Consider the following 110210-nt stretch of genomic DNA (forward strand, 5'->3'; position numbering starts at 1 on the left):
CATGGCACTGGACATCGTGAGCCATGGCCGGCGCGGTCCCGGCGGTGCGCTGCGCTTTGGTCCGGAGCAGATCCAGCAGATCAAGCGCACGGTCAGTCGCACGCCCGAAGTGATGGTGAAGGTCTCGGGCGGCGGGCGCGACATCGGCGGTGTCCGCGCCCACCTCAAGTACATCGGTCGGCACGGCAAGCTGCCGCTGGAGACGGACGAGGGCCTCAAGGTTCAAGGCAAGAATGCGGGGCTGGAGATTGTGCAGGACTGGCAGTTCGATCAGTGTCGCAGCCAGTACCGGCCGAAGCCCGCGGAGGGCGAGAAGGACACGCGGCCAAAACTCGCGCACAACATCGTGCTGTCGATGCCGGCCGGCACGCCGGCGGAGAAGGTGCTGGCGGCAGCGCACATCTTCGCGCGCGAGAACTTCGCACTTCAATATCGGTACGCGATGGTGCTGCACACGGATCAGGCGCACCCGCATGTGCACCTGGTGGTCAAGTGCGAACACGAATTCGAGCCGGGCAAGCGCCTGTACATCCGCAAGGACACGCTGCGCCGCTGGCGCGAGCAGTTCGCTGAACTGATGCGAGAGCAGGGCGTTGCCGCCAATGCGACGCCGCGGCAGATCCGTGGCCAGGTGCAGCGACCGCAGCGCGACCCCATCCACCATCGCCTGCGGGCGATGCGCGCGTTCGGGCTACTGGATGCCATGGTGCGCAGCCAGCGCGCCACGCCGAAGCCGTCGACCTTCATGCGCGACAAGGTGATGGCCATGGTGAAAGCGCTCCAACACGGGGACAGTTCGATCGAGCAGGGCAAACAGACCCTGAAGCGCACGCGTGATGCCGTGACCGATGACTGGCGATCCACGGCACAGACGCTGCGACGGCAGGGGCAGGCCGACTTGGCTGAGCAGGTGGAACGCTTCTCGGCCCAGATGCCGCCGGTGCAGACGGACGCGCAGCGGCTGGCTGAGCAGTGGCAGGCTCAGCAGCGTGCGCCGACGCCGGAGCGCTCCCGAGCTCGTGCGCCCGGTGGGCGAAGTCGGTAGCTCGACGCGTTGCGCCTACTGCCTTCGGCCGCTACCTGAACTCAGGGGCACAGCCCCATCTGCGCGCAGAGCTTTTCCGCAATGACATCAACGGTATCGCCCCTGAGACGCTGGACGCAGAAGCTGAATAGCAGCTCGCGCAAGCGCGTCAATCGAATCTGTAAGCGGGACGTCGAACTCGGCGCGCCGACATGCAGGCACAGCGAGCGGCAGTTCGGTACATCCCAGGACCACAGCGTTCGCACCTTGATTGGAAAGATGCTGAATGCTCTCTCTGGCCGGAGCGAACGCTCGCTCGACCTCATTGCGTTTCACTGCAGCAATTGCCGGTACGCACAATCGATGCACATCGTCATGCGAAGGCTCAATCGGCTCGTAGCCGGCAAGCCTCAAATGACGCTGATACAGACCCATTGCGATGGTCGCCGGCGTGCCAAGGATGCCGACCTTGCCCCTCGTTACCCCTTGGCGCCTGAGATCCTGAATCACAGACTCCACGATATGGAGCAGTGGTGCAGAACTCTCTGCCTGCAACTCATCAAACCACAAATGTGCCGTGTTGCAGGGAATCGCAATGCAATCTACTTGCCCAGCAACGAGCGTCTTGAGGCCTCGGATCATCGCCGGAAGCGGACTGGGGCCACCACCCATACCCGCCGTCGATCTGTCGGGAATGGCCGGGTCGTTGCAGAGCAAGACAGGGATGTGATCCTGATCAGCGCTGGCGGGAGTCAGCTGAACGATGCGCAGGGCAAACGCCGCACCCGCAAGGGGCCCCATTCCCCCAAGCACGCCGAGTCGCCGGGGTGCCTCGCTGGTGGTCAGCATCATGCCAACGGCTCGCCAGCACCGACCCTGTCAACGATAAGTCCGTAGAACTCCGGACGCCTGTGCTTGGCGAAGTTGAAGACATGCTCGCGAAAATGCTCGCCCAATGACAGGTCGGCCTTGACGCAGATGACTTCGTCTTCCTCCGAAACAGTCCGAGCTACGATTTCACCGGTTGGCGCAACGATCGCCGAACTTCCAATCATGTGGTGCCCATCCTCTGAGCCGCACTTCGCAGCGGCTGCGACCCATATGCCGTTCTGGTAGGCGTTCGCCTGCAGCGATACCAGATGCGTCGTGGTACGCAGATGTACAGGCTCGTTCCAGTAGATGTTGATGGAGGGCGTGTTGTATCCGAGCACGACCACTTCGGCGCTCTGCAAGGCCATGACGCGATAGGTCTCTGGCCAGCGGCGGTCATTGCAAAGGCACATACCGAACTTGACATCCATCGTGTCAAACACGCGGAAGCCCAGGTCTCCAACGTTGAAGAATTTCTTCTCCAAATGCTGGAATGGTGCATCTGTCTTGTGGTCGGTGTGGCCAGGCAGATGAATCTTGCGGTACTTCCCAGCTATTTTCCCGGACTTGTCGACGATGATTGCCGTGTTGTACGGAATTCCTTCCGGCGTCAACTCGGCGTATCCAACATAGAACCCTACCCCCAACTTGCGAGCCTCATCGAACAACGATTGGACCTGCGGGTTGGGCATCGTGGTCTCGAAGAATCGGCGCTGTGCCTCTTCTTCTTCCATCCAGTAGCGGGGAAAGAAAGTGGTGAGCGCGAGCTCTGGATACACCACCATCTCCGCGCCCCTGCCTTTGGCCTCCCGCATCAATTCGATCATTCGAGCGACCACTACATCTCGTGAGTCCGCAAGATGCACAGGTCCCATCTGTGCCACCGCCAAGCCCAGTGTACGTTTGGATTTCATGCTCTTGCTCCTGTGGGCAAGCGAGGAGCCGAATGGGATAAAAGGCAAATTGGCATGAGTAGTCTCCGAGAAGTGCAGGTTGGGGTGCCCCCAGAAGCGGGAGCGTTACTAAAGCGCTTATTTCGGGGCATGGCCAACCCTTTCGGCGAGATGGCCAGCCTGTCGATCGATCGTTGGTGCGTCTTCGTTGCCGGTTGGTTGAGGGCTTGCATCCGGCCACTCGGCGCGTTCACAACGGCGGCGCGGTGCCACCAAACGCCGGAACCCGCCGATCAAACTCCTGCAACCAATCCACCAGAACTGGATAAGTCGTGCGCCATTTCCCCTGAAAACGAAAATCCAGGTACCCCAGCGCCACAGCGAGTGCGATCTCGCCGATGTGAACGCCCGTCGAGCGTCGGCCGGGTATGTCGCTTGCGAATGCCAGGAGTGCCCGCTCGACCTTCTCCCGTTGGTAGTCCAGCCAGGAATCGAGGCGATGCGATTCGGGCCGAAATCGGGCTTCGTACACCTGCAGCAGAGCTGCGTCGAGGAGACCGTCGGCCAAGGCCTGATGTCGAAGCACTCGAATCCGATCCTCGGTGCGCGGGATCAGGATGCCGCGCCCATCAACCACATCGAGGTACTCAATGATGACCCTCGAGTCGAACAGCGCCTGCCCGTCGGGGAGCACCAGGGTCGGAACCTTTCCCAACGGGTTTTGCTGTCGGAGGCTGTCAGAAGCATCGCTGGTGTCCGCGGGCTCCAGCCTCACGGACTCACCCATGCCGAGAACTTCGACCGCGATGCGGATCTTGCGCCCGAATGGCGAGGCGGCCGAGGTGCGCAGCGTCAGCATGATCAGATGTTCGCCAGCAGGCCGCCGTCCACCCGGATCACCGAACCCGTCACATAGGCGGCGTTGCGGCTTGCGAGGAAGGCAACCACGTCGGCGTATTCCTGGGGATCGCCATAGCGGCCGACAGGGATGCTCGCAGTACTCTCACCGGACACCGCCTCGACCGAACGCCCTTCGCGCTTGGCCTTTTGCTCATCCAGGAAACGGATGCGAGCCGTCGCCACGCGCCCCGGCAGGACGATATTGCAAGTGATGCCGTCACGACCCACCTCGCGCGCAAGGGTCTTCGACCACCCGAGAAGCGTCATTCGCAAGGCGTTGGACAACCCCAGATTCGGGATGGGTGCAACGACACCAGACGAAGTGCTTGTGATGATGCGGCCGAACCCGCGCTCGCGCATGCCGGGAAGCACCCGATCCGTGATGGCAATCACGGACATCACCATGCTTTGAAAATGGGAAGTCCAAAGCTCGCTGCTCTGGCCGGACACGGGCGTGGGCGGCGGCCCGCCCGTGTTGTTGACCAGGATGTCAATCGGACCGAGTTCCTTTTCGATCTGCGCAATGTTGCCTTCGATGACACCCAGGTCCGCCAGATCCCATCGTAGGACGGCAGTCCGGGCGGAAGGGGCATCCTTGCCGATCTGCTCGGCGACGCTGTTTGCGGCGGCCAGGTCGACATCGGCCATCGCCACGTGCGCGCCTTCGCGAGCCAGGGTGCGCGCAATTGCACCGCCCAGCCCGCCTCCCGCACCCAGCACAAGTGCAGTTTTTCCAGAAAGTCCCAGTTCCATTAGGTGTGTCCTTGCTCTTCGTGTTGAGGCCTTGATCGCTAGATCAGCTTGCCGGGGTTCATGATGTGATTCGGGTCCAGGGACTGCTTGATCCGCAGCATCAGGTCGAACTCGACCTCGGATTTGTAGTGCCGCAGTTCGTCCCGCCGTAGCTGGCCCACGCCGTGTTCAGCGCTGATGCTTCCGTTGGCCACCGACACGATGTCATGCACGACCCGGTTGAGCTTGGCAGTCGTGGCCGCATATGCTTCGGGAGAAGAATCCAGAGGCAGCAGCACGTTGTAGTGGAGGTTCCCATCGCCCAGGTGGCCGAAATTGATGATCTGCGCACCGGGCAGCGCCTTTCGGACGGCCACGTCGGCACCACGAACAAAGGCAGGGATGGCAGAGATCGGTAGTGCGATGTCATGCTTCACCGCTTTTCCCGCGCGAACCTGGGCCTGAGAAATTCCCTCCCGGATCTTCCAGAAGGCTTGGGTCTGTCCATTCGTCTGGCTCACGACCACGTCCTGGATCATCCCTCCTTCCAGCGCGTCGCCCAAGCTGCTCTCGAGCAGATCAGCGAGCCCCTGTTCCTGGGTATCGGACAACTCAATAAGCGCGTTGAATGGATGCGAATTGGCAAGGGGCGCACGAACGTCTGCCACATGCTCCAGGATCAGATCGAGCGACTCCTCGGAAATCATTTCAAAAGCAACGAGTCGCTCGCCGCACACTTCGCGCATCTGTGCCAGCAACCGGATGAGCGCGTCGACACTCTCCGCGCCCACCCAGGCCGTAGCGCGCGCGATCGGCTTTGCATGCAACTTCAGCACGGCGGCGGTGATGACTCCGAGCGTGCCCTCTGACCCCACGAAGAGGTCGCGCAAGTCATACCCCGTGTTGTCCTTGCGCAGGGCCCGCATGCCGTTCCAGATACGGCCGTCCGGCAGGACGACTTCCAGGCCGAGCACCAGTTCCCGCGCGTTGCCATAGCGGAGGACAGCAATGCCGCCCGCGTTGGTAGCGAGATTTCCGCCGATCGTACAACTCCCTTCCGCACCAAGGCTGAGCGGGAAATAGCGGTTCGCCTCTTGTGCAGCCGCCTGGATGTTCGCCAGGATGACGCCGGATTCGGCCGTCAGCGTGTTGTTCAACGGATCCACGTTCCGGATGGCGTTCATGCGAACCATGCTGAGGATGACCTGGGCACCACTCGTGTCCGGGGTCGCCCCCCCGCTCATCCCCGTGTTCCCACCTTGAATCACGACAGGCGTATGCGTCTCATGGCAGATGCGCATCACTTCCGCGGTCTCCTGAGTGTTCGCGGGGCGCACCACAACGCTACTCAGGCCGGTCCACTTTTGAAGCCAGTCCGTTTCATAGGCCGCTTTGGCCTCTTTCTCAAGAACGAGGCCAGCAGCGCCGACCGCGGAGCGCAAGCGGTCGATCAAGTCGAGATTGTTGCTGCTCATGTGAATCACCAGCCCAGTCGGAGGCGTCCCAGCGCCATCGAAACCGCAGCCTGGGTGGGCTCGACGACCGGCAGCCCGAGCGCATCCTGCAGCCTTTCCCGGAACGGTGCCATGCCGGCGCATCCCATGACCAGCACGCTAGCGCCATGCTCCTGCTTGAGCCTTTCGCCAGCTGCGATCATGGCCTTCAGCGTAGAGGCTTGATCGGCCAGTTCCGTCACCGATCGACCGATAGCCACTTCTCCAGCAACGCGCTGGGTGATGCCCATGGCGCCCCACGTGCGCCAGTGCCGTCCGATGGATCCGTCGAGAATGGCGATCACGCCAAACCGCTGTCCGAGGGTCATGGCCGTGAGTGCAGCGGATTCGCTGATGCCGAACGACAGCACGCCCTTGATTTCGCGCAGCAGGTGTAACCCGGGATCGCTAAAGCAGGCAGTCACGAAGCCAGCTGCATCATCAAGATGCTCTTGAGCGAACTTATGAACGGCGAGCGCCGCTCGATCCACATCGAACTGGGTCTGAATGCCCGGCGGTCCGTCTGCGATCGTGACGCAAGTGATATGTGGGTCGCCCGCTCGCTGCAAAGGCGCCATAGCGGCGGCAATTCCAGCGGTGACAGTCTCGCTACTGTTCGGATTGATGACGTAAAGATGTTTTTGGGACATGGCGGTGAATGAACCTGATGGAGCGTGGCACGAGGACGCCGATGAGCTTTCAGTTTAGGAGGAGGACACCGAATCGACACTTGCCGATTCATCGGTCATGATTGACCTTTTGTTAATCCATGACCGCCGCCATGTCCTTCAATCTTCGGCAGATCGAGGTTTTTCGTGCAGTGATGATCACCGGCTCGATCCGTGGCGCAGCAGAGCTCCTGTACGTGTCCCAGCCTGCCGTGAGCCGACTGCTGTCCCATACGGAATCACGCGTCGGGTTCCCCTTGTTCAAGCGCATTCGCGGACGATTGCACGCCACGCCGGAGGCCAAGAAGTTGTTCCACGAAGTGGAGCAGGTTTACGCCGGCGTGAAACGAGTCAACGAGCTCGCCCGGGACCTGAAGGAGCACCAGGAAGGCATCTTAAACATCGTCTCGAGTCCCAGCATCGGACAGATGGTCATCCCGACGGCCATGGCGGAGTACCGCCACGCAAATCCCCAGGTGAAGCTGACGTTCCAGTACCTGGCCCACGCTCCGCTCATGGAGCGCCTGCTCAACAGACAAGCAGATCTGGCGGTGACGATCCTTCCGGTCAACCATCCCAATCTGGAAATGGAGGTCATCGGCATGGGGAGTCTGGTCTGCATCTGCCCCTATAACCATCCTCTGGCACGCAGAGCCAAGTTGACCGCAAAAGACCTTCTGCCTTACCCCTTCATCTCCTACGATCGCGATACGCCATTCGGCGCGATGGTCGCCTCCCTGTTCGACGCGAGCGGTGAACTCCTGCGCGCTGCCATCGAAGCTGGATCCCCGCAGAACGCCTGCGCGCTCGTGCATGCGGGAGCCGGAATTGCCCTGGTCGACGAATTCTCCGCGCGCAGCTGGTCGGGGTCCAAATTCCTGATCCGGCCCATGGAGGAAGCGCCTACCCTCAAGGCCACTTTGGTGCGGCTGCGCCTTGAGCCGATGTCCCAGATCGCCCAGTCCTTCGTCGAGGTACTCAAGGGGGTTGTGGACAAGGAGGGACTCGGGTTATCCCCATGAAGCGATAACAAGAAGTTAATTGTCGCGCCCAAAGTGTGAAGCGACAGCGGGAGGTACGGTCGGAATAATCGTTCGCAGCAAGAACCAACCGTCGACTCCCGACTTATGTGCTGCGAAGGCTTCCAATCTGACGTTTCCCCCTTGATGACGACATCAAGGCCACGGGGTGCCTGCCGCGTTGCTCAGGCCCGTGGGGGGCGTCGATGAGGCTGGGCATTGAAGGGCGGCACGCCCTGGTTTGCGGATCCAGCAAGGGCCTGGGCCGGGCGTGTGCCGAATCATTGGCGGCCGATGGCGTCAGCCTGACGATGGTGGCACGCGGGCGCGAAACGCTCGAACTCGCCGCCGAAGAGATCCGGCACAGCTACGGTGTCACGGTGCACACGGTGGCCGCGGACATCGTCACACCGGAAGGCCGCAAGGCCGCGCTCGCGCCGCATCCGGCGCCCGATATCCTGGTCACCAATGCAGGCGGCCCGCCCCCCGGACACTTTCGGGACTGGAGCCGCAATGACTGGCTCAGCGCGTTGGACGCCAACATGCTTGCGCCTATCGAACTCATCCGGTCGACGATCGACACGATGCTCGAACGGCGCTTCGGTCGGATCGTCAACATCACCTCGGCAACGGTCAAGGCCCCCGTCGACATCCTCGGCCTTTCCAGCGGGGCGCGTTCCGGCCTGACCGGCTTTGTCGCCGGCCTCGCACGTCAGGTCATCGCACACAACGTGACCATCAACAACCTTCTTCCTGGCCCATTCGAGACAGCCCGTCTGATGGACACGGCCCGCCAATGGGCGCACGACAGGAGCATGGACGAAGAGGAAGTGCTGGCTCGCCGCAGAGCCGCAAACCCTGCTGGCCGCTTTGGCGACCCGCGTGAGCTTGGCGACACATGCGCATTCCTTTGCAGTGCACAGGCGGGCTTCATCACCGGGCAGAACCTTCTGCTCGACGGTGGCGCCTATCCCGGAACCTTCTGATCCACGGCCTTCTACGACATGAGCACATCAAACTTTGACCTCACCATCCGAAACGGTCGCATCAGCAATGCTGATCGCACATTCCACGCCGACATCGGAATCCGGGATGGCGTGATCGTCGAGATCGCCGAAGGTCTTTCCGCAGGCAAGCAGGATGTCGATGCCAGTGGGCTGTGGGTACTTCCCGGCGGCATCGACAGCCACTGCCACATCGAACAGCTCTCCGGCATGGGCCTGATGTGTGCGGACGACTTCTATTCGGGCACCGTGTCAGCCGCATTCGGTGGCACGACCACGATCATTCCCTTCGCGGCCCAGCACCGCGCCGACAGCATCCCGGACGTAGTTGCTTCGTACAGCAAACTGGCTCGTGAGAAGGCGGTCATTGACTACGGCTTCCACTTGATCCTGGCCAATCCGGATGAGACCGCGCTGAGCAAGCACCTGCCACAGGTGATTCGCGACGGCATCACGTCGCTCAAGGTCTACATGACCTATGACAAGCTCAAGCTGGACGACTACCAACTGCTTGAGGTCATGGCGGTCGCGGGCGCGGAAGGTGCACTCGTCATGATGCACGCCGAGAACAACGACATGATCCGCTGGATCGCCCATCGCCTCCTCGAGCGCGGGCACGTTGCGCCCAAGTTCCATGCGGTTGCGCATGACCCGCTCGCCGAGTCCGAGGCGACGAACCGTGCCATTGCCTTGGCAAACCTGGTGGATGTGCCAGTCTTGATCGTCCATGTTGCTGGACGGCAGACCATCGAGGTCATCCGCAATGCGCGCCGGCTCGGCGCTGCCGTGCATGCCGAGAGTTGCCCGCAGTACCTCCTCCTGGAGGCGAGCGACAGCGATCGTCCGGGTGTGGAAGGCGCCAAGTTCTGCTGCAGCCCGCCCCCGCGGGACAAGGACTCCCAGGAAGCCGTTTGGCAAGGACTCAAGGATGGGACCCTTGGTCTGTTCTCGTCCGATCACGCGCCTTACAGATTCGATGAATCGGGAAAGCTGCCCAAGGGCGATGCGACGACCTTCAAGGAGATGGCCAACGGAGTGCCGGGTCTCGAACTGCGTCTGCCGTTGCTCTTTTCCGAGGGGGTCATGAAGGGACGGCTCACCATTGAGGAGTTCGTGGCGCTTACCTCGACCAATCACGCCCGCATGTATGGACTCGCCCATCGCAAGGGCGCTATCGCGGTTGGGTCCGACGCCGACCTCGCACTCTGGAATCCCGCGCGCCGCGTGGATGTGACCGCCGCGATGTTGCATGACCAGGTCGGCTACACCCCGTACGAGGGTCACTCGCTGCAGGGCTGGCCGGAGCAGGTCTTCAGCCGTGGCCGTTGCGTGGTCCGCGACAACAAGCTCCAAGTCGAGCGCGGCACTGGTCAATACATCCCCAGGCAACGCCCGGAGCCGCTCGCCAAACGCGCTACGCAATCTGAAGCGAAGGGTGCATTCAGCCAGCTCGTGGGCCTGAAACGCGTACCTTGATCTCGACTTTCTTTGTCCCGTTCTCAATCCACTTTCATATCTTGCACAACAGGAGTTGATCCATGAAGCTCAATATCAAACCTTCCCCTCTGCGCGCCGCCTCGATCGCCCTGGTGTGCCTCACCGCGGCGGCCTCGTTCGCACAGAATCTTCCGCCGCTGCGCACAGGCGTCGACGCGACGTTCGCCCCACATGCGATGGCCAAGCTCGGCGGGGGTTTGCAAGGATTCAACATCGACCTCGGTGAAGAAGTTGCCAAGCGCATGGGTCGGAAGATCGAGATCGACGGAGCTGAGTTCTCCGGTCTGATTCCCGGCCTCAACAGCCGCCGCTACGACCTGCTGCTCGCCCCCGTCACCGTGAACGCCGATCGAGCCAAGGTGCTTCTGTTTACCGAAGGCTATCTGGACACGAACTTCACATTCCTGGGGCTCAAAGCTACCGCCCCCATCCAGAAGCTGGAAGATCTGAAGGGCAAGACGATCGCGGTCAACAAGGGCTCCGCCTACGAGAGCTGGGCGAAGGAGAACGCGGCGAAGTACGGTTTCAATTTTGACGTCTACGGCTCCAACGCCGATGCTGTGCAGGCCGTTCAATCGTCCCGTGCCGACTACAACCTGGCGGGAAGCACCGTCGTGGCCTGGGTCGCGAAGCAGAACCCTTCCCTCAAGACCAGCTATACGGTCAAGACCGGTTTGGTCTGGGCTCTCGCCTTCCGCATCGACGACAAGGCCGGGCGCGATGCGGCCTCCAATGCGATCAAATGCATGAAGAAGGACGGCACCATTTCCAAGCTCGCCGTCAAGTGGTTCGGCTTCCAGCCTGACGCCGAGGATTCGGCAAACAAGATCGCTCCGGGAACGGGTGTTCCCGGCATGGACGGCTACGACCCGACCCCTGTCACTCCGAAGTGCGCGTGATGGCGATCCTCGAAATCTCAGGCCTGCGCAAGTCCTATGGGAGCACCGAGGTGCTGCGGGGCGTCGATCTGCAGGTGAATGCCGGGGAGCTCGTCTGCGTGATCGGACCCTCCGGGTCCGGCAAGAGCACGATGCTCCGTTGCTGCAATCTGCTCGAAGTACCGACCCAGGGGCAGATCGTCGCCAATGGTCACGAAGTGACCTCGCCCTCGGTGAACATCAACCACGTCCGGCAAGACATCGGGATGGTGTTCCAGCAGTTCAATCTCTATCCGCATCTCACCGCGCTAGAGAACGTATCCCTTGCACTGTTGAAGGTGCAGGGAAAGACGAAAGTCGACGCTGAGCAGATCGCGATGGCTGCGCTCGAACAAGTCGGCCTCGGGGCCAGGGCCAAATTCTATCCCGCACAACTCTCAGGTGGTCAGCAACAGCGCGTCGGTATCGCACGTGCCGTAGCGCTCAAGCCTCATGTGATCTTGTTCGATGAACCAACCAGCGCGCTTGACCCCGAGCTCGTGGAGGATGTTCTGAACGTTATGCGGGACCTGCGCAAGCGCGGCATGACGATGCTCGTTGTGACGCACGAGATGGCGTTCGCGCACGCGGCTGCTGATCGAGTCGTCTTCATGGATGGTGGTGTGGTCGTCGAGCAAGGGACTGCGGCGGAGGTTTTTGAAGCTCCTCGGGAAGCACGCACAAAGAGCTTCTTGGCACGCTATGGAAGTGGGCGATCATGACTGGCGATAGCGGCTTCTTTTTCACATTCTTCAACCTTGCAGTTGCGAAGCAGTATTGGCCCAGCATTGCTACGGGCATGCTCGTGACAGTGGGGGTCGGCATCGCCGTCGTCATCACCGGCACGATTCTCGGCCTCGCACTGGCCGTGCTCCGATCGCTCGGAATGCGCGCATTGGCGTTGCCCATCGTGGCCTTCGCCGACGTCATGCGATCGCTACCTCCGCTGGTCGTGATGATCGTCTTGTACTTCGGCTTGCCAGCGCTGGGCTTGCCCATGTCAGCGTTCGCGGTGACCTGGGTCGCACTTTCACTTGTGCTCGCAGCATATGCAGAGGAAAGCATCTGGGCCGGCATCCTCGCCGTGCCTCCGGGACAACTGGAGGCAGCACGCTCTACCGGCATGAAGTGGTGGCAAGGGATGCGCTGGGTGGTGCTTCCGCAGGCCATCCGCAGAGCGGTGCCGCCGCTGACGAACCGGGTCATCGCCACCACCAAGAACACGGCCCTTGGCTCTGTCGTTGCCCTCAACGAGATTCTGAACAACGCGCAGGGGGCGACAAGCCACGCAGGAAATCCGACGCCTCTGGTGATGGCATCGATCGCTTACCTGATCGTGTTCTTGCCGCTGGTCATCGGATCCAGAAGCGTCGAGCAGCGCTGGAAGCGGGCGTAATCAAATGCAGAGCTTTATCCAAAACTTCCTCAACCTCGAGATCTACGCTTCCGTCCTGCCGTACCTGCTGCAGGGCCTGTGGACGACGGTCTGGCTGTCGGCGATCGTCATACCGCTGGGCGCGGCAGCTGGACTGGCGCTTGCCCTCGGCGTGACGCAATCGAGTAGTCGGTTGATCCGGTACGCGATCGTCACCTGGGTGGACTTCTTCAGGGCGTTTCCACCGCTGGTGCTACTGATCCTGATCTATTTCGGGGGACCATTTCTCGGCATTGAACTCAACAAGGTTGGCGCCGTGGTGCTCGCCTTCGTGCTGAACAACTCGAGCTATTTCGCCGAGGTGTTTCGTGCGGGCCTTGAAGGCGTCGACAAGGGACAGATGCAAGCAGCGCGTTCCACAGGTCTCACGAGAGCGCAGGGCCTGCGCTACGTCGTGGTTCCACAGGCAGTCAAGAACGTACTTCCCGACCTGGTCAGCAACGCCATTGAGATCGTCAAGCTCACAAGCATCGCCAGCGTGGTCGCCATTCCTGAGCTTCTTCGCGCAGCACGGGATGCGCAATCTCTCGTGTTCAACCCTTCGCCAGTGATGCTCGCCGCAATGATCTATCTGGCGCTTCTGTGGCCATTGACACGATGGCTCGGACGGCTGGAACACCGCCGTGCGCGCACCTGAGAGCACCAAGGCGACGCACATTCACTCAATCAACTTCTCGTCCAAAGGAACCACATGACCAAAGCAAAGCTCGGCGAAGACGCCAAAGGTGTTTACATCATCGCCGCCACCCCATTTACCGAACAAGGCGAGTTGGATCTCACCAGCACCGACAGCTTGACGGACTTCTACCTGGAGAAGGGCGTCACGGGCCTGACCATTCTCGGCATGATGGGTGAAGCCCACAAGCTCACTGAAGAAGAGACGCTCAAAGTGATGGAGCGGGTGCTGGCGCGCGCCGGATCCACGCCAGTCGTCGTGGGCGTGAGCCACGCGGCGAACCACCACGTCGAGCGGTTGTCCAAGACCGCCATGGAGAAGGGAGCCGCCGGCGTGATGCTGGCCCCGGCTGCCAATCTCAAGACTGACGATCAAGTCTTCAACTACTATGCGGCCGCCGCCAAGTTGCTGGGACCGAACGTGCCGATCTGCTTGCAGGACTTCCCGCAAGCCACCGGGGTCTTCATGTCCGTCGCTGTCATCAACCGACTAATCGACGAATTCCCACAGGTGGTCATGCTCAAGCACGAGGAAATGCCTGGCATGCGCAAGCTCACTGAGGTACGCGAGCGGGCCGCGGCGGCCGGCAAGCGCCGCATCAGCATCCTCGTCGGCAATGGTGGCCTCTTCCTTCCGCAGGAGATGCTACGCGGCGCCGATGGTGCGATGACCGGATTTGCCTACCCGGAGATGCTCGTCCAAGTCTGCAAGCTCTTCGATCAGGGCCGCACCGAGGAGGCCGAGGATCTGTTCAACATCTACCTTCCGCTGCTGCGCCACGAGTTCCAATACGGCCTTGGCCTTGCATTGCGAAAGGAAACGTTGAAGCGGCGGGGCGCAATCAAGTCCGCTTTCGTCCGCAAGCCAGGGCCCGCGCTCAACAATGCGGATCAGGAGGAGTTGGGCCGTCTGATCGCCCGACAAGAGCGTCGGCTCTCTGGGGTCGCCTGATCGCTGCGCGGTGGAGGGCACCAGCCTCCACCGCGCCAATCTGTTCGCAATTCCATTCCTTTGCGAACGCATTTTCCGTCAGCGTTCGCGAAGGGGATCCATGAGCCAGTTCTTGAACGCCCGTAAAGCCCTGCAGCGGATCCTGTGTCTTGACGACTTCGAGAAGGCTGCCGCCAGGCATCTCCCTGGGCCATTGTTTGGCTACGTGGCTGGGGCTGCCGAATGCAACGTCTCGCTCCGCGGCAACCGGGAGGCCTTCGATCGCTATCGCTTTGTCACGCGGACGCTGGTCGACATCTCTCACCGCAGCACGGTGCAGCCCCTCTTCGGACATGACTATGACGCCCCCTTTGGCATCGCGCCACTGGGGATCTCGGCGCTCACGGCATACCGCGGCGATCTCGCGCTCGCGCGAGCAGCCGGCGCTGCGAATATTCCGATGATCATGAGCGGCTCCTCGCTCATTCGTCTCGAGGAGGTTGCTGCAGCCAATCCGCTGGCCTGGTTCCAGGCTTATCTGCCAGGAGACGAGCGAGACATCGCTGCACTGATCGCACGTGTGGCAGATGCCGAGTTCCAGACCCTGGTCGTGACGGTCGACACGCCCGTCTTCGCAAACCGCGAGAACAATGTTCGCACCGGATTCTCCACCCCCCTTCGACCAAGCCTTCGACTGGCTTGGGAAGGGGTGATGCATCCCCGATGGACCGTCGGAACACTCGTCCGGACCCTATTGCGCTACGGTGTCCCGCATTTCGAGAACAGCTACGCGACACGGGGTGCGCCCATCATCTCGAGGCACGTCGAGCGCGACTTCGCCTCGCGCGGCCACCTCAACTGGAGTCATCTCGCAAATATTCGGCGCCAATGGAGCGGTAGGCTGGTCGTCAAAGGCATCCTGAGCCCAGACGACGCGAAGATTGCCTGCGACCACGGTGTGGACGGGGTAATTGTTTCCAACCACGGAGGCCGTCAGCTCGACGGCGCCGTGGCTCCGTTGCGGGTGCTTCCTGCAATCATCGACGCCTGCGGCGAAGTTCCCGTGATGCTCGACGGCGGCGTACGACGAGGTCGAGACGTACTGATTGCCCTGGCCTTGGGCGCTCGCTTTGTGTTTATCGGGCGCCCATTCGCATACGCCGCTGCCGTTGCCGCGCAAGCCGGCGTCGCGCATGCGATCAGCCTGATGAGCGCGGAGGTCTCCAGGAACATGGGGATGCTCGGTGTCAATGACCTGCGGGAAATCGAGGCGGCCCGGCATCTGATGCTGGACCACTGAGCGCGCGATCCGGGATTATCACCATGGAAATAGACATTCAAGGCTTGAGTGCTGGTAACAGATACAAGCTCATGGCCAGCCTCATTACTCCCCGGCCCATAGCGCTGATAACGACCGTCTCGGAGAACGGCATCACGAACGCTGCGCCGTTCAGCCTCTTCAACATGGTCGGCGAGGATCCGCCGCTTGTTCTCGTGAGCATCAATCCCCATCCTGACGGACGACGGAAAGACACCGCTGCGAACATCCGACGCACGCGCGAATTTGTCGTCCACATGAGCGACGAGCATATGGCGCAGAAGATGCAGCGATGCAGCGATGTGTTGCCGAAGCATCTGAGCGAGCTGGAGCACACCGGTCTGACAGCAACGCCTTCTCGAATGGTCAGTCCTGGTCGGATTGCCGAGGCTCCGGTCGCGTTCGAATGCAGTCTCTATCACGTCCTCGAAACACCCAGCCGCGAGATCTTCATCGGGCAGGTGATGTGGCTTCACGTGCGCGAGGGCCTGATTGACAGCAGGAACTGGCGTGTCGATCTTGATGCCTATTCACCCATCGGGCGCTTAGGAGGATGGGCATATACAGGGTGTCGAGATCGCTTTGAAATGAAGTAGCTACATCTGATGTAGGTCGCATTGTTGATTTCCATCCAGAAGTGAACCGGTAGCCAAGCGCGGCGACTTGCTCGAGGCCACGCCCGAGAGCTTCGATCGACTCATGCGCGTCAATCTGCGCGGCCCATTCTTCCTCACGCAGAAGGTGGCTCGTCGCTTCGTCGAACGCGGTGAGCACAACAAGTATCGATGCATCATCAACATCTCATCTGCGAACGCATATGCCGCATCGCCCAACCGGGGCGAGTACTGCCTGTCGAAGGCGGCGACCAGAACATCGCAGCACTGGCGAGCGGTGGCCTGTACCGCACTGACCATCACCTGGCGTTTGCACAAGGCCAGTCCCAGGCCGGGCGCGATCCCGCAGGAGGTCGTCGCGGCCCACGTCCGAAGACTGGAGGCCCGGCGCCGGGCTGGTATCGTGGAGCGCGTGGCCGAAGGATTGTGGAAGGTGCCGGACGACTTGCCCGCACGTTGCGGCCGTTGCGACGCACAGCGCTTGGGTGGCGTTGCCGTGGAGTTGAATCGCATCTGCCCATCGAGCGGCAGGACGGTGCGATCGGCGCGACTTGGCTGGATCAGCAGTTGATTGGTGGGGGAGGGGACTTGGTGATCTGGGCTTTGTCAGCGAGGTCAAGGACGCGCTGCAGAAGCGGGTCGACTTCCCGGCCGGACGCGGGCTGGCCGAGCGACGCGGCAAGCGCGTGATCCTCGCGCGCAATCTGCTGGGCACGCTGCGCGGTCGTGAGCTGGTGCAGGCCGCTAAGGGACATTGCCGCCGAAACCGGCCTGAAGCATCAGCTAGTGGCCGACGGGCAGCGCGTGGCTGGCGTCTATCAGCGCAGGGTCATGCTGGCGAGCGGGCGCTACGCGATGCTTGACGACGGGATGGGATTCAGCCTTGTCCCGTGGCGCTCTGTCGTTGAGAGCCGTCTGGGGATGCAAGTATCTGCTGTTGTGCGGGGGCTCCGCCGTGGGCTGGGAGTTGACCCCGGATCGTGGTGTTTCCCGCTGATGCAATGCCGCGGATCTCGAGGGCAACGGACGGGGGCGGGCGCTGTCAGTAGTAGCTGGATAGCTTGTCGATGATGGATTGGCGGATGTTGTCGATGTGACGCTTGGTCTCATTCGACGCGGCCTCCGAGTCGCCCCTGGTGAGCGCGTCGATCATAGCCATGTGCTCTTCGCACACCGGGACCATGCGCTTTTCCATCCGCTTGAGGGAGAACATGCGTGTCTTGCGGCGGAGGTCTCCGATCATGCTCACAAGCATCTCGTTGCCACAGTACTCGGCGATAAGTCCGTGCAGTTCGGCGTCAAGTTGCTGATGGAGCGGATTGGCAGGCTCGTCCGAATTCATGAGGCGTTCAATACGCTGCCGCAGGTCGGCGAGCTTCTCTTGGGGAATCTTGCCGGCTGCCCGGGCCGCCGCGTCGGCTTCGAGCATGCGGCGGATGTAGAGCGTCTCCATCAACTCCTGCATCGTCACGGCGCGCACGTACAGGCGGTTGTTGTGTCTGCGCTCGAGCACCCTCTCGCCTTCTAGGCGGTGCATGGCCTCGCGCAGCGGGGTTCGCGAAACGCCCAGTCGCAGCGCAAGCGCTCGCTCTTGAATCTGTTCGCCCTCCTTCAGTTCGCGCGAAAAGATCAGATCGAGCAACCCGTCGTACGCCTGACTGCCCTTGCCGGTCGAGGCCTCAGGGGCGATTTGGTCCTCGGGGCGTTGCACGTCGGTCAATTCCATACCTCGATTCTGCCCCATACCGGACTCGGACATGTTGGCATACAAGTTGCTGCGTAGGTGGTATACCGGATGGTACGTGTTCGGTACACGGATCACAATGGTGCGTCTCCACAACAAACGCGGGTTTTAAATGTCTTCTGTTGCTCTCGATGTGCGCCTCTCCGACCGGGTGGCGAACGCGCGTCCGTCGGCTACCGGCGCTGTCGGAGAAATGGCTCGGCGTCTCATTAGCCAGGGCCGCTCGGTGATCAGCCTCAGTGAAGGGGAGCTGGATTTCGACACGCCGGCTCATATTCAGCACGCCGCCATCAAGGGAATCGTCGAAGGGCAGACGCGCTACACCAGCGTCGGCGGCACGCCGGCGCTGAAGCAGGCGGTGATCACAAAGTTCAGGCAGGACAACGAGCTGGACTACGCGCCGGAGGAGGTGATCGCTGCCACTGGCGCCAAGCAGATCCTGTTCAACGCGCTCCTGGCGACCGTCAATGCTGGCGACGAAGCTATCGTCGTCGCCCCGTTCTGGGTTTCATACACCGAAATGGTGCGTATCGCAGGCGGAGAACCGATCGTGGTCACGCCAAGCGAGCGAGACGATTTCAAGCTGACTCCCGAGGCGCTCGCCGCCCACATCACGCCTCGCACACGTTGGCTGATGCTCAATACCCCCTGCAATCCCTCGGGCGCGATGTACTCGCGCGCTGAGCTGCGCGCTCTTGCGGATGTGGTTCGGGCCCATCCGCGGCTCCTGGTCCTGTCTGACGACATCTACGAAAAGATCGTCTTCGAAGGCGAATTCTGTTCCTTCGCCCAAGCCGCCCCGGACATGCGTGATCGGACGCTGACGGTGAACGGCGTCTCCAAGAGCTATGCCATGACCGGCTGGCGGTTGGGCTATGCCGGTGGACCGAACTGGTTGATCAAGGCCATGGAACTCCTTCAATCCCAAAGCACCAGCAACCCTAGCTCGGTGAGCCAGGTCGCGGCTGTAGCCGCGCTGAATGGGCCGCAGGGCTTCCTCGACGACTGGCGCGATCGGCTGCGTGCTCGCCGCGACATGGCGATGACCATCCTGCAGCCCGCTGCGCCCATGCTGACGGTCTCGCGCCCGCCGGCCGCCTTCTACCTCTATGTTTGCTGCGCTGGGGCAATCGGCTGCAAGACGCCGAAGGATGATTTCATCGGGAGCGACGCGGACCTGGCGCGCTATCTGTTGGAGGAGGGCGGGGTCGCTGTGGTGCCCGGAGCTGCCTTCGGTCTGGAACCCTACATTCGCCTGACCTTCGCCCTGTCGGATGAGCGGCTGAAACTGGCCTGCGAGCGGATCGTTGCCGCGTGCGCTCAACTCAAGCGGGATTAAGGGACGATCATGCCGCGCCCATCGATGACTCGGAAGGCAGTGGCCATGCCGTACACGTCCATCGAGCCGGTGGGCGATCGGTGTGTGCTGGTGCGAGTGGGCGAGCACGTTGACGTCGAGACCAGCCGCGCCGTTCATGCCATCACGGCACATCTGAGCGCCAAGAAGCTGCGCGGCGTCATCGAGGTCGTCCCGGCTTTCACCACGGTCGCCGTGCACTTCCAGCCGATGGCCTTTCTGCCGGAGCGAGGCCTGCCCACGGCGCAACTGACGCGGTCGCTAGAGGATGTGCTTGCCGAACCCTTGCCTGAACTGCCCCCATCCGGCCGGGTAGTCGACATCCCCGCTTGCTACGGTGGTGAGTTCGGCCCCGATCTTGAGGATGTGGCACAGCGATGCGGCATCAGCGCCGAGGAAGTCATAGCCTTGCACAGCGGCTCGACGCTGACCTTGTATGCGTTCTTCTTCTCGCCCGGCAACCCTTTCGCCGGGCCGGTCGATCCTCGTCTGAATGTAGGGCGGCGCAGTTCGCCGCGCACACGTGTGGAAGCAGGCTCCGTCGCCATCGCCAACGGCATCTCCTCGATCTACCAGACTGCATCCCCCGGAGGCTGGAACGTCATAGCGCGCACGCCTTGGAACCTTTTCGATGTGGACAAGCAGCCGCCGACCCGGTTGCAGTTGGGGGACCTCTTGCGCTTCAAGCCCATCACACCGGAGCAGTTCAAGGACCTGTTGGAGCCACGGGCATGAACACGATGAATGTTGAGCGCCCCGGCATGCTTAGCACGCTCCAGGACTCTGGACGCTTCGGGCATCAGCAGTACGGCGTGTCGGTCAACGGTCCGATGGACGAATGGTCACATCGGCTGGCCAACGCGCTCGTGGGCAATCCCGAGAACGCGGCGGTTCTCGAGTGCACCCTCACGGGGCCGCGACTGAGCTTCTCCGACACCACGCTGATCGCGCTGTGCGGCGCCCGCATGCGCGTGACGGCGGACGGAAGACCCATTCCCTACCACCGGGCGGTGCTGGTGCGCCGGGGCGTCACGATCGACGTTGGCGAACGGACCGACGGCGCCCGCCTCTACATCGGCGTGCGGGGTGGCCTGGGCACAGAACCCGTCCTCGGCAGCCGCAGCACCAACGTGCGTGCAGGCTTCGGAGGCTTCCAGGGCAGAGGATTGAAAAAGGGGGACCGCATTCCGATCCTCGGCGTGCCGCGCGAAATGCCGATGCTTCCCATTGAGCGCCGAATGGTGCAAAGCGGCCTGCCGATGATCCTGGCCGGTTCGGCGGACGTCAACCCGCCTGGCCGGACAGCGGGCGTGCTCCGGTTCATCCGTGGCCCGCAGTGGGAGGCCTTCACGACCAAGGCAAGAGAGGATCTCGAGAGCACAGCCTATGAGGTCACGGCCCAATCGGACCGGATGGGCGCACGGCTGATGGGCTCCGCGCTGCTGCTGCGCGCACCTCTCGAGCTGGTGTCGGAGGCGACCCCGTTCGGGACGGTGCAGGTGCCCCCGGATGGACAGCCCATCGTGCTCATGGCTGACCGGCAGAGCGCAGGGGGCTACCCAAAGATCGCGTACGTCGCCAGTGCCGATCTGCCGGTGCTCGCGCAATCGCTGCCCGGAGACAGCTTGCGCTTCATCCAGGTGAGCCAGGCTGACGCCGAGATCGCGTGGCGGGAGTTCGAGGAGCGACTTGCGACGGCGCGCGAGAGCGCTGCCGCGGCGCTCGAGCAGTAGACGGACAGGAAAGCAATTTCTTTAGCTGGAGAAACCACGATGCCATCCATCGACATCAACTGCGACATGGGCGAGAGCTTCGGTCCCTGGGTCATGGGACAGGACCTTGAGCTGCTTGGCCAGGTGAGTTCGGCCAATATCGCCTGCGGCTTTCATGCCGGAGACCCCACCGTCATGCTGACCACGGTGCGCGCCGCGATAGCCGCCAACGTCGCAATCGGAGCGCATCCGGGCTTGCCGGACCTCCAGGGGTTCGGGCGCCGGGCAATGGCGATGACGCCCGAGGAGGTGTATGCGCTCGTGATCTACCAGGCGGGGGCGCTGCAGGCGTTCGCGAAGTCGCAGGGCGGCCGTCTTCATCACGTCAAGACCCACGGCGCGCTCTACAACATGACAGCCCGAGACCCGGCCCTGGCGGATGCTGTAGCCCAGGCCGTGTACGACCTGGATCCGACACTGCCCATCTATGTCGCGAACGCCGCGATCGCCAAGGCGGCCCGCGACAAGAGCCTCACCACCATCTTCGAGGTCTATGCGGACAGGTCATATCAGGACGACGGCACGCTGACACCGCGCTCCCAACCGCACGCAATGATCGAAGACGTGAACCAGTCGATCGCGCAGGTCATTCGCATGATCAAGGAAGGCGTCGTTCGAGCGCTGTCCGGCAAGGATGTGCCGGTCACTGCCGATACCTTGTGCATCCATGGCGATCAGCCAGGTGCCTTGGCGTTCGCGAGAAGCATACGTGCCGCTCTTCGGGAAGAAGGCATCGAGATTCGAACCATCTGAGACAAGCCGCGTTTCATCCATGCGCTACTGACTCCAACTCAACCAATTTCGAGGAACACTGTCATGTCCATTGCAACCACCACTTCCCGCGCCTTCGGTGCATGCCGCCAAGGCTTCGCAATCAAGCTTTCCATTGCTACGGCGGTTCTACTGGCTGGCACAAGCGCCGCGTACTCTCAGACGCAGGGTGGGACGCTACGCGCCATCGTCCAGCCGGAGCCCCCCATGCTCATGTTGGGCCTGAACCAGCAGATCCCGACGCAATACGTGTCGGGCAAGATCTATGAAAGTCTATTGACGTGGTCGCCAGCGCTGGAGCCGATGCCTGGATTGGCGAAGTCGTGGACGATCTCGCCTGACGGCAAGGTGTACGTGTTCGAGCTGCAGTCGGGCGTCAAGTGGCATGACGGCAAGCCGTTCACGGCCGACGACGTGGTCTTCACGATCGACAAGTTCCTGCGGGAAGTTCATCCGCGTGCACGCGTGATCATCAACCAGTTCGTCGAATCGGCAAAGGCGCTGAGTCCCCAGAAGGTCGAGATACGACTCAAGCAGCCGTTTGCCCCGTTTCTCAAGGCATTCGTCAGCGACAACATGCCCATGGTGCCGAAGCACCTCTACGACGGAACGGACTACAAGAGCAACCCCGCCAACCAGACGCCAATCGGTACGGGCCCCTTCAAGCTGAAGGAGTGGAAGAAGGGGTCCTACATCATCCTGACGCGCAACACCGACTACTGGCAGAAGGGCAAGCCCCATCTCGACGAGATCGTCTTCAACGTGATCCCGGATGCTGCCTCGCGCGCCCTGGCATTCGAGCGGGGGGATGTCGACGTGATGCGCAGCGGCGACGCGGACAGCGTGGACATCAAGCGCCTGAGGGCGCTTCCCAACGTGCAGTACACGACGAAGGGGTGGGAGATGTTCTCGCAACAGTCCTACATCCAGATGAACCAGCGCAAGCCCCCCTTCGACAATGTCAAGGTGCGCCGCGCTGTCATGAGCGCGATCAATCGGAAGTTCGTGGTCGACAACATCTTCTTCGGACTCGGGAAGGTAGCGACCGGGCCGATCTCGTCCGGCACACCCTTCTACGACGCTAACGTTCCGCCATTCGTCTACGACATCAAGGCGGCCCGTGCTCTCATCAAGGAGTCGGGTGTCGACCTGTCCAAGACGCCGATCAAGATCCTCTCCTATCCCTATGGCGCCAATTGGGATCGCCTGGCCGAGTACACCCGCCAAAGCCTGGAGCAGATCGGCTTCAAGGTCGAGATCGAAGCGGCTGACGCTGGTACCTGGTCCAAGCGCGTCGCCGACTTCGACTTCGACCTGACCTTCAGCTTCACCTCGCAATACGGTGATCCCGCCCTCGGCGTGTCGCGCCTCTACCTGGAGCGCAACATCGTCAAGGGTTCAGCGTTCGTGAACAACCAGGGCTACAAGAACCCGGCCGCGGACGCCCTATGGGACAAGGCCGCCAGCACCACTTCCGTGGAGGAACGCCAAAGGCTCTACAGCGAGATCCAGAAGATCCTCGTGTCGGACGTTGCCAACGGCTTCCTGTTCGAGCTGGAGAACCCGACGCTGTACCGCGGCAATGTACAGAACCTGGTGAAGACGGCCATCGGGCTGCATGACACCTTCGCCGACGTCTACATCCAGAAAGACGGCAAGTGAAGCCTGCGCTGCGGGCAAGTCCCGCGGCGAGGAACACCCAACCTCATAGCAACTTGGAACTGACCGCATGAAAACACTGTCCTTCCTGGTCTCGCGCCTCGGCAAGGCCGTGTTCGTCGTCATCGGCGTGGTGATCGTCAACTTCATGTTGATTCGAATGGCGCCGGGCGATCCTGCCGCCGTTCTGGCCGGTGAATCGGGGTCCTCAGACCCGGCGTACGTCGAACAGCTTCGCAAGGAGTTCGGGCTCGACAAGCCCTTATACGTGCAGCTTGGCACTTACCTCAAGGGGGTAGCCCAGCTGAATCTCGGCTACTCCTATCGGGAGAGGCTGCCTGTCTTCGACCTGATTCTTGACCGACTGCCGGCCACCTTGCTGCTGATGGGGTGTGCCTTCTTGTTCGCGATAGCACTGGGCGTGATCTTTGGCATCGTGGCCTCTCGAAGTCGATATCAGGGCAAGAGACCATGGGTCGACAGTGCGTTGATGACGGGATCGCTGTTGATCTACGCGACGCCGCAGTTCTGGCTGGCCTTGCTGGCGGTGATCCTGTTCTCTCTGCATCTAGGCTGGCTGCCGCCTTTCGGCATGGAGACCGTCGGGGCCGGGTACACAGGCTGGGCTCGCGTGGGCGACATAGCGGCCCACCTGGTGCTCCCAACGGTTTCGCTTGGTTGCTTCTTCATGGCCGTCTATGCCCGTCTGACGCGCGCCTCGATGCTGGAGGTGCTCGGCATGGACTTCATCAAGACGGCCAAGGCCAAGGGTGTGCCCGTGGGCCAGATCATCCGCCACCACGCCCTGCGGAACGCGTTGCTTCCGGTGGTGACCTTTGCAGGCATTCAATTGGGCCAGATGGCAGGTGGCGCGGTGCTGACCGAAACCGTCTTCGGATGGCCCGGCATCGGCCGACTGATGTTCGATGCGCTGATGCAACGCGACTACCAGTTGCTACTGGGCGTGTTCCTTGTCACCTCGACGATGGTCGTCGTCTTCAACCTGATCACCGACATGGTCTACGTCTTCGTCGATCCGCGCATCCAGGGCAGCTGAAGGAGGTTTCCATGAACAAGTTCCTGAAAAGATTCGCCGCCAACCGCGGTGCGGCCGCGGGCGCGCTGGTGCTGCTGATGGTGATCATTGTCGGTATTCTCGCGTCGACCTGGTATGAGGAATCGCCATGGTCGATGGTCGCCCAGCCGCTGATCCAGCCCTTCTCTGACCGGGAGTATCCCCTGGGCACAGACATGCTTGGCCGCGATATCGCTGCCGGGCTGGCCTACGGCGCTCGCGTGTCGCTCATGATTGGCGTGATCTCGACGCTGGTTGCTGTCGTGGTCGGCATCATCGTAGGCGCGCTGGCCGGCTACTACGGCAAGTGGGTGGATGACCTGCTGATGCGCGCCACCGAGTTCTTCCAGACAGTGCCCCAACTGGCAATGGCCATGGTGCTGGTGGCGATCTTCAAGCCATCGCTGTACTCCATCGTTGGAGCCATCGCCATGGTTTCCTGGCCCCCGATTGCACGCCTTGTGCGATCGGAGTTCCTGACCCTGAAGCAGCGGGAGTTTGTGCAGGCCGCCATCGTCATCGGCCAGCGACCCAGCCGAATCATCATCACGCAGATCCTGCCGAACACGGCGTCGCCGATCATCGTGACCGCGTCGCTCATGACCGCCACGGCAATCCTCACGGAATCGGCGCTGTCCTTCCTGGGGCTCGGCGATCGCAATCTGATGAGCTGGGGTTACATGATCGGAGCCGCTCGCACGATGCTGCGAGAGTCTCAGTGGATGAGCCTGTGGCCCGGCGTCGCAATCATGTTGACCGTGCTGGCCATCAATCTCATTGGCGAGGGCCTCAACGACGCCCTCAATCCGCAACTTCGAAAGCGCGGAGCGTAACGTGGTGACAAGTCCTACTCCCATCCCGGTCGAGCCGCCGCTGCTGTCGATCCGCGACCTCAGCATCGCCCTTCCTGCAGGCGGAGATCGCCCGTATGCGGTAAAGAACGTTTCGTACGACATTCGCGCTGGCGAGATCTTGTGCATCGTCGGCGAGTCGGGGTCCGGAAAGTCGATGAGCGCCAACGCCATCATGGGGCTGCTGCCGCACTACCTCAAGCCCGAGGCCGGTGAAATCCTGCTGGACAACCGCGATCTGCTCAAGCTCGACGAAGAAACGTTGCGCGACATGCGCGGCCGCGAGATGGCGATGATCTTCCAGGAGCCCCTGTCGGCGCTCAACCCGCTTCAGACGGTTGGCGAGCAGATCGCAGAGGTCATGCGCGTTCACGACGCTTGCCCGGGCGATGGCAGAGAAAGACGGCTCCTGGAACTTCTGGAATTTGTCGGGTTGCCGGATCCGGCGAGCATCCGGCATTCCTGGCCGTTCCGCCTGTCCGGCGGGCAGCGGCAGCGCGTGATGATCGCCATGGCGCTGGCGCTGGAACCCAAGCTGCTGATCGCCGACGAGCCGACGACGGCCCTGGACGTGACGACGCAGGCGCAGATCCTCTCGCTGATCGCCCGGATCCAGCGCGAGAAGGGCATGGGCGTGATGTTCGTGACGCACGACTTTGGCGTGGTCGCCGAGATCGCAGATCGAGTGGCCGTCATGGAGAAAGGGGTGGTCGTCGAGCACGGCACGGTCGACCAGGTCTTGAACCACCCGCGCCATCCGTACACGCAACGCCTGATTGCTGCGGTGCCCCGGCTTCGCTCTTCCAAAAGTCCTTCCCCTGACGCAGGTGCGAAGACGGTGCTGCAAGTTGAACGACTTCATAAGACCTACGTCAGCGGCGGGGGGCTGTTTCGCAAGAAGAGGGTCGTGCACGCCGTCAACGACGTGACCTTTACCGTCGGCGGCTCCGAGACCTTGGGCATCGTCGGCGAATCGGGATCAGGCAAGTCGACGATCGGCAAATGCCTGCTGAAGCTTACGGATATCGACGGCGGCAAGATGTTGTTTCAAGGCGAGGACATCGCGCCGCTACCCGAGTCGAAGTTCCGCCCCAAGCGCCGCCACATCCAGATGATCTTCCAGGATCCCTTTGCATCGCTGAATCCTCGTCACACCGTGGGACGAATTCTCTGTGACGGGCCCATCGCGAATGGTATTCCCCGCAAACAGGCGGAAGGCCGCGCCAGAGAACTCCTCAAGCTGGTGGAACTCGAGCCATCTGCCTTTGACAGGTACCCGGGCGAGTTCTCGGGCGGGCAGCGCCAACGCATCGGCATTGCGCGCGCGCTGGCCATGGATCCGCAACTGATCGTCGCCGACGAGTCTGTTTCGGCGCTCGACGTCTCCGTTCAGGCGCAGGTGCTCAAGCTTCTGCGCGAGGTCCAGCAGCGCCTCCATGTCGCGCTTATCTTCATCACACACGATCTGCGAGTTGCCGCGCAGATCTGTGATCGCCTCCTGGTGATGCATAAGGGCTGCGTCGTTGAACAGGGTCCCCCCAGCCAGATCTTTGACGGGCCACAGCACGCCTACACGAAACAGCTCATCGCAGCGATGCCAGGTCGTGACTGGAATCCCGACGCTGCGATGCCGAACATCGAACTGGCCAGCCAAACGGCATGACACTGTCCCCGACCATGATCGAACCCGACCTGGCCCTCGCCGAGAAGTTGTTCGCGCGCCTGCATGAGCTGAGCTTCGATGGCGTCGGCATCACGAGAGATACTTACGGCGAAGGGGAGCAACGGGCCCACGACTTGATGGCCGACACTGCTGCTGAGCTCGGCCTGGAACTACGGCGCGACGCTGCCCTCAATCTGTACATCACCCTGCCCGGCGCGGACCGTGGTGCTCCCGCCGTCATGACGGGGTCGCACCTGGATTCCGTACCCAGGGGCGGCAACTATGACGGCGCCGCCGGCGTTGTCGCCGGCATGGCCGTCCTCGCCGGATTGGTGAAGGCCCGCATCCAGCCCGAAAGGGACATGACGGTCCTGGCCACGCGCGCTGAGGAAAGCGCCTGGTTTCCTGTCTCTTACATCGGAAGCAAATCAGCTTTTGGCATGCTGGCTCCGGACGCACTGTCCGTCCGGCGCGCCGACAGTCAGCGCACGTTGCGGGAGTATCTGAACGACCTTGGCGGTCGCCCGGACGCGCTGGCCACTGGAGAGGCGGCCTTGACTCCCAAGAGCATCGATTGCTTTGTAGAACTGCACATCGAGCAGGGGCCTGTTCTCGTTGGCGAGGGCCGGGCGCTGGGGGTTGTCACAGGAATCTGCGGAAGTCATCGCTACCGAGCAGCGCAGATTCTCGGCAGGTATGCGCATTCGGGCGCGACACCCCGGATGCACCGCCAAGATTCGGTTGTTGGATTGGCCGTGTTTGTGGAGCGCCTTCAGCACGTGTGGCGAGACATGGAAGCCCAAGGGCACGAGCTCACACTGACGTTCGGGCAGGTCAACACCGATATTCAGCAAGCCGACTTCAGCAAGGTCCCCGGCCAGGTGAGCTTTTCCATCGATATTCGCTCGCGGGACCCGGAGACGCTGCGGCACATGGATCAGATGATTCTGCAGGTGGCCAAGGACGTGGAAGTCACGCATGGGGTGCGCTTCGAGTGGGGACCGATCTCCGGCAGTCAGCCCGCTGTGATGGATGACCGGCTGCAGCAGGCGCTTTGGGATGCGGCGCTCGAGGTCGGCGTGCAGCCGCACCGGATGCCGAGCGGTGCCGGACACGACGCCTCCATCTTCGCGAACCAGGGCGTGCCGACCGCGATGCTTTTTGTTCGAAACGAGCATGGAAGTCATAACCCCGAGGAGGCAATGGGGATGGCTGACTTTGCAGCGGCGACCCGCGTGCTTGCCCATGTCTTGGAGACCCGTGCCGGCATCGGCACGGGATGGCCCTCGGCCGTGACCCACTAGCGAAGGAATTGTCATGGCAACCTGTGTGATCGCACAACCCATCCACCCGGTCGGTGCAGAGATTCTCCAGACCGCTGGAATCAAGGTCATCCAGGCCCCCGGGCCTGGGCTTGATGCCCTCCAGGCGGTCATTCCAGCCGCAGACGCTGTGATCGTACGCGACCGCCTTCCTGCCAAGCTTATCGATGCCTCGCCGCGGCTCTGCGTGATTGCGAATCACGGAACGGGCACCGACAAGATCGACGTCGCGCACGCCTCTGCACGAGGGATTCCGGTCGTCTTTACGCCTACGGCAAATGTCCGCGCAGTGGCGGAGCACGCCATGATGCTCATGCTGGCGACAGCCCATCAGGCAGCGCTTGCAGACGCCGCGACCAGGCAGGGAGACTGGAACTTCAAGTATGAACAGCCCATGCGATCACTGTACGGAAAGGTCCTTGGCATCGTGGGCCTTGGTCGCACAGGGCGTTTGCTCTGCGAGATGGTAGCGGGGGCGTTGAACATGCAAGTGATCGTGTGGTCGCCCAGTCTCCCAGAGGGAGAGGCCCTGCCGCCCAATGCACGGCGTGTCTCGACCCTTAAGGAGCTGCTCCAGGCATCAGATGTGGTCTCGCTTCATCGACCGCTGAGGGCAGATACACATCACATGCTCGACCGCGTGACCCTGGGCGCCATAAAGCGCGGCGCGATCGTGATCAACACCTCGCGGGGGGCGCTCATCGACGAAGTGGCTTTGGCAGAGGCCTTGCGCAGTGGCCAACTCTTTGGTGCCGGACTGGATGTGTTCGAGCAGGAGCCGCTGCCACCGGGTTCGGTTCTGTGCGATGTTCCCAACGTGGTGCTGTCGCCTCACGTAGCGGGCTCGTCCCAGGAGGCACTGAACGCAACCGCGACCCAATGCGCGCAGCAGATCATCGACGTGCTGGCTGGGCGGCGTCCTGCACATCTCGTGGAGCCAAAGGTCTGGGAGCGGCGACGGCAGCCGGCGCAGACGAACGAGCAGCGAGTCAATTCATGAATCCCGCAGTCGTCACGCTTCAGTCCGGGCATTTGCCGTTGCTTGTCTCGATTCCGCATGCGGGAGAGTGCTTGCCTGAGCGCTTTTCCTGCCAGATGAGTCCCGCCGCTCGCAAGATCGCGGACACCGACTGGCACCTCCCGCGGCTCTACGCCTTTGCTCTCGAGATGGGCGCTTCGGTGCTGCAGGCGAACTATTCCCGCTACATCATCGATGTGAATAGGCCCCCCGACGGATCGAGTTTGTATCCGGGTCAAGGGGGGACGGGCTTGTGTGCACTGGAGACATTCCGCGGCGAAAGCCTCTACACGGAAACTGCTGGGGTCCCGGATGCCGCGGAGATCGCGCTACGCATTCGGGATTATTGGGAGCCTTATCACGCCGCCTTGCGCACGGAGATCGCGCGCATGCGCGGACATCATCCCCATATTCTGGTATGGGAGGCGCATTCCATCGCCGGCGTGCTACCGCGGCTGTTCGAGGGTCGCCTGCCCGATCTGAACATCGGAACCTTCGATGGTGTGGCATGCGCGACGCAGTTGCGCGATGCGGCGATTGCGGCCGCCAGCGCGAGCCCATTCACCTGGTCCGTCGACGCACGCTTCAAAGGTGGATTCATCACGCGTCACTATGGCAAGCCTGAGGAGGGAGTCCATGCTGTGCAGCTGGAGATGGCGCAGCACCTTTACATGAGCGAGCAAGAGCCCTATGCATATCAAGAAGAGCGGGCGGCGATGTTGCTGCCGACGCTGAAGGCGATGGTCCAAGACTCGCTGGCTGCATTGCAACAAGTTCACTAGGGCAGTGAGGCAGAGATGAACCTTGACAACATTCGAGAGTATGCACGGCACCTCCACCTGAGGGACGTTGAGGTGGTGGAGATCGAGGAAGACGGTCAACACCTCAGGATTCGTATCGCCCCCTCGCAGAGCGCCGCCCCGCAGCTTGCCGGAGCACAACCGAAACCGGAGGAGAGGAAGGCGTCGCTCCCCGGCGTCGTGCGCTCCGAGTCGCTGGGTTGGATGCGCACGAGTGATCCGCAACAGCTTCCGAAGGCCATCGCCGCTGGGGACGTCGTGAGCAAGGGCCAATTGCTCGCGCTCCTGGAGATGGATGGGGCTCTGACGACGGTGCTGGCACCGAGCGATGGAGTGGTCGAAGCGGTCCTCGCAACCGATGGTGACCGGATCGACTATGGCAAGCCCCTGTTCCAACTCAAGCCTGCGCAGCGTTGAATCATGACTACGAACACAGAGCTGATAAAGGATCTGATCGACATCGTTGCGGAGGAGCAGATCGCCGAAGTTGAACTTCGCGACGCATCGCGAAGCATACGCATCTTGCGACGGGCTGAGGTATCGGCCGGCGCTGCACCGCCGGCGGCGATGAACGACAAGAGCACGACCGCTGCGACACAAGAGACGGCACCCGTGCCGGCCCGCCAGGATCGCTCGCTGCACACGGTCACCGCACCCATGAGCGGTACGTTCTGCCGGTCAGCTGGGGCTGACGGCGAACCCATCGTAAAGGTTGGAAGCAGCGTTGACGCCGGGGGCCTGGTGTGCGTGATTGAAGCGATGAAGATCCTGAACGACGTCACAACAGATCGGGGCGGCGTTATCGACGAGGTGCTTTGCGAGCATGGCCAGGCCGTCGAGCAGGGTCAGGCGTTGTTTGTCATACGGACGAATGGGAATGGCGATGTTCGATAAGATTCTGATCGCGAACAGGGGCGAGATAGCGCTGCGAATTCAGCGTGGGTGTCGTGAGCTAGGGATAAAGACTGTCGCGGTCTTCTCCGAGGCCGACCGAGATGCCTCGTATGTCCGCCAAGCCGACGAAGCGTTGTGCATCGGGCCGGCACCCTCGGTGCGCAGCTATCTTCATGCGCCCTCCATTCTGGCGGCTGCGCGATTGACCGGCGCCCAGGCGATCCATCCGGGCTATGGGTTTCTCAGCGAGAACGCGGACTTCTCGAAGGCTGTCGAGGAAGCCGGGCTGACGTTCATCGGACCAACTGCAGATTCGATCCGGACGATGGGCGACAAGGTGGCCGCGAAGCAGGCCATGCAGAGAGCCGGTGTCCCTTGCGTGCCCGGCACCGATGGTGCATTGCCGGGTGATCCGGCCCTCATTCTCCAGATGGCGCGACAGATCGGATATCCGCTCATTGTGAAGGCCGCTGGCGGCGGCGGCGGCCGGGGAATGCGCGTCGTCGAAGCCGAGGAAGGGCTGCTGTCGACTGTCGAAACAACGCGTGCCGAAGCTTCCGCTGCGTTCGGAAATCCTGCCTTGTACATGGAGCGCTTCCTGCTCAAGCCTCGACACATCGAGATCCAGATCCTGGCTGACACGCACGGCAACGCGGTGTGGCTGGGCGAACGGGACTGCTCGATGCAAAGACGCCACCAGAAGGTGATCGAGGAGTCGCCAGCCCCGGGTTTGGAGGAAGCAAAGATCGAGGCGATCGGTGAGCTCTGCGCAGGTGCATGCCGATCGATCGGCTACCGGGGCGCGGGAACGTTCGAGTTTCTCTATGAGGATGGCGAGTTCTTCTTCATCGAGATGAACACCCGCCTGCAGGTGGAGCATCCAGTGACGGAACTGACGACGGGCATCGACCTAGTCCAGATGCAGATTCGGATTGCGGCGGGCGAGAAGCTCCCCTGGGCCCAGGGCCAGATCCAACGGCGAGGGCATGCGATCGAGTGCCGCATCAACGCGGAGAACCCCACCACCTTCATTCCGTCGCCTGGTCGAATCACCCATTGGCAGCCACCTGGCGGACCGGGTATCCGTGTGGATTCGCATGCGTATGGGGGTTACGTCGTGCCGTCCCACTACGATTCGATGATCGGGAAGTTCATCGCGTTCGGCGATACGCGTGAGCAGGCGCTGGCCCGCATGCGGGTGGCGCTGCGCGAGACCGTCGTCGAGGGCATTGATACGAATATTCCGCTGCACCTCGACCTACTGACCGATCCCGTGTTCTGCCAAGGCGGAGCCGGAATTCACTATCTGGGGGATTGGATCGCCGCCAGAAATTCGGGCTTGTGATCGTTTCAGATCCTCGCCATGCACCGTTGGCGAAACACTCTCCTTTCGCCTGTTCACAGTCCTTCATCCAAGAGGAATCACATGAATCCTATCGAAGAAAAGTTCGCTCGACTGGCCACCGATCATGCTCCTGGTCAGGAGGTACGCCAAGCCGAGTTGGATTGGGGCCGCCTGCTGCGCGGCGATAAGCTGCCGGGCACGCCGGTGGACTTCTCCCATGGAGATGTAGACGAATCGGCTTTCGCGCCCACTCCGGGCTCATTGGACGAGTTCGTCAAGGGTTTCGAGCGCGGCGGCGAGCAGGCCTATACCGAGTACCGCGGCAGCGCCGAGATACGTGAGCGAGTGGCCGAGCACCTGGCTGAGTTCACTGGAGCGCCGCTTTCCGGCGCCAATGAGTTGATCATCACCCCTGGCACGCAGGGCGCGTTGTTCCTCGCGATCGCGTCGACCGTGGCAACAGGAGACAAGGTAGCGATCGTGCGGCCCGATTACTTTGCCAACCGCAAGCTGGTCCAGTTCATGGGTGGCGAAGTGGTCCCCATCAGAATGGACTACCTGGGACGATCCACCGGAGCGGGCATTGACCTCGATGAGTTGGAAGCGGCTTTCAAGTCCGGAGTGAAGACCTTCCTGTTCTCCAACCCGAACAATCCGGCCGGCGTGGTGTATGCGAGGGATGAGATCGAGAGCATCGCCGCCCTTGCGAATCTGTATGGGGCGACGGTCGTGGTCGATCAGCTGTATTCGAGGCTGCTCTATTCGGATGTGCGCTACAGCCATCTGCGCGCGAGTGCGATCGACGCGGACAATGTGATCACCATCATGGGGCCCTCGAAGACCGAGTCGCTCAGCGGATTCCGTTTGGGTGTTGCCTTCGGTGCCGCGCGTCTGATTGACCGGATGGAAAAGCTCCAGGCGATCGTTTCTCTGCGCGCGCCGGGCTACTGCCAAGCCGTGCTGCGCACGTGGTTCGCGGAACCGAGCGGCTGGATGGCCGATCGCATTGCAAAGCACCAGGCCATCCGTGACGACTTGATGAAGGTACTACTCGCTGTCGAGGGTCTGGAGGCTCGAGCACCTGAAGCGGGGAGCTATTTGTTCCCGCGCCTGCCCGCACTTTCTGTCGGCTTGCTCGATTTCGTGCGCATACTGCGTCATCAGGCCGGCGTGACCGTCACCCCAGGCACGGAGTTCAGTCCTCTGTGCACAGACAGCGTGCGTCTGAACTTCTCGCAGAACCATGAAGCCGCCGTACAGGCGATCGAGCGTACTGCAGAACTCGTCAATCGCTATCGCGTACGATGAAGGGGAAGCACATGAGCCGGAAAGCGTACACGAGTGACCGGACTCCGCCGCCGGCCGGAACGTACAGCGTCGCGATCGAAGCGGCAGGCCTGGTGTTTCTGGCCGGCCAGACCCCCAGAGATCGAAACAACGTTCGCCACGGTGACAAGCCCTTCGCCGAGCAGGTTCGCATGACGCTCGACAATCTTGAGGCCGCTGCGAACGCAGCGGGCCTCTCCCTGAAGGATGCCGTGAAGGTCGGCGTTTTCCTCAGAAATCCGGCCGATGCCAAGGAGTTTGATGGGATCTACGCGCAGTACGTCGGCGATCCTCCGCCGGCACGCACTTTGACACAATCAAATTTGGCTGGTTTTGACATTGAAGTGGACGCTGTGCTCTTGGCTTCCGCCGATTGAGAGAAAGCTATTGGGGCACTCTGCCTTTGACGGAGGCCCTCCGCTTCTGCAGCGATAAGTTGGAACGTCGGCATGGAGAACCGACATGCGAGCTGGCAGCCGGTCGAGTCGGCAACATTCGGAGAACTTGAAGACTGTTGCCGCAAGGGATGTTCGGTGGTGGTGAGAGCCATGCGAGCGGCAGCCTCCTTCAGTCGGTAGCTCTTGCCTTCGAACTCGAGCATGACGGCGCGGTGCATGAGGCGATCGAGAATGGTGGTTCCTACGGTGGCATCGCCGAGGTACTTGCCCCAGTCCTGCACGACCCGGTTGGAGGTGACGATGATGCTGGCGCGGCGCTTGTAGCGCTGATGCACGACGCTCTGCAGCAACTCGGCGCTGCTGGCCGACGCGACCCTCGATGGCAAACAGCATCTGGCACAGCCGTTCGGCTCAGGCCGATCATCCTGGCCTGGCCGAGGATGCGGCGTGTCTCGCGCGAGGGATTGAACACGCGCTCGGCCAGGGGCAGCACGACCGTGCCCGGGTGCTCGACTCGGGCGTGCGTGCGCAGCAGCGCCTGGGTCTTGAGGTCCCGGATCTCGACGCGGTGCTCGAACAGCCGCACCAGCACCCGCGAGCGATGGGCGCCGGCCGCGCCGCGTAGCTGCTGTGATCGATGCGCACGCAGGTGTCGTCGCACACGGTGCGCTGCGACTCGGTGAAGTACTGCATGCCGAGCATTGGCAGCGGCTGCAGCAGCGGGCGCTCCTCGTCGAACATTGCTTGCACCTGGCGACGGGTGCTGCCGTGGATGCGCGGGGCGGCCCACTTGCGTTCCCAGTGCTCGAGGAACTCGTTCTGCGCGTCCAAGGACTCGAAGCGCCGGCCCTTCAAGGCGGTGGCTTGGGTATGCCTGATCGCATTCTCCACGGCCCCCTTGCGATTGGGATCGCGCACCCTGGCCGGATCGGCCACCACGCCGTAGTGGGCCAACGTGGCGGCGTACACGGGGTTGAGCTCGGGCTCGTGCCTGCTTCGAGACGAGCGACAGTGGCATGTTCGCTCGGACTTGCTTCCTGTACTTTGCTTGGGGCCTGGTGGGGCACGACGCGCTGAGATCACTTCGCGCGCGGAACTCGAACGATGGGTACGCGCGAACCTCGGAACGAGCTACCACCCCTCGGGCAAGCGCAATCATGTCACCACCCCGTTGCCCGTATGAAAGCTAAGGTTGGTTTGGCGTGCTTCGACGTCGACGTGAGCGACCTGCTGCTCATGCACGGCGCGTGCGATGACGAGCCGCTTGCAGCGGATTCTCTGCCAGGTACCTGGAGACCTCTTCAACGAACCTTTTGAGCAGCGACGAGCGGTTGTCCGCGCGCCAGACAAGTTCCCAATGCTGAACGATGTTTAAGTCGGGGACTTCCATGAATTTCACAACGTCCGGCGCAATGCGTTCTGCCGATTCCGGAAGCACTGTGCATCCCATGCCTGCAGCAACTAACGTGAGCATCGATGCGGAATCAACACCAAGGACCGATGCTCTCGGAGTGAACCCAGCATTGAAGAAGCAGTGGATCAGCTTGTCGTGCCAGAGTGGAGCCGCGTTGCGAGGTAGCCAGATGAACTCCACCTCGTTGAGGTCTCTGAGTGACTTGGGCCTCCCTCCCGCCCATTGCCAAGCCGCAGGGTATGCCAGCAACATCCTCTCCGAATAGACCGGGAGTCCTTCGAATACCGGGTCATCCGATGGCCTAAATAGAAGGAAGCCGGCATCCAGCCGACCGGTCGACAGCCAGTCGAGCTGTGTAGCAGACAGCAGGTGGCTCAGTGTGATCGACACGCCGGGGACTTCTCGCCGGTAGCTTCTCAGCACCTCCGCAATCAGTGGGCCGAGAGTTTGCATCACGGGTAGCGCGATGGAGAGATGCCCGATCTCGCCGCGCCCGGTTCGCTGAGCGCGCTCCTTTGCTGCCGCGGTGTCGTCTAGAAGCCTGTTCGCATCTATGAGCAACTGCTTGCCGGCTTCAGTCAAGCTGACACCACGGGAAGTTCGTTCGAACAACGAAGTACCGAGTTCCTCCTCCAGCGCTTGCATCTGGCGCGTCAACGCGGGCTGCGCGATATGCACGGTCTGCGCGGCAACGCTGATGCTCCCGCGTTCGGCAACGGCGACGAAGTAGCGCAACTGACGCAAGTCCATGGGTATACCTCGACGGCATGGCCGTAATCGAAAAACAGCATTTTACGGCATGGCTGCCGATCCTTACTATTCGATCGCAACTCAGGGTATTTCCAAGAATTCAAGCGAACCTGTTCCAAGAGCATGCCAAATAATATCGTTGACCAAATCGGTTCCGAATTCCCTTCTTATCGTGCATTGCGCGGAGATATTCATGCTCACCCAGAGCTCGGCTTTGATGAGCACCGAACCGCGAATGTGATTTGCGAAGCCCTCGACAAGCTTTCGATTGAATTTCGCAGGGGAATTGGAAAAACCGGAGTCGTCGGAATTATCCATGGGAAAACGACGACGAGCGGCCGGGCGGTAGGTCTAAGAGCCGACATGGATGCGTTGCCGATCCAGGAAAGCACCAATCTCGAATACGCTTCGTCGACCGGGGGGAGGATGCATGCGTGCGGCCACGATGGGCACGTGACCATGCTTCTGGCTGCGGCTGAATACCTGAAGCGAACTCAAAACTTCAATGGAACCGTCTATCTAATTTTCCAGCCAGGCGAGGAGGGCCACAAGGGTGGCTTGGAAATGGTCAAGGATGGCCTCTTTGAGAGATTCCCCATCGAACAGGTCTACGCCCTTCATAACTGGCCATCTCTGCCGCTGGGCGCCGTATCTGTGCCGGTTGGCCCGGTAATGGCTGCGGCCGACATACTCAAAATAAAAATTCAAGGAAAAGGTGGGCACGGTGGCATTGCACCTCAAAGAACTGTCGATCCCGTCTTGATTGCCGGGCACATCATCGTCGCGGCTCATTCCATCGTCAGCAGAAATCTGGATCCACTGGATGCCGGAGTCGTCAGCCTGTGCGGTATTTCGGGCGGAAGCCTCGCTGGCCACAACGTAATACCTGAAGAGGTTGTCATTACTGGAACTGCCCGCTCGTTGCGCCCCGAGGTGCAAGACCTTATCGAGGCACGCCTGCGTGAAACGGTCGAGAGTGTGGCCCGAGGGCTCGGAGGCTCCGCCACGCTTGAATACGACAGAAACGTGCCTGCGACGGTCAATTCCGAAGCGGAAGCGCTTCTCGCACGACGCGCAGCCGTGGACGTGGTTGGCAAGGAAAACGTTATTCAACACCCTGTGCCCAGTCTCGGCGGAGAGGACTTTTCCTTCATGTTGCGCGAGCGCCCGGGCGCCTATATCCATGTAGGCACGGGAGACGCTGAACATTCCCATGGTCTTCATAGCGCGCATTTTGATTTCAACGATGCAGCGATACCAATAGGGGGGCGCTACTGGTACGTATTGCCGAGCTAAGCCTGCCGATAGAAAAGTAAAAAATACCAGATTCCAAAGGAGACAAACCCATGAAAGAAATTAAGAAAAGTGCACCGCGCTGGCTGCAGCTGACAGCAGCGATTGTCGGCAATGCGCTCGAGTGGTACGATTTTGGCGTTTTTGCTACGTTGGCTGTAATCATTTCGAAGGTCTTTTTTCCTTCGGCAGGCCAGCACACCGCGCTTCTCCTAACCTTGGCTGTCTTCGGCGTGGGGTTTGTCACGCGGCCACTTGGAGGGATCGCCATTGGCATCTATGCCGACAAACGCGGCAGAAAATCAGCACTGCAGCTGATCATTGGCCTGATGACGCTTTCGTTGCTGCTGATGGTGTTTACACCGTCCTACAACTCGATCGGTATAGCTGCACCGCTATTGATCGTTCTTGCCCGGCTCATGCAAGGGCTCGCCACCGGTGGGGAATTCGCCTCCGCGACCGCCTATTTGGTCGAAGCTGCACCTAAGGGGCGCAAAGGCCTGTACGGCGCTTGGCAAATGTTTGGTCAAGGCCTCTCCATGCTGGCAGGAGCCATCACTGGGGTTCCTGCTGACGTCTGCTTTCAGCGAACAGGAGCTTCTTGATGGAATGTGGCGCATCCCGTTCGTAATCGGATTGCTGATTGCGCCTTTAGGCTGGTGGATTCGTCGACACCTAGAGGAGCCTGAAGAGTCCGTGGAGGCGCGCGCTAAGGGTGAGACGACAAATTTGCGAGCAACCCTTGCCAAGTACCCCAGAGCCATCGCCGCGAATTTGGCCCTTACAACCTGTGCCACTGCATCGGTATATACCTTCATAATTTACATGCCGACGTTCGTCGCTCGCCAATTTAATATTCATCTGCAAGACGCATTCAAGGCCCAAGCCATCGGGCTCATAGCCTTCATCGCCACAGTGCTGGTTGCCGGCGCATTGTCCGATCGGTATGGGCGCAAAGTTGTGATGCTGGCTTCTTTGGTGCCGTACGCCTTGCTCATATATCCGCTGTTCACCTGGGTTCAATCGGCCCCTGTGCTTGCCAATCTTATTCTTGTGTACACGGTGCTCAGCATCTTTCTTGGTGGTTTCCTTGGCCCGTTCTCTACTGCGCTGGGGGAACAATTTCCGACCAAGGTGCGTTCTTCTGGCTTGGCTATTTGCTACAACCTGTCGGTGATGGTGTTTGGTGGATTTGCACAATTCATTGTCACTTGGCTTATTCAATCTACCGGCGTAACGCTGGCTCCAGTTCTCTATGCATTGGCCGGGAGCGTGACTGGAGTGATCGGATGTTTGCTGATTCTTCCGGATACAAGGCTTGAATTGCGTGAGTCAGTGTTGAGAAGTCGGGCAATCTAGCGGTTGATTTACTTGATTGGCACGCTCTGGATTTTGGGGTATAGAAGGAATAGAGAATGAAATATGACCTTGTGATAAGCGGGCCTGCCGTATTGCCCGAAGGCCTTGTGGAAGACTGTTGGATAGCTGTTTCGGGTGGCAAGATTGCCGCGATCGGCACTGGAACGCCTGCCGATGCCGCGCAATCTCACCATGTGACCAACGGTGTTGTCATCCCGGGGGTTATCGACGGGCAAACTCATGCCTGCAGCGCAGGTGGGTTACTCGGAATTCGCTCTACAACACGCTCGGCCATTGCGGGCGGTGTGACGACGATCGTGGACATGCCCTATGACAATCCCAACCCACTTAATAGCACTGAACGCCTGACGGCCAAGATCGCGGCGATCCAGGAGCACGCATATTCTGATGTGGCACTTTATGGCACTGTCCTTCCGGGGCAGACCACGGAAGATATCGCGCCATTGATTGAGGGCGGTATCGCGGCATTCAAGATCTCAACTTTCGAAAGCAGTCCTACGCGCTTCCCGCGTATTGCCACAGATCAGATTTATTCGATCTTCAGCGCATTGGCCGATACGGACATCCCGTTGGGTGTGCACAACGAAGATCAGGAGATTGTCCGCTCTCTCATTGCGAAGGCCAAAACAGAGGGACGCAATGGCCTCGCTGTCCATTCGGAAAGCCGTCCCCCGGCAGCCGAGCTCGCGGCGACGGCGCAGTTCCTGGAATTGGGCGCTGCCATCGGGGCGCACGCGCATATCGTCCACCTGACGACGCCACGCGGTTACCAACTGGTCGACCATTACGTGGCGGACGGCTTTCGCGCGACAGGTGAACTGTGCGTGCACTACCTGTGGTTCGATCCTGAAACTGATGGCGAAGTGCTGGGTGCTCGGATGAAGGTGAACCCGCCGATCCGCCCAGGCCTGATCGAGCCGCTGTGGCGCGAGGTGCTGGCCGGACGGGTGGCCTTTGTCAGCTCAGATCATTCCAGTTGGCCCATTGACAATAAGTTCACGCCCTCGATCTTCGATGCCGGCGCAGGCGTACCAGGACTGGAGACATTGCTGCCAGCCTTCTACACCGGCGCCGAACAGCGCGGGCTGGACGCAGCGGTCCTGACCGTCCAGCAGCTATGCGAGCGTCCAGCCAAATTCTTCGGGCTCTGGCCGAAGAAGGGGGCGATCAGGCTGGGTGCGGATGCAGACCTCGCGATCCTGTCCAAACGATCGCAGGTCTGGAATTCCGAGAGAGCTCATGACGAGCTGCGTTGGAGCCCCTTTGACGGCCGCGCGTTCAGTGTCACCGTCTCACGCTGCTATCTACGCGGTGCTCTTGCATGGGACGGCGAGGATGTCATCAACGTTCCCGGCTCCGGGCAGTATGTCCCACGCGGTAAGACCTCGTGGTTCGAGCACAAGTAATCGTCGGTTCCCCGTTTTTTGGAGGGCAACGATGCCCGCATCGAACGGTCCCTTCCTCTCAGCACCTACCAACTCCCCTTTTCTCCAGAGTCTGCTATGCCCCGTTTCTCACCTGGCTTGAATAACTCGCGTTTGTCCGCGCGTCTTTCTGCAGTGAAACCTTCACCGACGATTGCGATGACCCACCTTGCCAATGAGCTGCGCCGCCAAGGCAAGGAAATCATCGGCCTGACACAGGGTGAACCCGATTTCGACACGCCTGCACATATCCGACGGGCCGCGCAGGCGGCGATTGAAGCGGGACAGACCCGCTATACCGATGTCGATGGCACGCCCGAGCTGAAACAGGCGATCGTCGATAAGTTTCGCCGCGAGAACGGCCTGAGCTATAGCCTATCGCAGATCAGCGTCGGCACTGGTGGCAAGCAGGTGCTCTACAACGCACTGCTGGCCACGCTGGACGAGGGCGACGAGGTGATCATCCCCGCGCCCTACTGGGTCTCGTATCCCGATATGACGCGGCTTGCCGGCGGCGTGCCAGTCATCGTTCCCTGTCCCGAGACGGAAAATTTCCTGCTGACTGCCGAGAGTTTGCGCGCCGCGATCACTCCCCGCACAAAATGGCTGATTCTGAATTCGCCCAGCAATCCGACGGGGGCGGGCTACTCCGCAGCCCATCTCAAGGCGCTCGCCGAAGTTCTGTTGGAGCATCCGCGCGTACTCGTCCTCACCGACGACATGTATGAACATCTGCGCTATGACGGGTGGGAATTCGCCACGATCGCGGGGGTGGAGCCGCGACTGATGGACCGGGTGCTCACCTGCAATGGCGTCTCCAAAGCCTATGCGATGACGGGTTGGCGCATCGGTTTCGCGGGAGGGCCGACGGACATCATCAAGGCGATGGCGACGCTGCAATCGCAAAGCACCTCGAATCCCAGTTCGGTCAGCCAGGCCGCGGCGTTGGCCGCACTCAATGGGCCGCTGGAATTTTTGGCCGAGCGCAACGAGACCTTCCGCCAGCGCCGCGATCTTTGCCTTGGGGCGCTGAACGCCATCGACGGACTGAGCTGCCGAAAGCCGGACGGGGCGTTCTATCTATTCCCCTCCTGCGCGGCGCTGATCGGCGCCAAGCGCCCCGATGGCCGGGTCATCGAAACCGATGCCGACTTCGTGATGTGGCTCATCGAGGATGCCGGCGTTGCCACGGTTCCGGGTAGCGCCTTCGGTCTCGCTCCGTACTTTCGCATCTCCTTTGCCACCTCGAGTGAGCGCTTGGAGACGGCTTGCTCAGGCATCAAGTCGGCCTGTGAAAAGTTGTCCTGACAGGGGCCATGCCTGAAATCTCGGGTGAAAGCGTTAGCGCAGGTGAGAGTCAAAGACTGCTCGTTGCAGCATGAGCAGTCATTTCGACGCGACCGCGCCCCGGAACCGTTGCGGCACGTTGGGACTGTCGATCTCGTCGCACAGGCGTTGGATGTGCAATCCGCCGTCCACATGGATTGCATCCCCCGTGCTGAAGCCAAAGGCACCGCTTGCCAGCGCAGCGACTGCGCGCCCGACATCCTGTCCCTCGCCCCATCGCGGCATTGGCGACAACCCTTCGGCGATCCGCTTCTCGTAGTCCGCTGCTGCGACGGCCGTCATGCTTGTGCGGATCACCCCAGGCCGGATCTCGAACACGCCGATACCATGCTCGCCCAGCCGGGTCGCAAATAGCTTGGTCGCCATGCTGATCCTCAACTGGGGCGGCGCCTGTTGAGAAGAAGTCTGCGCGCGCTGAGTTCTAGTCGCCAGAGAAGGCGGAGCCCAGATGCTTCGCCACGAACTCAGCCTGCCGATCGTCCGCCGCAAAGACGTATCGCGCCGAGGTCGACACCGTTTCAAAGTTGACGCGCTTAGCGAAAGCGGCATCGCTCTGCTTTTGCAGGTTTTCCCAAGTCCTGTGGTTGCCGAAATAAACGAACGCGCAGCGCGGTGCCAGCGGGATGACGATGAGGAAGGCGTCTTCCTTCATCGAGCCGACGTACAGAAGCTCAACTGCAGCCATAGGTTGAACGTATGGATGGGTTCCGAGATTCGGAATTTACAGATCAATGGCCCGGAGCCAAAGTGAAGGCCCCGGCTCCCCCAACCCTCTTTTTCCTGCTACCCCATGACCTCACATTCGCTGCTTGACCGCCTGGCGGCGCTGGACACCAACACAGTCTCCGACGCGCTCGACTTCCTCCAATTGCCCGGCGCGACCTACGGACTGCGCCCCCTGTGGAACTGCCCCAAGATCGTGGGCCGCGCCAGCACCATCCAGCTCGGCCCCAAGACCGACGCCAAGCCGACCGTGCACCTGATCTCCCCCGTCATCGCGGAGGTCACGAGCAACGATCGGGTGCTGGTCATCGCCGGCGGCGTCGACGGGATCTCCTGCTGGGGCGACATCCTGGCCAACGCCGCCGTGGCGCGGAACATCCGCGGCTCTGTGATCGACGGCCTGAGCCGCGACATCGAGGGCAGCGAATCCATCGGCTATCCCGTCTATGGCCGCGGCGTGACCATGATCAGCGCGCGCAACCGGGTCGTGCAGGTCGATTCCGGCAAGCCGGTGCAGATGGCCGGCGTGACGGTGAATCAGGACGACTACGTGATCGCGGATCGATGCGGCGCCGTGTTCGTTCCGGCGGCGCGCATCAAGGAAGTCCTCGACCTGGGCGAGCGCATCGCACGCCGCCAGGACGCCATGGTGCAGGCGGTACGCGCGGGCCGCTCGGTCGCCGAGGTCATGCACGACAAGGAATTCGAAGCCATCAATCAAGGAGCCGGAAAATGAACGCACAAGACAAGGAACTTGTCGATCTCTTCGACGGACTGGATACCCCCGGCGTCTCGGACGCGATGGACAAGCTGGGGTTGCCGGGCCAGTGCCTGGGCATCGCGCCGCTGGACAACTACAAGCAGGTCGTCGTAGGACCCGCCTTCACCGTCAAGTACGTGTCGGCCTCCACGCCCCCCGGGACGGTCGGCGACTTCATCGACGACGTAGCCGAAGGCGATGTGATCGTGATCGACAACGGCGGGCGCACCGACTGCACCGTTTGGGGCGACATCATGACCCAGTACGCCGGCATTCGGAAGATCGGCGCCACCGTGATCGACGGCGTCTGCCGCGATGTGTCCAAGGCGCTGGGCGACGGCTATCCGATGTTCACGAAAGGACGTTTCATGCGCACGGGTAAGGACCGGGTCGAGGTCGAGTCGGTCAACATGCCGGTGTCGATCGGCACGGCCCGGGTCGTCGCGCGTGACATCGTCGTGGCCGATGCGAACGGCGCAGTGATCGTTCCTCGTGGCCGTGCGCGCGAGGTGGCGGAACTGGCCCACAAGATCGAAGGCGTGGAATCCGAGATTCGCGCGCAGATCGCGAAGGGCAGGACGCTGGGCCAGGCACGTGAGGCTCTGGGCTACCACACGCTGCAGAGGAAAAGCCGATGAGCGCGGCCGCGTCCGAATTGCGGCGCCTGAACGCCCACCTGGAGAGCGCACGGCCTTCCGCCACCTATCGAGTGATGGATCGCGTGGCGGCGCACCGGGCGGTCGGCACCTCCGTGATCTCGCTGTCCGCGGGCGAACCGGACTTCGACACGCCCAAACACGTGCGTGAAGCCGGAATTGCCGCGATCCGTGCCGGCCACACGCGCTACACGCAGGTCGCGGGCCTGCGCCCCTTGCGCGAGTCCATCGCCATGAAGTTCAGGCGCGAGAACGGCCTGGAGGTGGACTGGCAGGACACCCTGGTGTGCAGCGGCGGCAAGCAGGTGATCTACAACGCCTTGGCCGCGACCCTCAACGAAGGCGACGAGGTCATCGTGCCGGCGCCGTACTGGGTGAGCTATCCGGAGATGGTCCAGCTCTGCGGCGCCAAGCCGGTGGTGGTGCCTTGCGGCAGCGAGACGGGTTTCAAGCTCACGCCGCAGAAGCTCGCGGATGCCATCACGTTGAGGACCCGATGGGTGATCCTCAATTCGCCTTCCAACCCGACCGGTGCGGTCTACACGCAGCCGGAACTGCAGGCATTGGCCAACGTTCTGCTGGAACGTCCTCATGTGCTGGTGCTGTCGGACGACATCTACGAGCACCTGATTTTCGATGGCGCCGCATTCCACACCATCGCGCAAGTGGAGCCACGCCTGCGAGAGCGCACCCTGACGATGAACGGGGTGTCCAAGGCCTATGCGATGACGGGCTGGCGCATCGGCTTCGGCACGGGGCCGAAATGGCTGCTCGATGCCATGGAGAAGCTCCAGGGCCAGCAGACCTCGGGAGCCTGCACCATCTCGCAGCATGCTGCGGTGGCGGCTCTGACCGGGCCTCGGGACTTCATCGACAGCAGCCGCGCCGTGTTCCAGAAACGGCGCGACATGATGGTGAAGCTGCTGAACGACACACCGGGCCTCGGCTGTGAAGTGCCCGCCGGTGCGTTCTACGCCTTCGCTTCATGCGAGGGCCTGATCGGCAAGACGACGCCTGCCGGCACGGTGCTGCACACGGACGAGGACGTCGCGATGGCCCTGCTGGATGAGGCCGGCGTGGCCATCGTGCACGGCAGTGCCTTCGGCCTCGGGCCGTACATCCGCATCGCCTATGCGCTGGATGACGCGTCGCTGCGAAGGGCGTGCGAGGCCATACAAGGTTTTTGCCGGTCGCTCGCGAGCGTCAAGGGGAGCGCGTCGTCACCTCTCGCGTGATTGTCTGACGGCGACTTCCAGAAAGGCGTCCACGATCTGGTGCGGCGGGCCCTTCCTGCGTATGGCGAACACCTTGGCCGTCGCCTTGAGGCATTTCACCGGGCGAAAGGCAATGTCGCTCCTGTTGTTGTCTGCGACCGATTTTCCGACCAGCGTGAATCCCAAGCCCGCCGCTACCAGGCCGAGCGCGGTGTGGATCTCTTTGGCTTCATAGCCCACACGCACCTTGACGTCCGCGCTCTCCAATGCCTGGATGACGTGGCGCGCGAAGCTGCTGTTGGGATCCTTCGGATAGCTGATGAACGTGGATGCGGCAAGGTCGCCGGGGCCCAGGGACTTCCGCCGGGCGAGCGCGCTGGCTGATGGCACTGCAGCGATCAGTGCTTCGTCGAACAGCGGGATGTAGTCGAGGTCGTCCTCCTGCGCCAGTTGTCCGATCGCGCGCGACAGGCCCACATGGATCAGGCCGCTGCGCAGGGCCTCGGCCTGATGCTCCGTAAGTATCTCCGTCAGATCGATGCGCACCTTGGGAAAGGCGGCGCGCATCGTTCGCACGGCATCCGGCAGAACCGAGAAGATCGTCGAGCGCGTGAAGCCGATGCTGAGCCAGCCAAGATGACCGGACGCTACATCCTTGGCCTCGTCGAGCATGCGCTGCGCATCGGAGATCAGCGCCTTCGCTTTCGGGTACAGGAAGTGGCCCAGCGTCGTCAGCTTCATGGGGCGACTGGTGCGGTCGAACACCTTGCCGCCGAGGAGGGCTTCCAGATGCCCAAGCTGCATGCTGACGGCGGCCGGCACCACATGAAGCCTGGTGGCTGCGAGATTGGCGTTCTCCGCCTCCACCACTTCGCAGAAGTACTTCAGTGGTTTCAGATTCAAGATTTCTGAACTCATTGTCAAAATTCGTTGATTGATTTCGATTTGAGTTTACTTGAACATCGATGCTCTGACCCAATTGGAGACATCGATGACATCCGAAGCGCATGAACCGGAGTGGCTGCGGCAGAGCCAATCCCTGTCGACAGCAGAAGTCTCGGACGCACTCGACTTCTTCGGGCTGCCCGGCAGCGCACTGGGCATCAAGCCCGTCGCAGGGCCGGCGAAGCTTTTCGGCTGTGCGTTCACGGTCCGATTCGCACCGATCGACAGGTTCAAGCCTGGGACGGTCGGAGACTTTATCGATCGACTGACGCCCGGGACCGTGGCGGTGCTGGACAACGGCGGGCGCGAGGACTGCACCGTCTGGGGCGGCATCATGAGCCAGCTTGCCGCGCACAAGCGCATTGGTGGCACGGTCGTGCACGGCGTTTGTCGCGATACCGCCGAGGCCGACACCGCGGGCTATCCGCTGTATGCATGCGGGAAGTTCATGCGGACCGGCAAGGATCGCGTGCAGGTGGAGGCTTACGAGGCACCTGTGCAACTCGGTGATGTTCGAGTCTGCCCCGGCGATCTGGTGATCGGCGACAACGACGGCGTGGTGGTGGTTCCGCATCAGCGGGTGCAGGAGGTGCTGGTCAAGGCGCTGGAGACGCGAGCGATAGAGGCGCAGATCCTAGAGGCGGCAATGACTGGTATGCATTTGTCGGAAGCGCGAAAGAAATATGGGTATCACACCTTGCAGCGAGCCCGTACGACGCTCGCAGGGTAGTCAACTCGCGATCCCTCGCCCCCCCGGAGACAACCCATGAAACTGACCCACCGAATCTTCCGCCGCGCTGCGCTGGGATTGGCATTGGCCGCCACTACCGGCGTCGCCCTGGGGCAAGCCGCCTACCCCTGCAAGGTCGTGAAAATCGTCTCGCCCTATCCGCCGGGTGGCACGACAGACATTCTTGCGCGCCTGGTCGCGCCCGGCCTGGCGAAGGAGCTCGGCACCACCGTCATCGTGGATAACAAGGGTGGCGCCAGCAGCAACATCGGGACCGAGTTCGTTTCAGGCGCTCCACCCGACGGTTGCACGCTGCTGCTGGGCAACAACACCGGAATCGTGATCAACCGCAACCTCTACAGGCTTCGCCTCGATCCAGTGAAGTCGCTCACACCGATCGTCGAGGTCGCTTCCGTGCCGCTGGTCCTGTACGTCAACGCTTCCGAGTCCGCGAAGACGGTCGATCAGCTCAGCGCTGCGATCAAGGCTGCTCCAGGCAAGTACAGCTTTGCCTCGGGCGGCAGCGGCAGCCCGCAACACCTGATGGGCGAGATGCTGAAGCTCGAGATGAAGTTGGACATGACCCACATCCCGTATCGCGGGCAGGGGCCAGCGCTGCAGGACGTGATTGCGGGGCAAGTGCCCGTTGCTTTCGAGACGACCACGGCGATCGCTTCGCAATTGGGCGGAGGCGGGCGCATCCGGGCGCTAGCTACGACCGGCAGCACGCGTTCGAAGAGCCTCCCCGATGTCCCGACTATGAAGGAACTCGGCTACGCGAACTTCGTAGTCGAGAACTGGTACGGCATCTTTGCGCCCGCCAAAACGCCTGCCGCGCTAACCGAGCGTCTGAATCGCGACCTGTTCAAGGTGCTCAAGAGCCCGGAAGTGTCGAAGAGCCTCGCCGACATGGGCTCCCGCGATGTCGCGGGCAGTTCCGAGCAATTCAGCCGGTTCATCGCGAAGGAACTTCCTTACTGGGAATCGCTGGTGAAGCGGTCCGGTGCGAAGGTCGACTGAACGGCCTTCAACTTCGTGCGGGGTTCGCCGCGCCATCCCTGATGCCTCTCTGGAGATTTCCTTGGCTACTTCCGAACAAGTTTCCCAGCTGCGTGACCTCGGCGCAGCCACCATCTACGAGGCGCAGGGCGCGAAGGGTGCACTCGACCATGGCATGAAGCCTATTGATCCGACGGTGCGTCTTGCCGGACCCGCGTTCACCGTCGATTGCCGTCCGGCGGACAACCTGATGCTGCACTACGCGGTTCAGAAAGCGAAGCCAGGCGACGTGCTCGTTGTCGATGCTAAGGGCTTCATGGAAGCCGGCCCGTGGGGCGACGTGCTCACGATCCAGGCGATGAAGGTCGGTATCGCCGGGCTCGTGATCAATGGCTGCGTGCGCGACGCGAATCTCATCATCGATCTCGGCTTTCCGGTGTTCTGCCGAGGCTTGTCGATCAAGGGCACCGCCAAGAACCAGCCAGGCAAGATCAACGTGCCGATCACCATCGGTGACGTTCTGATCCATCCTGGCGACTTCATCGTCGGTGACCGCGATGGCTTGGTCGTGGTCCCGCAAGCTGAAGTCGCCTCTGCCATAGCCAGAAGCCTCGCGCGCGAGGACAAGGAAGCCCAGCAACGAAAGGCTATTGAGGCGGGCGCCTTTACAGCTGATCTGCTCGGCCTTACGGACACGCTGCGCCGCTTCGGCTTCAACTGAAGTGCTTTCAACGTGAGCGCTCTTTGACGAACATATGAACTGCTCGAACGACATTGGTTCCTCGCCAAGGCGGCAAAGCCCGCCCGAAGCCGGTTTGCTCGACTCTGATCGCCCCAGAGTCGCAGAAGGTTCGGCGGCATGCGAATGGGATCACTGGCGGCCCATACGGGACGTCACCGATGCGCCGCAACTCCGTGAGGCAAGGGAACAAGGGATTCGATGAGCTCGCAAGTGATCAGATCAGTCCTCATCGCCAACCGTTCCGAGATCGCCATCCGCGTGATGCGTGCGGCGTCCGAAATGAACATGCGCACAGTCGCGATCTACTCAAGCGAGGATCGGCTGGCGCTGCACCGGTTCAAAGCGGACGAGAGCTACCTGGTGGGCGAGGGCAAGAAGCCGTTGCAAGCATATCTGGATATCGATGATGTGTTGCGCGTCGCCCGCGCTGCCAAGGTCGATGCCATTCACCCCGGCTACGGTTTCCTGTCCGAGAACCCTGACTTCGCTCAGGCGGTGATCGACGCCGGTATCGAATGGGTAGGCCCTCGCCCTGAAGTGATGCGCAAGCTAGGCAACAAGGTGGCGGCGCGCAACGCCGCAGTGGCGGCCGGCGTGCCAGTGATGCCGGCGACGCCTCCGCTTTCGCGCGATTTGGAGGAATGCAAGCGGCTGGCCGTCGGCATCGGCTACCCCGTCATGCTCAAGGCCAGCTGGGGCGGCGGCGGGCGCGGTATGCGCGTGATCAGCGGCGAGGCCGAGTTGGAGGTCGCCCTCGCGTCCGCCCGCCGCGAAGCGCTGGCCGCCTTTGGCAACGACGAGGTCTATTTCGAGAAGCTGGTGCAGCGCGCGCGACACGTGGAGGTGCAGATCCTGGGCGACCGCCACGGCAACGTCGTGCATCTGTTCGAGCGTGACTGCACCGTGCAGCGGCGCAATCAGAAGGTGGTGGAGCGCGCCCCCGCTCCCTATATCGATGAGGTCCAGCGCCAAGGCCTGTGCGAAAGCGCCATCCGGTTGATGAAGGCGGTGAACTACACCCATGCTGGGACCGTTGAGTTCCTGATGGATGCCGACACCGGCCAGTTCTACTTCATCGAGGTCAATCCGCGCATCCAGGTTGAGCACACCGTCACCGAGTTGATCACAGGCGTGGACATCGTCAAAGCTCAGTTGCGCATTAGCGTGGGAGGCCGCATTGGTATGAGCGAGGACGGCCCCGAAGGCTGCGCGAGCGGTGTGCCGCGGCAAGCGCAGATCCGCTTGAACGGAGCAGCGCTGCAGTGCCGTATCACCACGGAAGACCCGGAGAACGGCTTCCTCCCTGACTATGGTCGGCTGTCCGCCTATCGGAACGCGGCCGGGCTCGGCATTCGCCTCGATGAAGGCACCGCCTACAGCGGTGCCGTGATCACGCCTTACTACGACTCGCTGCTGGTCAAGGTGACGGCCTGGGCCCCAACGGCGGCCGAGTCGGTCCAGCGAATGGACCGCGCGCTGCGCGAGTTCCGCATCCGCGGGGTGGCCTCCAATCTGCAGTTCCTGGAGAACGTGATCAATCACCCGGACTTTGCCGCCGGCACCGTCACCACGCGCTTTATCGACACCACACCCGAGCTGCTGGAGTTCACCAAGCGGCGCGATCGCGCAAGCAAGCTGCTGTCTTTCATGGCCGATGTGACGGTCAACGGCAACCCTGAAATGAAGGGCCGCCAGATGCCCCAATTGCCGTTTCCAAAGCCGGTTCTGCCCCGCGCCAAATTGGACGTTACGCCGGCGTCTGGCAGCCGCGACCGCCTCAAGGCGCTAGGCCCGAAAGAGTTCACCCGATGGATGCTGGACAGCAAGCCGGTGCTCGTGTCCGACACGACACTGCGCGACGCGCATCAGTCCTTGCTCGCCACTCGCATGCGCACAGCCGACATGCTGCCGATCGCCCCGTTCTACGCGCACGAGCTACCACAACTTTTCTCACTCGAATGCTGGGGTGGCGCGACCTTCGATGTGGCCATGCGCTTCCTCAAGGAAGACCCTTGGCAGCGGCTGGCGCAGCTGCGCGAGCGCGTGCCCAACATCCTGTTCCAGATGCTGCTGCGGGGCGCCAATGGCGTCGGCTACACCAGCTATGCGGACAACGTCGTGCGCTACTTCGTCCAGCAGGCGGCGACCGCAGGCATCGACCTGTTCCGCGTGTTCGACGCGCTGAACTGGGTGGAGAACATGCGAGTGTCTATCGACGCCGTGCTGGAAGCCGGCGCGCTGTGTGAAGGCGCCATCTGCTACAGCGCCGATCTGTTCGACCCGGCGCGGCCCAAGTACAACCTGCAGTACTACACCGGCATCGCGAGGGAACTGCAGAAGGCAGGAGTGCATATCCTGGCCATCAAGGACATGGCCGGCATCTGCCGACCGCGCGCTGCGGCCGTATTGGTCAAGGCGCTGAAGGAAGAAACCGGCCTGCCGGTGCACTTCCATACCCACGACACCAGCGGCATTGCCGCCGCTTCGGTACTGGCTGCGGTGGAGGCCGGCTGCGATGCGGTAGATGGTGCGCTGGATGCCATGAGCGGGCTCACCTCTCAACCCAACCTGTCTGCGATTGCCGCCGCGCTGGCGCACACCGATCGCGATCCGGGCTTGTCTTCCCATGCGCTGCATGCTGCCTCTACCTACTTCGAAGGCGTGCGCCGCTTCTATGCTCCCTTCGAAAGCGATATTCGCGCCGGCACCGCAGACGTCTATCGTCACGAGATGCCCGGCGGCCAGTACACGAACCTGCGCGAGCAGGCCCGAACCATGGGCTTGGAGCACCGCTGGGGCGAGGTGTCGCAAACCTATGCGGACGTGAACCGACTGTTCGGCGACATCGTCAAGGTGACGCCCACCTCCAAGGTGGTAGGCGACATGGCGCTCATGATGGTGGCCAACGACCTCAAGCCCGCGCAGGTGAGCGACCCTGCACATGAGGTTACCTTTCCCGAATCGGTGGTGTCGCTGTTCAAGGGCGAGTTGGGCTTTCCGCCGGACGGTTTTCCCGTGGCGCTGTCGCGCAAGGTGTTGAAGCTCGCTGCGGATGCCCCGCCGCCAGGCGTCTACCGGCCCGGTGACCTTCTGCCTCCGGTGAATCTGGAGGCTGCGCGTGCCCAGGCCGAACGGGAGGCGGGGATGCCGCTGGACGACCGTCAGCTCGCCAGTTCGCTCATGTACCCCAAAGTGACGCGCGAGTTCCATCAGCACCTGGTCCAACATGGCGACGTGTCGGTGCTGCCGACGCCCACTTTCTTCTACGGCCTGCGCGCCGGCGACGAGGTGGCGGTGGAGATCGACCCTGGTAAGACGTTGCTGGTGAGCCTTCAGGGCATTCATGAGGACGAGGGCGCCGGCGTCGCGAAGGTGCAGTTCGAGCTGAACGGCCAGTCACGAATGACACCGGTGTGGCGCGCCAGCACGGCCCATCAGACGCAGCGCGAGGTGGCCGAGATCGGCAACTTGCTGCAAGTGGGTGCGCCCATGCCAGGGACCATCGTTACCGTGCCGGTGTCCGCAGGCCAGACGGTGCAGGCCGGTGCCACTCTGCTGTCGCTGGAAGCCATGAAGATGGAAACCCACATCATCTGCGAGCGCGAGGGCGTCATCGAGCGCGTGTTGGTCAAACCCGGCGATCAGGTCCAGGCCAAGGATCTTCTGATCGTGTGGCGTGCCTGAGGGCCGCGCAAGCCACTACTTTTAATCAAGGGGACTCTCATGTTTCAAAACATGCTGATCGAGCGTTGCATTGTTGGCGTCGCGTTCGCGGCGCTGGGTTCGGCCGCGTTGGCCCAGGCCTATCCGAGCAAGCCCATCCGTCTGATCGTTCCTTGGCCGGCCGGCGGCGCTGCTGATGCCGTGGGCCGGGCGGTCGCCGAAGGATTGCGCGTCGAACTGGGGCAAAGCGTCGTGGTCGACAACATCGCGGGCGCCGGCGGAAACATCGGCACGCAGCAGTTCGTTCGCCAGCCCGCCGATGGCTACACGCTTCTGCTGGCAACCAGTTCGACCAATTCGGCGAATCCCTACCTGTACAAGAAGACCGGTTTCGATCCGCTCAAGGACTTTGCGCCGGTGGCCTCGCTCGGCATCATTCCGAGCGTGATGGTGGTGGCGGCGGCTTCCCCTTTCAAGTCGCCGCAGGACATCGTCCAGGCTGCCAAGGCCGCGCCCGGCAAGCTGTCCTGTGCCTCCGGCGGCGTCGGCAACTCTGCCCATCTGGCCGGCGAACTGTTCAAGTCAATCGCCAAGGTCGACGTGATCCACGTGCCGTACAAGGGCAGTTCTCCGGCACTGACGGACGTCATGGCCGGGCAGGTGGACTACATGCTCGACACGGGCGCCTATGGACAGATCAAAGGTGGCAAGATCCGCGCGATTGCGGTGGCCTCGGGCAAGCGTCATCCGATGCTGCCCTCGGTGCCCACCTTCGAGGAACTGGGGATCAAGGGAATGACCATGAATGCCTGGTATGGGGTGGCCGCACCGGCCGGTACGCCGGCACCAGTGGTCGACAAGGTCAATGCCGCCGTCCAGGCCGCCTTCAAGTCCGGAGAACTCGGCAAGCGGCTGACGGACCTGGGTGCGGAGTTGCGGCCAGCCGATGCGGCCGGCTTTGCTGCCTTCTGGAAGTCGGAGCTGGATCGGTACTCGGGCCTGGTCAAGTTGACCGGCGCGACCCTGGATTGACACGTGCCTCTCCAGCCAGACGATGCCATGCTCGCTCGCCCTCATTGCTCCTGCCTGACCGGACGACCTCGGCCTTCTAAGAAAAGTAGTCCGCAGCCGCTCGCGGTCCGTCGATGAAGAACTGCGCCGACTCGAGAACCGCTCGCGCCAGTTCGACGACGACCCCGACGCCGGCCGGCTGTTTCTCGACCAGGTAGGACACGTAGTACGCGATGGGAGGCAAGGGCGGCTCCGACTCGACCAGCTTGAGCGTGCCCTGCTTCAGGTGATCCAGAACGACCGGGACCGGCAAGGCAGCGATCGCGTGCCCGTCGCGCACGAGTTTCACGATCATCTCGAGCGAATTGCAGGTGCTGAGCTGATGCAGGTCGGTGCCTGACTTGCTGAGCCAATCCTTGGCGACGTAGTGGAGGATGGACGGCTGTGGACTCGTCACCAGCGGCACCGAGGCCGCGTCGCCGGGAGAGAAGGGCAGGTGCGCCAGCTCCACGGAAGCTCCGGCCACCCACGCGACCTGGACCCAGCCCAGCAGTTCATCGGCCACGTGAGGGCGCGCGACGGGACTGGTCTGCAGCGCGACGTCCAGTTCGCGCCGGTTGAGCTTCTCATGCAGCACCTTGCTGCGCTCGATGCTCAGGTCGACCTGCAAGCTGGGATAGCGGACTTTCAGCTGGCGAAGGAACTCGGACACGGCCACGGCGGCGGACGTCTCGTCCGCGCCCATGCGCAGCACGCCGTCGAGTGGAGGAACCTCGTGCTGCCCGCACTTCTCGAGCTCTCCGCCCAACTTCAACAGGCGCTGCGCGTGCTCGAGGACTGCGCGGCCAGCGGGCGTCAGCTGCACGCCCTGCTGGCTTCTGCTGAGGAGCGCGATGCCGAGGATCTCTTCGAGTTCCTTCACGCGTGCGGTGATCGCCGGCTGGCTGACGAACAGATGCTTGGCCGCCGCATTGACGGTACCGAGGGTCGTGGCCCAGTAGAACGCCTCCAACTGCCGGAATGTGATGCGCAACATCAATTTAGTTTATAGCCCGGGGTCCAGATTTGTGTCTTTTCGCGATGGCAAGCGACTCCTAAAGTCCGCTGCACCTCCACAGCCACACCAGGGAATCCATCTTGTTTGTCCTGAACGATCTCCCGCCGCAAATCGATCCCGCGCTCCTCGATCTGCTTGCTTCCGCCGAACCTGCCGTGATCGGACACTTCCGGCATACGGGCTTCATGTCGCCATCCATCCGGGCCCACTTCCAGGACCGCCGCGTCGCGGGCACTGCGATCACGGTGCGCGTGCCGGGGATGGACGGGTCCATGGTCCACTACGCCGTCGGCAAGGCGCGGCGCGGGGACTTCGTCGTGATCGATCGCTGCGGCGACGAAACGATTGCGACGCTCGGCGGCGCGGTCGCCTACGCGGCGAAGGTCGCGGGCGTGGCCGGCATCATCGTCGACGGCCTGGTCACGGATCTCGGGGAACTGCGGCAGTACGGCGTACCCGTGTGGTCGAAGGGCACTTCGGCGGTCACCGTCAAGAGCCTCGGAGTCGGCGGCGAATTCTGCGTGCCGGTCACCTGCGGAAGCGTCGCGGTCAAGCCGGGCGACGCGATCGTGGCGGATGAGAACGGCGTTCTCGTCCTGCCTGTCGCCGACATCGAAGCCAGCGCACGGCGCGCGTTGAAGATGATGAGCGACGAGAAGCTCACGCTGAAGCGACTGGACGCAGGCGAGAAGTATCCGGACATCATGGGCACCTCGACCCTGATCGCCAAGGCCATGGGAGCGCAGGCATGAAGCTGGCCTCGCAGATCCTCGCCGAAGGTTTTCCGAGCCTGGTCTCGATGGGCGAGATGCTGCGCTCCGGGGTGTGCAGCTCGGTCGATCTCACCGAGTACGCGCTGCAGCGCATCGAGCAGCTGGATGGCCGGATGCATGCCTTCGTCGGCATCTACGCGAAGGAGGCCTTGCTGGCCGCCCAGGCTGCGGACAATCAGATCCGCGCCGGCGACTGGCTTGGCCCGCTGCACGGCATCCCGGTCGCCTTGAAGGACAACGTCGATGTGGCGGGCCGTGCCAGCACGGCCGGTTCGACCCTGCTCGCGAGCCAGGTGGCCACGGCCCATGCGTGGATCACGCAGCGTCTTCTCGCTTGCGGCGCGGTCATCGTGGGCAAGACGCACATGGTCGAGTTCGCGCTGGGGGCCTGGGGTGCCAACGAATACATGGGTGCACCGCGCAACCCCTGGGGCGGCAAGGCGCACCTTTCCCCGGGCGGCTCCAGCAGCGGTTCTGCGGTGGCGGTCGCAGCCGGCATGGTCCCGCTCACCATCGGCACCGATACCGGGGCCTCCGTGCGCGTGCCCGCCTCGCTGTGCGGCGTGACCGGCTTCAAGCCCACGATCGGACGGCTGTCCAGCGAAGGCGTGGTGCCGTTGAGCACGACGCTGGACAGCGTGGGCGTGCTCGCGCAGACCGCCGAAGACGCGGCCCTGATGTTCGCCACGCTGACCGGCGATGCGCAGGCGTTCCCGCCAGCGGAACTTCAGTCAGGCGCCAACCCTTCGCTGCGGGGCCTGCGCGTCGGCTATCTCGGCTCGGCGGACCTCGAGGGCCTGCAGCCCGAGATCCACCGTGCCTATGGGCATGCGCTCGATACCTTCCGCGAACAGGGGGCGCATCTGCAGCAGCTCGTGCTGCCGACCACCTTCGACGAACTGGCCGACGTGTCGAGCACCATCATGCTGTCCGAGGCCGCGGCGAGCTGGGGCCATCTTGCGGCCGACGAGTCCCTGCGGATGGATGCTTCGGTGCGACCGCGGATCCTCGCCGGCGCCAGGATCAGCGCGACGAAGTATGTCGACGCCTGCAGGCGACGTGCGGAACTTAAGCGGCTGTTCTCTCATTCCCTCGGGGATCTGGATGTCTTTCTCACGCCCACGTCCCAGTGGACCGCACGCCCTCTCGAGAGCGTCGACCACACGAATCCACCCGTGCGGTACGCCCGCATCGGAAACCTGCTGGACCTCTGCGGCATTTCGGTCCAGATGGGAGAAGACGACAACGGCCTGCCGATCGGCCTGCAGATTGCGGGCCGTACGGATGCTGATGCGCGCGTGCTCGGCGTGGCGCGCGGCTACCAGGCGTGCACTTCATGGCACCAGCGCCGCTGGACCGCCGAGAGCAGCGGCCGGTAGGCCCGTCTCATCCTCAAGTTCCTCAACTCAAGCCTGTAGTCATCATGAAAACCCTGATTCGCACACTTGCCGCAGCCCTTGCGCTGGCAGCGGGCTTCGGCGGCAACGCCATGGCCGCCGACGACTACCCGACCAAGCCGATCCGCATGGTCGTTCCGTTCCCGCCGGGCGGCAGCATCGACATGGTCGCGCGGCTGCTCGGCCAGAAGCTCTCCGATGAGCTGCGCCAGCCCGTGATCGTCGACAACCGGCCGGGCGCCAGCGGCAACATCGGCATGGACCTGGTGGCCAAGTCGCCGAAGGATGGCTACACGCTCGTCATGGCGCCGTTCAGCCTCGCCACCAATGCGCACCTGTTCCAGAAGCTTCCCTTCGATCCGTTGAAGGATCTGGCACCGATCATCCGCGTGGCGGATCAGCCCAACGTCCTGATCGTCAACACCAACAAGGTGGCTGCGAAAACCTTGCCGGAACTGGTTACCTACCTGAAGGCCAACCCGGGCAAGCTCAGCTTCGGAACCTCCGGCATCGGCAATCCGCAAGACCTGTCCGCGCGCATCTTCATGAGCGCCACGGGAACCGACATGGTCAACGTCGCCTACAAGGGCGGTGCGCCGGCGCTCGCGGACCTGGTTGGCGGGCACGTCGACCTCATGTTCGAGACGTCTCCCACTGCAGTGCCCTACGTGAAGAGCGGCAAGCTGAAGGCATTGGCGGTGACCAGCGACAAGCGCCTGCCCTCGCTGCCGGACGTACCCACGGTGGCCGAGGCCGGCATCCCGAACTTCAAGGCGGTCTACTGGATGGGCCTGCTCGCGCCGGGCGGCACCCCGCCCGCCATCGTCCAGAAGCTGAATGCAGCCTCGCAGAAGGTGCTGTCCGCGCCGGACGTCCAGAAGCAGCTCACCGAGATCAGTCTCTATCCCGCCGGCGGTTCGGCCGCGGAGTTCGGTGCGTTCATCCGATCCGAGTCGGAGTTCTACGCCAAGCTGATCAAGGACCTCAACATCCCTCAGCAGTAGCCGGCGCCCGCAAGCGTTTTCCGATCCCTGCCCTCAACCTGGACCGCATCATCATGATTTCGATCGCCCGTCGTGCACTGGCCCTGGCGCTGGTGGCGTGCACACCGCTTGCCGCATCGCTCGCATCCGCCAGCGATTTCCCGAGCAAACCCGTTCGCATCATCGTCCCGTACCAGCCCGGCGGGTCGACCGATGCGATGGCCCGGATGATCGGCCAGAAGCTTTCCGAACGCTTCGGGCAGCCCGTGGTCGTAGAGAACAAGCCCGGCGCCTCGGAGCAGGTGGGGGCGGTGACCGTCGCCAAGTCGCCAGCGGACGGCTATACCGTCATGCTGGCGACGACGATCGGGCTGGCTATCAACCCCTCGCTCTTTGGGAAGCTGCAGTACGACCCCGCGAAGGATTTCGCTGCCATCCTGCCGGTGTCCAGGATCGCCAGTGTCGTGGTCGTCAGCCCGCAGTTGCCGGTGAGGAACATGGAGGAGCTGACGGCCTACTTGAAGGCGCATCCGGGAAAGATCAGCTACGGCTCGGCCGGCAGCGGCGCGCCCAGCCATCTGGCCATGGAGCTCTACAAGCGGGCGGCCGGTGTCCATGCGGTCCATGTTCCCTACAAGGGAGGCGCGCCCGCCCTGCAGGACCTGATGGCCGGCAACATCGACGTCATGATCGCCCTTGTCTCGGAGGCCATGCCGCTGGTCAAGGCCGGCAAGCTGAAGGCACTGGCCGTCACGTCGCCGTCGCGCAACCAGCGCTATCCCGAACTCGCGCCCGTCGCCGACTCCCAGGGCATGAAGAATTTCGAAATCTACCTCTGGTACGCCATGGTGGCGCCTGCCGGCACGCCGAAGGACATCGTCGAGAAGCTGAACCAGTCCATCAACGCGGTCCTGAACGAGAAGGACATGAAGGACCGGCTGGCCGAGATGGACATCGAGCTCGTCGGTGGCGCTGCGTCCCGCGTGGCGCCGATCGTGAGCGCCGAAGGCGCGAAGTGGAAGAAGGTCATCGACGAGGCCGGGATCAAGGCCGACTGATCCTGCCAACCCGACATCGCGATGAGTTCTCGCATTCATTCCTGCGGCACCGGTGGTCTCCTGCTGGACGTTTCCGACGGACCGTTCAGCCTTCCGACGCAGAAGCGCCTGTGGTCCTTCGCCGGAGAGGCCGGCCGGCTGCGGCAACTGGAAGGCGTGGGCAGCGCGGTGCTCGGCGTCAACAACGTGCTGGTCACATTCGACCCGCTGCAGGTTCGCCCGGAGGCACTCGCCGCTGAGGTGCAGCAAGCGTGGGAAGCCTCGCAGCCCTGTGAAGAAAGCGGACGCCTGATGGAGGTGCCGGTGGCCTACGACATGTCGCCCGGGTCCGAGCTGGAGGACGTGGCCAGGCATGCCGGACTTGGCGTGGAAGAGGTGATCCGACTCCACACCTCGGCGGAGTATCACGTGGCCTGCATCGGTTCGGTTCCCGGTTTCGCTTACCTGGTCGGCCTGCCGCCGGGGCTTGCCATGCCGCGGCACACGACGCCACGCCCCCGCATCCCCAAGGGGACGGTGGCGATCGGCGGTTCTCAGACGGGTGTGATCCCGATGGACATGCCTTCGGGCTGGCATGCGCTGGGCATGACCGAACTCCACATGTTCGACCCCTCACGCGCCGAACCCTGCCTGCTTTCGCCGGGCGATCGCATCCGCTTCACCGCGCGAGGCGCGAAGCCATGATCGAGATCCTCAGCAATGGTGCATTGAACCTCGTGCAGGACCTCGGGCGATCGGCGCATCTTGGCCTCGGCGTGTGCGGCGCAGGCGCGATGGATGGGCCGGCGCTCTCGATGGCGAACTGGATGGTCGGGAACGATGCCTCGGCAGCGGGCATCGAGATCAGCATCTTCCCCTTCAAGCTCAAGTTCCACGAGGCTGCGTGCTTTGCGTGTACGGGGGCCGTCGCGACGCTGGAACTCCGGGAGCGGAAGCATCCGAGCTGGTGGGCGGCGCAAGCCGTGGCGGGCGATGTGCTCACGATCGCGCCGCCTTCGCAGGGCGCGAGGGTCTACCTGGCGATCGCAGGCGGGATCGACGTGCCGCCGGTTCTCGGGTCGCGTTCGACGGACTTGAAGAGTGGCTTCGGAGGGCTGGAAGGCCGCGGCTTGCGCAAAGCGGACCGGCTTGCGCTGGGTGCAGCAGGCGGTCGGGGCAATGCACCTTCGTTCGGCATCGCACCGCCCTCCCGGTTGCACTTTGCCGACGAGATGACGGCCGGCACGGTGAGGATCCGCGCGCTTGCCTCGGCCGAATACGAGCACTTCAGCGAGGACGCGCGCTCCGCGTTCCAGCGGACCGAGTATCGACTCACGCCCGATTGCAACCGTCAGGGCTATCGCCTCGATGGCGAAGCCCTGAAGACAACGCATCCCCTGGAACTGCTTTCGCACGGCATCGTGCCGGGCACGGTGCAGGTACCGCCCTCCGGGATGCCGATCGTGCAGATGGCCGAGGCGAACACCTGCGGCGGCTATCCCAAGATTGCCAACGTCATCGATCCGGATCTCTGGCGGCTCGCCCAGCTTCGGCCCGGGCAGCGCGTTCGGTTCGAGCTGGTGGACCACGAGGCCGCGGTGGCCGCCATCCGCGAGCAGGGCCGCGAGCAGGACCGCATCCGGCAGGGCCTCGCGCTCGTGGCGCATCGCCCATGAGCACCACCATTTCTCAAGACCATCAAGGAAGCACCCATGAATCCGACAAGCGCAACGCGCTCCGTGGACCTGAACTCCGACCTGGGCGAAGGCTTCGGCGCCTGGAAGATGGGCGATGACAACGCCATTCTCGAGATCGTGAGTTCTGCGAACGTCGCCTGCGGGATGCACGCCGGCGATCCGCACATCATGGCGCGGACCTTTTCGCGCGCCAAGGAGCTCGGCGTGGCGGTCGGAGCGCATCCCGGCTACCCCGATCTCTGGGGATTCGGCCGTCGAGAGCTGCCTTTCTCGGCGACGGAGATCGAGCAGTTCGTCGCCTACCAGGTCGGCGCCGCCAAGGGGATCTCGACCTATGTGGGCCACCCGATCACCTACGTGAAGCCCCACGGCGCACTGGGCAATCTCTCGCAGGTGGATGAGACGGTGGCCGGTGCCATCGTGCGGGCGATTGCCGCCGTGGATCGCGAACTGGTTCTGCTCACCTTCCCCGACGGCCACGCGACGCGCATCGCGAAGGAGATGGGGCTGCGCACCTGTGCGGAGATCTTCGCCGACCGCGCGTACACCGCCGAAGGTCGGCTGGTGTCGCGCAAGCTGCCCGGCGCGGTCCTGCATGATTGCGAAGAAGTGGCCGCGCGTGTGCTGCGCATGGTCCATGCAGGCGGCGTGGAAACCATGGACGGTACGCTGCTGCCGATGGAGATCGGATCGATCTGCGTGCACGGAGACAGCCCCGGCGCCATCCAGATGGCCGCGGCGATCCGGACGCGGCTCACGGAGGCCGGCATCGCCATCAAGCCCTTCGCGTGACGCGAGATGATCGCTGAACTGGTGGACATGATGCTGCTCGCCGTGCGGGGCAGCAGCGTATCGGAGATCGAGCAGCACGCGGACGGTCATCGCCTGCGCCTGGTCCGCGACCTCGGGCAGCAGGAGATCGTGGCCGAAACACCGCAAGCCGCAGCGCCGGCGATCGCCGAAGCCGATCCGGTCGAGAACGAACGCAAGGAGATCGTCCGGGCGGGCATGCACGGCACCTTCTACCGTGCGTCGGCGCCCGATCAGCCGCCACTCGTCGAGCTCGGCCAGCGCGTGGAGGCCGGCCAGCAACTGGCCCTGATCGAATCCATGAAGATGCTGCATGCGGTGGAGACGGATCACGCGGGCCGGGTGGCCGAAGTCCTCGCAAGCAGCGGAGCCCCGGTCGAGCCGGGCGCGCCGCTGTTCGTGATCGATGCCGGGGAGAGCCGCGATGTTTGATACCGTGCTGATCGCGAACCGCGGAGAGATTGCGCTGCGCATCCTGCGGGCGTGCCGCCTCCTCGGGCTCAAGACCGTGGCGGTGTATTCGCAGGCGGATGCCGAGCTCAGGCATGTCGCACTCGCCGACACGAGGTTGTGCATCGGACCGGCGCCTGCGGCCAGCAGCTACCTGGACCCCGCGCTCCTCATCCGGGCGGCGCAACTGACCGGCGCGCAGGCCGTGCATCCCGGATACGGCTTTCTCTCCGAAAGCGCGCGATTCGCCCGGGCCGTCACAGACGCCGGCCTGGTGTTCATCGGTCCGAGCGCGGAGGCGATTGACCGCATGGGCGACAAGATCAGCGCCAAGCGCGCCATGCTCGCAGCAGGCGTGCCGTGCGTCCCGGGGTCGCAGGATGCGCTGCCGGAGGACGCGCAGGCCCTGCGCGGGATTGCAGGCTCGGTCGGCTTCCCGCTGATCATCAAGGCCGCCGCCGGCGGCGGTGGACGCGGCATGCGCGTGGTGCGGGACGCGGCGCAGCTGGAGTCCGCCGTGGCGATGACGCGCGAGGAGGCCTTGCGGGCGTTCGGCAGCGGGGAGGTCTACATGGAGCGTTTCCTGGAGCACCCGCGCCATGTCGAGATCCAGATCTTGGCCGATGCGCACGGAAATGCGGTCTGGCTCGGAGAGCGCGACTGCTCGATGCAGCGTCGGCACCAGAAGATCATCGAGGAGTCGCCGGCACCCGGCGTCCCGCGCGAGCGCATCGAAACGCTGGGCGCGCAGTGCGCGCATGCCTGCCGCGAGATCGGGTATGCCGGTGCGGGAACCTTCGAGTTTCTCTACGAGGACGGCGAATTCTTCTTCATCGAGATGAATACGCGCGTGCAGGTCGAGCACCCGGTGACCGAACTGGTGACGGGCATCGACATCGTGGTGGAGCAACTGCGCATCGCGCAGGGGCATCCGCTGTCGTTCACGCAGGCGGACGTGCAGCCCAGGGGACATGCGATCGAGTGCCGCATCAATGCGGAGCATCCCTGGCGCTTCACGCCATCTCCGGGAACGGTGACCCATTGGATGCCGCCGGCGGGTCCCGGCGTGCGCGTGGAGTCGCATCTCCAGGCCGGCTACACGGTGCCGCCGCACTACGACTCGCTCATCGCGAAGGTCCTCGTGCATGCGAGGACCCGCGATGAAGCGCTTGCGCGCATGCGCGTGGCGCTCGACGAGATGGTGGTGGAGGGCATCGAGACCACGACGGCGCTGCAGCGCAGGCTGATGGACGAGGCGGGCTTCGTCGAAGGCGCGACCGACATCCACCACCTGGAGCGCTGGCTTGCCGCGGCGAACGAAGGGACCACGACATCATGATCACCGGCAGCGAACTGCAGCGGGTCGTCCAGCGTCTTCAGGGCAGCGACGCGACCTTCTTCGAATACGAGGGGCCGCAGGGCATCCTTCGACTGCATTTCAGCAGGCAACCAGGCACGCAACTGCCGAGCGATCGTGACGCGCGCGCTACCGTCCAGTCTCCGCCCGGCACGGGCGACGCATCAATGCCGCTGAGGTCCCCGGGCATCGGGTTACTATGTGTCAAGCACCCCTTGACGGGCCTCGAACCGGTCCGGGAAGGAGAACCGGCGAGGCAGGGCCAGATCCTGGCATTTCTTCGCACCGGCGATGTGCTGACGCCGGTGGTGGCCGATCGCGACGCTGCCGCAATCTGGCCGGTCGCGCAGGACGGGGCGCTGGTCGGGTACGGCGACGTGCTGTTCGAGCTGGGCTGAGAGCGGCGCCAGGCGGCGGCAGCTGGTCTCCCCCGAATCGGCCTACCACCCGCCTTTCGATGCACGCTGCCGAACCTGGTCCCGAAGGACCTCGAGCGCGATCGTGAGGGAAGGATTGACCCGGCTCGTGCTCCAGGCGGCAGCGTTGGTCACGACGTCCACCTTCTCGGCGAGTGCTTTGATCACGACGTTCTCGGGCGCCAGCCGCCTCAATCCGGAGGGCACCAGGGCGATGCCCTGTCCGCAGCCGACGAAGGCCACTTGCGCGGCGACGCTGCGGACCTCATGGAGGATGCGCGGCGAGAAGCCGTGCTCCCGGCAAACGGCAATGATGCCGTCGAAATACACCGGGCTGACTCGGCGGGCGAACATGATGAAGGCCTCGTCGGCCAGGGAACGGAGCTTGATCCGCGTGCTTCCTGCAAGCCGGTGGGAGACGGGGAGGGCGACGGCGAGGCGGTCGTTGGCCAGCGTGATGGAATCGATGGATTCGCCCAGTTCGCCCTGCAACCTCGCAAAGGCAAGATCGACGTCACCGTCGATGAGTGAAGGGATGGCCTCGGCACTGTCGATCTCACGCACGGCAATGGTCAGGCGCGGGTGCAGTGCCCGCAGCCGATCCAGATACGGAGGAAGGATCTCGACCATGGCCGACGAGATGGCACCGATGGTGAGCGTGCCCGTCTGGCCGGCCGAGGCCTCGCGGACCGCGAGCTCCAGCTGTTCCATCTGGTCGACGAACTTGCGCACGGCCGGCAGGATGGCCTGCCCGATAGGTGTCAGCTGCGCACCGTGCCTGGACCGCACGAAGAGCTGCGCCTTCAACGAATGCTCGAGCACCTGGATTTGCTCGGTCAATGGGGGCTGCGACATGCCCAGCCGCTTGGCCGCGCGCCCGAAATGCTGCTCCTCGGCAACGGCCAGGAACAGCCACAGATGGCGAACAAGGCGGAAGTTGATCATGCGGGTTCCATAGCTTCGTCGTATCAAGATATTCCTGACATCGGAATTTACAGAACGATGGATCGCGAGGAAAGTACCGCCCGGGAGACTTCCACCCAATCACGAATACCTGACGGGAATTATCGAAGATGTCGATGCAAAGCGAGTTCGCCAAGTCCACGTTCACGCTCGATGTCGACGGTGTCGAACTGGAAGTGGCAGCCATCCACCGCGCGGGGCCGCTCGAGCCGATCGTGTTCTTCCACGGGTTCGGTTCTACCAAGGAGGACTACGCCGACATCGTTCGCTACAGCGAGTTCGCCGGGCATCCCCTTCTTGCGTACGACGCGCCCGGCTGCGGGGAGACCCGCTGCGCCGACCTGTCGCGCATCTCGATTCCGTTCCTGGTCGAGACGGCACTGGCAGTGATCGGGACCATCGGGTTCGAGCGCTTCCACCTCGTCGGACACTCGATGGGCGGGCTCACGGCGTTGATGCTGGCCCATGCCCATCCGCACCGGATCCTCAGCTTCGTCGACATCGAGGGCAATATCGCTCCCGAGGACTGCTTCCTCAGCCGGCAGATCGTGGACCACCCGCGGGGGAACGCCGAACAGTTCTTCGACGACTTCATCGAACGTGCTCGCCACGCGCCGGCCTACGCCAGCGCGCTGTATGCAGCCAGCCTGCGGCACAAGGTTCGGGCGGCGGCGGTGAGAGGGATCTTCGAGTCGATGGTCGAACTGTCCGACAACGGTAGCCTGATGGAGAAGTTCCTCGCGCTCTCGTGTCCCAGGATGTTCATGTACGGCGAGCAGAACGCGTCGCTGTCCTATCTGCCGTACATCCGGGCGCAGGGCGTTCGCCTGTCCGAAATTCCTCGCTGTGGACACTTTCCGATGTATTCCAACCCCATCTCGATGTGGCAGGAGATCGGCGAGTTCCATGCACAGGTGCAAGGCTAGGGAGATGCTGATCAATAAGCGCTGCCATCGGATCTGTGGGCATTACGAAGCGCTGCGGTCGATTTCACGCCGTGAGGGACGACCCGCCGTGTGTTTCGCGCCTCTTGCGAGGCCGCTTTCGGCGTTCAAGACGCACCTCGGGCATGAGCGGCCAGCAGCGACCTCTTGGCGATAACCAGGTTGGCCAGCCCGAACAGGCTGAACAGCTGCGCCCCGTTCTTCGCGAGGCCCTTGTAGCGGGTCTTCTTGTGACGAAACAGGTTCTTGATCACGTGGAACGGATGCTCGACCTTGGCCCGGATGGTCGCCTTCAACTGCTCGGCCGTCTCGAGCAGGCGTGTCCCTTCGGCCGTGCTGGAGGAGATCGATCTGGCCGTGCACAAGGTCAAGGGCATCGACTGGAAGGAGCTGAACCAGAAGAACTTCCCGCTGCCCTCGGGCAAGCCGTTCTTCGATGACGTGCGCGAAGAGCTCGAGAACGGCTCGGGCATGGTCAAGATGCGCGGGTTGGACGTGAGCCGCTACAACCACGAGCAGCTTCGCAGCATCTGGTACGCGCTGGGCAGCCACATCGGCACGCCCATGTTCCAGAACTACCGCGGCGAAGTCCTGCGCGAGATCAAGGACGAGGGCAAAGGCGTTGGGGCCAAGCTCTATGGCGAAACCGTGGACGCCGAGGGCAGGCAATTCCTGTCCTCCGGGGCGCGCACCCTGTCGCCAGGACAGCTGAAGCCATAGGCCCACTCTCGCAGAGCAGACTGGATGAAGCGCTCGGCCTTGCCGTTGGTCTGCGGGCGGTAGGCGCGTGTGAACTTGTGGCGGATGCCCAGCTCGGCGCAGGCCTGCGCGAAGTGCTTTGAGCGAAACGGCGCGCCGTTGTCTGTCAGCACGCGCTGCACCCTCACTCCCAGGCTGGGGAAGTAGGCCACGGCGTTGCGCAGGAACTGCACGGCCTGCGGCCACTTCTCGTCGGGGTGCATGTCGGTGAAGGCGATGCGGGCATGATCGTCCACCGCCACGAACAGCATCTCCCAGCCGGCGCCATCGACGCTGTCGCGGCGGTTGCCGGTGACGCGGTGCGAAGGCCGCTCGATGCGCCCCAGTCTCTTGGTGTCGATGTGCAGCATGTCCCCAGGCGCTTCGTGCTCGTAGCGTACCAGTGGCTCGCTCGGTTGCAAGTCAGCAATCCGTGACGTACTGTGTGTTGGACTGACCGCTGAGTTCGGGCCCGGACATTGGCGCGCCGCTCACTATACGAGCCCGCGCTCGCCGCGTTGTCGTCAACACGGCCGATTCGGGCACCGGGGCCAGAGACGGTGCAGCTGAGCGCAGACGGAAAACGCTAGGCCGACGCTCTTAGAGCTAGCGAGTAGGGGGAGCAAGACGCTGCGAGCGGCCCGTTTCGGCTCGGGCAGTCGTTCAGCCGATAGCCAGCCTCACGGGTTTGCCGACGCGGCTGAGCATCTCGACGAGCGCGTCGATCGTGAACTTGGCGGTCTTCCTATTGACGACATCAGACACGCGGGGCCGGGAGACCATCAGGATTTCCGCTGCTTCGGCCTGTTTCAGATGGTGCTCGGCGATCCAAGCGGATAGCTCGTCCATGAGCTGCTGCTTCAGCAGCCGCGTGTCATTGATCTGCTTGCGGGATGCCGTTTGCAAGCGCTTGGCCTCCTTCGGCGCGAAACCCAGTTCCAGGAAGATGTTCGCTCCGGGTTTCGTCACATGGCGAATGGCAGTGTCGATCGTCATCTCGTCGTTTTCCTTGCATTGACCACAGCGCGGTAGCGCGCCTCGGTGATGTCCTTGTCCTGTCTGCTGGTCGCCTGGGTCTTCTTCTGGAAGCAGTGCAGGACATAGACCGCCTCTTCGAACTTGGCGACATACATCACGCGATGGATGCCGCTGGTATCCCGGATACGAATCTCCCGAGTGCCTGCACCAACGTCGTCGAACGCTCTCCAGTCGTCGGGGTCGAGGCCCACTTGGACCTTCCCTAACTGAAAACCAGCGCTGCGGCGCGATTCGTCGGGAAACGCCAGCAGATCGTCATAGGCCGAACCCACCCAGCGGATTTCCTTCTCTTCGTTCACCAGTGAATCCGTATCAAATTTTATACCAACCTGGGCATAGGGTCGATCCCACGTCCATCCCGGCAACACTGGGGCCTTGTTGGCTCCCAGCGTACCCTGGTCGCATCTCGGAACGATGAGCGAGTCTCATGCGGCGCGCTGCAGAGGCACCACATTGCTCGCGGACAGTATGACTTGGATGCGCTCGCCGAGCAGTCGCCATGCCTCGCGCTTCTCTTCGGCGTAGTCATGGTGGAGGTAGTGCCTGCGTACTTTGCTGCCAGGCAGCACGTGGTTCTGACAGCGATCGATCACGTCCGGGCTTATGCGCAGCGCCTGCATCATCGTCGAGGCTGTCCGACGCAGATCATGAGGAGTCCACTCGCCGTTCTTGCCGTCGGACAGGACCAGTGAATCATCGTTCCTGCGATGCGCAAGCGGCTTGCGGTTCTTGAACCGGGTCTGGCGATCGCCGACCTGTTTGCTGACGGTCTTCACGAAGACATGCCCTTCTTGCTGGCGGGCAGGGAAGCACCACGCGGTTTCGCCGGTGAGCGCGTGTAGGGCCTCGAACTGCTCCAATGCGAAGTCCGAGAGATAGACCTGCCAGTCGACCTGCGTCTTGGTGTTCTCGCGCGGCACGAACCAGGTCGCTTTTTTCAAGTCGACGTGCTCCCAGCGCGCCTGGAGCAGTTCACCAATCCGGCAAGCGGTCCCGAGGCAGATCCACAAGGCGAGTTGGGTTTCGCGCTGAACGGGCCTTTCTGCGACCCGTTTGTTCTTCGCGTCCTCATAGGCGGCAGCCATGCTTGCGAAGATGTCGCGAAGCTCCCGAATCTCGCTGGCGGAAAGGGTGCGCTCTCGAATTCCCGGTTCGTAGCCTTGCGGTACGACCTGCTTTAACTCGACCAATTCGGCCGGGTTGCCGTTGGCCAGAAGTGAGCGCCATGGTTGGCGCTTGATGGCCCAGCGGAACATCTGGCGCGTCTCGGTCAACATCCGTTCCGCAGTTCGCGCACGCCCGCGCTTGCGCCCGACGTTCCGAAGGAGGTCGAGCAACTGGGTGTCGCCGAGTTCGCGCACCGGCTTGTTCCCTATGGTCGGCAGCACGTCCTTCTCGAAACTCCGGCGAAGTTCCGCATTGCCATCCTTGCGGCTCACACCGTCGGCCAGCCAGGTCTCGAACAGCGTCCGGAAAGGGGCGTTGGCAGCGACCTCTGCGGCCTTCGCGTCCGCGGCCATGCGATCGGCCTCGGCACGCTGAACCTGAAAATCGATGCCATCGCGAGCGAGCGACTGAATGCGAGCGTTCTCAGCCACCGCCTGGGCGAGCGACATGTGGCCATCGGTGCCGCTACTGCCATAGGGACGCGGTAGGCGAGCCTGGATCTGATTGCCGGCCACGACGTAGCGCACGAGCCAGGTCTTGGTGCCGTCCGGAGCCACGCGCAGGTAGAGCCCGCGGTCAGCCGTGACCTTGTAACCGGTGTCCTTTGGCTTGAGTGCTTCGATGCCCCGCACAGTCAGCTTGGCCATGTCCGTGTCCTAGCCGTGTCCTAAAAATCGATGGATTTCAGTGTACTCAGGCGAACGGCAATGGACAAGAAAATGAGATAAGTATTTGTTTTATAAGGATATTTACCGTCCGGGGACGTCCAGGGAAATCCGCAATTACTCACCTGTCACGCCGGGGGTCGCGGGTTCGAGTCCCGTCCACTCCGCCAGAATCGAACGGGGTACAGCACATCTGCTGTACCCCGTTTTTCTTTTGTCTTAGCCCAGCGGCTAGGGGGATCTGCAACGCAAAGCGGGTCCGCCTCGCCGGCGTGAGCGGGCGCGGCGGGCACGTTCACAGCTTCTCAATCAGGCGTCCAGTCCGAGAGAACGCGGCCTCTGTCGATCTGCGGCGCGGCAAGTGGCGCCGCGATGACCGTGCCCATGCTCACGAAGCCGGCCAGCGTCTCATCGGGGGCGATGCCGAGTGCCTGTCGAAGGGGCTCGTCTTCACAGCGTTGCCCGCTGAGCACGATGGCGCCGAAGCCCGATACGTGTGCGGCCAGCACTAACTGGCCCAGGGCCGCCCCGGCGGCCAGCCATTGCTCATGGACCGGCACCGCGGCGCCCGGCGTGGGCCGAACGATGAAGGCGAGCATCGTTGGCGTCTGCGTGGCATGCGCGCGGGCCCGCTCGATGTCCTGCGCCGTGGCATCGGGCGTTCGACGGCGCTTCTCGTCCTCGAACAACTGCGCCAGTGCGGCGCGTTGCGCATCACCGAAATCGATGAGTCGCCAGGGCAGTATGCGGCCGTGGTCCGGCGCCCGAAGCGCCGCGTCCACCATGACATTCAACTGCGCAGCGCTGGGCCCGGGCAGCCCCAGGCGCCTAGGAGAGACCGAACGACGGGACAGCATCGCCGCCAGCAGAGGATGGGTGCTCGTCATGGCGTTGCGATGTCGGAATGATCAGCTGTCGCGGCCTGCGGCCAGCGGGTTCGGCGAGGGCTTGCCGACCTTCGCCCACGGACCCGCCATCCTTCGCAGAGAGCCGAGGTTGGCCACGGTTCTGCCGTCCAGGGCGGAAGGCTCGGTGTAGATCTTTTCGGAGGAGTTGGCCATCGTTCGTATCCCTCGGGGTGCGAACCGATTGTGCCTCGCTGCCCTGGGTGGACCTTGCCTGTTGGACGGGTCGAGCCCGAGCCTTCGCGTGACGCGAGCCGCAGACAGGCACAGAAGCCGGCGGGACGTCAACGCCGCAGAATCGCCGACACCTGCGCCGTGCCGGTGTCGAGCGAACGCATCGAGCTCAGCCGCAGCGAGGCATAGCGCAGGACCGGGTTGTTGATCAGCTTGCCGGTGAAGTGGCCGTTGAAGCGCGTGTCCTTGCAGCCACGCATGTCCAGGTCCAGCGAGGCATTGACGGCGGAGACGAAGTCGGCGCTGGACCCGGTGAGGATGCAGCCTGCCTCCGGCAACTGGCCGCGCACGCTCCCGTCCGCGGCGATTTGCAGGTGGCCGTCGTGCACCGCCGGCGCGCCTTGCGCGCCCGTGTCCGGCTGCGTGACGTACAGGAGGAAGGCGCCTTGCCATCCGCCGAGGTAGCCAGCGTATTCCTGAGCCTGCGCCATCGGCGCAAGCAAGACCGCGGCGAAGAGCAGCAGGGGGCGCATCGCGCGAATGGTACGGGTTCAGCGCACCAGCGAAAGCGCGAAGGGCAGGCTCACCACGCCCAGCAGCGTGGAGAGCGTCACCAGCCCCGCCACGTAGGGACCGTTGTAGCCCATGCGCGCGGCCAGTACGTAGGCGCTGGAGGCGGTGGGGACGGCAGAGAAGGTCATCAGCACTGCGGCCTGCGCGGGGTCGAGCCGCAGCGCGAGGGCCAGGCCCCAGGCGGTCAGCGGCAGCAGCAGGTGGCGGATGCCGAGCACCGAGACCGCCAGCGCCTTGCCGCGCGCCAGTGTCGCGAACTGCATGCCGGCACCCGCCGCCATCAGGCCCAGCGCCAGCGAGGCCGCGCCGATGCGGGTGAGCGTGGGAGCGAGCCAATCCGGCACGGTCAGACCCAGCAAGTTGGCCACCAGGCCGCCGAGCGTCGCGATGATGAGCGGATTGCGCACGAGTTGCCGCGCGAGTCCGGCCTGCGCATGCCGTGCCATGGGCCAGACCGCGGCGATGTTGAGGAGCGGTACGCACACGCCGATCAGCACCGCGATCATCAACAGCCCGGCCGGTCCCGCCATGCGGTCGGCCAGGGCCAGGCAGATGAAGGAGTTGAAGCGAAAGGCAATCTGCGCACTGGCCGCATGGTCGCGGCGGTCGACGCGGGTGCGCAGGCCCGGCACGAAGGGCAGGGCGTAGGCCAGGCCGATGCCCGCCAGGCCAACGCCCAGTCCGGCCGTCAGCAGATGCGAGGTGGCGTTGAAATCCAGCGGGCTGCGCACGATGGAATGGAACAGCAGCACCGGAAAGAGGAAGTAGTAGACCAGGACCTCCACCTGGCCCCAGACGCGGCGGTCCAGCGCCGTGTAGCGACACAGCAGCCAGCCGCAGGCGATGAGGGAGAAGTCGGGGAAGAGCAGCTGGGCAAAGTTCACCGCCCGAGAATAATCGTTGCCCACCGTGGGTTATCCACAAGCGGGCGCGGCGGCGTGGCCGTTTACATTCGAGCCTTTGATTTGATTCTCCAGGAGCTTCTTTCATGCAACGTCGTCAATGGAATGCGCTCGCCGCAGCTGCTGCGCTGGCGCTTGTCGCCAGCCCCGTCTGGGCGCAGGGCTATCCCAACAAGCCCGTCGAACTGCAGGTGCCGTTCGCGCCGGGCGGCACCACCGACATCGTGGCGCGCGTGATCTCCGAGCCGTTGGGCAAGGCCCTGGGCCAGAGCGTGGTGGTCATCAACAAGGCGGGCGGTGGCGGCATCGTGGGCGCGGCCGAGACGGCGCGTGCGGCGCCCGACGGCTACAAGCTGGGCGTGGCCACCGTGTCGAGCACGGCCGCCAACCCGGCCATCAACCCGAAAGTGCCCTACGACCCGATCAACGACTTCACGCCGATCATCAATATCGCGGCGACGCCGAACATCATCGCGGTGCACCCGAGCTTTCCGGCCAAGAACTACGCCGAGTTCGTGGCCGAGATCAAGAAGAACCCCGGCAAGTACTCCTACGCGTCCTCCGGCACCGGCGGCATCGGCCACCTGCTAATGGAGCTCTACAAGAGCTTGACCAATACCTTCGTGACCCACATCCCCTACCGCGGGGCCGGCCCGGCGCTGAACGACGTGGTGGCAGGGCAGGTCGCGATCATGTTCGACAACATCCCCTCCGCGCTGCCTTTCATCAAGACCGGCAAGCTGGTTCCCATCGTGGTCTCGGCGCCGCAGCGCCTGAAGGACCTGCCCAACGTGCCCACCTTCAAGGAAGTGGGGCTGGAGCCGGTCAACCGCATGGCCTACTACGGCATCCTCGGGCCCAAGGGCCTGCCCAAGGAAGTGGTGGACAAGATCAACGCCGGCGTGAAGAAGTCGTTGGAAGACCCGGCGGTGCGCAAGCGCATCGAGGACACCGGCTCGCTGGTCGTGGCCAACTCGCCCGATCAGTTCGCCGAGCAGATCAAGGCCGAGTACGCGGTCTACAAGCAGGTGGTGGCCAAGCAGAAGCTCACGCTCGACAACTGATCCCGGATCTCCCCGGCCCCACCAGGAGCCGCCCGCGCCGCGGGCGGCTTTTTTGTTTGTTATCTTGCCCGCCATGACGACCGAGGCCATCGATCCGCCACCACCCGCCCTGCCCGAGATCGAGGAATTCATCGACGCGCTGTGGCTGGAGGACGGCCTGTCGAAGAACACGCTGGCGGCCTACCGGCGCGACCTCGTGCTGTTCGCGAGATGGCTGCACGCGCAGGCCGGCCGGGCGCTCGACGCGGCGCGCGAAAGCGATCTCCAGGCCTACATGGGAGCCCGGCTGACCGACAAGGGCAAGGCCACGTCGGCCAACCGGCGGCTCACGGTGTTCAAGCGCTATTTCCGGTGGGCGGTGCGCGAGCAGCGCATCGCTGCCGACCCGAGCCTGAGGCTGGTGCCCGCGAAGCAGTCGATGCGGGCGATCAAGACGCTGTCCGAGATGCAGGTGGACGACCTGCTGGCCGCACCTGACGTCGACACGCCGCTGGGCCTGCGCGACCGCGCGATGCTGGAGCTCATGTATGCGAGCGGGCTGCGCGTGAGCGAACTCGTGGCGTTGCGGGTGTTCGAGCTGAGCCTGAACGACGGCGTGCTGCGCGTGCTCGGCAAGGGCAGCAAGGAACGCCTGGTGCCCTTCGGCGGCGAGGCGCGGCGCTGGATCGAGCGCTACATGCACGATGCGCGGCCGGCCATCCTGGACGGGCAGCAGACGCCGGACCTGTTCGTCACCGCCCGCGGCGCCGGCATGACGCGGGTGATGTTCTGGATCATCGTGAAGAAGCATGCCCAGGCGGCCGGCATCCACGTGCCGCTGTCGCCGCACACGTTGCGCCATGCCTTCGCCACGCACCTGCTCAACCATGGGGCCGATCTGCGCGCGGTGCAACTGTTGCTGGGGCATGCCGACATCTCGACCACCACCATCTACACGCACGTGGCGCGTGAACGCCTGAAGCAACTGCACGCCCAGCATCATCCTCGTGGATGAGCCGATGCGAATGCCCCGACGCTGCAATCGGGATGCATGTGGCGCCAGAATCGCAAACTCGAGAAACACCCCCGTGCATGAAGGACCCATGCCCATGAGTCGGACGTTTTCTTTTCGCCGGCGCGTCATGCTGCCGGCCCTGGCCTGCTGCATGGCTCTGCCTTTGGCGCATGCGCAATCCGTGCCGAAGTCCATCCGCATGGTGGTGGCCTACCCGACGGGTGGCGTCAGCGACCTGGTGGCTCGGGCGCTGGCCGAGAAGCTGGCCGCCCAGCTCGGCAGCACGGTGGTGGTCGAGAACAAGGGCGGCGCGAGCGGGACCATCGGCATGGATGCGGTGGCCAAGGCTGCACCGGACGGGGCCACGATCGGCTTCTCGGCCATCAGCCCCCTGGTGCTGAACCCGCACATCACCAAGTCGCCCTTCGACCCGCTCAAGGACATCGCGCCGGTGGCCAGCGTCATGTACTCGCCGGTGCTGCTGCTGGCCACGGAGGCCACCGGCACGCGCGATTTCCGCACGCTGCTGGACGACGCGCACGCCCGCCCCGGCGCGGTGCGCTGGGCCACCTCGGGCCGGGCCTCGCTGGGCCACGTCGTGCTGGAAGAAGTGCGTGCCGCCGCCAACGTCGACATCACCCACGTGCCCTACAAAGGTGGTGCGCAGCAGCTCAACGACGCGCTCGGCGCCCAGTTCGAGATCCTGTCGATCAATCCGGCGCCGGCCCTGGCCCAGCACATCCGCTCGGGCAAGCTTCGCCCGCTGGCGGTGGGGGCGCCGGCACGCCTGGCCAGCCTGCCGAACGTGCCGACGCTGGCCGAGCTCGGCTATCCGGCGGCCAATCTCAGCTCCGTGTTCGGCATCTTCGCGCCGGCGAACACCCCGCCCATCCTGATCACGAAGTACAACGTCGAGATCAACAAGGCCCTGGAGAGCCCCGACCTGCGCGCGAAGCTGGAGGCCGCGGGGAACGTGCCGACCGGGGGCTCGGCGGCGGCCTTCGCCGACCAGATCGCCACCGAGTTCGAAAGCAACGAGCGCATCGTCAAGGGCGCCGGATTGAAGAACGATTGAAGGGCTGCACTCGACGCCTGTTTCCGCATGTTTCGCGACGGGCTCGGCGCTGGCGCCAGCGTCTGCCCGGCGGGCGCGCTGGCGCCGGGCTGGGAGGTGATCAACGACGATCTGCGCCAGGCGGTGCGTGAACTGCGCAGGACCCATGCGCTGTGGCTCACGGGCGTGCTCCGCGTGCTTTTCCCGCAGCATCAGCCCGCGGCTGCGCGCGGACCGCATGCGCGTCGAGGAGGCGCAGTTCTTCCTCGCTGAAGCCTGCCCGCGCGCGGGCGTCCTGGTTGAAGGGTGGCCTCAGGCGCGGAGCCTCGTAACGCCTCACCAGCTGAGGGTACAGGGCGACCGGGTCCTGCCCGCCACGTTCGCACAGCCAGCGGTACCAATGGTTGCCGATCGCCACGTGGCCGATCTCGTCGCGCAGGATGATGTCCAGGATCTCGCAGGCCCGGATGGCATCCGGCGTGGCCACGCGCCGCAGCTTGGCTTGAATGAGCGGTGTGGCATCGAGCCCGCGCGCCTCCAGCGTGCGCGGTACCAGCGCCATGCGGGCCAGAACGTCGTCCTTGGTGCGTTCGCACATGGTCCACAGGCCGTCGTGGCCGGTGAAGTCGCCATAGCGCCAACCCATGGCCTGCAGATGCGCGTGCAGCAGGGAGAAGTGCTGGGCCTCCTCGTCGGCCACGCGCAGCCAGTCGCGGTAGAAGGCTTCGGGCATGTCGTCGAAGCGCCAGGCGGCATCGAGCGCGAGGTTGATCGCGTTGAACTCGATGTGGCAGATCGAGTGAATCAGGGCGGCACGGCCCTCGGGAGTGAAGGGCGAGCGCTTCTCCACCGAGATGGCGGCCACGCGCAGCGGTCGTTCCGGGCGGCCGGGGACACCGGCCTCGTCGCCGGCCCTGCGCACCGGCTCGGCCGGCGCGGGGTGCACGCGCATGCGCGCAGCCGCAGCGTGGGTGGCTGCCACCTTGGCATCGGGGTCGCCGAGGCGCAGCGCGTCCAGGGCGTCGAGGCGGGGGTGCTGCATCCCTACAATTCTAGGTTTCCCCCCAGCACCCCCACACAGCAGCAGGAGCAAGGCGATGGCCCTTTACGAACTCGACGGCGTGTCGCCGCAACTCGGCCCCGGCGCGTACGTCGCCGACAACGCGCAGGTCATCGGCAGCGTGATCCTCGGCGAGAACGCCAGCATCTGGTTCGGCGTGGTGGCGCGCGGCGACAGCGACACGCTGACCATCGGTCGCAACACCAACATCCAGGACCTGTCCATGCTCCACGCGGACGCCGGCGTGCCCCTGACCATCGGCGAGAACGTGACGGTGGGCCACCACGTCGTGCTGCACGGCTGCACCGTGGGCGACAACTCGCTGATCGGCATCGGCGCGGTGGTCTTGAATAAGGCCCGGATCGGCCGCAACTGCATCGTCGGCGCCGGCAGCGTCGTGACCGAAGGCAAGGAGTTTCCCGACAACTCGCTGATCATCGGCGCGCCGGCCAAGGTGGTGCGCACCCTCGATGCGGCCGCCGCCGAAAAGCTCCGGCACAACGCCGAGCACTACGTCAACAACGGCCGTCGCTTCGCGAAGGGCCTCAAGAAGATCGGCTGAAGGCCGTTCGGAAAGTCTGCCTTGAGCGAGTTGCACAAGTTCCTGTTCGACGGCCTGCCGGTGCGCGGCATGATCGTGCGCCTGACCGATGCCTGGCAGGAAATCCTGGCGCGGCGCGCCTCGAACACGACCACGGGCGCCTATCCCGCGCCGGTGGTCGAACTACTGGGCGAGATGACGGCAGCCGCCACGCTGATGCAGGCCAACATCAAGTTCAACGGCGCGCTGATTCTGCAGATCTTCGGCGACGGGCCGGTCAAGGTCGCGGTGGCCGAGGTCAAGCCCGACCTGAGCCTGCGTGCCACCGCCAAGGTGCTGGGCGATCTTCCCGCCGATGCCTACCTGCCCGAGATGGTCAATGCCAGCGGCAAGGGCCGTTGCGCGATCACCCTCGACCCCAGGGACAAGCTGCCCGGACAGCAGCCCTACCAAGGCGTTGTGCCTCTGGCCGACGAAGAAGGCCGAAAGCTCGGGCGCGTGAGCGAGGTGTTGCAGCACTACATGCTGCAGAGCGAACAACTCGACACCACGCTGGTGCTCGCCGCGGACGACAAGGTCGCGGCCGGCCTGCTGATCCAGCGCCTGCCCGTCAAGGGCGAGGCCAATCTGGAGGGCAAGGGTGCCGGGGCCGATCCGATCCTGGTGGACCAGATGGGCCACAACGAGGACTACAACCGCCTCGCCATCCTCGCGTCCTCCCTGACGCGCGATGAGCTGCTCACGCTGGACGTCGAGACCATCCTGCGCCGCCTGTTCTGGGAAGAGAAGCTTCTTCGCTTCGAGCCGCAGAGCGGCATGCTGGGGCCCCACTTCGCCTGCACCTGCGGGCGCGAGCGCGTGGCGCAGATGATCCGCGGCCTGGGCCAGGGCGAGGCCGAGTCGATCCTGGTGGAGCGCGGCGACATCGAGGTGGCCTGCGATTTCTGCGGTAGGCAATACCGCTTCGATGCGGTCGACACGGCCCAGCTCTTCACCGCGCCGGGCGACCAGCTCCCGTCCAGCCAGGCGATGCACTGACTGCCTGCGAAGGCCGGCGCGCGGGCTGTCAGCGCGGCGAGCGGGACTGGAAGTCTCCGAAGCGAATGTCCGGGGCGCTGGTGTTGTGCCGCGAAGGAATGCGGCGGCCGAAGCGCACCTCGGCCGCCTCCAGCTTCGACACCTCGGGCAGGGCACGCGTCTGCGGCGCGGCGTCCGGTGCGGTCTTCCACCACACCTCGCTCATGTCGGCGTTGTCGGCCTCGACGTACATCGAGCGCAGCACGGCGAAGCGCGGTCCTTGCTTGCGGCCGGGCTCGAGACTGACGTCGAGCGCGGTGCGCGCCTCGCTGACCTCGCGCACGTCGACACGCGCCGTGCCGCCGTTGGCGAACTTGAGCATGAAGCGCAGCGAGGGCCGCGTGTCGATCGCGATCGAGGTGATGGTCGCCACCGGCCGGCCGGCCTGCTCGACCGGGCCCATCACGAAGGACGAGCCGTACACGCCGTCGCCGAAGCGCGGCGCGGGCAGTGGCTTGATGCGCCAGTAGCCGTCGGAGGGGTACATCACCAGCGCTTCCAGCGGCTTGGCGCCGGTCTTGTCGAAGAGCTGGATCATGTGGAAGCCCCGGTCGCGGCGGCCATCGACGCGCAACGGCACGCGCTGCGGTCGCCAGAAGGAGGGCAGGGTGATGCCCACGATCTGCCAGCGCGGGCCGTCGTGCAGCACCGCGCGCCGTTCCTTGAAGGTGTGGCGCGGATCGGTGGGGTGCGCGCCGCCGTCGAAGTTGCAGTTCGTGAAGTCGGGCGCCGTGCGGTCCTGGTCGATGGAGGCCAGGTAGGCCGGCGGCAAGGCCTCCACGCGGAAGCGGCGGATGGCTGCGCCCGACAGGTTCAGCGAGACGTTGTCTTCCTCGGCGCAGCGGGTCGCGTGGGTCTCGTTCTCGATGGTGGCCTGGACCGGCGCGGCCAGGGCGTTCAAGCCGGTGAGGCCGAGCACGGCCAGGGCGATGAAAGTGCGTTGCATTCGGTTCCTGTTGGAATGGATCGCCGGCGGCGCTCAGCGGCGCTGCGCCAGCAGATCGGTGAAGAGGCGGTGCTCGCATTCCGGGTCGGAGCACTTGTCGCAGGACCAGGATGCCGCAGCGGCGCCTGGGAGGAACGCGCGGCGGCCGCCCGCCGGCTGTGCCTCGGCGCCGATCGCGCGCCAGGCATTGGCCAGGCGCTCCTCGCCTTCGCCGTGCACGGCCGCAAAGCCCAGCTTCGCGTCGATCAGCGCGGAGCGCAGCGCATCGTCGACCGGTGTCGGCGATGCGGATGTGAGCAGCAGGATCAAAGCCTTGTCTTGGCGATAGACCTCGAGCGCCGATGCATCGGGCACCCGTTCCGAGCAGGGATCGACTCTGAGCTTGGCCGCGATGCCGCGCTGCGCGAGCCGCTGCGACAGCGCTCGGGCCAGGGCCAGAGCGGCCTTGCTGCCGTGGTCTGCGCCGAGCAGCACGATCACCCGGCCGGACGGCGGGGCAGGGGTCAAGGGCCTGCCCTCAGCGCGTGATCTGCACGAACACTTCGTTGGGCTTGACCATGCCCAGCTCCTGGCGAGCCCGCTCCTCGACCATCTCCAGCCCTTCCTTGAGGTCGTTGACCTCGGAGTGGAGCCGGTCGTTGGCCAGCGCCGCCTTGGCGTTGGCCTCCTTCTGCTCGGCGAGCTTGTCCTGGAGCTGTGAAACGTCGCGCACGCTGCCGCGGCCGGTCCACAGCTGCCACTGAAGGATCAGGAGCAGCAGGACCAGGATGATCGGAACGATGCGAGAGCGCATGGTGCGCTGTCCGGCGCGTCAGCGCAGGTTGTAGAAGGCGGCGCGTCCGGGATAGCTGGCGACGTCGCCGAGGTCTTCCTCGATGCGCAGCAGCTGGTTGTACTTGGCGATGCGGTCCGAGCGGGAGAGCGAGCCAGTCTTGATCTGGCCGGCGTTGGTGCCCACCGCGATGTCGGCGATGGTGGAGTCCTCGGTCTCGCCCGAGCGGTGGCTGATCACGGCGGTGTAGCCCGCGCGCTTGGCCATCTCGATCGCGGCGAAGGTCTCGGTCAGCGTGCCGATCTGGTTGATCTTGATCAGGATGGAGTTCGCGATGCCCTTCTCGATGCCTTCCTGCAGGATCCGGGTGTTGGTGACGAAGAGGTCGTCGCCTACCAGTTGTACGCGCTTGCCGAGGCGTTCGGTCAGCAGCTTCCAGCCGTCCCAGTCGCCCTCGTGCATGCCGTCCTCGATGCTGATGATGGGGTACTTGTCGACCCAGGTCGCCAGCATGTCGGCCCAGTTGCCGGCCGAGAGCGTGAGGTTTTCGCCGGACAGCACGTACTGGCCGTCCTTGTAGAACTCGCTGGCGGCGCAGTCCAGGCCCAGCGCGATCTGCGTGCCGGCGGTGTAGCCGGCCTTGTCGATGGCTTCGAGGATGAGCTGGATCGCGGCCTCGTGGTTCTCCACACTGGGCGCGAAGCCGCCCTCGTCGCCGACGGCGGTGCTGATGCCGCGGTCATGCAGGATCTTCTTGAGGGCATGGAACACCTCGGCGCCGTAGCGCACCGCCTCGCGCAGGCTGGGCGCGCCGACGGGGATGATCATGAATTCCTGCAGGTCCAGGCTGTTGTTGGCATGCGCGCCGCCGTTGATGACGTTCATCATCGGCACCGGCAACTGCATGCCGCCCATGCCGCCGAAGTAGCGGTACAGCGGCAGGCCCGATTCCTCGGCCGCGGCGCGGGCCACGGCCATCGACACGGCCAGGGTGGCGTTGGCGCCCAGCCGGGCCTTGTTGTCGCTGCCGTCGAGGTCGATGAGCGTGTGGTCCAGGAAGGCCTGTTCGCTGGCGTCCAGGCCCAGCACGGCTTCGGAGATCTCGGTGTTGATGTTCTCCACGGCCTTCAGCACGCCCTTGCCCAGGTAGCGGCTCTTGTCGCCGTCGCGCAGCTCGATGGCCTCGCGCGAACCGGTGGAGGCGCCCGAGGGGACGGCGGCGCGGCCCATGGTGCCCGACTCGAGCAGCACGTCGCACTCGACGGTGGGGTTGCCGCGGCTGTCGAGAATCTCGCGCCCGACGATGTCAACGATTGCACTCATTCTTGAATTGCTCCAGGTGTCAAAACTTGTTGGCTTGGCCCTCGTCGAGGCAGCGCCTACACGCCCTCGACGACGATCATGCGCATGATCGCAGCTCCGGCACGCGCCTCGCGCGCCTTGCCATATTCCGGCGAGGCATAGAACTTATTCGCGGCCTCGACGCTCGGGAACTTCAGCACCACGACGCGCTGGGGATTCCAGTCGCCCTCCAGCACCTCGACCTTGCCGCCGCGCACGCACACCTCGGCGCCGTGCGCCTTCATGGCCTCGCTCGACCAGCGCTTGTAGTCCTCGTACTGGACCGGGTTGGTGACTGCTACTTGGGCGATGAGGTAGGCGCTCATTGGAAGGAATCCTCCAGGAAGGCGTTCTTCTTGGTCACGGCGTCGAGCGCGAGCAGAGTCTCCAGCAGCGCCTTCATGTGCCTGAGCGGCACCGCGTTCGGCCCATCGCTCAGCGCCTTGACCGGGTCCGGGTGCGTCTCCATGAACAGCCCCGCCACGCCCACTGCAACTGCAGCGCGCGACAGCACCGGCACCATCTCGCGTTGGCCGCCCGAGCTGGTGCCCTGGCCGCCGGGCAGTTGCACCGAGTGCGTGGCGTCGAACACCACCGGCGCGCCGGTCTCGCGCATGATCGCGAGGGAGCGCATGTCCGAGACCAGGTTGTTGTAGCCGAAGCTGGCGCCGCGCTCGCAGGCCATGAAGTTGTCTTCGGGCAGGCCCTTTTCCTTCGCGGCGGCGCGCGCCTTGTCGATCACGTTCTTCATGTCGTGCGGCGCGAGGAACTGGCCCTTCTTGATGTTGACCGGCTTGCCCGACTGCGCGGCGGCGCGGATGAAGTCGGTCTGCCGGCACAGGAAGGCAGGGGTCTGCAGCACGTCGACCACCTGGGCGGCGGCCGTGATGTCGTCTTCGGTGTGCACGTCGGTCAGCACCGGCAGAGCGAGTTCGCGTTTGACCTTCGCGAGAATCTCCAGGCCCTTGTCGCGCCCCGGGCCGCGAAAGCTCGTGCCCGAAGAACGGTTGGCCTTGTCGAAGCTGCTCTTGAAGACGAAGGGGATGCCGAGCGAGGAGGTGATCTCCTTGAGCGTGCCCGCGGTGTCCATCTGCAGCTGCTCGGACTCGACCACGCAGGGGCCGGCGATCAGGAAGAAGGGCTTGTCCAGCCCGACGTCGAATCCGGCCAGTTTCATGCGACGACTTTCAATGCCTGCTTGTCGGCGCCCTTGTGTTCGAGCGCCGCCTTGATGAAGGCGTTGAACAGCGGATGGCCGCTCCAGGGCGTGGACTTGAACTCGGGGTGGAACTGCACACCCATGAACCAGGGATGCACGTCCTGCGGCAGCTCGACGATCTCGGTCAGGTGCTCGCGCTGCGTGAGTGCAGAGATCACCAGGCCGGCACCGCGCAGCTGGTCGAGGTAGTTGACGTTCGCCTCGTAGCGGTGGCGATGGCGTTCGGTCACCACGTCGCCGTAGATGCTGTGGGCCAGCGTGCCCGGTGCCACGTCGGAGCTCTGCGCGCCCAGACGCATCGTGCCGCCGAGGTCGGACTTCGCATCGCGCTGCTTGATGGTGCCGTCGCGGTCCTTCCACTCGGTGATCAGCGCGATCACGGGGCAACTGGTGTCGGGGTCGAACTCGGTGCTGTTGGCGTTCTTCAGGCCTGCCACGTTGCGCGCGTACTCGATGGTCGCGACCTGCATCCCCAGGCAGATGCCAAGATAGGGCAGCTTGTTTTCGCGGGCGAAGCGCGCTGCTGCGATCTTGCCCTCCACGCCGCGCTGGCCAAAGCCGCCGGGCACAAGGATGGCGTCGTACTTGCCCAGCCGGGCCACGTCCTGCGGGGAGATGGTTTCGGAGTCGACGTACTCGATCTTCACGCGCGCATGGTTCTTCATGCCGGCGTGGCGCAGCGCCTCGTTGAGTGACTTGTAGCTGTCGGACAGGTCGACGTACTTGCCGACCATCGCGATGCTGACTTCCTTCTGCGGGTGCTCGACCTCGTAGACCAGGTCGTCCCAGCGGCGCAGATTGGCCGGCGGGGTGTTGACGCGCAGCTTGTCGCAGATCAGGCCGTCCAGGCCCTGCTCGTGGAGCATGCGCGGCACCTTGTAGATGGTGTCCACGTCCCACATGGAGATCACGCCCCACTCGGGCACGTTCGAGAAGAGCGAGATCTTGGCGCGCTCATCGTCGGGGATGGGCCGGTCGGCCCGGCACAGCAGCGCGTCGGCCTGGATGCCGATCTCGCGCAGCTTCTGAGCCGTGTGCTGGGTGGGCTTGGTCTTGAGCTCGCCGGCCGCTGCGATCCAGGGCACGTAGCTCAGGTGCACGAAGGCCGAGTTGTTGGGACCCATGCGCAGGCTCATCTGGCGCGCGGCCTCCAGGAAGGGCAGGGACTCGATGTCGCCCACCGTGCCGCCGATCTCGACGATGGCCACGTCCACCTCGTGCGGCGTGCCGATGCCGGCGCCGCGCTTGACGAACTCCTGGATCTCGTTGGTGATGTGCGGGATCACCTGCACCGTCTTGCCCAGGTAGTCGCCGCGGCGCTCCTTCTCGAGCACGGACTTGTAGATCTGGCCGGTGGTGAAGTTGTTGGCCCGGCGCATGCGCGTCGTGATGAAGCGCTCGTAGTGGCCGAGGTCGAGGTCGGTCTCGGCGCCGTCGTCGGTGACGAAGACCTCGCCGTGCTGAAACGGCGACATCGTGCCGGGGTCGACGTTGATGTAGGGATCCAGCTTGATCAGGGTGACTTTGAGGCCGCGCGATTCGAGGAGCGCGGCCAGGGAGGCGGATGCGATTCCCTTGCCGAGGGAGGACACCACACCACCGGTGACGAAGACGAATTTGGTCATGCCATGTGCCGGACCTGGGGCTCCGGTCAGTGGGAAATTGCGATTATAGGTGCCGCTCCTTGGCCTCCATGGCGAAGGGACACCCCGTGCGCAGTGCCGGAAAGGGGCTGATACATTGCCGCCTTATGCAAGATCTCGCCGGCAAACACATCGTCCTGGGTCTCACCGGGGGCATCGCCTGCTACAAGTCGGCCGAGCTGTGCCGCCTCCTCGTGAAAGGCGACGCGACGGTGCAGGTCGTGATGACCGAGGCGGCCACGCAGTTCATGACGCCCGTCACCATGCAGGCGCTGTCGGGCCGGGCGGTCTACCTGTCGCAATGGGACACGCGCGAGCCCAACAACATGCCCCACATCAACCTGAGCCGCGAGGCCGACGCGATCGTGCTGGCGCCGGCCAGTGCCGACTTCATCGCGCGGCTGGTCCAGGGGCGCTCCGACGAACTGCTGAGCCTGCTGTGCCTGGCCCGGCCGATCGACCGGGTACCGCTCCTGATCGCGCCGGCCATGAACCGCGAGATGTGGGGCCACCCCGCGACCCAGCGCAACCTGCGGCAGGTGGACGCCGACGGCGCCCGTGTCCTGGGGGTCGGAAGCGGCTGGCAGGCCTGCGGCGAGACCGGCGACGGCCGCATGCTCGAGCCCGAACAGCTTTACCAGGAGATCGTGGCCCAGTTCCAGCCCAAGGTGCTGGCCGGGCGGCGGGTGGTGGTCACGGCCGGCCCGACCTTCGAGGCGATGGACCCGATCCGCGGCATCACCAACCATTCCTCGGGCAAGATGGGCTTCGCGATCGCGCGTGCCGCCCGCGAAGCCGGGGCCGAGGTCACGCTGGTGGCGGGCCCGGTGCATCTGCCGACGCCCCGCGGCGTGGTCCGCGTCGACGTGCTCTCGGCCCAGCAGATGCTGCAGGCCTGCCTGCAGGCCACGCAGAACGCGTCGATCTTCATCGCCACCGCCGCCGTGGCCGACTGGCGGCCTGCCTCGCGGAGCGAGCACAAGATCAAGAAGGACGGCAGCGGCCAGGCGCCGATGCTGCACTTCGTGGAGAACCCCGACATCCTCCTCACCGTGGCGCAGAGCGAGCGCGCCCGCGCGGGCCGGCTCTTCTGCGTCGGTTTCGCGGCCGAGAGCGAGAACCTGGTCGCGCATGCGCGCGCCAAGCGCGAGCGCAAGGGCATTCCGCTGCTGGTCGGCAACATCGGTCCGCTCACCTTCGGGCAGGACGACAACAGCTTGCTGCTGGTGGATGCCCAGGGCGAACGCGAGTTGCCGCGTGCGCCCAAGCTCGCGCTGGCGCGCGACCTGGTGGCCGAGATCGCGCAGCGGCTGCCGGGTGCGGTCGCCGGGAGTGACTGATGCAGCATCCGCAATGGAACACGCCGCCGGACGGCGACTTCGCGCGCTACGTCGAGCAGTTGACCGCGCAGGCCGCGCAGTCCCGCAGGCCGGTGCAGGAGAGCGAGCACCGGCTCGACGTCGGCATGGCCCCTGCGCCGCCCCAGCCCGAGCCGGGCCCCGTGCCGGGGATGCCGGTGCGGGGGGAGCCGATCGCCGCCGCCAGGGGCCTGGGGCGCAAGCTCATCCAGGGTTTGGCCGTGGCGTGGCTGCTGGTGCTGGTCGTGCTGGTGGCGGCCGGCGCGCCCCCAGGCCTTCTGGTCCTGGTGTTCGTCGGCGGGCTCTGGCTGGCCCACAAGCTGCGCCGGCTGCTCCTGCCGCCGGGCATGGACAATTGGAAGCAGTGGCTTGACGAGGCCGCGAAGAAGCAGCAGCAGTTGCAGCAACAGCGAAAGAACCATTCCAAGTGAAAGTCGACGTCCGAATCCTCGATCCCCGCATGCAGGACCAACTGCCTGCCTACGCCACCCCCGGCAGCGCCGGCCTGGACCTGCGTGCCTGCCTCGATGAGCCCGTCACGCTCGCGCCCAACGCCTGGCAACTGGTGGGGACGGGCATCGCCATCCACCTGGCCGACCCCGGCTTCGCCGCGCTGATCCTGCCGCGCTCGGGCCTGGGTCACAAGCATGGCATCGTGCTGGGCAACCTGGTGGGCCTGATCGACAGCGACTACCAGGGCGAGCTGAAGATCAGCGCCTGGAACCGCAGCGACACCCCCTTCGTGCTGCAGCCGATGGAGCGCCTGGCGCAACTGGTCATCGTGCCGGTGGTACAGGCGCAGTTCCAGGTGGTGGCCGAGTTCCCGCCGAGCGAGCGCGGCGAAGGCGGCTACGGGTCGACCGGCAAGCACTGATTCCTTCGCCGAAGCCGGCCTGTAGGCCGGTTCCTGCGAGGCCCGCCGTGTGTTGCTCACAGGTAAAGAACGGAACCGGCGCTGGGCCGCGGCGTCGAAGGTTTCAACATGTGTTCCCTGGTCATCTGGCCCTGCGCACTGTGCGTTAGGTGGGGCGCATGGACAGCGCGCGCCCCTCCGCGCGGAGCCTGTTACGAGGAGTACATACACCATGAAGATCCCAACGCGCCCTCTTGCCATTGGCGCATCCGTTCTCGCTCTCGCGACGCTGACCGCTTGCGTGGCGCCTCAGCCGGTCTACCAGACTGCGCGCTATCCCTATCAGCCGCCGACCTATCCGGTGAGCCAGTCCCCCTACGTGGAATACGGCCACGTTGCCAACATCGAAGTCATCCGCAGCCAGACCCCAGGTGCCGGCACCACGGGCGGCGGTGCCGTGGCCGGTGGCGTCATCGGGGGCGTGGTTGGCAACCAGTTCGGTCATGGCAGCGGGCGAGCCGCTGCTACCGCCCTCGGCGTGATCGGCGGTGCCCTGCTGGGCAACACCGTGGAGGCGAATGCGAACGCGCCGCGCGTGTACGAGAGCTACCGCGTCTCGATCCAGACCGATAGCGGCGCCTACCGTTCCTTCGACGTGCCGAGTCCGGGTGATCTCCGCATTGGCGATCGCGTGCGCATCGATGGCGGGCAGATCTCCCGCTTCTGAGCGAAGTGCCAAGGTCGCCAACGCGCCAGGCACCGGCTGAAAAACAAAACCCCGCGTTCCCAGGAACGTGGGGTTTGCGTCGCCCGGCTGAAGCCGACTGGCGCCGAGCAGAGCGAACCGGGCCGAAGCCCGGTTTTTTTCGGTCCTGGGCGCTGATTCAGGAGTTGCCGGAGAGCAGCCCGTTGGTGCGCGCGTGGTGCAGCGCCTGGGTACGGCTCTTCACACCGAGCCGGCGGAACAGTCGCCACAGATGCACCTTCACCGTGTGCTCGCTGATGTCCAGCTCAGTGGCGATGTCGCGGTTGCTCATACCCTGGTCGAGCATGGCGATCAGCTGGGTCTGGCGCTTGGACAGCTTGTTGTTGGTGGCGGTGACCGGCTCCTCGGCCTCGGAGTCGGCCAGCAGCAGCCCGCGCAACGCGGCAGTGAGTTCGGCCGAGCTGGCCGACTTCTCGATGTAGGTGTCGGCGCCTGCCTCGATGCAGGCCTCTTCCATGTCGGCCGCCGGCGAGGCGGAGTACACCGCCACCGGCACGTCGGGGTAGATCTTCTTGACGGCGATCACGCCGGACACCCCCGTCACGTCCGGGAGTTTCAGATCCAGGCAGAACAGGCCCGGCTCGCCGTGCTGCTTGACCGCGTTGGCCAGCTTGTCCAGCCTGTCCAGCTCCACGATGGTCTCGGCCGGCCGCAGGCGCCGCAGCACCATCACGATGGCGTCACGCATCAAGGGATGATCGTCGATGACATAGATACTCATAGTCTTTTCTCACTGTAAGCGCCATGGGCGCCGGCTTGGCCGGTCACTGGTCGTAGCGCGAAATATCCCTTAACTCTTATCGCCCGCCTCGGCGGCCGCCAGCGCCTCCAGCGCGTCCGTCGCCGCACGAAATGTTGCATTGTCGACGGGTTCGAGCTGTGCAGCGAACAGGGTCAATGCCGCGCCGCGCTCGGCCCGCAGCTTGGCGATCGCCCTGCCAGCCTCCTGCGGTGAAGCGAAACCCAGGCTTTGTAACAGTTGTGAACCGCTCTCGTCGAGCAGCTTGAAGTAGTAGAGCCCGTCTTTTTCGCGGTATTGCTTGAAAGCCGGGCGTGCTGCCTTGGCGGCCTTGGGCGCGGCGGCCTTCTCCCGGCCGGCCCCGAGGTTGCGCAGCCCGACGGCGTGGCGCAGCTCGACCATCAAGGGGCGCGAGATGGCGCGGGCCTTCTCGGCGCCGGCCAGAAGGATCTTCTCGATACGGGCCGGGTCGTTGACGAGGGCGTCGTAGGCTTGGCGCAGCGGTCCGATCTCGCGATCGATGCGCTCGAAGAGCAGTTGCTTGGCATCGCCCCAGGCGATGCCGTCGGCATAGGCGCGGCGCAGCGCCTCGGTCTCGTCCGCATCGGCGAAGGCCTGGTAGATCTGGAACAGGGCCGAGCCCTCGGTTTCCTTCGGCTCGCCGGGGGCCCGCGAGTCGGTCACGATGCCGGCGATCAGCTTCTGAAGCTGCGCACGCGAGGCAAAGAGCGGGATCGTGTTGTCGTAGCTCTTGCTCATCTTGCGGCCGTCCAGGCCGGGCAGGGTGGCCACCGCTTCGTCGATCTCCGCCTCGGGCAGTGTGAAGTGCTCGCCGTAGAGGTGGTTGAAGCGCTGCGCCATGTCGCGCGCCATCTCGATGTGCTGCACCTGGTCGCGGCCCACCGGCACCTTGTGGGCATTGAACATCAGGATGTCGGCGCCCATCAGCACCGGGTACATGAAAAGGCCCGCGCTCACGTCGGCGTCCGGGTCCTCGCCGCGGGCGATGCTCTTGTCCATCTGGGCCTTGTAGGCATGGGCCCGGTTGAGCAGGCCCTTGGCCGTCACGCAGGTGAGGAACCAGGTCAGCTCGGGGATCTCGGGGATGTCCGACTGGCGGTAGAAGGTCACGCGCTCCGGGTCCAGCCCGCAGGCCAGCCAAGTGGCGGCGATTTCCAGCGTGGAACGCTGGATGCGCGCGGGCTCGTCGACCTTGATGAGGGCGTGGTAGTCGGCCAGGAAGTAGAAGCTCTGGACGTGGGCCTGGCGGCTGAAGCGCACCGAGTGGCGCACCGAGCCGACGTAGTTGCCCAGGTGCGGCGTGCCGCTGGTGGTGATGCCGGTGAGAAAGCGTACGGGGGTGGGGGAGGAGCTTGCCATGGGGGAAAAGGACTCAGCGCAGCAGCGAAATCACGGGCGAGATCAACAGGTTGATGGCCTGGTAGCCGAAGGCCATGAGCGGGCTCAGCCACCAGGTACTGACGATGCCGGCGATGACCAGGCCCATCACGATGAAGAAGCCGTAGGGTTCGATGCGCGCCAGGATTTCCTGCGCGCCGCCGCGTGGCAGCAGGCCGGCCAGCACCCGGCCGCCGTCGAGCGGGGGCAGCGGGAACAGGTTGAAGGCCCACATCACGAGGTTGACCAGCACGCCGCCGCGTGCCATTTCAAGGAAGAAGGTTTCCTCGACGCCGGAAGCGCGCAGGATCACGAAGAGCAGCGCCCACAGGATCGCCTGGATGAAGTTGGACGCCGGCCCCGCCAGCGCGACCCAGATCATGTCGCGCTTCGGGTGGCGCAGGCGGGCGAAGTTGACCGGCACCGGCTTGGCATAGCCGAACAGGAAGGCGCCGGACGTGGCGAAGTACAGCAGCAGCGGCATCAGGATGGTGCCGACCGGGTCGATGTGCTTGGCCGGGTTGAGCGTCACGCGGCCCATCATCCAGGCTGTCTGGTCGCCCAGGTAGCGTGCCACGTAGCCGTGGGCCGCCTCGTGCACCGTGATGGCGAAGACCACGGGCAGCGCGTAGATCAATACTTTGAGGATCAGGTTCTGGATATCCACCGAACGATTGTCTCAGACCGCTACAGGCGCCCGGTGCGACGAAGGTTCACAGGCCCAAGGGCGTGAGCGTGCCGCGCCCCTGACGCACCAGCACTGGGTCGCCGCCGGTGCCCATGGGCGTCAGGTCGACCACGGTGGTCGGTTCCGATGGGCAGGCGCCGCAGGCTATGACGGCGCCGATCTGCTTCTCGTAGCGCTCGCGGATGGCCTGGGCGTCGTTGAGCGCCTCGGTCTCGCCGGGCGGGATGAGGGTGGTGGCCAGGAGCGGCTCGCCGTGCAGCATCAGCAGCTCGCCCAACACCTTGTGGTCGGGCACGCGCAGGCCGATGGTCTTGCGCTGCGGGTGGCTGACGCGCCGGGGCACCTCCTTGGTGGCTTCCAGCAGGAAGGTGTAGGGGCCCGGCGTCGCGGCTTTCAGCAGGCGGTACTGCTTGTTGTCCACCCGGGCGTAGCTGGCCACTTCACTCAGGTCGCGGCACAGCAGTGTGAGATGGTGCTTCTCGTCGACCTGGCGGATGCGGCGCAGCTGGTCGATGGCGTCCTTGTCGTCCAGGTGGCAGGCCAGGGCGTAGCTGGAATCGGTCGGCACCGCCACGACCTCGCCACGCGCCAGCAGCGCCGCGGCCTGTTTCAGGAGGCGCTGCTGCGGGTTGTCGGGATGAATGTCGAAGAACTGGGCCATGGGGTTCCAAGCAGAATGCGGTGCAGGCGAAGCACAAGCCGTGCATTCTGCCCGGCCGGCGTTGCGATGTTCAGGACTCTGCCGGCTCGATCGGCACGCGGCGCTCGCGCACGGTGAGCCAGGCCCCGGCCGCGCCGCAGACCGCGATCATCGCGATGCCGACCAGGGAGAGCCGGTCCGGCACGTGCGCGAACATCAGCCAGCCGCCCAGCATCGCGAAGGCGATCTGGGCGTAGAAGTAGGGCGTGAGCGTGGAGGCCGGCGCGCGCTGGTAGGCCAGGATCAGGATGAAATGCCCCACCGTGCCCATGAAGCCCATCAGGCACAGCAGCGCCCACCATTGCCAGCCCGGCAGGGCCGTCCAGACGAAGGGCAGGGCCAGCGAGGCCAGCAGGGTGCCGACCCAGCCGGTGTAGAAGTGCATGGTCAGCGGGTTCTCGGTGCGGGTCAGCTTGCTGGTGAGCACCTGGAACCAGGCGTTGGTGAGCACCAGGCCGACCGGCAACAGCACGGCCCAGCTGAGCGCCTCGCCCCCAGGCCGCAGGATGACCAGCGTCCCGGCGAAGCCGCCCGCCACCAGCACCCAGCGCAGCGGCGACACCTGCTCCTTGAGCGTGAGGGCGGCCAGCAGCGTGATGACCAGCGGCGCGATCAGCAAGATCGAGGTGAACTCGGCCAGCGGCATGTAGCGCAGGCTGAAGAATGCGAGCGCACTGGAAATGAGCAGCAGGGCGCCACGCAGGATGTGGTACCGGGGGTGCCGGGTGCGCAGCAGCGTCATCCCGTGCCGCGGCAACAGCACTGCGGTGGTGGCCACGGCCTGGAAGGCATAGCGGAACCACACGGCCATCAGGATCGGCACGCTGGTGGTGGAGAGCTTGCTCGCGGTGTCCAGCGTGGCGAAGCAGGCGGTGGCCAGCACCACCAGGCCGATGCCGGCCAGGACCCGCTCCGATTCGATGTCGCGCGCGCGTTTGCGGGTGGCCAGGCTGCCGGCGGACGTGCTGGGCCCCGTCACAGGATGCGGTCTTGGAGCAATTCCCACACCGGCTCGAGCTGGCCGGGGAGCGGGGGCAACTTGCCCAGGTCGCAATGGCTTTCGCCGGGGCTGTGGAAGTCGCTGCCGCGCGAGGCGGCAAAGCCGAATTCCACGGCCTTGTCGGCGTATTCGACGTACTCGGCCGGCGTATGGCTGCCGGTCACCACCTCGATCGCCCGACCGCCGTGTTCCTTGAACTCGAGGAAAAGGGCGTACTCCTCGTTGGCGGTGAACTTGTAGCGGCCCGGGTGTGCGATCACGGCGAGGCCCCCCGCATCGGTGATCCAGCGGACGGCGTCTTTCAGCGCGGCCCATCGGTGCGGCACGTAGCCCGGCTTGCCCTCGGTGAGGAATTTGCGGAAGACTTCGGAGGTGTCGCGGCAAAGACCCTGCTCGACCAGGAAGCGAGCGAAATGGGTGCGCGAGATGAGTTCGGGGTTGCCCACGTACTTCAGCGCGCCCTCGTAGGCGCCGTGGATGCCGGCCTTGGCCAGACCCTCGGACATCTCCTGGGCCCGGCGGCCGCGGCCGCCGCGGGTATCGTAAAGCCCCTCGCTGATGGCCGCATTGTGCGGATCGAAGCCGAGGCCGACGATGTGCACCGTCTCGCCCGCGAAGGTGACCGAGATCTCGGTGCCGGTGAGGTACTGCATGCCCTGGGCGCGGGCCGCGGCGGCGGCGCGGTGCTGGCCGCCGATTTCGTCATGGTCGGTGAGCGACCAGAGCTCGACGCCGTTGGCGGCCGCGCGGGCGGCCAGTTCCTCGGGCGTCAGCGTGCCGTCGGACACCACGGAGTGGCAGTGCAGGTCGGCGTTCAGGATGGAAGACACGTCCCGGATCTTATTCTTTCTTGGATCGGCTTGCCGGGCGCATGGGGACTGTGCGCTGTGCTATGGAATGAATAGCAGAAAGCACGCGCCGGCGGGTGCTTCCGGCGGTCCTCCTGAAATTGCCGTGGTGGCCGTGCTCCTGGAGGCGGTGTGTCGGTCTTGTGACGACGCGCCCAGGGCTTGCCGTCCGTCACGGCGCCTTCATCCGATCGGGGCAGCATGGCGTTCCCGCCATTCCTCTCCTGGCCATGACGCTGCCCCCCATCCTGAGCGACCACGACGAGTTGATGCAGCGCATCGCCCGAGACCTCATCGACAGCTACGACGAGGAGCTCGAACTCGAGATCGAGGACCGCCATGTCGACGAACTCGACTCGGGCCGTACCCTCGACAAGGCTGCGCGCCGCGCCTACTTCAAGGAGCTGTTCCGCCTGCAGGGCGAATTGGTCAAGCTGCAGGACTGGGTGCAGCACACGCGCCAGAAGGTGGTGATCCTGTTCGAGGGCCGCGACGCGGCGGGCAAGGGCGGGGTGATCAAGCGCATCACCCAGCGGCTCAATCCACGCGTGGCCCGTGTCGCGGCGCTGCCGGCGCCGAACGACCGCGAGCGCACGCAGTGGTACTTCCAGCGTTATGTGGCGCACCTGCCGGCCGCCGGCGAGATGGTGCTGTTCGACCGCAGCTGGTACAACCGCGCCGGCGTCGAGCGGGTCATGGGCTTTTGCACCGACGACGAATACGAGGAATTCTTCCGCACCGTGCCCGACTTCGAGCGCATGCTGGTGCGTTCGGGCATCAAGCTGATCAAGTACTGGTTCTCTATCACCGACGAGGAGCAGCACATGCGCTTCCTCGGCCGCATCCACGACCCGCTCAAGCAGTGGAAGCTCAGCCCCATGGACCTGGAGTCGCGCCGCCGCTGGGAGGAATACACCAAGGCCAAGGAAACGATGCTGGAGCGTACCCACATCGAGGAAGCGCCCTGGTGGGTGGTGCAGGCGGTGGACAAGAAGAAGGCGCGGCTGAACTGCATCAGCCACCTGCTGGGGCAGTTCCCCTATCAGGAGGTGCCGCATCCGCCGGTCGAGCTGCCGGCCCGGGTGCGCCATGCGGACTACCTGCGCCAGCCGGTGCCGGCCTCGATGTACGTGCCCGAGGTCTACTGACGCTACGAATGCCGCGGGGCGGCCAAGCCTGCGTCGCCCGACCCTGCGTACCCTCGCCGCCGGCCCGGAAGCTGCTAAGGTGCAGGGCCCGTTCCGGTTCCCCGCTCCATGGCTCGTCGCCGTACTTCCACGTCTGCTGCCGCCTCGGCATTCGCCCGCGCCTACCAGCGCGGCATGAACGCGCTCACCAAGGCCACGCTGCGCAGCGGCAAGCGCATCGCCACCCAGGTGCAACGCGCCGCAGCCGAGCAATTCAAGCCGCCCCGCGGCCCGGGTGACTGGCTGCCGGGCCTGGCGCTCGGCCCCGGCGGGGCGCGGCGCTACCACCTGTACCGGCCGCCCGATGTCCCGCGCGGCGAGCGCCTGCCCCTGGTCGTCATGTTGCACGGCTGCGGCCAGACCGGGCGCAACTTCGCCGCCAGCACCCGCATGAACCTGATCGCGGCGCGCGAACGCTTTTTCGTGCTCTATCCGGAGCAGGACCGCCTGGTCCATCCGCAGGGCTGCTGGAACTGGTACGACCGGCGTTCCGGCAAGGCCGATGCCGAGGCCGCCACGCTGATGGCGGCGATCGACCAGGTGTGCATGCTGTATCCGGCGGACCGGGAGCGGGTCGCTGTGGTCGGCCTGTCCGCCGGTGCCGGCATGGCTGCGCTGATGACGACGCGCTATCCGGTGCGCTTCAAGGCCGTCGCCATGCATTCGGGCGTGGCGCCGGGCGCGGCCCGTTCGCCGGCCACTGCGCTCGGTGCCATGCGCGGGCGCCACGTACCGCCGATGCCCACGACCGCGGTCGGCAAGGCCATGGGCGCCGCCGCCGTCTTCACCACCTTGCCGCCCCTGCTGGTGCTGCACGGCGACGCGGACCTGGTGGTCTCGGCCAGCAATGCCATGAGCACGGCTTCGGTCTGGGCCGCCGCCACCAGCGCCAAGCCGGGCATCGAGCGCACCGTGCAGCGCGGCAAGCGCCATCCCATGCGCGTGACCGAGTTCAAGCGCGGTGGCCGCACCTTCGTGATGCTGTGCGAGATCGCCGGCCTGGGCCATGCCTGGAGCGGCGGCGCACCGCGTCAGCCCTTCAGCGACGCCGCCGGCCCCAATGCCTCGCGCTTGATCTGGAGCTTCGTGTCCAGGCAGTTCAAGTCGGCTGCCGCAACCTGATGCCATGACGATCGACTACGACCCCAGCCGCACCGCGCTCTACGCGCCCGAGCGCCACGAGACACTCTTCGAGGCAGGCCGGTCCTTCACCCCGGTTCAGTGGGCCATCGAGGCCGCGCGCCTGGCGTACTTCCGGGCGGAGGCCTCGGAAGACGAACACCGGCGCCTTGCCGATGCCCTGGCACGGGCGGGCTTCGGCGCGCCGACCCTCATCCGGCACGAGGGTACGCACAGCTTTGCCCTGGCCGCGCTGCATGCGGACGGCACGGCGCTGATCGCCTTCCGCGGCACGCAGCCCGACGAGATCCGCGACATCGCCACCAACATGCAGGCCCATCAGGTCGATTGGCCCGAGAGCGGGGGGCGCGTGCATGCCGGTTTCGCTCGCTCGGCGCGCATGCTGATGCCGGCGGTGCTCGAATGGCTGAGGGACGGGGAGGGCGCCGGCCGCCGCGCGCTGATCCTCACCGGTCACAGCCTGGGCGGGGCTCTCGCCACGCTCACGGCCACCGTGCTGCCGCCCACGCAACTGGTCACGCTCGGCGCGCCGCGCGTCGGCAACACGGCCTTCGTGGGCGCGCTGGCCGGCATCGACATGCTGCGCCTGGTCGACGGCTGCGACATCGTCACCCAACTGCCGCCGGCCTTCTCGCTCTATGCCCACGCCGGGCCCACCACCTACATCAGCTGCGATGGCCAGGCCATGCACAACCCGGACGTCGGCTTCATCGAAAGCGACCGCGCGCAAGGCCGCGCCCGCTACGTGATCGACCATGCATGGAAGCCGGGCGCGGTGCTGCTGCGCGACCTGGCGGACCATGCACCGATCAACTACGCACGGGCCTATTTCGAGGTTTCGGGAGCGCTGCCCTAGTGAGGCGGCATCGCGGCGAGCCGCCGTGCCGAATCGGCCAGCCCGCCAAGAATGGTCTGCGCCACCCGATCGGGAAAGCCTTTGGGCAGCATCGCCGAGACCTCGTCGATCACCGCCGTTGTGCGCGTGAGAATCGACTCGATCAGGTCCTCGGCGCCCGGGCCGTACAGGCACTTGCGCGCGGTCTCGTTGAAATGCCGGCGCTGGATGGTCTTGAACTGGTAGTGCTTGTTCTTGCCCAGCACCGCCATGGCCAGCTTCGCCTCGTGGCGGGAAAACTGGTTGGGTCCGTTGCCTTCCACCGGCCAGATCGACATCACGTCGTAGAGCGGCGTGAGGCGCAGGCGGCCTTCGGGCAGCAGCCGGATGCTGAAGTTCTTTGCATGGCCGTCGGGCGCGCCCAGCATCCAGAACAGGATCTGCGCGCTGAGCAGGACGCCCAGGTCCCGCGCCGCGTCGACCGACTGGCGCAGCACGCCCGCCAGCGCGAGCATGCCGGGGCCGCCGTCGGCTTCGTACTTGAGGTGCGAGGGCTGGCCCAGGGCCTGGCAGAAGTCCTCCTGCGGCAGGCGCAAGAGCCAGCGGCCGGAGGAATGCCATTGGCGATCGAAGCGCTCGACGGCCAGTACCTTCTGGCCGCCGAAACGCAGGATCGCGCAGTTCGGGACCGGCAGGCCGTAGGCCCGGAGAATGTTCAGGCACAGCCATTCGTTCTCCACCGAGGTGCTGAAGTCCGCCCTGCGGTGGCCGACCAGCCCGAGCGGCAGCTTGAGGATGTGCGTGGTGGGCGTGGCGCCGTGTGGGCGCAGCCACTGGCCGCCGTGCCAGAGGAGGGCGGTCTTCTCCTGCGCGCCGGCCAGGGAGATGCGCAGTTCGTCTTCGCCGGGGTGCTGCACGCCGGCGGGGCCCGGATCGGTGGTGTGAAGGAGCAACTGCTCGACGTCCTGCTCGGTCAACGGCGTGGCGTCGATGCGCTCGATCCCGGCGGGGGCGTCGTTCTCCCCGAGCAGCTGGATGGCGCCCACGCAGTCGCGCCCGATGGCCTGAAGCAGATCGAAGGTGTCCGCCGACGCGGTGCGGAAGCGCCGGGCGATGCGTTCCCGGATGGGAAGGCTGTCTGGCAGCAGGTTGTCGAAGTAGTTCCTGACGGCATCCCCCTTGTGCGCGGCATGGGCGACGAACGGGAGCGAGAGCGACAGGGGCCGTCCCGTCGTGGAGAGCAGCCAATGCGGGTCGTAGATCAGTTCGTCCTCGCCCCGGCCTGCCATGCGCCAGCTGCCGACGCGCTCGCCGTTGGCCCAGATGGACAATGCGCGCGTGTGCGACCTGCGGCCCATGGCTACCACTCCGGCGGGGATGATTCCCTGGCCACCAGCCCCAGCGCGTCGGAGGCTTCGGTGGAGGGCTTGGGGCCGATCATGATCTCGAGGCCGAGCACGGAGAAGATGTCCAGCAATTGCTCGACGCTCAGCGTGCCGGGGTGAAGCTCCATGTGCGACACCCGGCTCTGGCTGATGCCGAGCCTGGCAGCCAGTTCCTGCTGCGACAGGCCCGCCTCCTTGCGCGCGGCCTTGAGCCAGGGGCTCAGCTGTGAAGAGACCGAAAGAACCTGACGCATCGTGTTACCCACCGAACTGGTATCTGGAGCTTACTTTTAAAACGGGTAAAAATCAATCTACCACTTTTGTGGGTAAAACACAAATTACCCATCTCGCGGGTAACGACATCCAGCCTCGCATGCCTTGTACGCCACCCGGCGTATTTCAGGCGACAGCCATCGCCCGCAGACTCCTCTCCCTCATTTCACACGAGGAGAAAAGTCCCATGCAAAAACGCCGTTTCACCCTCAAGGCGCTCACGGCCGCCGTCGCGCTCGCCAGCCTGCCTGCCGTTTCGGCCTTCGCGGCCGACACCATCAAGGTCGGCGTGCTGCACTCGCTGTCGGGCACCATGGCCATCTCCGAGACCGTGCTCAAGGACACGGTGCTGATGGCCATCGACGAGATCAACGCCAAAGGTGGCGTGATGGGCAAGAAGCTCGAGCCGGTGATCGTCGACCCCGCTTCCAACTGGCCGCTCTTCGCCGAGAAGACCAAGCAGCTGCTGGGCCAGGACAAGGTGTCGGTGATCTTCGGCTGCTGGACCTCGGTGTCGCGCAAGTCGGTGCTGCCGGTCGTCGAGGAAATGAACGGTCTTCTCTTCTACCCCGTGCAGTACGAGGGTGAGGAACTGAGCAAGAACGTCTTCTACACCGGCGCCGCGCCCAACCAGCAGGCCATTCCGGCGGTCGACTACCTGATGAGCAAGGAAGGCGGCGGGGCCAAGCGCTGGGTGCTGCTGGGCACCGACTACGTCTACCCCCGCACCACCAACAAGATCCTGCGCGCCTACCTCAAGAGCAAGGGCGTGAAGGACAGCGACATCGACGAGAAGTACACCCCCTTCGGCCACAGCGACTACCAGACCATCGTCGCCGACGTGAAGAAGTTCTCCCAGGGCGGCAAGACCGCGGTGGTCTCGACCATCAACGGCGACTCCAATGTGCCCTTCTACAAGGAACTGGGCAACGCCGGCCTGAAGGCCAAGGACGTGCCGGTGGTTGCCTTCTCGGTGGGCGAGGAAGAGCTGCGCGGCGTCGACACCAAGCCGCTGGTGGGTCACCTGGCGGCATGGAACTACTTCATGTCCATCAAGAACCCGACCAACACGGCCTTCATCAAGCAGTGGAGCGACTACGCCAAGGCCAAGAACATCGCCGGCCACAAGGACAAGCCGCTGACCAACGACCCGATGGAAGCCACCTACATCGGCGTGCACATGTGGAAGCAGGCGGTCGAGAAGGCCAAGAGCACCGACACCGACAAGGTGATCGCCGCCATGGCCGGCCAGACCTTCACCGCGCCTTCCGGCATCGTCTCGAAGATGGACGAGAAGAACCACCACCTGCACAAGAGCGTGTTCATCGGCGAAGTGCAGGCCGACGGCCAGTTCAAGGTGGTATGGAAGACCCCGGCGCCCGTCAAGGCCAAGCCGTGGAGCCCCTACATCGAAGGCAACGACAAGAAGAAGGACGAGCCGGACGGCAAGTCCAAGCTGTAAGAGGTGGGCGCGCGCATGCTGCTGCAGAGGATTGTTCGAGGATTGTTCGCTGCGGCGGCGGTGCTTTGGGGGGCGCAGGCCGCGGCCCTCACGGCGGACGAAGCGAAGGCGATCGCCTCGGGTGACACCGAGGCGCGGGTGGCCGCGCTGAACCGGGCCGTGACGAATGCCGACGGGAAGACAGCGGCCTTCATCCAGGCCATGGCGGACGACGCCGTACGCTACACCGCGGACCAGGTCTTCGTCGTCAAGGACGCCAAGGGCTACGACCCGGTGACCGGCGCCGAGCTCAAGCTGCCCGACGACGCCGAAGAGGTCATCAACAACAACCTCATGCGCAGCGCGCTCGATGCCGCGCAGGCCGCGCTCAAGCTGTCGAGCCCCGATACCGGCGTGCGTGCCGAAGCGGCGAAGGCCCTGCTGAGCGCGCCCGACGAATCGCGGCTGCCGCTGGTCGAAAAGGCCTTGGCAGCGGAGAGCGATGCCGGCATCAAGGCGACACTGGAACTCGTGCGTGCTGCCAGCATGCTGTCCAGCCCCGACAAGGCGCGCCGCGTCGAGGCCGCCAGGGCGCTGGGCGGCAGCAAGAACCCGGATACCAAGCTGCTCCTCAACCAACGCCTGGGCGAGGAGCAGGACGCGGACGTGAAGTCCGCCATCCACGAATCCATCGCCTCCATCGACGCCTCGCTGGTCTGGGGCGAGCGCATCGGCGCCGTCTTCAGCGGCATCAGTCTCGGCTCGGTGCTGCTGCTGGCCGCGCTGGGCCTGGCCATCACCTACGGGCTGATGGGCGTGATCAACATGGCGCACGGCGAGCTGATGATGATCGGCGCCTACGCCACCTACGTCATGCAGGGCATCTTCCAGCGCTACCTGCCCGAGGCGGTATTCGGCTGGTACCTGGTGGCGGCCATCCCGGTCGCGTTCCTCGCCTCCGCGCTGGTCGGCGCGGTGCTGGAGCGTGGTGTCATCCGCTTCCTCTACGGCCGTCCGCTGGAGACCCTGCTGGCCACCTGGGGGATCAGCCTCATGCTGCAGCAACTCGTGCGCTCGCTCTTCGGCGCGCAGAACGTGGGCGTCGAGAACCCGGCCTGGATGAGCGGCGGCTTCACCATGCTCAGCAACGTGACCCTGCCCTGGAACCGCATCTGCATCATCATCTTCGCGGCCCTGGTGCTGGTGGCCATGGGCTGGCTGATCGGCCGCACGCGCCTGGGCCTGTTCGTGCGCGGGGTCACTCAGAATCGTCCCATCGCCTCCTGCATGGGCGTGAACACGGCGCGCATCGACACCTATGCCTTCGCGCTGGGCTCCGGCATCGCCGGCCTGGCCGGCTGCGCGCTCTCGCAGATCGGCAACGTCGGCCCCGACCTCGGCCAGAGCTATATCGTCGACTCCTTCATGGTGGTCGTGATGGGCGGCGTCGGCCAGCTCGCCGGCACCGTTTACGCGGCCCTGGGCCTGGGCGTGCTCAACAAGTTCATCGAAGGCTGGGCCGGCGCCGTGCTCGCGAAGATCGCGGTGCTGGTCTTCATCATCATCTTCATCCAGAAGCGGCCGCAAGGCATCTTCGCAGTCAAGGGCCGAGAGGTATGACCACCCCCAGCCTCGCCCACTTCGTGTGGCTCTGCACCCCCTCGAGGGGGCAACACCAGCGGCCCGGCGAAGCCGGTTCCGCGGTGTTCCCCGGCTGGGGGACGCGCATGCTTCGATTGCTGTTCCCATGAGTTCTCTTGTTCTTCCTTCCAAGGCGCCGCTGCTCAGCGGCAGGGGCTGGACGGCCTTCTTCGTGGCCCTGATCGCCGTGTGCGCGCTGGCGCCGGTGCTCAACCTCCTGGTGCCCGCCGGCAGCGCGCTGCACATGAGCGACTACGCCGTCGCGCTGGTCGGCAAGATCATGTGCTACGCCATCTGCGCGCTGGCGATGGACCTCATCTGGGGCTACACCGGCATCCTCTCGCTGGGCCATGGCCTCTTCTTCGCGCTGGGCGGCTACATGATGGGCATGTACCTCATGCGGCAGATCGGCCGCGACGGCAACTACAAGAGCGACCTGCCGGACTTCATGGTGTTCCTCGACTGGAAGACGCTGCCCTGGCACTGGACGCTGAGCGACAGCTTCGTCGCCACGCTGATCCTGATCGTCGCGGTGCCGGGCCTGGTGGCCTTCGTCTTCGGCTTCTTCGCCTTCCGCTCGCGCATCAAGGGCGTGTACTTCTCGATCATCACGCAGGCCATGACCTTCGCGGCGATGCTGCTGTTCTTCCGCAACGAGACCGGCTTCGGCGGCAACAACGGCTTCACCGACTTCAAGCGCATTCTGGGCGCGCCGATCGCGACGCAGGAGATGCGCATGACCCTGTTCGCCCTCACCGGGCTGAGCTTGCTGGGCTTCTTCCTGCTGTCGAAATGGCTGATCGCCAGCAAGTTCGGCCGCGTGCTGCAGGCGATCCGCGACGCGGAGTCGCGCGTCATGTTCTCGGGCTACAACCCGCTGCCGTACAAGCTCACCATCTGGGTCGTCTCGGCCGTGATGTGCGGCGTGGCCGGTGCGCTCTACGTGCCGCAGGTGGGCATCATCAACCCCGGCGAGATGAGCGCGGCCAACTCGATCGAGATCGCGATCTGGGCCGCGGTCGGCGGGCGCGCGACTTTGATCGGGCCGATCGTCGGCGCCTTCATCGTCAACGGCGCCAAGAGCTGGCTCACGGTGGCCTATCCCGAATACTGGCTGTACTTCCTGGGCGCGCTGTTCATCGCGGTCACGCTGTTCCTGCCGAACGGCATCGTGGGCCTGGTGAGGAAGCTGGCCAGCCGCAAGAAGCGGGAGAGGCCGGCCGACGAGCCGAGGAAGCGCGCCGTCGCACTGGAGCAGGGCGCCGAGCCGGCCTCGATGCCGGCGGTGCCGGCGGAAGGAGCGCGCGCATGACGCCCGACCTGATGGACGCCGGCGCCGAGCGCCTGGCGCGGCACGAGCACGACGGCATGCCGGGCGAGCGGACCGAATCGGGCGGACGCGCCGCCGGCTACGGCCGGCCGGCGACGCCGGGCGAGGTCGATGTCACGCACGGCCGCATCCTCTACCTGGAAGACGTGAGCGTGAGTTTCGACGGCTTCAAGGCCATCAACAAGCTCTCCCTCGACATTGCACCGGGCGAACTGCGCTGCGTGATCGGCCCCAACGGTGCCGGCAAGACCACGATGATGGACATCATCACCGGCAAGACGCGGCCCGACGAAGGCACGGTGTACTTCGGCAGCACCATCGACCTGCTGCGCCACAAGGAAGCCGAGATCGCGCAGCTGGGCATCGGCCGCAAGTTCCAGAAGCCGACCGTTTTCGAGCAACTCACCGTGTTCGAGAACCTCGAGCTGGCACTCAAGACCGACAAGGGCGTGAAAGCCTCGATGCTCTTCAGCCTGGACTCCGAGCAGTCCGACCGCCTGGCGGAGGTGCTGCACACCATCCACCTGGCCGACAGCGTCTCGCGCATGGCCGGCAACCTGAGCCATGGTCAGAAGCAGTGGCTGGAGATCGGCATGCTGCTGATGCAGGACCCGAAGCTGCTGCTGCTGGACGAGCCCGTGGCCGGCATGACCGACGAAGAGACGGCGCGCACGGCCGAGCTCTTCCTGCACCTCAAGGGCAAGCACTCGCTGATGGTGGTGGAGCACGACATGAGCTTCGTGCGGACCATCTCCGAGATCGTGACGGTGCTCTGCGATGGTTCGGTGCTCGCCCAGGGCACGCTGGACGAAGTGCAGGCGGACGAGCGGGTGATCGAGGTCTATCTCGGGCGCTAGAACGGAAGACACGACATGCTCAAGGTCAGGAACATCCACCAGTACTACGGCGGCTCCCACATCCTGCGCGACGTGAGCTTCGAGGCTCACGCCGGCAAGGTCACGGTGCTGCTGGGCCGCAACGGCGTCGGCAAGACCACGCTGTTGAAGTCGCTCATGGGCCTGGTGCCCATCAAGAGCGGCAGCATCGAATTCAACGGCGCCGCCATCCAGAAGTGGACGCCCTACGAGCGCGCCCGCGCCGGCCTGGGCTTCGTGCCCCAGGGCCGCGAGATCTTCGCGCGCCTCACCGTCGAGGAGAACCTGCGCATGGGCCTGGCCTATCGTTCGGCCGGCACCCCCGTTCCGGGCGAGCTGTACGAGCTCTTCCCGGTGCTCAGGCAGATGAAGAACCGCCGCGGCGGCGACCTCTCCGGCGGCCAGCAGCAGCAGCTCGCGATCGCGCGGGCGCTCGCGCCGGGACCGAAGGTGCTGGTGCTCGACGAGCCGACCGAGGGCATCCAGCCCAGCATCATCAAGGACATCGGCCGCGTGATCCGCATGCTGGCCGGCCGCGGCGACATGGCGATCGTGCTGTGCGAGCAGTACTACGACTTCGCGCAGGAGCTGGCGGACGAGTACCTGGTGATCGAGCGCGGCGAAGTCATCGCGCGCGGTCAGGGCAAGGACATGGAAGCCCAGGGCGTGCGCCAGCTCGTGGCGATCTGAGTCCCGATCGTTGCCGGCGCAGGACCGCAGCGCCGGCCACGCCGGCAGGGTTCACCCGGGTCGGCCGCGCAGCGTTACGCTAGCGGCCCATGGAAACCCTCATCGTGCTGATGGTGGACCACGTCCTGGCCGTGGTCTTCCTCGCCACCTTCGCCGCCCGCGTGGGCCTGCCGGTGCCGGCCGCGCCGGTGCTGGTGGTGGCCGGCGGCATCGCGGCGATCGCCGAGCCGGTGCTGCTCCTGGCGATGCTCGGCGCCACGCTGCTGGCCAATGTGCTGGGCGACGCCGTCTGGTTCTATGCCGGCCGCGTCTACGGCTACCGTTTCATGCGCCTGCTGTGCAAGATCTCGATCTCGCCCGACTCCTGCGTGCGGCGCAGCGAATCGCTCATCACCCGCTGGGGCGGCCTGTCGCTGGTCGCGGCCAAGTTCGTGCCGGGCGTGTCGGTGGTGGCGCCGCCGATGGCGGGCGCCCTCGGCATGAGTTCGCTGCGCTTCCTGGCTTTCGAGGTCGTGGCGGCACTGCTGTGGGCCGGCGTGTTCCTGTGCCTGGGCTGGATGTTTCGCGAGCAGATCAAGGAGGTCCTCGGTGCGCTGGCGAATGTGGGCGGCCTGGCCACTGCGGCGCTGGTGGCCGCGGTGGCCGCGATGCTGGCGCGGCGCTGGTGGCGTCGGCGCGCCTTCCTGCGCGCCACCACCATGCCGCGCGTTTCCGTCGAGGAACTGGCCGGTCTCATGGCGGCGAAGGAGCCACCCATCCTCATCGACGTGCGCGGCGAAGCAGGCGTCCAGGTCGATCCGCGGCACATTCCCGGTGCCTTGCTGATTCCGCTGCAGCACCTGCAGCAGCGCGGTGCGGCGTTGCCTTTCGACGCTGGCCAGCGCGAGATCATCCTCTACTGCAGCTGCCCCAACGAAGTCTCGGCCGCGCTGGCGGCGCAGGCCCTGATGAAGCGCGGACTCATGCGGGCGCGGCCGCTGGCTGGCGGACTGGAGGCCTGGGTGGCGGCGGGGCATCCCACGGCCCCGACATGAGCGGGCGGGGCGGCTTCATCGCTGGCGTGCGGGGGCCTCGTCGTCGATGCCCAGCGGCGGCGCCACCTCTTCCAGCGGCTTGCGCTCCGCATCCACCCCGTAGCGCAACGCCAACACGCCCGCCATCACCACCAGCCCGGCCCCGATCGCGTAGCCGATCGCGACCGCCCCGCGGCTGCCCGTGTCGATCAGCGCCCCGAACAGCACCGGCGCGATGAACCCCCCGGCCCCGGTGCCCACCGCGTAGAAGATCGCGATCGCGATCGCGCGCATCTCCAGCGGGAACACCTCGCTCACCGTGAGGTAAGCCGAACTGGCCGCCGCCGAAGCCAGGAAGAACACCGCCGACCACGCCAGCGCCTGGCTGCGCGCATCGAGCCAGCCCTGCATGAAGGCCCACCCGGTCAGCGCCAGGCCGATGCCGGCGCCGATGTAGGTAAGCGCAATCATCCGCCGGCGGCCCACGTGGTCGAACAGCGGCCCGAGGATCAGTGGCCCCAGTACGTTGCCGAGCGCGAAGGGAAAGATGTAGAGCGCGACCTGAGCTTCCGGCACCGCATGGAAGCGTGTCAGCACCAGCGCGTAGGTGAAAAAGATGGCGTTGTAGAAGAAGGCCTGCGAGATCATCAGCGCCAGGGCCACCGCGCTGCGTTGCGGATAGCGCCGTGCCAGCACCCGCGCCACTTCGCGCCAGCCCGGGCTGGCGCGCCGGTTGTAGCGCACGCGGCCCGGAGGCTCGACCAGCGGGCCATGCTGCGCCGCCACTTCCGCCTCGATGTCGGCGACGATGCGCTCCGCCTCGTCGGTGCGTCCATGCGCCATGAGCCAGCGCGGGCTCTCGGGCACATGGCGCCGCACCAGCAGGATGGCCACCGCCAGCACTGCGCCCAACGCGAAGCCGGCGCGCCAGCCCCATACCGGCCCGAGCACCTGCGGGTCCAGCAGCCACAGGCTCAAGCCGGCCCCCAGCGCCGCGCCGACCCAGAAGCTGCCGTTGATGGCGAGGTTGACTCGCCCGCGCACGCGCGCCGGAACCAGCTCGTCGATCGCCGAGTTGATGGCGGCGTACTCGCCCCCGATGCCCAGCCCGGTGAAAAAGCGGCACACCGCGAAAAAGGCAAAGTTGGGGGCGAAGGCGGTGGCGAGCGTGGCGAGCGTGTACACCGCCAGCGTGATCAGAAACAGCTTCTTGCGCCCGAGCCGATCGGTCATGCGACCGAAGAACAGGGCGCCCAGCACCGCGCCGCCGATGTAGAGCGAGCCGGACCAGCCGATCTGCGCGGCCGTCAGCCCCAGGGTGTCGGGCCGCTCCAGCACGCCGCCGATGGAGCCGACCAGGGTCACCTCCAGCCCGTCCAGCACCCAGGCCACGCCGAGCGCGATCACCACGCGCCAGTGCCAGCGCGACCATGGAAGGCGGTCGAGGCGGGCGGGAATGTCGCTGGCGGAGCAGGTCATCGGAGCGGCAACGCGGGGCAGGCCATGCGTTGCAGCCTAACCCGTGCGCGCGGCGTCGCCCGTAGGCGCACCGCCCAAGTGGCGCCGCCCCGGTGAGTCCTCAATCAAAAGACGCCGAACACCTTCAGCAGAATGATCACGCCGATCGGCACGCCGCAAAGCCAGAGGATGATGCTTTTCATGGTGGGTCTCCTGTGTCGAATAGGTGCCTGCACAGTAGGCTGTCCCGCGGGCACGCACGGACGGAGAGGGCCCGCGTGCGAAGTAGGGCGATGGCGCGCGCGGCTGTGCGCTACATCGACCAGATGCGGGGCGGCTGGCCCGTCATGCGCCACAGCTCGGCGCGCCAGGCTTGCCAGACCTGCCGCAGCAGTTGCATGGCGGGCTCGACCAGCGGCGCCAGCACGCGCAGCACCACCACGCGCGGGTGCGGGCTGGTGGCGCCGGCGCTGTCGTGCAGCGCATGGGCTTCGGCCAGCGCGCGCGCACATTCCAGCGCCACCTCGCGCCGCGCTCGCGCGATCGGTGCGCCCGTGGCGAAGAACATCGTCGCCAGGCAGCGGTGTCCTGCCAGGCCGAGCGGTCCGTCGAGCAGCCGGCGGTCCGCGGCCGCGATGCGGCCGCGCTCCAGCCAGGCGCCCGGCATCTCCAGGTGCTGCTGCAGCACGCCGTGCTCGAAGGGTTTGCCGGCGCCGGGCAGGCCCAGCGCAGTGACGTCCCAGCCGATCAGCTCCGCACCTTCCGCAAGTTCCAGCGTGAGGCGGTTCCCGGCGCGGCAGCCGCTGTAGCAGATCGCTTCCAGCGGCAGCCATTCGAGCCGTGCATCGGCCTCGAGCTGCAGGGTGGTGTGCTGGGCGGCCAGCTCGCCCTCGGATCGGTAGAAGCGGCTGGCGCCGGGCGTGGTGATCAGTCCGTGGCTGCCGGGCGCCGCATGCGCGCGGATGTCCAGCACGTCGCCGCCCACCAGCCCCCCCGGCGGGTGTACCAGCACGTTGTGGCAGACGGCATCGCCCTCCGGATAGAGGCTCTGCAGGATGCGAAGGGGGCCTTCATGGCGAAAGCGGGCGACGCTGCGTCCGCCTTCGAGTCGATAGTCGAGCGCGAGCCGTGCGTTCCAGGGCATGGGGGGGGAGTGTAGGGGCAGTGGTAGGACGAGGCGCCTCGGGGTGTCGGACTTCTTCCCCGGGAAGGTGGACAAGCTTGTGGAAAACTCTGAGGACAAGTCGAAAGAGCGTTGTCCCACAAGGGCTCGCACCACGGTGCTCAAGGAATTGGCAGTGGGAAATCAGGCGATGCACCGGCACAGCGCGCTGGCGCACCTCGCGCGCACCAGGGTGTAGAAAAGCCAATGGCCGAACGGGGTGGCCTACGTACTCCAGGCACCGACATGGGCGGCGATCGCCTCGTCCAGCAGGGCTGGCCCGATGCATTCGATGAGATGCGCAGAGGCTTCGAACACATCGCGGCAGGACAGCACGGCATCCCGTTGCTCCGCCCGTTCGCCGCGGAAGACGCGCAGGCGCTCGGCGTCGATGCCGAACACGACGCGACCGATGTTCGACCAGAAGATCGCGCCTGCGCACATCAGGCAGGGTTCGGCCGACGAATAGAGGGTGGCGCCGGCCAGCGCATCGCGCGACAGTCCGCGGTTGGCCAGCATGCGCACCGCGTTGGTCTCGGCATGGCCGGTCACGTCGCCCGTCTCCGCGGTGTTGCAGTAGGCCTCGGCGAGCACTTCGCCTTCGGCCGACACGATGACCGCGCCGAAGGGCCGGTTGCCGCGCCGGCGCGCCGCATGCGACCACACGATGGCTTTGCGCAGGTAGCGCCCGTCGCGCTCCTCGAGCGCCGTCTCGGCGGGGACGGTGGGGACGGTGGGTGGAAGCTGCGTGTTCATGCCTCGATGCTAAGTGGTCCGTGCAGGGGCGTGCAATTTGCATCTGCGGTGCCATCCTCGTCAGGAGGAGGGCAGGGCGGCTGCTCTGTCGCTCTTCCCTCTGCGGGGCGGCCGTACGTGTTTCCCCTCACCGTTCGATCGGATTCCGATCATCGCTCGGTGCACCTGCGCCGCTACCATGGGCGGCGCTCTGTTCCGGCCGGTTGCCGCGACGGCGCCGGCCAGCCCGCATCCAACCCGACAAGGACACACCATGAGCATCACCGTTCGACGCGACGGCATCACCGGCACGCGGCACATCGTCAAGATCCGTCACCACGAGTTCGCGGTCGACACCAACATCGACGGTCACGCCGACGGCCCCAGCCCGCACGACCTGTACGACGCCGCGCTCGCGGCCTGCAAGGCGCTCACGGTGCTGGTCTACGCGCAGCACAAGGGCATCCCCGTCGAGGAGATCGAAGTGGCGGTCGACCGCGACGACAGCCAGGAGCGGCAGGGGGTCTACAAGCTGGACTCGACGCTGCACGTCACCGGTGCGCTGAGCGATGAGCAGAAGGCGTCGCTGCTCCGCGTGGCGGGGAAGTGCCCGCTGCATCGGCTGATGACGGAGGTGAAGACGGAGATTGAGACGCGGTCGGTGTGAGCAGGGGCAGGTAGGCGTGGGGCGCCGCCTACGAACGCCCCGCCACCAGCGCCCGCAGGTCCATGCCATGCGCCTTGCGGTCCCACGTCGTCCCTTGCACGCCACGCTCGCGCAGCGCGGCCTTGCGCACCTTGTTCGTCGGCGTGCGCGGCAGTTCGGCCAGGGTGTCGATGTAGCGCGGCACCATGAAATGCGGCAGCCTGCGCGCCAGGTGGGCGAGCAGGGTGGCCGCGTCGAAATCCGGCGCGGGCACGACGACGAGCAGCACGTCGTCGTCGCTCGCGAACTCCGACGCGACGCCGATGGCCGCGCATTCGCGTACCGAGGGATGCTGCATCGCGGCCACCTCGATCTCGTAGGACGAGATGTTCTCGGCGCGGCGGCGGATGCGGTCGCCCAGGCGGTCGACGAAGTGGTAGCAGCCCGCGTCGTCCTTCCACGCGAGGTCGCCGGTGTGGAACCACAGGTTGCGCCAGGCCTTGAGCGTGGCCTCAGGCATTCCGAAGTAGCCCTGCATCAAGGTCCAGGGGCGGCGGGCGCGTACGACCAGCTCTCCGGCGGTGCCGTCGGGCACGGGCAGGTCGGTCTCGGGGTCGACAAGGGCGATTTCGTATTCGTCGGAGATCAAGCGGCCGCAACCAGGGCGCAGCGGCTCGTCGAGCGAGTTCCACAGCGGGATGTTGACCTCGGTCATACCCCAGACCTCCAGGCCGCGGACGCCGAAGCGGCGCTCGAAGTCGGCGGCGATGTGCCAGGGGAAGGGCGAAGTCGCGAGCCGACGCAAGGGGTTGTCGGCGTCGTCGGGGCGCTCGGGCATCGCGTGGACCATCTCGAGCATGGGACCGTGGCCGATCGAGACCGTGGCGCCGCAGGCGCGGATGCGCGGCAGCCAGTCGGCTGCACTGAACGCGCGGTCCATGCACACCTGCGCGCCGGCGATCAGCGCGGCGTAGATCGCCACATAGCGTGGCGACATGTGGAAAAGCGGATGGAAGATGTAGTAGACGTCATCCTCTCGCAGCTGCAGCTGGCGTGCGCTTTCGAGCGAGACCAGGTAGGTCTGCGCGTGCGGCAGCATCACGCCCTTGGCGGGGCCCGAGGTGCCCGAGGTGAAGATGATGGAGGCCAGGTCCTGCGCCCGTGCGCCGGGCCACTGCCAACCGGGCGATGGGGCTTGCGCTGCCGGCAGCGGCGCGAGTTCGAGCCGCGCAAAGCGCACGCCCGGAGAAGACGCGACCGGCGCATCGGTTTCGTCGTCGAAATGCAGCACGCGTTCGAGCAAGGGCACATCCCCCTCGCACTCGGCGAGCAGGCCGAGCTGCCGCGTGCCGACGAGCATGAGGCGCGCCTGTGCGGTGTTGATGGCATGCACCAGCGGCCGCCCGCGATAGGCGGTATTGATGGTCACGTCTGCCGCGCCGAGCAGGTTGAGCGCGAACCAGCAGCGCAGCGTCGCCAGGCAGTTCCCGCCCATGATCACGACGCGGTCTCCGGGCCCGACGCCCTCGCGCTCCAGCGCCTCGGCCAGCCCGAGCACCTGCGCCTGCAGCTCGCGATAGCTCAACGGAGCGCCACCCACCATTCGGATGAAAGGCGCATCGCCCGATGCTTCGACGCGCTGCGCGAGCGCGTCACCCAGGGTCCATTTCTCGAAGGGAAGGTCAAGCATCGGTCCTTGTCGCGAAACGTCGCGGAAGTGGAGTCAGCGGTGTTTGTACACCGGCTTGCGCCTGGCCGCGAAGGCAGCGGCTCCTTCCTTGTGGTCTTCGAGCGCGAAGGTGGTGTGGGCCAGGCGCCGCTCGAAGCGAACGCCCTCGGACAGCGGCACCTCGAAGGATCGGTTCACCGCTTCCTTGGTCATGTAGATGATGGGGCGCGACAGCTCGGCGATCTGCGTCGCGACGCGCAGGGCTTCTTCCACCAGGCCTTCGGCCGGCACGATGCGGCTGACGAGCCCGCAGCGTTCCGCCTCGGCGGCGTCCATCATGCGGCCGGTGAGGCACATCTCCATGGCCTTCGACTTGCCGATCGAGCGCGACAGGCGCTGCGTGCCGCCCGCGCCCGGCATCACGCCCACCTTCACCTCGGGCTGCCCGAATCGCGCCGCCTCGGAGCACAGGATGAAGTCGCACATCATCGCCAACTCGCAGCCGCCGCCCAGGGCGAGCCCGTTCACCGCCGCGATGATGGGCTTGCGGCAGCGCGTCGCCTCTTCCCAGTTGCGGGTGATGAAGTCCTCGAGCAACGCGTCTGCGTAGCCCTTGTCGGCCATCTCCTTGATGTCCGCGCCGGCCGCGAAGGCACGGCCCGTGCCCGTGAGCACCATGCAGCCGATCTGCTCGTCGGCTTCGCAGGTCCGGATGTGTGCCGTGAGTTCGTCCATGACGCGTGTGCTCAGGGCATTGAGCGCGTCAGGACGGTTCAACGTGATCAGGCCCACGAGCCCGCGCTTCTCCAGGATGACGACAGGTGCCGGCATGCTCAGGACTCCCGGCTTTCGAGCTCGACGAAGCGCAGGATGTGCTCGCCGGCGAGCACCACCTCGTCGTGCTGGTTGGTCACCTTCAGCGTGGCGTAGGCGCGGTTGCGATCGATCTCGATGCGGGCCACCTCGTAGTGGATGCGGATGGTGTCGCCGAAGAAGACGGGCTTCACGAAGCGCAGCCGGTCGTAGCCCGCCGAGACGCCGTCCACGCGGTACTTGAGGCCGAACATCGCCGCCGCCGCGGAGGTGAAGCCCACCACCAGCGCGCCCTGCGCGATGCGCGTGCCGAAGCGCGAGCCCTTCATGTAGCGCTCGTTGATGTGGTTGGGCGAGAAGTCGCCGCAGATGCCGGCGAACAGGTAGACGTCCGATTCCGAGATGGTCTTCTCGATGGCGATCTTGTCTCCGATCTTCAGGTCTCGGATGGTGGCCCGCGGGCCGGTGTCGAAGTCGACGAACATGGGGTCTCCGGTGTGATGGGTGGGTTCCAAGTGGCTGTTGCGCGTGCCGTTCAGGTGACGACGCCGTCGCGGCGCAGGCGCTCGATGTCCGCCGGCGCGTAGCCAAGCTCGCCCAGCACCTCCGCGTTGTGCTGGCCATGCAGCGGCGCCGCGCGGCTGGCGATCTTCGGCACGCTCGACAGGTGCAGCGGGTTGCCGACCGTGCGCACCGTGCCGTGTATCGGATGCTCGAACTCGATCATCATGCCGTTGGTGACGACCTGCTCCTGCGCGATGGCTTCATCGAGCG

General features: G+C 64.7%; 114 protein-coding genes and 6 pseudogenes (1 of these 120 running past the window's edge). 73 read left to right on the forward strand and 47 right to left on the reverse strand.

Going from position 1 to position 110210, the window contains the following annotated elements:
* The first annotated feature begins 1 nt into the window (after position 1).
* Positions 2-1045: a relaxase/mobilization nuclease domain-containing protein gene (locus ABEA07_RS05045; RefSeq protein ID WP_345536302.1), complete on the forward strand. Its 1044-nt coding sequence runs from the start codon at positions 2-4 to the stop codon at positions 1043-1045.
* Positions 1046-1132: 87 nt separating this feature from the next.
* Here ABEA07_RS05045 and cuyB read toward each other — a convergent pair whose 3' ends face one another.
* From cuyB to ABEA07_RS05075, 6 genes are all read right to left on the reverse strand, one after another.
* Positions 1133-1876, reverse strand: a complete 744-nt coding sequence (gene cuyB / locus ABEA07_RS05050; protein WP_345536303.1) for a cysteate racemase — start codon at positions 1874-1876, stop codon at positions 1133-1135.
* Positions 1873-2808 (reverse strand): N-carbamoyl-D-amino-acid hydrolase, encoded by a 936-nt coding sequence (locus tag ABEA07_RS05055; RefSeq protein WP_345536305.1) that lies wholly within the window; start codon positions 2806-2808, stop codon positions 1873-1875. The genes cuyB and ABEA07_RS05055 overlap by 4 nt, the downstream gene beginning before the upstream one ends.
* 229 nt (positions 2809-3037) lie before the next feature.
* Positions 3038-3646, reverse strand: coding sequence for a glutathione S-transferase family protein (locus ABEA07_RS05060; protein WP_345536306.1), 609 nt, complete (start codon positions 3644-3646; stop codon positions 3038-3040).
* A 2-nt stretch (positions 3647-3648) separates the two neighbouring features.
* Positions 3649-4440 carry an SDR family oxidoreductase gene (locus ABEA07_RS05065; protein ID WP_345536307.1) on the reverse strand — a complete coding sequence of 264 codons (792 nt, stop codon included), beginning with the start codon at positions 4438-4440 and terminating at the stop codon, positions 3649-3651.
* A 38-nt stretch (positions 4441-4478) separates the two neighbouring features.
* The gene (locus ABEA07_RS05070) at positions 4479-5894 is read right to left on the reverse strand and encodes an FAD-binding oxidoreductase (RefSeq protein ID WP_345536308.1); all 1416 of its coding nucleotides are present in this window, start codon (positions 5892-5894) and stop codon (positions 4479-4481) included.
* A gap of 5 nt (positions 5895-5899) precedes the next feature.
* On the reverse strand, positions 5900-6562 hold the full coding sequence (locus ABEA07_RS05075) for an aspartate/glutamate racemase family protein (protein ID WP_345536309.1): 663 nt from the start codon (positions 6560-6562) through the stop codon (positions 5900-5902).
* Between the two features lie 131 nt (positions 6563-6693).
* On the opposite strand from ABEA07_RS05075, the gene ABEA07_RS05080 reads away from it, so the two are divergent.
* From ABEA07_RS05080 to ABEA07_RS05135, 12 genes and pseudogenes are all read left to right on the forward strand, one after another.
* Entirely contained in the window at positions 6694-7602 is a 909-nt protein-coding gene (locus ABEA07_RS05080) for a LysR family transcriptional regulator (protein WP_345536580.1), read from the forward strand.
* Positions 7603-7805: 203 nt separating this feature from the next.
* Positions 7806-8585 (forward strand): SDR family oxidoreductase, encoded by a 780-nt coding sequence (locus ABEA07_RS05085; RefSeq protein WP_345536310.1) that lies wholly within the window; start codon positions 7806-7808, stop codon positions 8583-8585.
* Positions 8586-8603: 18 nt separating this feature from the next.
* Complete coding sequence (gene hydA, locus ABEA07_RS05090) at positions 8604-10079, forward strand: dihydropyrimidinase (RefSeq protein ID WP_345536311.1); 1476 nt, start codon at positions 8604-8606, stop codon at positions 10077-10079.
* 62 nt (positions 10080-10141) lie between these two features.
* A complete protein-coding gene (locus ABEA07_RS05095) occupies positions 10142-10999 on the forward strand; it encodes a transporter substrate-binding domain-containing protein (RefSeq protein ID WP_345536312.1) in 858 nt (285 codons plus the stop codon).
* A complete protein-coding gene (locus ABEA07_RS05100; protein ID WP_345536313.1) occupies positions 10999-11739 on the forward strand; it encodes an amino acid ABC transporter ATP-binding protein in 741 nt (246 codons plus the stop codon). Before ABEA07_RS05095 ends, ABEA07_RS05100 begins: the two co-directional genes overlap by 1 nt.
* Complete coding sequence (locus tag ABEA07_RS05105) at positions 11736-12413, forward strand: amino acid ABC transporter permease (protein WP_345536314.1); 678 nt, start codon at positions 11736-11738, stop codon at positions 12411-12413. Before ABEA07_RS05100 ends, ABEA07_RS05105 begins: the two co-directional genes overlap by 4 nt.
* A 4-nt stretch (positions 12414-12417) precedes the next feature.
* Positions 12418-13089, forward strand: coding sequence for an amino acid ABC transporter permease (locus tag ABEA07_RS05110; protein ID WP_345536315.1), 672 nt, complete (start codon positions 12418-12420; stop codon positions 13087-13089).
* A gap of 54 nt (positions 13090-13143) precedes the next feature.
* The gene (locus ABEA07_RS05115; RefSeq protein ID WP_345536317.1) at positions 13144-14079 is read left to right on the forward strand and encodes a dihydrodipicolinate synthase family protein; all 936 of its coding nucleotides are present in this window, start codon (positions 13144-13146) and stop codon (positions 14077-14079) included.
* 100 nt (positions 14080-14179) lie between these two features.
* Positions 14180-15358 carry an alpha-hydroxy acid oxidase gene (locus ABEA07_RS05120; RefSeq protein WP_345536318.1) on the forward strand — a complete coding sequence of 393 codons (1179 nt, stop codon included), beginning with the start codon at positions 14180-14182 and terminating at the stop codon, positions 15356-15358.
* A gap of 23 nt (positions 15359-15381) precedes the next feature.
* A complete protein-coding gene (locus ABEA07_RS05125; RefSeq protein ID WP_345536320.1) occupies positions 15382-15972 on the forward strand; it encodes a flavin reductase family protein in 591 nt (196 codons plus the stop codon).
* 103 nt (positions 15973-16075) lie between these two features.
* Positions 16076-16216, forward strand: a pseudogene (locus ABEA07_RS05130) (3-ketoacyl-ACP reductase); the annotation flags it as partial.
* Positions 16217-16227: 11 nt separating this feature from the next.
* Positions 16228-16987 (forward strand): annotated as a pseudogene (locus ABEA07_RS05135) (DUF3363 domain-containing protein); the annotation flags it as partial.
* 45 nt (positions 16988-17032) lie between these two features.
* Here the strand turns inward: ABEA07_RS05135 and ABEA07_RS05140 are convergent.
* Positions 17033-17716 carry a GntR family transcriptional regulator gene (locus ABEA07_RS05140; protein ID WP_345536322.1) on the reverse strand — a complete coding sequence of 228 codons (684 nt, stop codon included), beginning with the start codon at positions 17714-17716 and terminating at the stop codon, positions 17033-17035.
* 130 nt (positions 17717-17846) lie between these two features.
* On the opposite strand from ABEA07_RS05140, the gene ABEA07_RS05145 reads away from it, so the two are divergent.
* From ABEA07_RS05145 to ABEA07_RS05220, 16 genes are all read left to right on the forward strand, one after another.
* Positions 17847-19073, forward strand: coding sequence for a pyridoxal phosphate-dependent aminotransferase (locus ABEA07_RS05145; RefSeq protein WP_345536323.1), 1227 nt, complete (start codon positions 17847-17849; stop codon positions 19071-19073).
* 45 nt (positions 19074-19118) lie between these two features.
* Complete coding sequence (gene pxpB, locus ABEA07_RS05150) at positions 19119-19826, forward strand: 5-oxoprolinase subunit PxpB (RefSeq protein WP_345536324.1); 708 nt, start codon at positions 19119-19121, stop codon at positions 19824-19826.
* The gene (locus ABEA07_RS05155) at positions 19823-20824 is read left to right on the forward strand and encodes a 5-oxoprolinase subunit C family protein (protein WP_345536326.1); all 1002 of its coding nucleotides are present in this window, start codon (positions 19823-19825) and stop codon (positions 20822-20824) included. The genes pxpB (ABEA07_RS05150) and ABEA07_RS05155 overlap by 4 nt, the downstream gene beginning before the upstream one ends.
* Before the next feature lie 39 nt (positions 20825-20863).
* The gene (locus ABEA07_RS05160; RefSeq protein ID WP_345536327.1) at positions 20864-21616 is read left to right on the forward strand and encodes a LamB/YcsF family protein; all 753 of its coding nucleotides are present in this window, start codon (positions 20864-20866) and stop codon (positions 21614-21616) included.
* 63 nt (positions 21617-21679) lie between these two features.
* Entirely contained in the window at positions 21680-23296 is a 1617-nt protein-coding gene (locus ABEA07_RS05165) for an ABC transporter substrate-binding protein (RefSeq protein WP_345536328.1), read from the forward strand.
* Between the two features lie 67 nt (positions 23297-23363).
* On the forward strand, positions 23364-24350 hold the full coding sequence (locus tag ABEA07_RS05170) for an ABC transporter permease (RefSeq protein WP_345536329.1): 987 nt from the start codon (positions 23364-23366) through the stop codon (positions 24348-24350).
* 11 nt (positions 24351-24361) lie between these two features.
* A complete protein-coding gene (locus ABEA07_RS05175) occupies positions 24362-25201 on the forward strand; it encodes an ABC transporter permease (RefSeq protein WP_345536331.1) in 840 nt (279 codons plus the stop codon).
* A gap of 4 nt (positions 25202-25205) precedes the next feature.
* On the forward strand, positions 25206-26882 hold the full coding sequence (locus ABEA07_RS05180) for an ABC transporter ATP-binding protein (protein ID WP_425584076.1): 1677 nt from the start codon (positions 25206-25208) through the stop codon (positions 26880-26882).
* A gap of 14 nt (positions 26883-26896) precedes the next feature.
* On the forward strand, positions 26897-28186 hold the full coding sequence (locus tag ABEA07_RS05185; protein WP_345536332.1) for a Zn-dependent hydrolase: 1290 nt from the start codon (positions 26897-26899) through the stop codon (positions 28184-28186).
* Between the two features lie 13 nt (positions 28187-28199).
* Positions 28200-29204 carry a hydroxyacid dehydrogenase gene (locus ABEA07_RS05190; RefSeq protein WP_345536333.1) on the forward strand — a complete coding sequence of 335 codons (1005 nt, stop codon included), beginning with the start codon at positions 28200-28202 and terminating at the stop codon, positions 29202-29204.
* Positions 29201-30004 (forward strand): N-formylglutamate deformylase, encoded by an 804-nt coding sequence (gene hutG, locus ABEA07_RS05195; RefSeq protein WP_345536334.1) that lies wholly within the window; start codon positions 29201-29203, stop codon positions 30002-30004. Before ABEA07_RS05190 ends, hutG begins: the two co-directional genes overlap by 4 nt.
* A gap of 15 nt (positions 30005-30019) precedes the next feature.
* A complete protein-coding gene (locus ABEA07_RS05200; RefSeq protein ID WP_345536336.1) occupies positions 30020-30439 on the forward strand; it encodes an acetyl-CoA carboxylase biotin carboxyl carrier protein in 420 nt (139 codons plus the stop codon).
* Positions 30440-30442: 3 nt separating this feature from the next.
* The gene (locus tag ABEA07_RS05205) at positions 30443-30916 is read left to right on the forward strand and encodes an acetyl-CoA carboxylase biotin carboxyl carrier protein (protein ID WP_345536337.1); all 474 of its coding nucleotides are present in this window, start codon (positions 30443-30445) and stop codon (positions 30914-30916) included.
* A complete protein-coding gene (accC, locus tag ABEA07_RS05210) occupies positions 30906-32261 on the forward strand; it encodes an acetyl-CoA carboxylase biotin carboxylase subunit (RefSeq protein WP_345536583.1) in 1356 nt (451 codons plus the stop codon). Before ABEA07_RS05205 ends, accC (ABEA07_RS05210) begins: the two co-directional genes overlap by 11 nt.
* 81 nt (positions 32262-32342) lie before the next feature.
* Positions 32343-33569 carry a pyridoxal phosphate-dependent aminotransferase gene (locus ABEA07_RS05215; protein ID WP_345536339.1) on the forward strand — a complete coding sequence of 409 codons (1227 nt, stop codon included), beginning with the start codon at positions 32343-32345 and terminating at the stop codon, positions 33567-33569.
* Positions 33570-33580: 11 nt separating this feature from the next.
* Positions 33581-33964, forward strand: a complete 384-nt coding sequence (locus ABEA07_RS05220; protein ID WP_345536341.1) for a RidA family protein — start codon at positions 33581-33583, stop codon at positions 33962-33964.
* A gap of 155 nt (positions 33965-34119) precedes the next feature.
* Here the strand turns inward: ABEA07_RS05220 and ABEA07_RS05225 are convergent.
* From ABEA07_RS05225 to ABEA07_RS05235, 3 genes and pseudogenes are all read right to left on the reverse strand, one after another.
* A pseudogene (locus ABEA07_RS05225) lies at positions 34120-34356 on the reverse strand (ATP-binding protein); the annotation flags it as partial.
* A pseudogene (locus ABEA07_RS05230) lies at positions 34340-34975 on the reverse strand (transposase); the annotation flags it as partial. The pseudogenes ABEA07_RS05230 and ABEA07_RS05225, both read right to left, overlap by 17 nt.
* A 244-nt stretch (positions 34976-35219) precedes the next feature.
* Positions 35220-36149 carry a LysR family transcriptional regulator gene (locus ABEA07_RS05235; protein WP_345536343.1) on the reverse strand — a complete coding sequence of 310 codons (930 nt, stop codon included), beginning with the start codon at positions 36147-36149 and terminating at the stop codon, positions 35220-35222.
* 123 nt (positions 36150-36272) lie between these two features.
* Here ABEA07_RS05235 and ABEA07_RS05240 point away from each other — a divergent pair, with 123 nt between their 5' ends.
* The 5 genes from ABEA07_RS05240 (at position 36273) to ABEA07_RS05260 (ending at position 41554) form a co-directional block, all read left to right on the forward strand.
* Positions 36273-37445, forward strand: a complete 1173-nt coding sequence (locus ABEA07_RS05240) for a M20 aminoacylase family protein (RefSeq protein WP_345536344.1) — start codon at positions 36273-36275, stop codon at positions 37443-37445.
* Between the two features lie 50 nt (positions 37446-37495).
* Positions 37496-38047, forward strand: coding sequence for an MFS transporter (locus ABEA07_RS05245; protein ID WP_345536345.1), 552 nt, complete (start codon positions 37496-37498; stop codon positions 38045-38047).
* Positions 38048-38051: 4 nt separating this feature from the next.
* Entirely contained in the window at positions 38052-38801 is a 750-nt protein-coding gene (locus tag ABEA07_RS05250) for an MFS transporter (RefSeq protein WP_345536346.1), read from the forward strand.
* Between the two features lie 56 nt (positions 38802-38857).
* A complete protein-coding gene (locus ABEA07_RS05255) occupies positions 38858-40228 on the forward strand; it encodes a dihydroorotase (protein ID WP_345536348.1) in 1371 nt (456 codons plus the stop codon).
* A gap of 177 nt (positions 40229-40405) precedes the next feature.
* Positions 40406-41554 carry a pyridoxal phosphate-dependent aminotransferase gene (locus tag ABEA07_RS05260; protein ID WP_345536349.1) on the forward strand — a complete coding sequence of 383 codons (1149 nt, stop codon included), beginning with the start codon at positions 40406-40408 and terminating at the stop codon, positions 41552-41554.
* Positions 41555-41632: 78 nt separating this feature from the next.
* Here the strand turns inward: ABEA07_RS05260 and ABEA07_RS05265 are convergent, their stop codons facing one another.
* Complete coding sequence (locus tag ABEA07_RS05265; RefSeq protein ID WP_345536350.1) at positions 41633-41959, reverse strand: SDR family oxidoreductase; 327 nt, start codon at positions 41957-41959, stop codon at positions 41633-41635.
* Positions 41960-42014: 55 nt separating this feature from the next.
* Positions 42015-42278: a hypothetical protein gene (locus ABEA07_RS05270; RefSeq protein ID WP_345536351.1), complete on the reverse strand. Its 264-nt coding sequence runs from the start codon at positions 42276-42278 to the stop codon at positions 42015-42017.
* Between the two features lie 105 nt (positions 42279-42383).
* On the opposite strand from ABEA07_RS05270, the gene ABEA07_RS05275 reads away from it, so the two are divergent.
* From ABEA07_RS05275 to ABEA07_RS05285, 3 genes are read left to right on the forward strand one after another with little or no spacing between them, the layout of a single operon-like run.
* The gene (locus ABEA07_RS05275) at positions 42384-43052 is read left to right on the forward strand and encodes an RraA family protein (protein WP_345536352.1); all 669 of its coding nucleotides are present in this window, start codon (positions 42384-42386) and stop codon (positions 43050-43052) included.
* Positions 43049-43714, forward strand: a complete 666-nt coding sequence (locus ABEA07_RS05280) for an RraA family protein (RefSeq protein ID WP_345536353.1) — start codon at positions 43049-43051, stop codon at positions 43712-43714. Before ABEA07_RS05275 ends, ABEA07_RS05280 begins: the two co-directional genes overlap by 4 nt.
* Positions 43711-44967 (forward strand): pyridoxal phosphate-dependent aminotransferase, encoded by a 1257-nt coding sequence (locus tag ABEA07_RS05285; RefSeq protein ID WP_345536355.1) that lies wholly within the window; start codon positions 43711-43713, stop codon positions 44965-44967. The genes ABEA07_RS05280 and ABEA07_RS05285 overlap by 4 nt, the downstream gene beginning before the upstream one ends.
* Here ABEA07_RS05285 and ABEA07_RS05290 read toward each other — a convergent pair.
* The gene (locus ABEA07_RS05290) at positions 44953-45864 is read right to left on the reverse strand and encodes a LysR family transcriptional regulator (protein WP_345536357.1); all 912 of its coding nucleotides are present in this window, start codon (positions 45862-45864) and stop codon (positions 44953-44955) included. The genes ABEA07_RS05285 and ABEA07_RS05290 overlap by 15 nt on opposite strands.
* Positions 45865-45937: 73 nt before the next feature.
* Here ABEA07_RS05290 and ABEA07_RS05295 point away from each other — a divergent pair, with 73 nt between their 5' ends.
* From ABEA07_RS05295 to ABEA07_RS05315, 5 genes are all read left to right on the forward strand, one after another.
* Positions 45938-46621, forward strand: a complete 684-nt coding sequence (locus ABEA07_RS05295; RefSeq protein WP_345536358.1) for an RraA family protein — start codon at positions 45938-45940, stop codon at positions 46619-46621.
* Positions 46622-46657: 36 nt separating this feature from the next.
* Entirely contained in the window at positions 46658-47641 is a 984-nt protein-coding gene (locus ABEA07_RS05300; protein WP_345536359.1) for a Bug family tripartite tricarboxylate transporter substrate binding protein, read from the forward strand.
* A gap of 61 nt (positions 47642-47702) precedes the next feature.
* Entirely contained in the window at positions 47703-48341 is a 639-nt protein-coding gene (locus tag ABEA07_RS05305; protein ID WP_345536360.1) for a 4-carboxy-4-hydroxy-2-oxoadipate aldolase/oxaloacetate decarboxylase, read from the forward strand.
* A 219-nt stretch (positions 48342-48560) separates the two neighbouring features.
* On the forward strand, positions 48561-52046 hold the full coding sequence (locus ABEA07_RS05310) for a pyruvate carboxylase (protein WP_345536361.1): 3486 nt from the start codon (positions 48561-48563) through the stop codon (positions 52044-52046).
* 39 nt (positions 52047-52085) lie between these two features.
* Complete coding sequence (locus ABEA07_RS05315; protein ID WP_345536362.1) at positions 52086-53057, forward strand: Bug family tripartite tricarboxylate transporter substrate binding protein; 972 nt, start codon at positions 52086-52088, stop codon at positions 53055-53057.
* Between the two features lie 76 nt (positions 53058-53133).
* On the opposite strand, the gene ABEA07_RS05320 is transcribed toward ABEA07_RS05315, so the two are convergent.
* Positions 53134-54072, reverse strand: coding sequence for a LysR family transcriptional regulator (locus ABEA07_RS05320; protein WP_345536363.1), 939 nt, complete (start codon positions 54070-54072; stop codon positions 53134-53136).
* 101 nt (positions 54073-54173) lie between these two features.
* On the opposite strand from ABEA07_RS05320, the gene ABEA07_RS05325 reads away from it, so the two are divergent.
* The 10 genes from ABEA07_RS05325 to ABEA07_RS05370 are packed head-to-tail and all read left to right on the forward strand — an operon-like array spanning position 54174 to position 62995.
* Positions 54174-54845 (forward strand): RraA family protein, encoded by a 672-nt coding sequence (locus ABEA07_RS05325; RefSeq protein ID WP_345536364.1) that lies wholly within the window; start codon positions 54174-54176, stop codon positions 54843-54845.
* Positions 54842-56245, forward strand: a complete 1404-nt coding sequence (locus tag ABEA07_RS05330) for an amidase (protein WP_345536365.1) — start codon at positions 54842-54844, stop codon at positions 56243-56245. The genes ABEA07_RS05325 and ABEA07_RS05330 overlap by 4 nt, the downstream gene beginning before the upstream one ends.
* 44 nt (positions 56246-56289) lie before the next feature.
* The gene (locus ABEA07_RS05335) at positions 56290-57267 is read left to right on the forward strand and encodes a Bug family tripartite tricarboxylate transporter substrate binding protein (protein ID WP_345536366.1); all 978 of its coding nucleotides are present in this window, start codon (positions 56290-56292) and stop codon (positions 57265-57267) included.
* A 53-nt stretch (positions 57268-57320) separates the two neighbouring features.
* Positions 57321-58304 (forward strand): Bug family tripartite tricarboxylate transporter substrate binding protein, encoded by a 984-nt coding sequence (locus ABEA07_RS05340; protein ID WP_345536368.1) that lies wholly within the window; start codon positions 57321-57323, stop codon positions 58302-58304.
* Positions 58305-58325: 21 nt separating this feature from the next.
* Entirely contained in the window at positions 58326-58988 is a 663-nt protein-coding gene (gene pxpB, locus ABEA07_RS05345; protein WP_345536370.1) for a 5-oxoprolinase subunit PxpB, read from the forward strand.
* Positions 58985-59959: a 5-oxoprolinase subunit C family protein gene (locus ABEA07_RS05350; RefSeq protein ID WP_345536371.1), complete on the forward strand. Its 975-nt coding sequence runs from the start codon at positions 58985-58987 to the stop codon at positions 59957-59959. Before pxpB (ABEA07_RS05345) ends, ABEA07_RS05350 begins: the two co-directional genes overlap by 4 nt.
* A 36-nt stretch (positions 59960-59995) precedes the next feature.
* Positions 59996-60772: a LamB/YcsF family protein gene (locus ABEA07_RS05355; RefSeq protein WP_345536373.1), complete on the forward strand. Its 777-nt coding sequence runs from the start codon at positions 59996-59998 to the stop codon at positions 60770-60772.
* A gap of 6 nt (positions 60773-60778) precedes the next feature.
* Positions 60779-61222 carry an acetyl-CoA carboxylase biotin carboxyl carrier protein gene (locus ABEA07_RS05360; protein WP_345536374.1) on the forward strand — a complete coding sequence of 148 codons (444 nt, stop codon included), beginning with the start codon at positions 60779-60781 and terminating at the stop codon, positions 61220-61222.
* Positions 61215-62579 carry an acetyl-CoA carboxylase biotin carboxylase subunit gene (gene accC, locus ABEA07_RS05365; RefSeq protein ID WP_345536375.1) on the forward strand — a complete coding sequence of 455 codons (1365 nt, stop codon included), beginning with the start codon at positions 61215-61217 and terminating at the stop codon, positions 62577-62579. The genes ABEA07_RS05360 and accC (ABEA07_RS05365) overlap by 8 nt, the downstream gene beginning before the upstream one ends.
* Positions 62576-62995 (forward strand): hypothetical protein, encoded by a 420-nt coding sequence (locus ABEA07_RS05370; protein WP_345536377.1) that lies wholly within the window; start codon positions 62576-62578, stop codon positions 62993-62995. Before accC (ABEA07_RS05365) ends, ABEA07_RS05370 begins: the two co-directional genes overlap by 4 nt.
* A 42-nt stretch (positions 62996-63037) precedes the next feature.
* On the opposite strand, the gene ABEA07_RS05375 is transcribed toward ABEA07_RS05370, so the two are convergent.
* Positions 63038-63958 (reverse strand): LysR family transcriptional regulator, encoded by a 921-nt coding sequence (locus ABEA07_RS05375; RefSeq protein ID WP_345536378.1) that lies wholly within the window; start codon positions 63956-63958, stop codon positions 63038-63040.
* A 128-nt stretch (positions 63959-64086) separates the two neighbouring features.
* Between ABEA07_RS05375 and ABEA07_RS05380 the strand changes: the two genes are divergently transcribed.
* The gene (locus ABEA07_RS05380; protein WP_425584077.1) at positions 64087-64902 is read left to right on the forward strand and encodes an alpha/beta fold hydrolase; all 816 of its coding nucleotides are present in this window, start codon (positions 64087-64089) and stop codon (positions 64900-64902) included.
* Positions 64903-65027: 125 nt separating this feature from the next.
* Here ABEA07_RS05380 and ABEA07_RS05385 read toward each other — a convergent pair.
* A pseudogene (locus ABEA07_RS05385) lies at positions 65028-65237 on the reverse strand (transposase); the annotation flags it as partial.
* Between ABEA07_RS05385 and ABEA07_RS05390 the strand changes: the two are divergent.
* Positions 65194-65640: a hypothetical protein gene (locus ABEA07_RS05390; protein ID WP_345536595.1), complete on the forward strand. Its 447-nt coding sequence runs from the start codon at positions 65194-65196 to the stop codon at positions 65638-65640. The pseudogene ABEA07_RS05385 and the gene ABEA07_RS05390 overlap by 44 nt on opposite strands.
* Here the strand turns inward: ABEA07_RS05390 and ABEA07_RS05395 are convergent.
* From ABEA07_RS05395 to ABEA07_RS05430, 8 genes and pseudogenes are all read right to left on the reverse strand, one after another.
* Positions 65628-66095: pseudogene (locus ABEA07_RS05395) on the reverse strand (DDE-type integrase/transposase/recombinase); the annotation flags it as partial. The gene ABEA07_RS05390 and the pseudogene ABEA07_RS05395 sit on opposite strands and share 13 nt — an antisense overlap.
* Before the next feature lie 226 nt (positions 66096-66321).
* A complete protein-coding gene (locus ABEA07_RS05400) occupies positions 66322-66654 on the reverse strand; it encodes a helix-turn-helix domain-containing protein (RefSeq protein ID WP_345536380.1) in 333 nt (110 codons plus the stop codon).
* Positions 66651-66995: a type II toxin-antitoxin system RelE/ParE family toxin gene (locus tag ABEA07_RS05405; protein WP_345536381.1), complete on the reverse strand. Its 345-nt coding sequence runs from the start codon at positions 66993-66995 to the stop codon at positions 66651-66653. Before ABEA07_RS05405 ends, ABEA07_RS05400 begins: the two co-directional genes overlap by 4 nt.
* Before the next feature lie 126 nt (positions 66996-67121).
* Positions 67122-68510, reverse strand: a complete 1389-nt coding sequence (locus tag ABEA07_RS05410; RefSeq protein ID WP_345536383.1) for a tyrosine-type recombinase/integrase — start codon at positions 68508-68510, stop codon at positions 67122-67124.
* Positions 68511-68833: 323 nt separating this feature from the next.
* On the reverse strand, positions 68834-69415 hold the full coding sequence (locus ABEA07_RS05415) for a nitroreductase family protein (RefSeq protein WP_345536384.1): 582 nt from the start codon (positions 69413-69415) through the stop codon (positions 68834-68836).
* 21 nt (positions 69416-69436) lie between these two features.
* A complete protein-coding gene (locus tag ABEA07_RS05420; protein ID WP_345536386.1) occupies positions 69437-69589 on the reverse strand; it encodes a hypothetical protein in 153 nt (50 codons plus the stop codon).
* 128 nt (positions 69590-69717) lie between these two features.
* Positions 69718-70140, reverse strand: coding sequence for a hypothetical protein (locus ABEA07_RS05425; RefSeq protein WP_345536387.1), 423 nt, complete (start codon positions 70138-70140; stop codon positions 69718-69720).
* Between the two features lie 18 nt (positions 70141-70158).
* A complete protein-coding gene (locus ABEA07_RS05430; protein WP_345536388.1) occupies positions 70159-71064 on the reverse strand; it encodes an AEC family transporter in 906 nt (301 codons plus the stop codon).
* 104 nt (positions 71065-71168) lie between these two features.
* Between ABEA07_RS05430 and ABEA07_RS05435 the strand changes: the two genes are divergently transcribed.
* From ABEA07_RS05435 to ABEA07_RS05445, 3 genes are all read left to right on the forward strand, one after another.
* Positions 71169-72146 (forward strand): tripartite tricarboxylate transporter substrate binding protein BugE, encoded by a 978-nt coding sequence (locus ABEA07_RS05435; RefSeq protein ID WP_345536390.1) that lies wholly within the window; start codon positions 71169-71171, stop codon positions 72144-72146.
* Between the two features lie 73 nt (positions 72147-72219).
* Entirely contained in the window at positions 72220-73140 is a 921-nt protein-coding gene (xerD, locus tag ABEA07_RS05440; RefSeq protein WP_345536585.1) for a site-specific tyrosine recombinase XerD, read from the forward strand.
* Between the two features lie 94 nt (positions 73141-73234).
* On the forward strand, positions 73235-74215 hold the full coding sequence (locus tag ABEA07_RS05445; RefSeq protein ID WP_425584078.1) for a Bug family tripartite tricarboxylate transporter substrate binding protein: 981 nt from the start codon (positions 73235-73237) through the stop codon (positions 74213-74215).
* A gap of 157 nt (positions 74216-74372) precedes the next feature.
* On the opposite strand, the gene ABEA07_RS05450 is transcribed toward ABEA07_RS05445, so the two are convergent.
* On the reverse strand, positions 74373-75236 hold the full coding sequence (locus ABEA07_RS05450) for a ferritin-like domain-containing protein (RefSeq protein WP_345536391.1): 864 nt from the start codon (positions 75234-75236) through the stop codon (positions 74373-74375).
* Between the two features lie 55 nt (positions 75237-75291).
* On the opposite strand from ABEA07_RS05450, the gene ABEA07_RS05455 reads away from it, so the two are divergent.
* Entirely contained in the window at positions 75292-75816 is a 525-nt protein-coding gene (locus ABEA07_RS05455; protein ID WP_345536393.1) for a gamma carbonic anhydrase family protein, read from the forward strand.
* A 21-nt stretch (positions 75817-75837) separates the two neighbouring features.
* On the forward strand, positions 75838-76833 hold the full coding sequence (hslO, locus tag ABEA07_RS05460; RefSeq protein ID WP_345536394.1) for an Hsp33 family molecular chaperone HslO: 996 nt from the start codon (positions 75838-75840) through the stop codon (positions 76831-76833).
* A gap of 28 nt (positions 76834-76861) precedes the next feature.
* Here the strand turns inward: hslO and ABEA07_RS05465 are convergent, their stop codons facing one another.
* From ABEA07_RS05465 to pyrG, 7 genes are read right to left on the reverse strand one after another with little or no spacing between them, the layout of a single operon-like run.
* The gene (locus ABEA07_RS05465) at positions 76862-77818 is read right to left on the reverse strand and encodes a hypothetical protein (protein ID WP_345536395.1); all 957 of its coding nucleotides are present in this window, start codon (positions 77816-77818) and stop codon (positions 76862-76864) included.
* Positions 77819-77851: 33 nt separating this feature from the next.
* On the reverse strand, positions 77852-78298 hold the full coding sequence (locus ABEA07_RS05470) for a hypothetical protein (protein WP_345536397.1): 447 nt from the start codon (positions 78296-78298) through the stop codon (positions 77852-77854).
* Positions 78299-78335: 37 nt separating this feature from the next.
* Positions 78336-78611, reverse strand: coding sequence for a cell division protein FtsB (gene ftsB / locus ABEA07_RS05475; protein ID WP_345536398.1), 276 nt, complete (start codon positions 78609-78611; stop codon positions 78336-78338).
* 18 nt (positions 78612-78629) lie between these two features.
* Positions 78630-79913 carry a phosphopyruvate hydratase gene (gene eno, locus ABEA07_RS05480; protein ID WP_345536399.1) on the reverse strand — a complete coding sequence of 428 codons (1284 nt, stop codon included), beginning with the start codon at positions 79911-79913 and terminating at the stop codon, positions 78630-78632.
* A 56-nt stretch (positions 79914-79969) separates the two neighbouring features.
* Positions 79970-80257 carry a DUF1330 domain-containing protein gene (locus ABEA07_RS05485; protein ID WP_345536401.1) on the reverse strand — a complete coding sequence of 96 codons (288 nt, stop codon included), beginning with the start codon at positions 80255-80257 and terminating at the stop codon, positions 79970-79972.
* Entirely contained in the window at positions 80254-81108 is an 855-nt protein-coding gene (kdsA, locus tag ABEA07_RS05490) for a 3-deoxy-8-phosphooctulonate synthase (RefSeq protein ID WP_345536403.1), read from the reverse strand. Before kdsA ends, ABEA07_RS05485 begins: the two co-directional genes overlap by 4 nt.
* Positions 81105-82775, reverse strand: a complete 1671-nt coding sequence (gene pyrG / locus ABEA07_RS05495) for a CTP synthase (protein ID WP_345536405.1) — start codon at positions 82773-82775, stop codon at positions 81105-81107. Before pyrG ends, kdsA begins: the two co-directional genes overlap by 4 nt.
* Positions 82776-82900: 125 nt before the next feature.
* Here pyrG and coaBC point away from each other — a divergent pair, with 125 nt between their 5' ends.
* From coaBC to ABEA07_RS05515, 4 genes are all read left to right on the forward strand, one after another.
* Complete coding sequence (gene coaBC / locus ABEA07_RS05500; protein ID WP_345536406.1) at positions 82901-84133, forward strand: bifunctional phosphopantothenoylcysteine decarboxylase/phosphopantothenate--cysteine ligase CoaBC; 1233 nt, start codon at positions 82901-82903, stop codon at positions 84131-84133.
* Positions 84133-84582, forward strand: a complete 450-nt coding sequence (locus ABEA07_RS05505) for a hypothetical protein (RefSeq protein WP_345536408.1) — start codon at positions 84133-84135, stop codon at positions 84580-84582. The genes coaBC and ABEA07_RS05505 overlap by 1 nt, the downstream gene beginning before the upstream one ends.
* Positions 84579-85025, forward strand: a complete 447-nt coding sequence (dut, locus tag ABEA07_RS05510; protein WP_345536409.1) for a dUTP diphosphatase — start codon at positions 84579-84581, stop codon at positions 85023-85025. The genes ABEA07_RS05505 and dut overlap by 4 nt, the downstream gene beginning before the upstream one ends.
* Positions 85026-85236: 211 nt before the next feature.
* A complete protein-coding gene (locus tag ABEA07_RS05515; RefSeq protein WP_345536411.1) occupies positions 85237-85731 on the forward strand; it encodes an outer membrane lipoprotein in 495 nt (164 codons plus the stop codon).
* A 157-nt stretch (positions 85732-85888) separates the two neighbouring features.
* Here the strand turns inward: ABEA07_RS05515 and ABEA07_RS05520 are convergent, their stop codons facing one another.
* The 6 genes from ABEA07_RS05520 to ABEA07_RS05545 all read right to left on the reverse strand — a co-directional run bounded on the left by ABEA07_RS05520 (position 85889) and on the right by ABEA07_RS05545 (position 91125).
* The gene (locus ABEA07_RS05520; RefSeq protein WP_345536412.1) at positions 85889-86491 is read right to left on the reverse strand and encodes a response regulator transcription factor; all 603 of its coding nucleotides are present in this window, start codon (positions 86489-86491) and stop codon (positions 85889-85891) included.
* Positions 86492-86560: 69 nt separating this feature from the next.
* Positions 86561-87889 carry a tryptophan--tRNA ligase gene (locus ABEA07_RS05525; protein ID WP_345536413.1) on the reverse strand — a complete coding sequence of 443 codons (1329 nt, stop codon included), beginning with the start codon at positions 87887-87889 and terminating at the stop codon, positions 86561-86563.
* 13 nt (positions 87890-87902) lie between these two features.
* Positions 87903-88574: a site-2 protease family protein gene (locus tag ABEA07_RS05530; RefSeq protein ID WP_345536414.1), complete on the reverse strand. Its 672-nt coding sequence runs from the start codon at positions 88572-88574 to the stop codon at positions 87903-87905.
* Between the two features lie 46 nt (positions 88575-88620).
* Entirely contained in the window at positions 88621-89256 is a 636-nt protein-coding gene (locus ABEA07_RS05535) for an L-threonylcarbamoyladenylate synthase (RefSeq protein WP_345536416.1), read from the reverse strand.
* A gap of 70 nt (positions 89257-89326) precedes the next feature.
* Positions 89327-90295 carry a DMT family transporter gene (locus ABEA07_RS05540; RefSeq protein WP_425584079.1) on the reverse strand — a complete coding sequence of 323 codons (969 nt, stop codon included), beginning with the start codon at positions 90293-90295 and terminating at the stop codon, positions 89327-89329.
* Positions 90271-91125 carry a 3',5'-nucleoside bisphosphate phosphatase gene (locus tag ABEA07_RS05545; RefSeq protein ID WP_345536417.1) on the reverse strand — a complete coding sequence of 285 codons (855 nt, stop codon included), beginning with the start codon at positions 91123-91125 and terminating at the stop codon, positions 90271-90273. The genes ABEA07_RS05540 and ABEA07_RS05545 overlap by 25 nt, the downstream gene beginning before the upstream one ends.
* Before the next feature lie 248 nt (positions 91126-91373).
* Here ABEA07_RS05545 and ppk2 point away from each other — a divergent pair, with 248 nt between their 5' ends.
* From ppk2 to ABEA07_RS05560, 3 genes are all read left to right on the forward strand, one after another.
* A complete protein-coding gene (ppk2, locus tag ABEA07_RS05550; RefSeq protein ID WP_345536419.1) occupies positions 91374-92291 on the forward strand; it encodes a polyphosphate kinase 2 in 918 nt (305 codons plus the stop codon).
* A gap of 108 nt (positions 92292-92399) precedes the next feature.
* Positions 92400-93452 (forward strand): extracellular catalytic domain type 1 short-chain-length polyhydroxyalkanoate depolymerase, encoded by a 1053-nt coding sequence (locus tag ABEA07_RS05555; protein WP_345536421.1) that lies wholly within the window; start codon positions 92400-92402, stop codon positions 93450-93452.
* A 4-nt stretch (positions 93453-93456) separates the two neighbouring features.
* The gene (locus ABEA07_RS05560; RefSeq protein ID WP_345536422.1) at positions 93457-94326 is read left to right on the forward strand and encodes a lipase family protein; all 870 of its coding nucleotides are present in this window, start codon (positions 93457-93459) and stop codon (positions 94324-94326) included.
* Here ABEA07_RS05560 and ABEA07_RS05565 read toward each other — a convergent pair.
* Together ABEA07_RS05565 and ABEA07_RS05570 are read right to left on the reverse strand one after the other, a co-directional pair.
* Entirely contained in the window at positions 94323-95663 is a 1341-nt protein-coding gene (locus tag ABEA07_RS05565) for a type II toxin-antitoxin system HipA family toxin (protein WP_345536423.1), read from the reverse strand. The two genes, ABEA07_RS05560 and ABEA07_RS05565, sit on opposite strands and share 4 nt — an antisense overlap.
* Before the next feature lie 2 nt (positions 95664-95665).
* Complete coding sequence (locus ABEA07_RS05570) at positions 95666-95944, reverse strand: helix-turn-helix transcriptional regulator (protein ID WP_345536425.1); 279 nt, start codon at positions 95942-95944, stop codon at positions 95666-95668.
* A gap of 206 nt (positions 95945-96150) precedes the next feature.
* Here ABEA07_RS05570 and urtA point away from each other — a divergent pair, with 206 nt between their 5' ends.
* From urtA to ABEA07_RS05600, 6 genes are all read left to right on the forward strand, one after another.
* The gene (urtA, locus tag ABEA07_RS05575; protein WP_345536426.1) at positions 96151-97425 is read left to right on the forward strand and encodes an urea ABC transporter substrate-binding protein; all 1275 of its coding nucleotides are present in this window, start codon (positions 96151-96153) and stop codon (positions 97423-97425) included.
* Positions 97426-97440: 15 nt separating this feature from the next.
* Positions 97441-99024, forward strand: coding sequence for an urea ABC transporter permease subunit UrtB (urtB, locus tag ABEA07_RS05580; protein ID WP_345536427.1), 1584 nt, complete (start codon positions 97441-97443; stop codon positions 99022-99024).
* Between the two features lie 127 nt (positions 99025-99151).
* Entirely contained in the window at positions 99152-100357 is a 1206-nt protein-coding gene (gene urtC / locus ABEA07_RS05585) for an urea ABC transporter permease subunit UrtC (protein ID WP_345536428.1), read from the forward strand.
* The gene (gene urtD / locus ABEA07_RS05590) at positions 100354-101232 is read left to right on the forward strand and encodes an urea ABC transporter ATP-binding protein UrtD (RefSeq protein ID WP_345536430.1); all 879 of its coding nucleotides are present in this window, start codon (positions 100354-100356) and stop codon (positions 101230-101232) included. Before urtC ends, urtD begins: the two co-directional genes overlap by 4 nt.
* A 15-nt stretch (positions 101233-101247) precedes the next feature.
* Complete coding sequence (gene urtE / locus ABEA07_RS05595) at positions 101248-101940, forward strand: urea ABC transporter ATP-binding subunit UrtE (protein WP_345536431.1); 693 nt, start codon at positions 101248-101250, stop codon at positions 101938-101940.
* An 89-nt stretch (positions 101941-102029) separates the two neighbouring features.
* The gene (locus ABEA07_RS05600; protein WP_345536433.1) at positions 102030-102974 is read left to right on the forward strand and encodes a rhodanese-like domain-containing protein; all 945 of its coding nucleotides are present in this window, start codon (positions 102030-102032) and stop codon (positions 102972-102974) included.
* A 15-nt stretch (positions 102975-102989) separates the two neighbouring features.
* Here the strand turns inward: ABEA07_RS05600 and ABEA07_RS05605 are convergent, their stop codons facing one another.
* The 3 genes from ABEA07_RS05605 to ABEA07_RS05615 all read right to left on the reverse strand — a co-directional run bounded on the left by ABEA07_RS05605 (position 102990) and on the right by ABEA07_RS05615 (position 106329).
* On the reverse strand, positions 102990-104432 hold the full coding sequence (locus ABEA07_RS05605) for an MFS transporter (RefSeq protein ID WP_345536434.1): 1443 nt from the start codon (positions 104430-104432) through the stop codon (positions 102990-102992).
* Positions 104433-104724: 292 nt separating this feature from the next.
* Entirely contained in the window at positions 104725-105555 is an 831-nt protein-coding gene (locus ABEA07_RS05610; RefSeq protein ID WP_345536436.1) for an urease accessory protein UreD, read from the reverse strand.
* 243 nt (positions 105556-105798) lie between these two features.
* Positions 105799-106329 carry a nucleoside deaminase gene (locus tag ABEA07_RS05615; protein WP_345536438.1) on the reverse strand — a complete coding sequence of 177 codons (531 nt, stop codon included), beginning with the start codon at positions 106327-106329 and terminating at the stop codon, positions 105799-105801.
* Positions 106330-106582: 253 nt separating this feature from the next.
* Here ABEA07_RS05615 and ABEA07_RS05620 point away from each other — a divergent pair, with 253 nt between their 5' ends.
* Positions 106583-106975, forward strand: a complete 393-nt coding sequence (locus ABEA07_RS05620) for an OsmC family protein (protein WP_345536439.1) — start codon at positions 106583-106585, stop codon at positions 106973-106975.
* 28 nt (positions 106976-107003) lie between these two features.
* Here the strand turns inward: ABEA07_RS05620 and ABEA07_RS05625 are convergent, their stop codons facing one another.
* The 4 genes in view from ABEA07_RS05625 to ABEA07_RS05640 are tightly spaced (at most 50 nt apart) and all read right to left on the reverse strand, a layout consistent with a single transcriptional unit that may run on beyond the window.
* Positions 107004-108644: an AMP-binding protein gene (locus tag ABEA07_RS05625; protein WP_345536440.1), complete on the reverse strand. Its 1641-nt coding sequence runs from the start codon at positions 108642-108644 to the stop codon at positions 107004-107006.
* A 33-nt stretch (positions 108645-108677) separates the two neighbouring features.
* Positions 108678-109454 carry an enoyl-CoA hydratase gene (locus ABEA07_RS05630; RefSeq protein WP_345536441.1) on the reverse strand — a complete coding sequence of 259 codons (777 nt, stop codon included), beginning with the start codon at positions 109452-109454 and terminating at the stop codon, positions 108678-108680.
* Positions 109455-109456: 2 nt separating this feature from the next.
* The gene (locus tag ABEA07_RS05635) at positions 109457-109921 is read right to left on the reverse strand and encodes a MaoC/PaaZ C-terminal domain-containing protein (RefSeq protein ID WP_345536442.1); all 465 of its coding nucleotides are present in this window, start codon (positions 109919-109921) and stop codon (positions 109457-109459) included.
* Between the two features lie 50 nt (positions 109922-109971).
* Positions 109972-110210, reverse strand: partial view of a CaiB/BaiF CoA transferase family protein gene (locus ABEA07_RS05640; protein ID WP_345536443.1) — the end only. Its footprint extends 955 nt past the window's final position; the window shows 239 of its 1194 coding nt (coding positions 956-1194); its start codon lies beyond the right edge, outside the window; it ends in the stop codon at positions 109972-109974.

It is taken from the genome of Variovorax defluvii (assembly GCF_039541515.1).
In the GTDB taxonomy this organism is placed as follows: domain Bacteria; phylum Pseudomonadota; class Gammaproteobacteria; order Burkholderiales; family Burkholderiaceae_C; genus Variovorax; species Variovorax defluvii.

Bases quoted from the DNA above. Each gene is read 5' to 3' on its own strand.
- ABEA07_RS05045 (WP_345536302.1), top strand. From the start codon at position 2: ATGGCACTGGACATCGTGAGCCATGGCCGGCGCGGTCCCGGCGGTGCG.
- cuyB (WP_345536303.1), bottom strand. From the start codon at position 1,876: ATGATGCTGACCACCAGCGAGGCACCCCGGCGACTCGGCGTGCTTGGG.
- ABEA07_RS05055 (WP_345536305.1), bottom strand. From the start codon at position 2,808: ATGAAATCCAAACGTACACTGGGCTTGGCGGTGGCACAGATGGGACCT.
- ABEA07_RS05060 (WP_345536306.1), bottom strand. From the start codon at position 3,646: ATGCTGACGCTGCGCACCTCGGCCGCCTCGCCATTCGGGCGCAAGATC.
- ABEA07_RS05065 (WP_345536307.1), bottom strand. From the start codon at position 4,440: ATGGAACTGGGACTTTCTGGAAAAACTGCACTTGTGCTGGGTGCGGGA.
- ABEA07_RS05070 (WP_345536308.1), bottom strand. From the start codon at position 5,894: ATGAGCAGCAACAATCTCGACTTGATCGACCGCTTGCGCTCCGCGGTC.
- ABEA07_RS05075 (WP_345536309.1), bottom strand. From the start codon at position 6,562: ATGTCCCAAAAACATCTTTACGTCATCAATCCGAACAGTAGCGAGACT.
- ABEA07_RS05080 (WP_345536580.1), top strand. From the start codon at position 6,694: ATGTCCTTCAATCTTCGGCAGATCGAGGTTTTTCGTGCAGTGATGATC.
- ABEA07_RS05085 (WP_345536310.1), top strand. From the start codon at position 7,806: ATGAGGCTGGGCATTGAAGGGCGGCACGCCCTGGTTTGCGGATCCAGC.
- hydA (WP_345536311.1), top strand. From the start codon at position 8,604: ATGAGCACATCAAACTTTGACCTCACCATCCGAAACGGTCGCATCAGC.
- ABEA07_RS05095 (WP_345536312.1), top strand. From the start codon at position 10,142: ATGAAGCTCAATATCAAACCTTCCCCTCTGCGCGCCGCCTCGATCGCC.
- ABEA07_RS05100 (WP_345536313.1), top strand. From the start codon at position 10,999: ATGGCGATCCTCGAAATCTCAGGCCTGCGCAAGTCCTATGGGAGCACC.
- ABEA07_RS05105 (WP_345536314.1), top strand. From the start codon at position 11,736: ATGACTGGCGATAGCGGCTTCTTTTTCACATTCTTCAACCTTGCAGTT.
- ABEA07_RS05110 (WP_345536315.1), top strand. From the start codon at position 12,418: ATGCAGAGCTTTATCCAAAACTTCCTCAACCTCGAGATCTACGCTTCC.
- ABEA07_RS05115 (WP_345536317.1), top strand. From the start codon at position 13,144: ATGACCAAAGCAAAGCTCGGCGAAGACGCCAAAGGTGTTTACATCATC.
- ABEA07_RS05120 (WP_345536318.1), top strand. From the start codon at position 14,180: ATGAGCCAGTTCTTGAACGCCCGTAAAGCCCTGCAGCGGATCCTGTGT.
- ABEA07_RS05125 (WP_345536320.1), top strand. From the start codon at position 15,382: ATGGAAATAGACATTCAAGGCTTGAGTGCTGGTAACAGATACAAGCTC.
- ABEA07_RS05140 (WP_345536322.1), bottom strand. From the start codon at position 17,716: ATGGAATTGACCGACGTGCAACGCCCCGAGGACCAAATCGCCCCTGAG.
- ABEA07_RS05145 (WP_345536323.1), top strand. From the start codon at position 17,847: ATGTCTTCTGTTGCTCTCGATGTGCGCCTCTCCGACCGGGTGGCGAAC.
- pxpB (WP_345536324.1), top strand. From the start codon at position 19,119: ATGCCGTACACGTCCATCGAGCCGGTGGGCGATCGGTGTGTGCTGGTG.
- ABEA07_RS05155 (WP_345536326.1), top strand. From the start codon at position 19,823: ATGAACACGATGAATGTTGAGCGCCCCGGCATGCTTAGCACGCTCCAG.
- ABEA07_RS05160 (WP_345536327.1), top strand. From the start codon at position 20,864: ATGCCATCCATCGACATCAACTGCGACATGGGCGAGAGCTTCGGTCCC.
- ABEA07_RS05165 (WP_345536328.1), top strand. From the start codon at position 21,680: ATGTCCATTGCAACCACCACTTCCCGCGCCTTCGGTGCATGCCGCCAA.
- ABEA07_RS05170 (WP_345536329.1), top strand. From the start codon at position 23,364: ATGAAAACACTGTCCTTCCTGGTCTCGCGCCTCGGCAAGGCCGTGTTC.
- ABEA07_RS05175 (WP_345536331.1), top strand. From the start codon at position 24,362: ATGAACAAGTTCCTGAAAAGATTCGCCGCCAACCGCGGTGCGGCCGCG.
- ABEA07_RS05185 (WP_345536332.1), top strand. From the start codon at position 26,897: ATGATCGAACCCGACCTGGCCCTCGCCGAGAAGTTGTTCGCGCGCCTG.
- ABEA07_RS05190 (WP_345536333.1), top strand. From the start codon at position 28,200: ATGGCAACCTGTGTGATCGCACAACCCATCCACCCGGTCGGTGCAGAG.
- hutG (WP_345536334.1), top strand. From the start codon at position 29,201: ATGAATCCCGCAGTCGTCACGCTTCAGTCCGGGCATTTGCCGTTGCTT.
- ABEA07_RS05200 (WP_345536336.1), top strand. From the start codon at position 30,020: ATGAACCTTGACAACATTCGAGAGTATGCACGGCACCTCCACCTGAGG.
- ABEA07_RS05205 (WP_345536337.1), top strand. From the start codon at position 30,443: ATGACTACGAACACAGAGCTGATAAAGGATCTGATCGACATCGTTGCG.
- accC (WP_345536583.1), top strand. From the start codon at position 30,906: ATGTTCGATAAGATTCTGATCGCGAACAGGGGCGAGATAGCGCTGCGA.
- ABEA07_RS05215 (WP_345536339.1), top strand. From the start codon at position 32,343: ATGAATCCTATCGAAGAAAAGTTCGCTCGACTGGCCACCGATCATGCT.
- ABEA07_RS05220 (WP_345536341.1), top strand. From the start codon at position 33,581: ATGAGCCGGAAAGCGTACACGAGTGACCGGACTCCGCCGCCGGCCGGA.
- ABEA07_RS05235 (WP_345536343.1), bottom strand. From the start codon at position 36,149: ATGGACTTGCGTCAGTTGCGCTACTTCGTCGCCGTTGCCGAACGCGGG.
- ABEA07_RS05240 (WP_345536344.1), top strand. From the start codon at position 36,273: ATGCCAAATAATATCGTTGACCAAATCGGTTCCGAATTCCCTTCTTAT.
- ABEA07_RS05245 (WP_345536345.1), top strand. From the start codon at position 37,496: ATGAAAGAAATTAAGAAAAGTGCACCGCGCTGGCTGCAGCTGACAGCA.
- ABEA07_RS05250 (WP_345536346.1), top strand. From the start codon at position 38,052: ATGTGGCGCATCCCGTTCGTAATCGGATTGCTGATTGCGCCTTTAGGC.
- ABEA07_RS05255 (WP_345536348.1), top strand. From the start codon at position 38,858: ATGAAATATGACCTTGTGATAAGCGGGCCTGCCGTATTGCCCGAAGGC.
- ABEA07_RS05260 (WP_345536349.1), top strand. From the start codon at position 40,406: ATGACCCACCTTGCCAATGAGCTGCGCCGCCAAGGCAAGGAAATCATC.
- ABEA07_RS05265 (WP_345536350.1), bottom strand. From the start codon at position 41,959: ATGGCGACCAAGCTATTTGCGACCCGGCTGGGCGAGCATGGTATCGGC.
- ABEA07_RS05270 (WP_345536351.1), bottom strand. From the start codon at position 42,278: ATGGCTGCAGTTGAGCTTCTGTACGTCGGCTCGATGAAGGAAGACGCC.
- ABEA07_RS05275 (WP_345536352.1), top strand. From the start codon at position 42,384: ATGACCTCACATTCGCTGCTTGACCGCCTGGCGGCGCTGGACACCAAC.
- ABEA07_RS05280 (WP_345536353.1), top strand. From the start codon at position 43,049: ATGAACGCACAAGACAAGGAACTTGTCGATCTCTTCGACGGACTGGAT.
- ABEA07_RS05285 (WP_345536355.1), top strand. From the start codon at position 43,711: ATGAGCGCGGCCGCGTCCGAATTGCGGCGCCTGAACGCCCACCTGGAG.
- ABEA07_RS05290 (WP_345536357.1), bottom strand. From the start codon at position 45,864: ATGAGTTCAGAAATCTTGAATCTGAAACCACTGAAGTACTTCTGCGAA.
- ABEA07_RS05295 (WP_345536358.1), top strand. From the start codon at position 45,938: ATGACATCCGAAGCGCATGAACCGGAGTGGCTGCGGCAGAGCCAATCC.
- ABEA07_RS05300 (WP_345536359.1), top strand. From the start codon at position 46,658: ATGAAACTGACCCACCGAATCTTCCGCCGCGCTGCGCTGGGATTGGCA.
- ABEA07_RS05310 (WP_345536361.1), top strand. From the start codon at position 48,561: ATGAGCTCGCAAGTGATCAGATCAGTCCTCATCGCCAACCGTTCCGAG.
- ABEA07_RS05315 (WP_345536362.1), top strand. From the start codon at position 52,086: ATGTTTCAAAACATGCTGATCGAGCGTTGCATTGTTGGCGTCGCGTTC.
- ABEA07_RS05320 (WP_345536363.1), bottom strand. From the start codon at position 54,072: ATGTTGCGCATCACATTCCGGCAGTTGGAGGCGTTCTACTGGGCCACG.
- ABEA07_RS05330 (WP_345536365.1), top strand. From the start codon at position 54,842: ATGAAGCTGGCCTCGCAGATCCTCGCCGAAGGTTTTCCGAGCCTGGTC.
- ABEA07_RS05335 (WP_345536366.1), top strand. From the start codon at position 56,290: ATGAAAACCCTGATTCGCACACTTGCCGCAGCCCTTGCGCTGGCAGCG.
- ABEA07_RS05340 (WP_345536368.1), top strand. From the start codon at position 57,321: ATGATTTCGATCGCCCGTCGTGCACTGGCCCTGGCGCTGGTGGCGTGC.
- pxpB (WP_345536370.1), top strand. From the start codon at position 58,326: ATGAGTTCTCGCATTCATTCCTGCGGCACCGGTGGTCTCCTGCTGGAC.
- ABEA07_RS05350 (WP_345536371.1), top strand. From the start codon at position 58,985: ATGATCGAGATCCTCAGCAATGGTGCATTGAACCTCGTGCAGGACCTC.
- ABEA07_RS05355 (WP_345536373.1), top strand. From the start codon at position 59,996: ATGAATCCGACAAGCGCAACGCGCTCCGTGGACCTGAACTCCGACCTG.
- ABEA07_RS05360 (WP_345536374.1), top strand. From the start codon at position 60,779: ATGATCGCTGAACTGGTGGACATGATGCTGCTCGCCGTGCGGGGCAGC.
- accC (WP_345536375.1), top strand. From the start codon at position 61,215: ATGTTTGATACCGTGCTGATCGCGAACCGCGGAGAGATTGCGCTGCGC.
- ABEA07_RS05370 (WP_345536377.1), top strand. From the start codon at position 62,576: ATGATCACCGGCAGCGAACTGCAGCGGGTCGTCCAGCGTCTTCAGGGC.
- ABEA07_RS05375 (WP_345536378.1), bottom strand. From the start codon at position 63,958: ATGATCAACTTCCGCCTTGTTCGCCATCTGTGGCTGTTCCTGGCCGTT.
- ABEA07_RS05380 (WP_425584077.1), top strand. From the start codon at position 64,087: ATGTCGATGCAAAGCGAGTTCGCCAAGTCCACGTTCACGCTCGATGTC.
- ABEA07_RS05400 (WP_345536380.1), bottom strand. From the start codon at position 66,654: ATGACGATCGACACTGCCATTCGCCATGTGACGAAACCCGGAGCGAAC.
- ABEA07_RS05410 (WP_345536383.1), bottom strand. From the start codon at position 68,510: ATGGCCAAGCTGACTGTGCGGGGCATCGAAGCACTCAAGCCAAAGGAC.
- ABEA07_RS05415 (WP_345536384.1), bottom strand. From the start codon at position 69,415: ATGACGAGCACCCATCCTCTGCTGGCGGCGATGCTGTCCCGTCGTTCG.
- ABEA07_RS05420 (WP_345536386.1), bottom strand. From the start codon at position 69,589: ATGGCCAACTCCTCCGAAAAGATCTACACCGAGCCTTCCGCCCTGGAC.
- ABEA07_RS05425 (WP_345536387.1), bottom strand. From the start codon at position 70,140: ATGCGCCCCCTGCTGCTCTTCGCCGCGGTCTTGCTTGCGCCGATGGCG.
- ABEA07_RS05435 (WP_345536390.1), top strand. From the start codon at position 71,169: ATGCAACGTCGTCAATGGAATGCGCTCGCCGCAGCTGCTGCGCTGGCG.
- xerD (WP_345536585.1), top strand. From the start codon at position 72,220: ATGACGACCGAGGCCATCGATCCGCCACCACCCGCCCTGCCCGAGATC.
- ABEA07_RS05445 (WP_425584078.1), top strand. From the start codon at position 73,235: ATGAGTCGGACGTTTTCTTTTCGCCGGCGCGTCATGCTGCCGGCCCTG.
- ABEA07_RS05450 (WP_345536391.1), bottom strand. From the start codon at position 75,236: ATGCAGCACCCCCGCCTCGACGCCCTGGACGCGCTGCGCCTCGGCGAC.
- ABEA07_RS05455 (WP_345536393.1), top strand. From the start codon at position 75,292: ATGGCCCTTTACGAACTCGACGGCGTGTCGCCGCAACTCGGCCCCGGC.
- ABEA07_RS05465 (WP_345536395.1), bottom strand. From the start codon at position 77,818: ATGCAACGCACTTTCATCGCCCTGGCCGTGCTCGGCCTCACCGGCTTG.
- ftsB (WP_345536398.1), bottom strand. From the start codon at position 78,611: ATGCGCTCTCGCATCGTTCCGATCATCCTGGTCCTGCTGCTCCTGATC.
- eno (WP_345536399.1), bottom strand. From the start codon at position 79,913: ATGAGTGCAATCGTTGACATCGTCGGGCGCGAGATTCTCGACAGCCGC.
- ABEA07_RS05485 (WP_345536401.1), bottom strand. From the start codon at position 80,257: ATGAGCGCCTACCTCATCGCCCAAGTAGCAGTCACCAACCCGGTCCAG.
- kdsA (WP_345536403.1), bottom strand. From the start codon at position 81,108: ATGAAACTGGCCGGATTCGACGTCGGGCTGGACAAGCCCTTCTTCCTG.
- pyrG (WP_345536405.1), bottom strand. From the start codon at position 82,775: ATGACCAAATTCGTCTTCGTCACCGGTGGTGTGGTGTCCTCCCTCGGC.
- coaBC (WP_345536406.1), top strand. From the start codon at position 82,901: ATGCAAGATCTCGCCGGCAAACACATCGTCCTGGGTCTCACCGGGGGC.
- ABEA07_RS05505 (WP_345536408.1), top strand. From the start codon at position 84,133: ATGCAGCATCCGCAATGGAACACGCCGCCGGACGGCGACTTCGCGCGC.
- ABEA07_RS05515 (WP_345536411.1), top strand. From the start codon at position 85,237: ATGAAGATCCCAACGCGCCCTCTTGCCATTGGCGCATCCGTTCTCGCT.
- ABEA07_RS05520 (WP_345536412.1), bottom strand. From the start codon at position 86,491: ATGAGTATCTATGTCATCGACGATCATCCCTTGATGCGTGACGCCATC.
- ABEA07_RS05525 (WP_345536413.1), bottom strand. From the start codon at position 87,889: ATGGCAAGCTCCTCCCCCACCCCCGTACGCTTTCTCACCGGCATCACC.
- ABEA07_RS05535 (WP_345536416.1), bottom strand. From the start codon at position 89,256: ATGGCCCAGTTCTTCGACATTCATCCCGACAACCCGCAGCAGCGCCTC.
- ppk2 (WP_345536419.1), top strand. From the start codon at position 91,374: ATGACGCTGCCCCCCATCCTGAGCGACCACGACGAGTTGATGCAGCGC.
- ABEA07_RS05555 (WP_345536421.1), top strand. From the start codon at position 92,400: ATGGCTCGTCGCCGTACTTCCACGTCTGCTGCCGCCTCGGCATTCGCC.
- ABEA07_RS05560 (WP_345536422.1), top strand. From the start codon at position 93,457: ATGACGATCGACTACGACCCCAGCCGCACCGCGCTCTACGCGCCCGAG.
- ABEA07_RS05565 (WP_345536423.1), bottom strand. From the start codon at position 95,663: ATGGGCCGCAGGTCGCACACGCGCGCATTGTCCATCTGGGCCAACGGC.
- ABEA07_RS05570 (WP_345536425.1), bottom strand. From the start codon at position 95,944: ATGCGTCAGGTTCTTTCGGTCTCTTCACAGCTGAGCCCCTGGCTCAAG.
- urtA (WP_345536426.1), top strand. From the start codon at position 96,151: ATGCAAAAACGCCGTTTCACCCTCAAGGCGCTCACGGCCGCCGTCGCG.
- urtB (WP_345536427.1), top strand. From the start codon at position 97,441: ATGCTGCTGCAGAGGATTGTTCGAGGATTGTTCGCTGCGGCGGCGGTG.
- urtC (WP_345536428.1), top strand. From the start codon at position 99,152: ATGAGTTCTCTTGTTCTTCCTTCCAAGGCGCCGCTGCTCAGCGGCAGG.
- urtD (WP_345536430.1), top strand. From the start codon at position 100,354: ATGACGCCCGACCTGATGGACGCCGGCGCCGAGCGCCTGGCGCGGCAC.
- urtE (WP_345536431.1), top strand. From the start codon at position 101,248: ATGCTCAAGGTCAGGAACATCCACCAGTACTACGGCGGCTCCCACATC.
- ABEA07_RS05600 (WP_345536433.1), top strand. From the start codon at position 102,030: ATGGAAACCCTCATCGTGCTGATGGTGGACCACGTCCTGGCCGTGGTC.
- ABEA07_RS05605 (WP_345536434.1), bottom strand. From the start codon at position 104,432: ATGACCTGCTCCGCCAGCGACATTCCCGCCCGCCTCGACCGCCTTCCA.
- ABEA07_RS05610 (WP_345536436.1), bottom strand. From the start codon at position 105,555: ATGCCCTGGAACGCACGGCTCGCGCTCGACTATCGACTCGAAGGCGGA.
- ABEA07_RS05615 (WP_345536438.1), bottom strand. From the start codon at position 106,329: ATGAACACGCAGCTTCCACCCACCGTCCCCACCGTCCCCGCCGAGACG.
- ABEA07_RS05620 (WP_345536439.1), top strand. From the start codon at position 106,583: ATGAGCATCACCGTTCGACGCGACGGCATCACCGGCACGCGGCACATC.
- ABEA07_RS05625 (WP_345536440.1), bottom strand. From the start codon at position 108,644: ATGCTTGACCTTCCCTTCGAGAAATGGACCCTGGGTGACGCGCTCGCG.
- ABEA07_RS05630 (WP_345536441.1), bottom strand. From the start codon at position 109,454: ATGCCGGCACCTGTCGTCATCCTGGAGAAGCGCGGGCTCGTGGGCCTG.
- ABEA07_RS05635 (WP_345536442.1), bottom strand. From the start codon at position 109,921: ATGTTCGTCGACTTCGACACCGGCCCGCGGGCCACCATCCGAGACCTG.